Source organism: Chromobacterium sphagni (assembly GCF_001855575.1).
GTDB classification, from domain to species: Bacteria; Pseudomonadota; Gammaproteobacteria; order Burkholderiales; family Chromobacteriaceae; genus Chromobacterium; species Chromobacterium sphagni.
Map to the genome: position 1 here is coordinate 1,000,704 of NZ_MKCS01000001.1, position 111,041 is coordinate 1,111,744.

Sequence of the window (111,041 nt, forward strand, 5' to 3'; positions counted from 1 at the left end):
GCGGTTTGATGTGGGTCAATTTCCATGTCGGCATAATGGCTATTATGTCGTCAGCTAAGGATGTCGAGGCCGCGGGCCGGAAGGAGGAATCATGGAATTGTTGACCCTGTTGATGTCTGACGACGTGGGCCGCTTGAGCCTGCTGACTATCGTCGTGACCATGCTGGTGGTGCTGGGCGCGTTGTGGGTGATTTTCAAGAACATCAACAAACCCGGCAAGTAAGGTTTTGTACTCCTGCAGTTTTGGCATTTCCTCTTGATGTGTGTGTTGGCGGGTACGGCGGTGGGCCGTATCCGCTTTTTTTTGCCATGTCTGGCATCGTGAATGGCTGAACTTTCCCTGCGGGCCCGGGGTCTGTTTAATGATGGCAAAAGAATTTCAGCTCGGCGTTTTGACTTGCCATTGTCCTATAGGAGCTTGCGTCCCCGCTTATCCACACCGGAATACAGCTGGAAATTCTGTATTTTTTGTCCGAGGTCATGGCATCCGCGATGCCGGCTTCTGTTTCGATGCTTCCCGCCTATGCTGAATTTTGCCGCGGTATCCGGCGATGACGTTTTGTCAGGGCATCGACGGGCATGACGCCTTGTCGCAAGCCCAGGTCGCATCTGCAGAGGTCGGCGGGTAGCCTGCCAAGTCCGCTTGATGTAAGTCAACTGAACAGATGACACGTCTGGAAACCCTGCTTTTGCCGGGTATACCATTATTTCAGATGATAAGAATTTAATAATAAACACGAATGCTCGGTTTACATCTCAGATCGGAGAACGAAAATGTCCACAGAAACTGCAAGTCAAGCCGGCATCGCCGAAAGCGCCTCGCCCAGGCTTAAACTGGGCGCGCTGACAGCGCTGGTCGTCGGCTCGATGATAGGCGGCGGCATCTTCTCGCTGCCGCAAAACATGGCTGCCGGCGCCGGCGCCGGCGCCATCCTGATAGGCTGGGCCATCACCTTTGTCGGCATGCTGGCGCTGGCCTTCGTGTTCCAGATGCTGGCCTCGCGCAAGCCTGAAGTGTCGGGCGGCGTCTACGGCTACGCCAAGGCCGGTTTCGGCGACTACATGGGTTTCAACTCGGCCTGGGGCTACTGGATTTCCGCCTGGATCGGCAATGTGTCCTACTTTGTGGTGATGTTCTCGGCGCTGGCCTTCTGGATTCCGGCCTTCGGCGACGGCAACACCCCCACCGCCATCGTCTGCGCCTCGGTGCTGCTGTGGTGCCTGCACTTTCTGGTGCTGCGCGGCGTGCACGGCGCGGCCTTCATCAACACCATCACCACCATCGCCAAGCTGGTGCCGCTGGCGCTGTTCATCCTGCTGATCGTGTTCGCTTTCAAGGTGGATACCTTCAATCTGGATTTCTGGGGCAACGCCAAGCTGGGTTCCATCGTCGATCAGGTGAAAAGCACCATGCTAGTGACGGTGTGGGTGTTCATCGGCATCGAGGGCGCGTCGATGTTCTCCGGCCGCGCCGACAGCATGAAGGACGTGGGCAAAGCCACAGTGATCGGTTTCCTGCTGACCATCGCCTTGCTGGTGGCGGTATCGGTGCTGTCGCTGGGCGTGATGACCCAGCCCGAGCTGGCCGCATTGAAGAACCCGTCCACCGCCTACGTGCTGCAGAAGGCCTTCGGCACCTTCGGCGCCAATCTGATGAACGCCGGTCTGGTGATCTCGGTCGGCGGCGCGCTGTTGGCCTGGACGCTGCTGGCGGCCGAAGCGCCTTACCTCGCCGGCAAGGACGGCGTGATGCCCAAGGTGTTCGGCACCGTCAATGGCAACGACACCCCGGCCGCCTCGCTGTGGCTGACCAACGGCCTGATCCAGCTGTTCCTGGTCATCACCCTGTTCAGTTCGGCCGGCTACCTGGCGCTGCTGTCGCTGGCCACCTCGATGATCCTGATTCCCTACCTGTTGTGCGCCGGCTATTCGCTGTTGGTCGCCAGGCGCGGCGAAGGCTACGCCCAGGGCGAAAGCGCCGCCAAGGAATTCTGGACCGCAGCGCTGGCCACGGTATACGGCGGATGGCTGATCTACGCCGCCGGACCTAAGTATCTGTTCCTGTCGATGATCCTGTACGCGCCGGGCCTGCTGTTCTACCTGTGGGCCAAGAAGGAACGCGGCGAGAAACCGTTCAACCTGATCGAGGCGGTATTGGCCGCGGCGGTGGTGGTGTTGGGCGTGATCGCCACCTGGCAGCTGGCCGTTGGCCATATCAGCCTGTAAGCAAGAATTTCGAAATCCAGTCGCGGGGGCGGATGGCTCGCCCCTGAAGTCAAACAAGACTCAAGGAGTATCGTTATGACCAAGTTCGGTGTTCATTCAGAGTGCGGCAAGCTGCGAACTGTGATGGTGTGCCGTCCCGGCCTCGCCCACAAGCGCCTGACCCCCGACAACTGCCACGACCTGCTGTTCGACGATGTGATCTGGGTGGAGCGCGCGCAGAGGGACCATGCCTATATGGTTGAACAGATGCGCGCCCGCGGCATCGAAGTGATCGAGGTGCACGAGGCGCTGGCCAAGGTTCTGGACGACAAGGCCGCCCGCAACTGGGTGCTGGACCGCAAGGTGAAGGCTGACAACGTCGGCATCGGCATGCTGCACGATCTGCGCGGTTGGCTGAACGAGATGCCATCGTCGCAGCTGGCCGAGCACCTGGTTGGCGGCATCGCCAAGTTCGAGCTGCCGTTCGACCCGAAAGGCCTGTTCGGCGGCTATCTCGACCAGTCCGAATTCGTGATCCCCCCGATTCCCAACAGCCTGTTCCAGCGCGACCCGTCTTGCTGGATCTACGAAGGCGTGACGCTGAACCCGATGTACTGGCCGGCGCGGCGCCAGGAAACGCTGGTGTTGCAATCGATCTACCAGTTCCACCCTTACTTCGCCGGCAAGGCCAATATCTGGTGGGGCGACTGCGACAAGGACCACGGCGCGGCGACGCTGGAAGGCGGCGACGTGATGCCGATTGGCAACGGCACCGTGCTGATCGGCATGGGCGAGCGCACCAGCCCGCAGGCGGTGGTGCAGGTGGCCAAGCGCGTGCTGGGCCGCGAGGGCGGCGCCAAGCGGGTGATCGCCTGCCAGATGCCGAAATCGCGCGCCGCGATGCACCTGGACACCGTGTTCAGCTTTCTCGACGTCGACCTGCTGTCGGTATTTCCGGACGTGGTGGACGACATCGTCTGCACCAGCATGTACGCCGGCGACCGCGAGGGCGAGATCCGCTTCGAGCGCCATGAGGGCGTGAAGCTGGTGGAGATCGTGCGCCAGGCGCTGGGCTTGAAGGAAATCCGCGTGATCCAGACCGGCGGCGACGCCTACCAGCGCGAACGCGAGCAGTGGGACGACGGCAACAACGTGGTGGCGCTGGACCGCCGCGTGGTGGTGGCCTACGACCGCAACACCTATACCAACCGCCTGATGCGCGAGCACGGCGTGGAAGTGATCGAGATTCCGGCATCCGAGCTTGGCCGCGGCCGCGGCGGCGGCCACTGCATGACCTGCCCGATCATTCGCGACGAAATCAAGCTGTAAGGCAATCCATTCTCCGGTCGGCATCCGGCCGGAGAGACCGAATACCGTTTGTTTGCACAAGACAGGTTGACCGCCGGTTTCCACGGAAACGGCGGCCGGCTTGCCCAGACTCTAATCAGGAGCAATATCATGGCTTTCAATCTGCGCAACCGCAACTTCCTGAGAATGCTGGACTTCACCCCGCGTGAGATCCGCTACATGCTGGACCTGGCTCGCGACCTGAAGCGCGCCAAATACTCCGGCACCGAGCAGCAGCACCTGAAGGGCAAGAATATCGCCCTGATCTTTGAAAAGACCTCCACCCGCACCCGCTGCGCGTTTGAAGTGGCCTGCTTCGACCAGGGCGCCAACGTCACCTACCTCGGGCCGTCCGGCTCGCAGATCGGCATCAAGGAATCGATGAAGGACACCGCCCGCGTGCTGGGCCGGATGTACGACGCCATCGAATACCGCGGTTTCGATCAGGACATGGTGGAAAACGAGCTGGCCAAGTTTGCCGGCGTGCCGGTGTACAACGGCCTGACCGATGAATGGCACCCGACCCAGATGCTGGCCGACGTGCTGACCATGTGGGAGAACAGCGACAAGCCGATTTCGCGGATCAGCTACAGCTACCTGGGCGACGCCCGCAACAATATGGGCAACTCGCTGCTGGTGATCGGCGCCAAGCTGGGCATGGACGTGCGCATCGGCGCGCCGAAACACCTGTGGCCGACCGACGAGCTGGTGGCCGAGTGCCGCGAGATCGCGGCCAAGACCGGCGCGCGCATCACCCTGACCGAGGACGCCAGGGAGGCGGTCAAGGGCGCCGACTTTATCCACACCGACGTCTGGGTGTCGATGGGTGAGCCGGCCGAAGTGTGGGCCGAACGCATCCGCCTGTTGAAGCCCTACCAGGTCAACGCCGCGCTGATGGCCGCCGCCGGCAACCCGCAAGTGAAGTTCATGCACTGCCTGCCGGCTTACCACAACAGTGAAACCAAGGTGGGCAAGGAAATCGCCGCGGAATATCCGGAACTCGCCAACGGCATCGAGGTGACCGAGGACGTGTTCGAGTCCGAGGCCTGCATCGCCTTCGAGCAGGCGGAAAACCGCATGCACACCATCAAGGCCATCCTGGTGGCGACGCTGGGCGACTGACGCGATGCCGCAGCCGGCGCAAGCCGGCCCGATATCACACCGACCGGCCAAGGCCTCCTGACCGGAGCCCTTGGCCGGCGTCGTTGAAAAGACCGAGAGAAGGAAACATTATGCGAGTCGTCGTAGCCTTGGGCGGCAATGCCCTGCAGCGTCGTGGCGAAGCCATGACCGCCGACAACCAGCGCGCCAACGTCAAGGTGGCCGCAGAACAACTGGCCGCGGTCACCCGGCTGGGCCACAACCTGGTGATGTGCCACGGCAATGGGCCGCAAGTGGGCCTCTTGGGCCTGCAGAACGACGCCTACGCCCGCCATGTGGACGGCAAGGTGACGCCGTATCCGCTGGATGTGCTGGGCGCGCAGACCGAGGGCATGATCGGTTACATGGTGGAGCAGGAGCTGGGCAATGTGCTGCCCTTCGAAGTGCCGATCGCCACCATCCTTACCCAGACCGAAGTGGATCCTAACGATCCGGCGTTCAAGAATCCCACCAAGTTCGTCGGCCCGGTGTACGGCAAGGACGAAGCCGAGAAGCTGGCGGTGGAAAAGGGCTGGGTAGTGAAGGCAGATGGCGAATACTTCCGCCGCGTGGTGCCGAGCCCGAAGCCGAAGCGCATTTTCGAGATGCGGCCGATCAAGTGGCTGATCGAGAAAGGCGTGGTGGTGATCGCGGCCGGCGGCGGCGGCATTCCCACCATGTACCAGGGCGACAGGCTGGTGGGCGTGGAGGCGGTGATAGACAAGGATCTGGCTTCGGCGCTGTTGGCGCGCGAGGTGGATGCCGATTACTTCGTGATCGCCACCGACGTGAAGAGCGTGTTCGTCGGCTGGGGCACGCCGGAGGCCAAGGCAATCCGCCACGCGCACCCGGACGAGATGGACAAGCTGGGTTTCGCCGCCGGTTCGATGGGGCCCAAAGTGGAGGCGGCCTGCGAGTTTGCCCGCCTGGCCGGCAAGAAGGCGGTGATCGGCGCGCTGGAGGATATCGAGCGCATCGTCAAGGGCGAGGCCGGCACGGTGATCTCCACCGCGCGGCCGGGCATAGAGTGGTACTGATCCGTCCGGAAACGGCGCAGTAAAAACGCAGGGCTGCCAAACGGCAGCCCTTTTTTCTTGCTCTGGCGCGAAAGGGCTTATCCGGATTTGAGCTGGCGGATCAGCGTTTCCAGCTCCGCCGGCTCCCGCGCCTGGCCATCCGCGTCGGAGTCGGCGTCGTCGATTTGCGTCACGCCCTGGTTGACGGCGGCCTGGCCCGCCATGCCCGGTTGCTGCTGGGACGAGGTGGTGCTTTCCCACAGGATGCCGCTGGCGTGGGCGATGGCCTGGTTGACGGCGACGATGGCCATGGCTGGGGCCTCGCCCAGCACCTTGACGTTGCTGGCCTGGGCGTCGGCGTCGGTGATCTGGCTGTTGACTGCGGTGGGGGGCCTTGGGAATCGCGCCGAAATCGCGCGCGTCCGTATCAGATTAACCGGTCGCGTTGGCGGATTGAATCGTTGCGACTACGCAGCCTGGCCGGCCATCGGGATGGCCGGGCCGATCAGGCTTTGATGCTCAGCTGGCGCGCGTATTGCCGGCAAGCGTCCTTGCCGGCCTGGTAACCGGCTTGATACAGCCGCGACAGGTTGGAATACGACCAGTCCAGTTCCTCGCGCGAGGTTTCCTTGCCGATGTGGGCGTCGAAATTGATTTTCAGCACCTCGGTGCGCGGCTGGCCGCGCTCGTCGCGGTTATGCAGCGCTTCGAACAGCCTGAGGTCGTCGCGGGCGATGGCGGTGAGCGGAGCGATGATGGATTGCACCCAGGCGTCGTACAGATTGCGCGGCGGGTGCAGCAGCCTGTCGCTGCCGAGCACGTCGAACACCACGGTGTAGTCGATGTGCGGATGCAGCTCGAACAGGCGCTTGAAGTTGAGGGTGTCGATGGCGGCGCCCTCGATGTAGTCGCCGTCCTCCAGACGATAGGGCGGGTAGATGAAGGGGAAGGACAGCGCGGCCAGGAAATGGTCGTGGTTGATCTCGCGCTTGTCCCAGCAGCGCATGGCGCCGTGGGTGATGTTGTAAGCGTTGAGGTAGAACTGGGGCTGGATGTCTTTCAGCTTGGCGAAGTCGACCACCTGGTCGATGAAGGGCACGTGCGCGCACATGCCCTGGCTGTCGCCGCTCAGGCTGCTGGGGCTGAGGCTGGCCAGCAGCAGCGAGGTCCAGTCGGCCAGCAGCCGCTGTGCCGGCCCCTGGTCGGCCTGCTGCTGTATCGCCTGCAGGACGGGGTTGCGCGCCTGCAGCGCGCGCCAGGCGTCCGCCAGCATGCCGGGCTTGTTGAACACCTTGTAGTTGACCGGGAACAGCTTGTAGATCGGGTCGGACACGCCCAGATCTGCCAGTTTGCCGAGCGCGGAGATGGCGTCGCCCTGCTTGGGGACGGCATATAGCAGGCCGACGAGGGCGCCGGCGCCGGAGGCGGAGATGATGTCGAACTTGACGCCGGCTTCGGTAAGCGCCACCAGCGCGCCGGCCATCAGCGTGGCGTTGGGCGCGCCGCCTCCCAGTACCAGAGCGATGGATGGTTTTGCGGATTGAGCCATGACGTATTTCTCCCATTTGATGTCGTTGGCGAGGACAGGGGCATGTCTGCAGTATGGTTGCTGGGCAGACTTTTGCAACGCAGGCTGCGGCCAAGCGCTTGTAGCGGAAAAACCTCAGTCGGATTCTTTTGTCATTACATAATGAAAGATACCTTGCGATACAAGGTATCTTGTCATACAGTTCAGTCAGACATCCCGATGCAGCAGTCCATCGATGTTGCTTGCAATGCAAGGTATCATGTATTGCCAGTCTATTAGGAAGGCTAAGAGATGAAGACGCAATTGAAAAAGGGCACGCTGGACATGTGCGTACTGGCGGTGCTGGCCCAAGCCGACAGCTACGCCTACGAGCTGGTCAGCAAGCTGTCGCAGGGCATGGAAATCAGCGAAGGCACCATCTATCCGTTGATGCGCAGGCTGCAGAACGAATCCTGGGTCAGCACCTATCTGGTTGAGTCGTCATCCGGCCCGTCGCGCAAGTATTACAAGCTGACCGAAGCTGGGCGGCTGGAGCTGGCGACGATGCGCCAGGAGTGGCAGGAGTTTGTGGCCGAAGTGGAAAACGTGCTGCGGGATGACCCGGCGGCATCGACAGAAGGGACACTGCAATGACGCGCAAAGACTTTTTACAGCAGCTGGAGCGGGCGCTGTCCGGACTGAAGCCGGAAATGGTGCGCGAAATCCTCTCGGATTACGACGAGTATTTCAACGACGCGCTGGCCGACGGCCGCGACGAGGCCGAGGTGGTGGCGGCGCTGGGCAGCCCGCAGAAACTGGCGCGCGAACTGAAGGCGCAAAGCCACTACCGGCAGTGGGAGCAGCACCGCTCCTTCGCCAACCTGTCGCGGGTGATGGTGTCCATCGCCGGGCTGGGCGTGCTCAATTTCTTCCTGGCCCTGCCTTTCCTGGCCTACCTGTTGTTTCTGACGGTCGGCTACATCGTCTCGCTCAGCTTCCTGGTGGCCGGGCTGGCGGTGGTGGTGGGCTGGGGCAGCCACAGCCTGTTCGGCTGGCCGCAATTCACCAGCGACGGCTCCGGCTGGTATATCGGTCGCCATGGCGATTATATCGGTCGCTATGGCGACAATGGGGCGGAAATGGCCTTGAGCAGCGATAAGAACGATCACGCCGGGCAGGTCTGGATTGATAACGGCCGCTTGATGCTGAACCCGGACGATGGCGACCGTTTCGAACTCAAGACCCGGCGGGGCGACTCGCTGCTGGTGTTCAAACAGCAGGGGAAATTGAAGGTCGATGCCAGCCAGCCGACCGTGCGCCAGCTTGCCCAGATTGAGGATGGCGAAGTCAGCATCAATGGCCGCGCGATCCGCGAACTGACTTTGCGTGAAGACAGCGGCGATGTGTTCACCGCCCGCGTCGATGACAACAGCCGCTTGGTGCAGTTTGACGCCTCGGCCGGCGGCACCGCACTTAAGCTTGCCGCCAGTGGGCCGAAAAGCAGCATTTTGCTGAACGATGGCGGCAGCGCGCTGGAAATTTCAGAAAGCAAGATCGCGTTGAAAGATGGCACCGACCACATTCAGATCGACGCCTTGCCCGGCCTGTCGGTGGGAATGAGCGCGCTGGTGGTGGGTTTGGGCTTGCTGCTGAGCGGCGCGCTGGGACTGGTGTTCTGCGTGTGGCTGACCCGGCTGACCTGGCGAGTGCTGGTGTCCTATGTGAAGTATCAGATCGAGCTGGTGTCTGGCAAGGACCGCGAAAACGCCGCGGCCTGAACCAAAACTTTGCAATCCAATGGGAGTGTTGATCATGAAAAACGATGCCTGCCTGCAGTAATTGCAACTGACTCTGGTGGAACTGCCGGAAGCCGAGCTGCGCAAGATCCTCAACGACTACCGCGGCTATATCCGCGACGCGGTGTCCGACCGCGGCAGCGAAAACCGCCTGCTGGCCATTCTGACCGAAACCCGGCAACTGGCCGCCGCCGCCTTCGCCCGCCGCCGCATCCTGCGCCACAGCCGCGGCCAGCTGGCGATCCAGGCGCTGGCCATCAGCGCGGCGGTCATCGTCAATGCCGCCAGCTACTGGCTGTATCTGCACTGAAACCATGGCAAGGAGAACCCTGATGAGCATAGCCAAGATCGCCGCCGGCCTGCTGCTGACAGCCAGCGCCGCGGCCCGCGCCGAGGAGGCCGGCAGTATAGACCGGCTGAATTTCCGCGGCGACGCCGCCAAGCTGGAGCTGACCGCCGACGCGGCCAAGCCTTACAAGCTGAGCCTCGAGAAGCGCAACTGGTCCGACACCGGTTGCAAGGTGCTGACCACCCGGCAGGGGGGCGAGCTGACTTTCCGGATCGACCTGGGAGCGGTGGCCGCCGAGCGCTGCGCGCTGGTGATCCGCGGCAACGTCAAGCCGGGCAAGCAGCTGGATGTAGACCTGAAGGCGGTGAACGGCGATATATCCGGCCAGTTCGACAAGGTGCGGATTCACGGCCAGGCGGTGCACATCGACCTGAAGGGCGCTTACGGCGCGATAAATCTGTCCGGCGATGCGGTCAAGAGCGATGTGAAAGGCAATGTCGGCGAGTTGAGGGTGAAGGGCGAAGCGGTGAACCTGGACTTCAAGGGCGTTAGCAAGCTGGTGGCGCTGGACGGCCAGGCGGTTACGGCCGACCTCGCGCTGCAGGGCGCGCAGCCGGCGGCGAGCGTCGAGGTCAATGGCCAGATGGTGAAACTGGATTTCAGCGCCGGCAAGACGGCGAAGCTGGATTACCAGGTGGAAGGACAGGCCAACAAGGTGAGCAGCGACTGGATCAATACGCCGGGCGCGCCGCTGAAGGTGAGGGTCAAGGGCCAGGCGGTTAAGGTGTCGTTGGCTCAGGATTGAAATACGGTATGACTCCGTGTCCCTTGCCCGGCCTTGCGCCGGGCTTTTTTTCGGCCATGAAAAAAGGAGCCGGAGGCTCCTTTTTCGATGCGGCCAAGACGGGGCTCAATGGCCTTCGTAGCTGCAGACGGTGAACAGGTCCAGGCCGCCGTCGCGCACCAGCTGGGCGCCGCCCAGCTCCGGCAGTTCGATGATGGCGGCGGCCTCCAGCACGTCGGCGCCCATGCGCTTCAGCAGCTTGTAGCCGGCCATCATGGTGCCTCCGGTGGCCACCAGGTCGTCGATCAGGATCACGCGGTCGCCCGGCTTGCAGGCGTCGGTGTGCATTTCCACCGCGGCGTTGCCGTACTCCAGCTCGTACTCTTCCTCAACCGTGGTGAAGGGCAGCTTGCCCTTCTTGCGGATGGGAACGAAGCCGACGTTCAGCTCGTAGGCCAGAACCGAACCGATGATGAAGCCGCGCGCGTCGAGGCCGGCCACCAGATCCACCTTCTCGATCATGTAGCGATGGACGTAGATGTCGATCAGCATGCGGAAGGTTTTCGGGTTTTGCAGCAACGGGGTGATGTCGCGGAACATCACGCCTTGTTGCGGCCAGTTGGGCACGGTGCGAATCCAGCCCTTCAGGTAGCTGGAGTAGTCGAGATTGCTGAGGTTTTCCATGGCGCTATTGTACTTCGAAATCAAGAGACTGCGATATTTGCCGATGGGCGTCGGCCAACAATAAGGCCCGCCGCTGTGGCGGCAGGCCTTTTTGCCAGGCGGTGCTCAAGTTTTCAGGCGAAGAAAGCCAGTTTGAACACCCACAAGGCGGCGATCACCAGCACCGCCGGCTTCAGGTCGGCGAAGCGGCCGGCCAGGATCTTGATCACCGCGTAGCTGATGAAGCCGAAGGCGATGCCGTCGGCGATGGAGAAGGTGAACGGCATCGCCAGCGCCGTCATCACCGCCGGGGCGGACTCGGTCAGGTCGTTCCATTCGATTTCCGCCAGGCCCCGGGCCATCAGCACCGCCACATAGCACAGCGCCGGCGCGGTGGCGTAGGCCGGCACAGTGGCGGCCAGCGGCGACAACCACAGCGCGGCCAGGAACAGCAGCGCCACCACCACGGCGGTGAGGCCGGTGCGGCCGCCCACCGCGGTGCCGGCGGCGGACTCCACGTAGGCGGTGGTGGACGAGGTGCCCATCATGGCGCCGGCGGTGATGGCTATTGAATCCGCCATCAGCGCGCGCTTCAGGCGCGGCAGCTTGCCGTCCTTGTCTAAGAGGCCGGCGCGGTGCGATACGCCCACCAGGGTGCCGGTGGTGTCGAATAGGTCGACGAAGAAGAACACGAAGATCACGCCTATCAGGCCGGCATGCAGCGCGCCCTGGATGTCCATCTGCATGAAGGTCGGCGCCATGCTCGGGATCGGCGATACCACGCCCTTGAACGGCGACAGGCCAAGCGCGATCGACAGCACGGTCACCACCAGGATGCCGATGATGATGGAGCCGGGCACCTTGCGGTATTCCAGCGCCACGATCAGGAAGAAGCCGAAGATGGCCAGCAGGGTGGTGGGGCTGTGGATGTTGCCCAGCGTCAGGTAGGTGGCCGGATGGGCGGTGATCACGCCGGCGTTCTTCAGCGCGATGATGGCCAGGAACATCCCCACCCCGGCGGAGATGGCGAACTTCAGCGATTGCGGTATCGCGTTGACGATGGCTTCGCGCACCTTGAACAGGCTGACCGCCAGAAATACCAGGCCGGAGATGAACACCGCGCCCAGCGCGGTTTCCCATGACAGGCCCATGCCCTTGACCACGCTGAAGGTGAAGTAGGCGTTCAGGCCCATGCCCGGCGCCAGCGCGATCGGGTAGTTGGCCACCAGGCCCATGATGGCGGTGCCCAGCGCGGCGGCGAGGCAAGTGGCGACGAACACCGCGTTGAGGTCCATGCCGGTGCTCGACAGGATCAGCGGATTGACCAGGATGATGTAGGCCATGGTCAGGAAGGTGGTGAAGCCGGCAATGACTTCGGTCCTCACCGTGGTGCCGTGTTCCTTGAGCTTGAACAAGCTTTCCAGCAGTTGCATGAAGCGGTACTCCGGGCGGGTTGCATGAGTATGAAAACGGCGGCATTATCGATCAGCAGGGTCTGAAACACCTAAATCTTGACGTGAAAATATGTCTCTGCTTAACAATCGCCGCCCCGCTGTGCTATCCTGAAAAATTACTCTCCGGCAAACGTTTGTATTTATGAGCCAGCCTATCGGGAACATTTACATCGTGGTTGCGCCGTCCGGCGCCGGCAAGACTTCCCTGGTGGCCGCTTTGCTGCAGGCCGAGCCCAGCGTCGAATTGTCGGTGTCCTACAGCACCCGTCCGGCGCGCAAGGGCGAGATCGACGGCAAGCATTACCACTTTGTCGACCGGGCCGTCTTCGACGCCATGGTGGCGCGCGGCGATTTCCTCGAGCACGCCGAAGTCTACGGCAACTGCTACGGCACCAGCGCGCCATGGATACGCAGCCGGCTGGAAGTTGGCCAGGACATCCTGCTGGAAATCGATTGGCAGGGCGCCGAGCAGGTGCGCAAGGTCTTCCCCGGCGCGGTCGGCATCTTCATCGCGCCGCCCTCGATCGAAGAGCTGGAGCGCCGTCTGCGCGGCCGCGATACCGATACCGAAGACGTCATCCTGCGCCGGCTGGCCTCCGCCCGCGCCGAGATCGACAAGATCGCCGAGTACGACTACATCGTGGTCAACGACGACTTCGAACGCGCCCGCCAGGACCTGATCAGCATCGTCCGCGCGCGCCGTCTGCGCAGCGAGGTGCAGTGCCGCCGCCTGGCCGAGATGTTCCGTTACATGGGCAGCGCCGGCGCGCAGTAAAAATAGTCCGTCCTTGCTGCATTGCAAAGGCGAAAATTCGATATAGTGAACCCCATAACCCTTACATCTAGCTGAGAGAAACCATGGCCCGCATTACTGTTGACGACTGCCTGGACCGCATCCAGAACCGTTTTGACCTGACTCTGGCCGCCGCTTACCGCGCGCGTCAGGTTGCCTCCGGAGCCACCTCTTTCGTAGAGCCGGGCCGACACAAGCCGACCGTGGTCGCCCTACGTGAAATCGCCGCCGGCCATGTCGGCAAGGAAATCCTCAATCGCGGCAAGGCCTGATTGCTGGACGGAGTAGATGATGGGCACCGGCATAGAGACAGGCATTGATTACAACGCCCTGATCGACTCCGACGCGGCGGCGTTCTTCGGGAATGCCGCGCGTTATCTCAAGCCGGAAGACATCGAGCTGCTCCGGTTGGCCTTCTCGGTCAGCCGCGAGGCGCACGAAGGCCAGACCCGCAAGAGCGGCGAACCCTACATCACCCACCCGCTGGCGGTGGCGACCATGCTCGCCGAATGGCGGCTGGACGTGCAGGGCCTGGCGGCCGCCTTGCTGCACGACGTGCTGGAAGACACCGGCGTCACCAAGCCGACGCTGATCGAGAAGTTCGGCAAGATCGTCGCCGATCTGGTGGACGGCCTGTCGAAGCTGGAAAGGCTGGAATACCAGACCAAGGAAGCCGCGCAGGCGGAGAGCTTCCGCAAGATGGTGCTGGCGATGGCGCGCGACATCCGCGTGATCATCGTCAAGCTGGCCGACCGGCTGCACAATATGCGCACGCTGGACTCAATGCGCGAGGACAAGCGCCGCCGCATCGCGCTGGAAACGCTGGAAATCTACGCGCCGATCGCCAACCGCATCGGTCTGAACAAGGTCTACCGCGAACTGCAGGACCTGGCGTTCAAGCATCTGCACCCGCACCGCTACGGCGTGCTGTCCAAGGCGGTGCGCGCCGCGCGCGGCAACCGCCGCGAAGTGGTCAACAAGATTTTGCAGGCGGTCAGCCAGCGCCTGGTGCAGAGCAATATCGAAGCCACCATCAAGGGCCGCGAGAAGAACCTCTACAGCATCTACAAGAAAATGCAGGAGAAGCATCTGTCTTTCTCCGAGGTGCTGGACATCTACGGCTTCCGCGTGGTGGTCAACGACATTCCCGCCTGCTATCTGGCGCTGGGCGCGCTGCACAGTCTGTACAAGCCGATTCCCGGCAAATTCAAGGATTACATCGCCATTCCCAAGGGCAATGGCTATCAGAGCCTGCACACCACGCTGTTCGGCCCCTACGGCACGCCGGTGGAGATGCAGATCCGCACCCGCGAAATGCACAGTGTGGCCGAGGCCGGCGTCGCCTCGCACTGGATGTACAAGAGCGGCGGCGGCGTCAACACCGCGCAGCAGCGCACGCACCAGTGGCTGCAGAAGCTGCTGGACATGCAGGAGGAGAGCGACGACGCGGTCGAGTTCCTGGAACACATCAAGATCGACCTGTTCCCGGACGAGGTCTATGTGTTCACGCCCAAGGGCAAGATCATGGTGATGCCGCAGGGCGCCACTCCGGTGGACTTCGCCTACGCAGTGCATACCGACGTCGGCCACCGCTGCATCGCCGCCCGCGTCAACCACGCGCTGGTGCCGCTGCGCACCGTGCTGCGCAACGGCGACACGGTGGAGATCATCACCTCCACCCAAGCCAAGCCCAATCCGTCGTGGCTGGCCTTCGTGCAGAGCGGCCGCGCCCGCTCCGGCATCCGCAATTACCTGAAGAGCCTGCAGCGCGAGGAAGCGGTGGCGCTGGGCGAGAAATTGCTGCGCCAAGCGGTTGGCGCCTTGGCGACCACGCCGCTGGCGGTCAGCGACGACCTCCGGGTGGAATATTTCGCCGCCTACGGCGAGAAGATGAGCAGTTTCGACGATGTGCTGGCCGAAATCGGCACCGGCAAGCTGCTGCCCATCGTGGTGGCGCGCCGCATGCTGGAGCTGGCCGGCGAGAGGCTGGGCGAGGGCGTGCGTGTCGGCCCCATCACCATCCGCGGCAACGAGGCCGGCATGGTGCAGCTGTCGCCTTGCTGCAATCCCTTGCCCGGCGACGAGATATTGGGCGTGATCACCAAAGGCCAAGGCCTGGTGATACACCGCACCGGCTGCCCGAACGCCCGCCGCGCCGACCACGACAAGCTGCTGGAAGTGAATTGGGAGGCGCAGCGCGACCGGATGTTCGGCGTCACCGTCGGCGTGCTGTCGCGTAACGAGCGCGGCGCGCTGGCCGATATCGCCACCGCCATCTCGCAGGCGTCGGCCAATATAGAGAGCGCCGACACCCAGGATAGCAGCCGCGATGGCGATGGCCTGTTCAACATCCACTTCCGCCTGCAGGTGGAAGGCGTCGAGCATCTGGAGCGCGTGCTGAACGCCGTCCGCCAGCTGGGGGTGGTGCAACGCGTGGAGAGAAGATGAATCAGTTGAATCTGCATATCAACGGCGAGGCCAGGCGCTTCGTCGGCGTGTCGACGCTGGCCGAACTGGTAGTGGCGCTGGAGTTGACCGGCAAGCGGGTGGCGGTGGAGCGCAACGGCGAGATCGTGCCGCGCAGCCAGTATCCGCAGGCGGCGCTGGCCGACGGCGACGAGCTGGAAATCGTGGTGGCCGTCGGCGGAGGCTGAGGCTGTCTTACCGTATCGAAGGGAAGGGGAAGCAGGTGAGCGATCAACTGGTGATAGCCGGCAGGACATTCAGTTCGCGGCTGTTGGTGGGGACCGGCAAGTACCGGGATTTTCAGCAAACTGCGGAGGCGCTGGACGCCGCCGGCACTGAAATCGTCACCGTGGCGATCCGCCGCGTCAATCTGGGGCAAAACGCTAACGAGCCGAATTTGTTGGACTTTTTGCCAAAGAACCGGTATAACCTGCTGCCCAATACGGCGGGGTGCTACTCCGCCGAGGATGCCATCCGGACTTTGCGGCTGGCCCGGGAGCTTCTCGACGACCATCGTTTCGTCAAGCTGGAAGTGCTGGGGGATCCGAACAATCTGTACCCCAATGTAAAAGAAACCCTCAAGGCCGCCGAAGTGCTGGTGGCGGAGGGCTTCGACGTCTTGGTCTATACCTCGGACGATCCCATCGTCGCGCGCGAGCTGGAGCAGATCGGTTGCTGCGCGATCATGCCGCTGGCCAGCTTGATCGGTTCCGGCATGGGGATACTCAATCCGTGGAACCTGCAACTGATTATCGAGCAGTCCAAAGTCCCGGTGCTGGTGGATGCCGGCGTGGGCACCGCCTCCGATGCGGCGGTTGCGATGGAGTTGGGCTGCGACGGCGTGCTGATGAATACCGCGATTGCCGGCGCCCGGCAACCGGTGCTGATGGCGCATGCAATGAAACTGGCCGTGGAAGCTGGCCGAGCCGCCTATCTGGCCGGTCGGATGCCGAAACGTTTTTATAGTGCAACGCCAAGTTCTCCTAGTGAGGGGGTGATTTCTTCCGTCAAGTCGTGATGTTCATGGCCCAGGCTGGCCGCGCCAAACCGCGCAAAACACCACAAGATGACCTGACGTTGTCGTTTCAGACTTTTACAAATGCAGTAACATTGCTAAAATGCTGTTTTTACAGGCGGCGGCCCTGGCCGCGCCCTAAAGAAATCTAAGGACCCTTAAGTAAATGCCGAATATTCGCGTTAAAGAGAACGAACCGTTTGAAGTTGCTCTGCGTCGCTTCAAGCGCGCTGTGGAAAAGACTGGTCTGCTGACCGAACTGCGCGCCCGCGAGTTCTACGAGAAGCCGACCACCGAGCGCAAGCGCAAGCACGCTGCTGCGGTTAAGCGCCACTACAAGCGCATCCGCAGCCAAATGCTGCCGCCGAAACTCTACTAAGAGCTTCCCGGCACCAAGCAGGACCGCAGGCCATGCCTGCGGTTTTGCCATTTGTACTTCCGAATTCCCTCTTCTGCTGCCCCAGGGCAGTGCCTGCATCCTAGTGAGCACGACATGAGCCTCAAAGTTCGCATCACCGACGACATGAAGTCCGCCATGAAGGCGAAGGAAACCGGCAAGCTGGGCGCGATTCGCCTGTTGTTGGCCGCCGTCAAGCAAAGGGAAGTGGACGAGCGCATCGAACTGGACGACGCCGGCATCATCGCCGTCATCGACAAAATGATCAAGCAGCGTCGCGACTCGATCGCCCAGTACCAGACCGCGCAGCGTCAGGACCTGGTGGACAAGGAGCAGGCCGAGATGGACGTGCTGATGGCTTATATGCCGCAGCAGTTGAGCCAGTCCGAAATCAAGGCGCTGATCGTCAAGGCGGTGGCCGAAACCGGCGCCGCCGGCATGCAGGACATGGGCAAGGTGATGGGCGCGCTGCGTCCGCAACTGGCCGGCCGCGCCGACATGGCGCAGGTGTCCGCTTTGATCAAGGCCACGCTCAGTGCCTGAGCGTAGTCGGGTCGCGCTGTTTTGATTCCGCAGGATTTCATTGATCAGCTGCTGTCCCGCGTCGACATCGTCGACGTGGTGGACCGCTACGTTCCCTTGAAGAAGGGCGGGCAGAACTATATGGCCTGCTGCCCCTTCCACAAGGAAAAATCGCCCTCATTTACGGTAAGTCCCAGCAAGCAGTTCTATCACTGCTTCGGCTGCGGCGCGCACGGTTCGGCCATCGGCTTCGTGATGGAGTACCAGGGCATAGGCTTTGTCGACGCGGTCAAGCTGTTGGCCGAAGGCATAGGCATGCAGGTGCCCAACGAGCGGGTGGTCAATCCTGAAGCCAGCCGCAAGGCGCGCGAGAAGCAGGTGTCGCTGGAACAGCTGATGCAGCTGGCCAACGATTTCTACCGCCGCGAGCTGAAAAGCGGGCCCAATGCGGTGGCCTACTGCAAGGGCAGGGGGCTGTCCGGCGAAATCGCCGCGCGCTTCGGCCTGGGCTACGCGCCGGACGGCTGGCAGAACCTGGAGGCAATCACCGACAACTACCAGGATGAAAAACTGGTGGAGGCCGGGCTGGTGATCGTGGCCGAGGACAGCGGCCGTCGTTACGACCGCTTCCGCGACCGGCTGATGTTCCCGATCCGCAACCAGCGCGGCGCCATCGTGGGCTTCGGCGGCCGGGTGCTGGGCAAGGGCGAGCCGAAGTACCTGAATTCGCCGGAAACGCCGTTGTTCGAAAAGGGCCGCGAGCTGTACGGCCTGTACGAGGCGCGCCAGGCGATACGGGATAAAAACCGGGTGCTGGTGGTCGAAGGCTATATGGATGTGGTGGCGCTGGCGCAGTACGGCGTCGGCTACGCGGTGGCCACGCTGGGCACCGCCACCACCGGCGAGCATGTGCGCAAGCTGCTCAAGCATGCCGATCAGGTGTATTTCTGTTTCGATGGCGACAAGGCCGGCTTGAAGGCGGCTTGGCGCGCGCTGGAGAACAGCCTGCCGCAGCTGGTGGACGGCAAGTCGCTGAGCTTTTTGTTCTTGCCGTCCGAGCACGATCCGGACAGCTATGTCCGCGAATTCGGCACGGATGCGTTTGAGCAGTTGTTGGAGCAGGAAAGCCTGCCGCTGTCGGTGTATTTCACCCGCGAGCTGTGCCGGGAGGTCAATCTCAGCACGCCGGAGGGCAAGGCCGACCTGATTCGCCGCGCGGCGCCGCTGTTGGCGCAGATCAGCGCGCCGGCGCTGGGCTTCATCATCAAGAAGCGTTTGGCCGAACTTGCCGGGGTGGAGGTCGACGAGTTCGACATGCTCACCGGCGGCAAGCCCAGGGCCGAGCGGAGCAGGAGCGGGCGGCGCGATTACAAGCTGCCGGCCGAATCGCAGCGCCAGATCAACACCACCATGGTCAAAAAACTGATCAAGTGGCTGTTGATGAACCCCGGCTGGGCCGGAGACGTGCAATTGCCGGACAGCATGGCGCTGTCCGACGAACTGGCCTGCTTCGCGATGCTGGCGGAGCGAGTGCAGGAGCATGGCGAAGAGCCCAATACCGCGCAGCTGATAGAAGGCCTGCGCGGCACGCCCTACGAGGGTCTGATAGACAGCGTGCTGCAGCAGGCGATGCAGGACCCGGACGAGTTTGCCGATCCCAGCGAGGACGACCGGCAGCTGTTCCAGGACGGCAACGCCAAGCTGTTGAAAATGCTGCATGCCGCGCAGTTGGAGCGGCTAAAACTGAAGGACCGGCACGAAGGGCTGACTTCCGAGGAAAAAGCCCTGTTCGGCCAGTTGTGGCGGGAAATGTTCTCGTCGCCGAACTAGCAGGTTCGGCGGAAAAACCCAGGTAGTTGTGTTATAATCAACTGTTTTTTTCGGCTTTTTTTCAAGCAGGAAGCGAAATGGCGGCCTCTCCCGAAAACCAGAAAGATGTGCAGGACAGCCAACAGGAAGTGATGAGCCTGGAAGAGCAGCGGAAACGCTTGCGCCAGCTGATCGCCCTGGGCAAAGAGCGTGGGTATCTGACCTACGCCGAAATCAACGACCACCTGCCGGAAGACGTATCCGACGCCGAGCAGATCGAAAACATCGTCACGATGATTGCCGGTCTGGGGATCCAGGTATGCGAAGAAGCGCCGGACGCTGAAACCTTGCTGATGTCCGACGCCACGCCGGCGGTCGCCGACGAGGACGCGGTGGAAGAAGCCGAGGCGGCCCTGTCTTCGGTCGACTCCGAGTTCGGCCGCACCACCGACCCGGTGCGCATGTATATGCGCGAAATGGGTTCGGTGGAGCTGTTGACCCGCGAAGGCGAAATCGAAATCGCCAAGCGGATCGAAGACGGCCTCAAGTACATGATCCAGGCCATCTCCGCCTGCCCCGGCACCATCGCCGAGGTGCTGGAGCTGATGGAGCGCGTGGCGCGCGATGAAATCCGCGTCGACGAAGTGGTGGACGGTTTCATCGACCTCAATGCTCCGACCGAGCAGGACCCCCAGTTCGTCGAACCTGATGCCGACGACGAGCTGCTCGACGAGGAGGAGGAAGAGGACGAGGAGGCCGAGGAGGTCGACGCCGACGCCGACGCCGCCGCCAATCTGGAAGAGCTGAAGCAGGAAGCGCTGGAGCACTTTGCCGGCGTGCGGCTGTTGTTCGACAAGATGGTCAAGGTGCTGAACAGCAAGGGTCATCAGAGCAAGGAATACCTGGAGCTGCAGGACGCGATCACCACCGAGTTCATGCTGGTGCGCTTCGCCACCCGCCAGGTGGAAAGCCTCTGTGAGTCGCTGCGCGGCCGCGTCAACGAGATCCGCACTTACGAGCGCGATATCCAGGATATCTGCGTCAGCCGCGTGCGCATGGAGCGCGCCCACTTCATCAAGGTGTTCCCGGGCAACGAGACCAAGCTTGACTGGGTGGAAAAAGAGATCGATTCCGGCAAGGCCTGGAGCGAGGCGCTGACCCGCTTCAAGCACGCCATCATCGAGAAGCAGACCCGCCTGTCGGATCTGCAGGACCGCGCGATGCTGTCGATCAAGGCGCTGAAGGAGATCAACCGCCAGATGTCGGCGGGCGAATCCAAGGCTCGCCGCGCCAAGAAGGAAATGATCGAGGCCAACCTGCGCCTGGTGATCTCCATCGCCAAGAAGTACACCAACCGCGGTCTGCAGTTCCTGGATCTGATCCAGGAAGGCAACATCGGTCTGATGAAGGCGGTGGACAAGTTCGAATACCGCCGCGGCTACAAGTTCTCGACCTACGCCACCTGGTGGATTCGCCAGGCCATCACCCGCTCGATCGCGGACCAGGCGCGCACCATCCGCATTCCGGTGCACATGATCGAGACCATCAACAAGATGAACCGCATCTCGCGGCAGATCCTGCAGGAAAGCGGTCGCGAGCCCGATCCGGCGGAGCTGGCCGAGAAGATGGAGATGCCGGAAGAGAAGATTCGCAAGATCATGAAGATTTCCAAGGAGCCCATCTCCATGGAAACCCCGATCGGCGACGACGACGATTCCCATCTCGGCGATTTCATCGAAGACCAGAACAACCTGGCGCCGTCCGATGCTGCGATGTACTCCAGCCTGAAGGACGCCACCAAGGAAGTGCTGGACACGCTGACCCCGCGCGAGGCGAAAGTCCTGCGCATGCGCTTCGGCATCGACATGAACACCGACCATACGCTGGAAGAGGTGGGCAAGCAGTTCGACGTGACCCGCGAGCGCATCCGCCAGATCGAAGCCAAGGCGTTGCGCAAACTGCGTCATCCCACTCGTTCGGAGCGCCTACGCAGTTTCCTCGACAACGAGCCGGGCGGCCAGTAAGCAGCCAGCCTGTCTTGTAAAGAATCCCCAAGCATCCTGAATAAAGGGCTTGGGGATTTTTCTTTTTACCTGCTATAATTGCGCGCTCTGGGCCTCTAGCTCATGCTTGGTTAGAGCAGCGGACTCATAATCCGTTGGTGCCGAGTTCGACTCTCGGGGGGCCCACCAAAAATTCAAGGGGTTGCGCGCAAGCGCAGCCCTTTTTGCTTTGTCGGGTTCAGCAAAGGTTCAACGCGCGTAGTGGGTTCAGTTTGCGGGTTGCGCTCAGATGATCGGGCGAAAGATGGGCGTAGCGCATGGTCATGGTGAGGTTGTGGTGGCCCAGCGCTCTTTGCGGTATCAGGATGTTGCCGCCGTTCATCATGACGTGACTGGGCTTTGTTGCATGACCCCGCCCAAGAACGTGCGTCTCCTTGCCCAGGGCGAATTCAGCCCATCGCTGCTGCTGCCACGGTCTTCGGCAGCCCAGAGCGATAAAATGGTTCAATAACGCCGCGCGTACTTGCAGTTCCGCCACCTGTCGATCAAAGGTGCGCGCCATCACCCGGCTACCCGGTCGCTTGAAATTCCGCCAGACTGCGGCGGTGATAGCCGCTCCAATGCTTCCAGATTCGCCGCCCCAAGCGTTTGCACGCCGCGATCGCGACGTTGCGCACCTTGCTGCCGGTGATTTTCGATTGCCAGGGCTTGGCGTTCTTGCGCGGCGGAATCTCCGGCATGATCCCTCGGCCAAACAGCGCAGCGTAACGACCCTGTGCGTCATCGGCGCCATCCAGCGTCGCCGTGGCAGCCGGCTCATCCGCCAGTTGCATTCACAACTCCGGCAGTATCAGCGCGTCGCCCACACCGTTGCCGGTCACCTCGATAGCTCGGATTTCCAGCGTTTCGGCGTCAATGCTCAGGTGTGCCTTGCGCCACTGCCGACCATCTTCGGCGCCGTGCTTTTTGCGTTTCCACTCGCCTTCGCCGAGAAACGGGATGCTGGTGCTATCGATGCATCCTGGCTCGTTTGGCAGAACGACTGCCAGCGATGCTAATCGACACCTTTCGCGAGCAATGGCGTGGTTTGACCCAGCTGGATCAGCAGATTGATGCGATTGAAAGCCGCTTGCGCCAATGGATGCATACAGATGCCAAGGCCAAGGCGATTGCTGAAATCCCAGGTGTGGGCTTGTTGACTGCTACTGCTGCCGTCGCGGCAATGGGCGATGCCAAAGTACTCAAGTCCGGACGCGAGTTTGCCGCTTGGCTGGGGCTGGTTTCCAGGCAAACGGGCTCCGGCGGCAAGATCAACCTGCACGGCATCAGCAGGCGGGGTGATGCCGACTTGCGCACCCTACTGATACACGGTGCGCGTGCAGTGTATTACTGCCGATCCGAGACATGTCCTTGGTTGGTACAGGTTAGTCAGCGGCGGGCCAAGAATGTAGTGATCGTGGCGCAAGCTAACAAGATAGTCAGAACGATCTGGGCGGTGCTGGTCAGAGAGCAGGCGTATCAGGCAAACCACATCAGCATTAGGCCATGACCTGCTACCGGCAAGGTAAACAAGCCATAGGAATTGCGTTGAAAGGTTGCGCAGGCAATCAAGTGTGATGACAAACCAGGTAGGGCAGAGACTTGTGAAACCTGTATCAGGTGCCGAGCTTATAGGCTCGCGAACAGAATGAGGCGCCAGTCAGCGGATTTCATCGGGGTCCGCAGCAAGATGGACTGGATGGCAGTGTCGGTATATTTGGCAGGCCGGCCGTTGTTGCCGGCGGACTCGGCCAGCCATTGCATGTCTTTGTCAAGCCAGACCAATCATAAGGCAGGAATGCCTGCAGGAGCCGGGACAGTTCACAATGGTTACAACAATGCCCAGGGATGGCGCCACTTGGCGTGGCTATCCAGTGATGCCAAAATGGAAGGCCTAGGCAAAAAAAAGCCCACTAGGGGCTTTTTTAATAGCAGCAATAATTTAGAGAGGCTGAATGCCAGATGCTGCCGGACCCTTTTGGCCCATGGCTCTGGTGAAGCTCACTTTTTGGCCTTCATTCAGCGATTTGAATCCATCGGCGCGAATTTCAGAAAAATGAGCGAACAGATCATCACCACCATTGTCCGGGGTGATAAAGCCAAAACCTTTTGCGTCATTGAAAAATTTAACGATACCAGTTTCCATAATTTACTCCTTGTGTCGGTTAAGGGCAATAAAATGCCGAAAAGCATGATAGTCAAGGAATAGATAAGGAAACAATGAAGACCAGCTGGGTGGGCAACGAGGTGTCGATAGATATGGCGCTTGAAGATCCTGCTTTTTTATTATGCACAGGTTGTTTTTCTATTGTCAACAAGATTTGTTATCTTGAAAGAATGTAGGCTGACCGCGCCCACGGCAAGTTGCATAAATAATTTTAAAATTTATTGAAAATGACTAGGGCCTGTTAACACTAATCGCCATGCTGGCACTTGATCTGAGATAGTGTCGGCATGGAACTGATCCCTGAATAGTTTTCTCGCATCCAACATTGCCTGCCACAACAGCGAGGCAACGTCAGCATGACCAATCTCCAAGTCATTAACGCCATCCTCCTATATGGAAAGTGAAATGGCGCATCTAGTGGAAACCATGGCCGATGTTGGCTCCACGCTATGGCATGGGCTGGGCAATCGTTTGTCTGAGGAGCTGCCGGTGGAGATCTGGCAGCGTGAGGCGGGTATGGATTGGCCGCACCATGCTGCGGGGCATTTGCAATTTGCCAATGGCCAGCGGCCGGCTTTCAGCGGGGTGGCCGCCTGGGTGGAGGATGCGGACAACGGAAGGGTGCTGCAGGCGGTGGCGGCAAGCTGCGCGCGTTGGATGCGATGGCGGATGGCCTGATCAGAGGGGCAGGCTGGCGTGGTTTCATGCCGGTGCTATGATTTTCCGCCTATGCAAGACTGTGCCAGCCATCAAACCGCCAAAGGAGCCTGCTCCGTGTCGCCAGCCGAAGCCCGCCGCATCGTAGAAGCTCTCGCCAATGGAGTGGATCCGGATGGCGGAGAATTATTGCCGCCGCAGGCGGTGTTCAACCAGCCTGGTGTAATACGGGCGCTGTTTCTGGCGGCGCGCGCGTTGCAGTTGGTGGAGAACCGGGAGCAGGCGCGGCGCGCCTTGCCGGACCACGGCGGCCATCCCTGGTCCGAGCTGGAGGATAATCAGCTGTTGCAGGCTTTCGACGCCGGCCTACCCTTGAAACAGATCGCGGCCGACCACGGCCGCAGCCGCAGCGCGATCTCCGCTCGGCTGGTGCGGCTGGGGCGTTTAAGCGAGCCGTCCGCGCTGGAAGCGGTGGGCGACGCGAAGGTAAATAGTCTGGATTAAAAATGTTTTTGGCATGATTGGGGCGGGGCTAAGATTCGCCTTTTCGTCCGCCAGTCTGCCCATGTGCCCGCGCCAATCTTCCTCATCCGGCCATTGCGCCAATTGCAACCACCCGGTCAGCGGCCGGTTCTGCCCGGAATGCGGCCAGAAGACCCATATCAAGATTCCCACGCTGTGGGAGTTCATTCATGAGTATCTGCACCACCATGTCAGCATGGAGAGTGCGCTGACGCGCAGCCTGTGGCTGCTGGCGGCGCAACCGGGCCGTTTGACCGAAGAATATCTGCTGGGGCGGCGGCAGCGTTACGTCAAACCGCTTCAGCTCTATCTGACCATCAGCTTCTTCTTTTTTGTGCTGCTTGGGCTAGCGGGCGGGGCGATGGTGTATTTCGATAAATCGGATGCGAGTCCGCAGACGGCTTCCTTGTCCAAGGCCGTGGCAAGCGATCCGGAGGTGCGGGCGGCATTTGGCGGGGACTCCAGCCAAGACTCGGTAATCCTGCGTACCGGAAACCAGCTATCCGACCTTTGGCTGAAACGCTGGGGCGATCATCTGGGCAAGGAGGTCAAAAGATTCCGCGAGCAGCCGGAAGAGGCCAATGCCGAGCTATTGCATTCCTTGCGCGGCCACGCGCCGTTTGTGTTGTTCAGCCTGATGCCGCTGTTCGCATTATTGCTGCGGCTGGCTTATTTCGGCCGGCACCGGGTGTATGGCATGCACCTGGTGTTCACGCTGCATTTCCATGCCTGGCTGTTTCTGGTGTTGTGCCTGGGTTTCGTTTTGACAGCGGTTTCCGCCTGGCTGTTTTTTGCCGGCACGCCGGTTTATTTGTGGCTGGCGCAGCGTCGGGTGTATGGCGGCGGCAAGTTCGCGCTCGCCTTGCGGACGCTGGGTTTGCTGCTGATATACACCGTGCTGGTTTGCCTGGGGATGGTGGTGCTGGTATCGCTGTAGGTCGGGACGGAAACGGGGCCGGAGCCCCGTTTTATCACAGCGCGGAGGCGGGCGTCAGCCCTTTGGGGAGCAGCAGCCACATGCTGCCTTGCTGTTTCATCCGCCCGGCGTACATGCCGGCTTCGGTGCCGTAGCCCCAGAACAGGTCGGCGCGCAAGGCGCCCTTGATCGCGCTGCCGGTGTCTTGGGCGTGCACCAGCCGCGTCAGCGGCAGGGTGGAGTGTGGCCAGGTGGTGGACAGGTAGACCGGCGCGCCCAGCGGGATGTAGCGTGGATCGACGGCGATGCTGTAGCCGCCGGTCAGCGGCACGCCCAGCGCGCCTACCGGTCCGCCGTTGTCGCCCGGCATGACCTTGAAGAAGATATAGCTGGGGTTGACCGCGAACAGTTCGTCGCGGCGTTGCGGATTGCGCGCGAGCCAGTCTTTGATGCCTTGCATCGAGGCGTCGCCCAGCGTCATCTGGCGCTGGTCTACCAGCCACTTGCCTATCGACTGGTAGGGATAGCCGTTCTGGTCGGCGAAACCCACGTGGATGAAGCTGCCGTCGTCTAACTGGATGCGGCCGGAGCCTTGCACCTGCAGGAAAAACAGCTCTACCGGGTCTTCCACCCAGGCGATCACCGGCGCATTGCCGCTGATGCTGCCCTGATTGATCTGGCCGCGGGTGAAATAGGGCAGCAGGCGCGAGCCCGACAGCCGGCCCTTCAGCCGGCTGCCGCGCGGGTCGGCGGGGAAGTCGGCCGGGTTGATCTCGATATCGCCGGAGGCGGCCAGCACCAGCCGGCCCGGCGCGGCCTGTTTGGCGCGCAGCGCGCCGCGGCCGCGCTGGCTGGCGGGGACGTCGACGCTGACCATGTCGCGAGGCACGCCGTATACCGGCCACGGCGTGCGCTCGGAGCGGGTGCGGCTGCCGCTGAGCAGCGGTTCGTAATAGCCGGTGACCAGGCCGCTGTCGCGGTTGCCGTCATGCAGCTTCCAGGCGGTGAAGCGGTTTTCGAAGAAGCGGCGCACGGCGTCGCCGTCGTTTTCCTGCAATTGGCCGGCTTCGCGGCAGACTCCGCTCCAGGCCGATTTCTTCTGCAGCGGCTTGCAGCTTTGCTTCAGCGCTTGCAGCGAATCCTCCAGCGTCTGGCTGTTCCAGGCGGGCAGGGCGGCCAGGCTGCTGGTTTCATTGCCGCTGGAAGGGTGTTGCGGGAAGCTGCTGGGCGGGGTGGTGCCACAGCCGGCGAGGATCAACAAGGCCAGCCATAGCGGCCAGCGTTTTGGGGACAGGATGTGCGTCATGCCTACTGGCCGTGGCGGCCTTCTCTTGATGGATGGAGTGGATTGTAACCTGCGTGTCGCGCAGCGTGTCGCTGGAATGTTGCAGTTGGCTCAATGTCATTGAGTTGCAACAAAACGGAAAAGTTTCACCGCTAACATGGTGGCGTTCCGTGTGGTCCGCCGGATGTGGATCGTGCCAGCCGGCATTTGTCGCGAGAAATTGGAGAAGATGATGAAACGTTTTGCAAGCCAAACCCTGCTGCTGGCCGCACTGGCCTTCTCTGGCGCTTTCGCCAGCTACGCTTACGCCGACGGCGCCGTTGCCGTGGCCGCGCCGACCGACGCCGAGTTGGCCTCCGCCGTCAAGCAGGCGCTGGACGCCGATTCCGAGTTGAAGGCGCTGGACTTGAAGGTCAGCAGCAGCAAGGGCGAAGTGACCATCGAAGGCCAGATGAGCGACGACCAGCAGATGTTCAAGGCCGGCCAGATCGCCGAGCAGGTTCCGGGCGTCAAGTTCGTGATCAACAAGATGGAACAGAAAAGCTGATCATCCCCAAGGATGAAGGAATGTGCGAAAAGGCCGGGCGACGTCCGGCTTTTTCGCATGTGTTGCCCAGGGTCAGGCTTCCAGCGCCAGCAACTCGGCCATGGTCTGGCGGCGGCGGATCTGGCGGACCTGGTCGCCGTCGACCAGAACCTCGGCCAGCAGCGGCCGGCTGTTGTAGTTGGAGGACATGCTGGCGCCGTAAGCGCCGGCGTCGTGGAAGACCAGCCAGTCGCCGATCTCGGCCGGCGGCAATGGCCGGATTTCCACCGTGCCGCCTTCCTGTTGGGTGAACACGTCGCCGGATTCGCACAAGGGGCCGGCGACGACGGTGTCGATGCTGCCGGATTTAGGCGCGCCTTGGCGGTCCAGAATCGAGATGTGGTGGTAGCTGCCATACAGCGATGGCCGCATCAGGTCGTTGAAGCCGGCGTCCACCAGCACGAAATGGCGGCTGCCCATGTTTTTCACCGCCCGCACTTCGGACAGCAGCACGCCGGACTCGGCGACCAGGAAGCGGCCGGGTTCGATTTCCAGCCGCAACGGGTGGCCCAGCCGGGCCGCTATGCGCCGCCGCGCCTCGTCCCACAGCTGGAAATAGTGCTGGGGATCGATGCGGACTTCGCCGTCGCGGTAGGGGATGGACAGGCCGCCGCCAGCCGAAATGGCCTCGATGTCGCAGCCCAGTCGCTCAACCAGTTCCACCATCGCGCCGCATACCTGCCGCAGGTGGCCGTAGTCGACGCCGGAGCCGATGTGCATGTGCACGCCCACCAGTTTCAGCTTGTATTGGCGGACCGCCGCCAGCGCCTGCTCCAGCTCGGCGTGCCAGATGCCGTGTTTGCTGTTTTCGCCGCCGGTATTGGTTTTCTGGCTGTGGCCATGGCCGAAGCCGGGGTTGATGCGCAGCCACACCGGATGGCCAGGGGAGACTGCGCCCAGTTGCCTCAGCATGTCTATCGAGCCGGCGTTGACCGGGATGCCGCGCTCCACCACCTTGGCCAGCGTGGCGTGGTCCAGCACGTCGGCGGTGAACACGATGTCGGCCTCTTCGCCGCCGCTCTGGTAGCCGGCGGCCAGCGCGCGCTCTATCTCGCCCAGCGACACCGCGTCCACTTTCACGCCCTGTTCGCGCATCAGCCGCAGGATGTGGATGTTGGAGTTGGCCTTCTGCGCGTAGCGGATCACGTCGAACGACCGCAGTTCGGCGATGCGCTGGCGGATGGTGCCGGCGTGGTAGACCCACAAGGGAGCGTTGTGCTGGCGGGCGATGTCGGCGAGCTGGCGGGTGTCGAATGCGTGCATGCTGATGGTTCCGGATAGGTTTGTCCCATCATCAGCCGCTTTTTAGCAAAAATAAAATAGCAATTTGTGGCTATGTCTTTCATTTATGATATGGATTGATTTTTATCGGGGCTGGCCATGTCCATTAATCTGCGTCATATCGAAGTGTTCCGCGCAGTGATGACCAGCGGCAGCGTCAGCGGCGCCGCGCGCCTGCTGCATACCTCTCAGCCCACTGTCAGCCGTGAGCTGGCGCGTTGCGAACAGCTGTTGGGGCTGGTGCTGTTCGAGCGTAGCCGGGGGAGGTTGCGGCCCACCCAGCAGGCGCTGCAGCTGTTTGCCGAGGTGGAGCGCAGCTTTGTCGGCCTGGAGCGCATCGTCGGCAGCGCGGCCGCCATCCGCCAGTTCGCCGGCGGCCAACTGGCCATCGCCTGCCTGCCGGTGTTCGCCCAGGCGCTGTTGCCGGCGGTATGCGCGGAGTTCGTCGAGCGTTTTCCCGATGTCGGCATCGACATCAGCCCGCAAGAGTCGCCGTGGCTGGAGGAGTGGCTGTCGGCGCAACGCTTCGACCTGGGGCTGACCGAACAGCAGCAGGCGCCGGCCGGCTGCCAGCTGCAGCCCTTGTGGCAGGGCGATGAATTGTGCGTGCTGCCGGAGGGGCATCCGCTGGCGGCGAAAAACCGGCTGCGGGCGGCGGACTTCGCCGGGCAGTCCTTCATCAGCCTGGCCGCCAGCGACAGTTACCGCCAGCAGGTGGATGCCTGGTTCGCCCGCGAGGGGGTAGAACGGCGGCTGCAGCTGTCCAGCCACAGCGCCGCTTCGGTGTGCGCGATGGTGCGGCTGGGACTGGGCCTGGCCATCGTCAATCCGCTAACCGCGCTGGCGGAGGCCGGCAATGGCCTGGCGGTGCGGCCGCTGGCGGCGTCGATTCCCTTCTGCGTGCAGCTGGCGCTGCCGCAGTTCCGCCCGGCCTCGCCGCTGCCGCAGCAGTTTGCCGATTTGCTGCGGCGGCAGGCGGCGGTGCTTGACCGGCAACTGGCCGCTCTGGTGGCTTAGGGCTTGGCGGTGGCCCAGGACTTGGGATTGGCCTCCTCGGACTTGGGCTTGTCCGGACAGTCGCTGGCGAACAGACAGCACCATTCCGGCTTGGCCGGGCACATCTGCGCCACTTGGTTCCAGGTCTTGGCCGGGTCGGGTTTCTCCGCGCGGAAATTGTCGTAGTTCTGGCTGACGATCGGGGCGTCCGGTTCCGGGCTGGGGTCGCCGGAGAAGTAGAACGATTGCGGATGGCGGTAGGGCTTGCCGGCGGGCGCGCCGGAGTCGCGCGCCGCTTTTTTGTTGAAGGCGTAGCCGAACAGGATTTTCTGCGGTCCCACCAGCCGCGAGTAGGCTTGCAGGCTGTTGTCCAGATGGCTGCTTTCCGCTTGGTTGTAGGGCAGGTGGCGGATGAAGTCCTGCCGCGGCGGGTGGTTGTTCAGCGAAAACTGGCAGCATTGCGGCGTGCCGGGCGGTCTATCGGCGTAGCGCAGGAAATAGGCCTTGTTGCCGAGCGAGACGAAGCTGCAGCTGTAGTGGTTGCTGCCGGGGAAGATTGGCAGGCAGCGCTTGTCGTAGTGTTCCATCATCGCGCCTGCGCCATCGCCGTCGGCAGGCACGTAACTGGCGTCGTAGTAGCTGGCGCCGTAGGACACTTCGTAGTCGTCCGGGCTCAGGCCGGCCGGCGGCGAAGCGTAGGGCGGCGGATATTGTTCGTAGTTTTTGAACACCCGGTACATGGTCCATTCGCTGACCCACCACTTGGGAAACAGCGGGTTGCTGGGCTGGCCGGGCTGGCGCGGATAAGTGCAGTTGAAGGGCGGCAGGCACCACTTTTCATTGTGCACGCCGCCGGTGTAGTAGGTGTGGCGCAGGCGGGCGGCCAGTTCCTGCCAGGGCAGCGGGGTGGGGTCGAAAGGCGGGTTGGGCGCGGCTTGGGCCCCAAGGGCCAGCAGACACAATAGTGGAAGGCTTAGGCGGGGCAACGGCATGGCGGGCTTCCTCTTCTCTATGGGCTTACTTGGAGGGATAGTCCGCGTGGATGCCAGCCGTGCTGTTCTTTCGATCAGTTTATTCCGTGGCGTTCTTGTCAGTGGCCATCGAAATGGGGTTTCAAGCCCGCGGGTCTTGTTTGCAATTAAATTCTAAAAATAAACATTTTTTGGAATTTAAATTCATTTAGAAATGTTTTTTAAAAACCTTCACGTAAAATTAACCAATGCTTAATCAGATCGTGTTGGTGCCATTGGGATATCTGGGCCGGATTCCGGCCGCCTGCGTTGACAGCTGCGACCGTATGCTTCATCAATAGTTCCTGAACGCTATCTTTCATCAATCCAAGCCGATAATTTCGGTGTTTCTCTGATCGATGGCGGAAGTTTGCTTAACTTTTCAGTAGTGACCACTGTCTGTCCCACCCTGGCGTGACCGGCAACGGCCGGCGCGCTGCGCGTCTTGTCGTCGTCACCGATCCGGCCTGCAGAAGTCTTGACCTGGGTTCGCAGCAGCTGTGGCATCACGAGGAACCCAATATGACGTCGACCGCGCTCAATCCCTTGCGGCAACCCAAGCCGTTTTATCTGATCTTCTCGATCGAATTCTGGGAACGTTTCGGCTTTTACGGCTTGCAGGGCATTCTGGCCGTCTATCTGGTGAAGGCGCTGGGCCTGCGCGAGGCCGATTCCTTCACGCTGTTCTCGTCCTTCATCGCGCTGGTCTACGGTCTGGTGGCGGTGGGCGGCTGGCTGGGCGATAAGGTACTGGGCACCAAGCGCACCATTCTGCTGGGCGCGCTGGTTCTGACCGCCGGCTACGCGATGGTGACGGCTTCCGCCGACCACATCAGCCTGCTTTACCTGGGTATGGGCACCATCGCGGTGGGCAACGGTTTGTTCAAGGCCAATCCTTCGTCGCTGCTGTCCAAGTGCTACGAGGAGAACGATCCTCGCCTGGATGGCGCCTTCACCATGTACTACATGGCGATCAACGTCGGTTCGCTGCTGTCGATGCTGGCCACGCCGTGGTTGGCCGACCAGTTCGGCTATGCCCACGCCTTCGCGCTGTCGGTGGCCGGCATGCTGATCACAGTCGCCAATTTCCTGCTGATGCAGAGCTGGGTGAAGGACTACGGTTCCGCCGCCGACTTCAAGACGCCCAAGCTGTCCACCTGGCTGGCGGTATTGGCGGGCGTGGTAGCGTTCTGTCTGATCGCCGCGCTGCTGCTCAAGCATTCGCTGATCGCCAACATCGTGCTGGCGGTGCTGTCCATCGGTGTGATCGGCGTGTTCGCCAAGGAAACGCTGGCGCTGCAGGGCACCGAGCGCAAAAAGATGATCGTCGCCGCCATCCTGATGCTGCAGGCCACGGTGTTCTTCGTGCTGTACAACCAGATGCCGCTGTCGCTGAACTTCTTCGCCATCCACAACACCGTGCACGAACTGTTCGGCATCGCGGTGCAGCCGGAGCAGTTCCAGTCGCTGAACCCGTTCTGGATCATGCTGGCCAGCCCGCTGCTGGCGCTGTGCTACAACAAGCTGGGCAACCGCCTGCCGATGCCGCACAAGTTCGCCATCGGCATGGTGCTGTGCGCCGGCGCCTTCCTGGTGCTGCCGCTGGGCGCCAAGTACGCCAACGCCCAGGGCCTGGTGTCGTCCAACTGGATGGTGCTCAGCTACCTGCTGCAAAGCATAGGCGAGTTGCTGATTTCCGGCCTGGGTTTGGCGATGGTGGCGCAGTTGGTGCCGCAGCGGCTGATGGGCTTCATCATGGGCGCCTGGTTCCTCACCTCGGCGGCGTCGTCTGTGATAGCCGGCTGGGTGGCGGGCCTGACCGCAGCGCCGGACAATGTGACCGATCCGCTGGCGACGCTGGAGATTTACAGCCGCGTGTTCACCCAGATCGGGGTGGTGACCGGCGGCATCGCCCTGGTCACCATCGTCATCGCGCCGTGGCTGCACCGGATGACGCTGGACGAGAAAGCGGAGAAACCGGAGCACGAGCTGGCGCTGGACGCGCGCTGAGCCTGACGCCCATCCGGACAGTAACGGGGGCTTAGGCCCCCGTTTGCTTTAATCGGCCAGTTCGATCACCACCCGCTTGTTGCGCGCGCCCTTGTTTTCCATCTTCTTCACCCGCACCCGGCCGATTTCGCCGGTGCGCGCCACATGGGTGCCGCCGCAGGGCTGCAGGTCGACGCCGGCCACTTCCACCAGACGGATCTCCGGCAAATGCAGCGGCGGCGTCACCGACATGGTCTTGATCAACTCCGGCTGCGCCTTCAGCGCCTCGCCGCTGGTCATGCGTATTCCCACCGCCAGATCCTGCGCGATCAGCTGGTTGAGGCGGGTCTCGATATCGTCCTTGTCCAGCTCCATGCCTTCGGGCAGGTCGAAGTCCAGCCGGCCGGATTCTGCGGTGAGGTTGCCGCCGGTGACGCCCAGCGGGATCACCACCGACAGCAAATGCAGACAGGTGTGTATCCGCATGTGGCGGTGGCGGCGTTCCCAGTCCAGCTCCAGCGTCACCGCGGTGCCGGGCGCGAGGAGGACGTCGCCCTCGGTCTGGTGCAGGATGGCGCGGCTTTCGCGGTCGCGGCGGGTGTCGACGATGCGCAGCGCGCCGCCGTCCTCCAGCCTCAGCGTGGCGCTGTCGCCGGGCTGGCCGCCGCCCAGCGGATAGCACAGCGTGTCTTCCAGGACCAGGCCGGCATCGCCGTGGTTGAGCACGCGGGTGGCGAGGCGGGTTTGATAAGGATCTTGATAGAATTGTTCTGCCATGGTGCTTCCTTTGTCGTCTTGTCAGGGTAGGGTGATGGCTGCGCCGGCGGATTTCAAGTGACAGCGCCGCGAACAAAAGGTGGTAACAGCTTGTCGCGCAAGGCTTTAGCGCCGATAATCGCCGCCAATCGTTTTTTTGGACCGCAGTCGATGCAAGAACATAATCTGGAACACTACAATCCACCGCCGGACACCGGCCTTTCCGTGATCTACGCCGACAGCTGCCTGCTGGTGCTGGACAAGCCCTCCGGCCTGCTGTCGGTACCGGGACGCGGCGAGGACAAGGCCGACTGCCTGATCAGCCGCGCGCAGAAGGAATACCCGGACGCCTTGACCGTGCACCGGCTGGACATGGCCACTTCCGGCCTGGTGGTGATGGGACGCGGTCCGGCAATGCAGCGCGCGCTGTCGATCGCCTTCATGGAGCGCAAGGTGAAGAAGCGCTACATCGCGGTGGTGGACGGCATTGTCGAGACCAATAGCGGCGTGATAGACCTGCCGCTGAGCATAGACTGGCCGAACCGGCCGCGGCAGAAGGTGGATCTGGAGTGTGGCAAGCAAGCCATCACCCATTACCGGGTGATCTCGCGCGACACCGGCCGCGACCTCACCCGGGTGGAGCTGGACCCGCAAACCGGCCGCGCCCACCAGCTGCGCATGCACATGCTGCATCTGGACATGGGGCACCCGATACTGGGCGACGACATCTACGCGCCGCCGGAGGTGCTGGCCAAGGCCAACCGCCTGTTGCTGCACGCATCAAGGCTGGTGTTGCGGCATCCGGTGACGTTCGAGGAGATGGAGTTCGAGGCGCCGGCGCCGTTCTGACGCCGTGCTGGACTGCAAACAAAAAGGGATGCCATTCAGGCATCCCTTTTTTTGTCCGCCGCCGGCGCCTTACTGGCGCGCGGCGCGGACGTTGTCCTGCGGCGCGGATTCGAAATTGCTGCGCCAGGGGTTGATGTCCAGGCCGCCGCGGCGGGTGTAGCGGGCATAGACGGTGAGCTGTTCCGGCGCGCAGGCGCGCAGCACGTCGACGAAGATGCGCTCCACGCACTGTTCGTGGAATTCATTGTGCTGGCGGAAGCCTATCAGGTAGCGCAGCAGCGCCTCGCGGTCTATCCGCGGGCCGGTGTAGCGGATGGCCACACTGCCCCAGTCCGGCTGGCCGGTGACCAGGCAGTTGGACTTCAAGAGATTGCTGCACAGCGTCTCGCTGACGATGTCGGCCGCGTCGGCCTGGAGAATGTGCGGGCAGGGCGCGTAGTTGTCCACTGCGATATCCAGATCGTCGATGTATTCCCCAGCCAGCTCTCGCACCTGTTCGGCGGCGAAGTCGCGCGGCAGCGTGATGCCCACTTCCACTTGCGCGCCGGCGGCTTCGGACAGGTCGCCCGCCAACTGCGTCGCCAGCGCGGCGACGCTGTCCAGCCGCGTCTGGTTGTAGCTGTTCAGATACAGCTTGAACGATTTGGATTCGATCAGTCTGGGGCTGTCGGCAGGGATGCGGAAGGTGGCGATGGCCACCTGCGGCTTGCCGCGGGTGTTGAGCCAGGACAATTCGAAGCCGGTCCAGATGTCGACGCCGGCAAACGGCAGCGCCGTTTCCTCCACGCCTATCTCGTCGCGCTTGGTCTGGCGGGCGATGGGAAACAGCAGGCTTTTGTCGTAATGGTCCTGGTAGCAGACGGTTTTGCCCAGCGGCGAATGTTCCGGGGTGGCGGCGTGAGTGTTCATATTCGGTTTCCTTGTACTGCCAGACCCTGGCCTGACTGTTTTATAACGGCAGGCGCCTCAGTGTTCCTTGCGCATGAATTCGCGCGGGCGGAAGCCCAGCGCGTACAGCGAGGCGAAATAGGCGACGGCGCCGGCGGCGACCAGCAGGCTCAGCCAAAGCGCGCGCTGCCAGGCGCGGCCATGCCAGTCTATCGGCAGGTAGTGCTGGCAGGCCAGCAGCACCGCCGCCATCACCAGGATGGCCGCCGCCAGCCGCAGGAGGAAGCTTTGCCAGCCGGCGCCGGGGCGGTAGATGCCGCGCTGGCGCAGGCGGGTCAGCAGCAGGCCGGCGTTCAGGCAGGAAGCCAGGCCGATCGACAGCGCCAGGCCGGCGTGCTTGAGCGGAAACACGAAAGCCAGGTTCATCGCCTGGGTGGCGCACAGCGTGATCACGGCGATGCGCACCGGGGTCTTGATGTCTTGGCGCGCGTAGAAGCCGGGCGCCAGCACCTTCACCAGGATCAGGCCCAGCAGGCCGAAGGAATAGGCGATCACCGCCTGCTGCGACATCAGCGCGTCGTGCGGGGTGAACTTGCCGTACATGAACATGGTGTAGAGCAGCGGACCGGACAGCAGGCCCAGGCCCACGGTCGCCGGCACCGCCAGCAGCAGCGACAGGCGGATGCCCCAGTCCAGCAGCACGCTGAATTCGGCGTCGGACTTGCTGGCGGCGTGCTTGGACAAGGATGGCAGCAGGATGGTGCCGAGCGCCACGCCCAGCACGCCGGATGGGAATTCCATCAGCCGGTCGGCGTAATACATCCACGACACGCTGCCGGTGGGCAGGAAGGAGGCGAAGGTGGAGTTGATCAGCAGGGAAATCTGCGCCACCGACACGCCGAAGATCGCCGGGCCCATCTGGCGGATTACCCGCCACACCTCCGGGTCGCGGAAGGCGAACGCCGGCCGGGCCAGCATGCCTATCTGCTTCAGGAAGGGCAGTTGCCATACCAACTGCACCAGGCCGCCGACGAACACCGCCCAGGCCAAGGCCATGATGGGCGGGTGGAAGTAATGGGTGAGCCACAGCGTGAACACGATGAAGCTGAGGTTGAGGAAGGTGGGAGTGAAGGCTGGGATGGAGAATTTGCCCCAGCTGTTCAGGATGCTGCCGGTCATCGACGACAGCGAGATGAAGAAGATATAAGGAAAGGACACCCGCAGGATGTCGGCGAACAGCGCGGCCTTGGCCGGCTCGCGGTAGAAGCCTGGCGCGGAGATCCACATGATCAGCGGCGCGAACAGCATGCCCAGCGCGGTGACCAGCAACAACACCGAGCCGAGCACGCCGGTGACTTTGGCGACGAATTGGCGGGTTTCCTCGTGTGTGCGGTTTTGCTTGTATTCGCCCAGTATCGGCACGAAAGCCTGCGAGAAGGCGCCCTCGGCGAACAGCCGCCGCAGCATATTGGGAATCTTGAAAGCGGCGTTGAAAGCGTCGGCGGACAAGCCGGCGCCGAAAGTCCGTGCGACCAGGGTATCGCGGACCAGGCCGAGAACGCGGGACACCATGGTCATGCTGCTGACTGCAGCCAGGGCCTTAAGCAGGTTCATTGGGAATTAGGCAACACAGGGCGGGTTGAGCAAGGCCGCTAGTTTACGCCGGCCCGTTTATTGTTGCAAAACCTGAGTTTAGGGCTTAGAATCGCGAGTTTCAGATTCCGCTCATCAGGAGATAGATTCATGGCTAACAGCGCACAAGCTCGCAAGCGTGCACGCACAGCCCTTAAGCAGCGCGCGCACAACGCCAGCCTGCGTACTGCGTTCCGTACCGCAGTTAAGAAAGTGCTCAAGGCAATCGAAGCCGGTGACAAGGCTGCCGCTAAGGTAGTATTCCACGCTTCCGAAAAAGTGATCGACCGCATTGCTGACAAGGGCGTGTTCCACAAGAACAAGGCTGCTCGTCACAAGAGCCGTCTGTCCTCGCAGATCAAGGCTATGGCCTGATCCTCAGCCCAGGCTGAAAAGAATACGCAAAGGCTCCGCAGCGCGGAGCCTTTTGTGTTCGGCAAACACCCCCGCCTGCATCGCGCAGCGGGGGTGTTTGCCGTCGCGCATCGACATTCCATGCGGATTTCACGATACTGGCTGTTCCAGCTTTAGCATAAGGAATGGGCCGCCATGAAAACCGCTATTGCCATTCGCCATCTGGCCTTTGAGGATCTGGGCATTCTGCAGCCGCTGCTGCAGGCGCGCGGCTTCCGCATCGAGTACCGCGAGGCCGGCGTGGACCGGCTGGACGGGCTGGCGCTGGAGCAGGTGGATTTATTGATCGCGTTGGGCGGGCCGATCGGCGCCTTCGACGACGAGCTTTATCCCTTCTTGGTCGACGAACTGGGCGCGATCCGGCGCCGGCTGCAGGCGCGCCGTCCGATTCTGGGCATCTGCCTGGGGGCGCAGCTGATGGCGCGGGCGTTAGGCGCGGGCGTGGCGGCGATGGGGCATAAAGAAATTGGTTTTGCCGAGCTGCAACTGACTGAGGCCGGCATGCGCTCGGCGCTGGCGCCGCTGGCCGACTCGCCGCTGGCGTTGCATTGGCATGGCGACCAGTTCGACATCCCGGACGGCGCGCAGCGGTTGGCGGCCAGCGCCCGGTGTCCGAACCAGGCTTTCGCCATCGGCAATCACGCGCTGGGCCTGCAGTTCCACCTGGAGGCCGATCCGCAGCGGCTGGAAAGCTGGCTGGTAGGCCATGCTTGCGAGCTGGCCGCCACCGGCATCGATCCGCGCACGCTGCGCGAGCAGTGCCGCCGCCATGGCGAGACGCTGCGGCGGCAGGGCTCCCTGGTGTTCGCGCGCTGGCTGGACGGGCTGGGGTAAGCGCAGCGAGCGCTATTTTTGAGATGAGAACCGGCCCGCCTGCGCGGGCCTGCTGGTTTACAGCAGCCGGGCGGCCTGGCGCGCCATCTCGCCCTCTTCGTCGGTGGGCAGCACGTAGGCCGGCAGGCGGCTGGCGGCGGTGGTGAGGCGGCGGGCATGGGTCAGGTTGGCGGCGTGGTCTAGCTCGAAGCCCAGCCAGGACAGCTGCTGCAGTATTCTGGCGCGCACCTCGGCCGAGTGCTCGCCGATGCCGGCGGTGAAGATCAGTCCGTCCAGCCCCCTGAGCGCGCCGGCCAGGCTGGCCACTTCGCGCGCTGCCCGGTAGCAGAACAATTCCACCGCCTCGCGCGCGGCCGGCTGCTCGCTGTCCAGCAGCTCGCGCATGTCGGCGGAAATGCCGGACACCCCTAACAGGCCGGAGTTCTTGTACAGCTCGCGCCGCACATCCTTCACCCCCATGCCTTCATGTTCCTGCCAGTACAGGATCACTTCCGGGTCGATATAGCCGGGGCGGCTGCCCATCACCAGACCGTCCACCGCGGAGAAGCCCATGCTGGAGGCGATGCTGCGGCCAGACTCCAGCGCGCAGGCGCTGGCGCCGCTGCCCAGGTGGCACACCACCGTCTTGCGGTGGTCTAGATTCAGCTCCGGCAGGCGGCGGGCGATGGCGGCGTAGGACAGGCCGTGGAAGCCGTAGCGGCGCACGCCTTCGTCATGCCAGTGACGGGCGATGCCGAAGCGGGTGGCGATCACCGGCTGGCTGGCGTGGAAGGCGGTGTCGAAGCAGGCGATCTGCGGCAGCCGGCTGTCCATCGCGGCGAAGGCGTCGATCACCTCCAGGCTCACCGGCTGATGCAGCGGCGCCAGCGCGATGTAGTCCTCCAGCGCGCTTCTCACCTCGGCGTCTATCCGCACCGCCTGCACGAAGCGGTTGCCGCCATGCACCACCCGGTGCGCCAACGCCCGCGTTTCCAGCGCCTGGTCGGCCAGGCTGTCCAACACCGCCGCCAGCGCGGTGGCGTGTTCGGCATCGGGCAGCGCCTGCTCCTCCAGCGTCTGGCCTTTGGCGTTGGCTAGCTGCAGACGGGCGTTGTCGCTGCCGAAACGGTCCACCATGCCGCGGGCTAGCAAGATCTGGCCGTCGGCGCTGAAGGCGCGGAATTTCAGCGTGGCGGAGCCGGCGTTGATGGCCAGCAGGCAGGCGCTCATGGCCGTCCTCCGCCCTGGCGACGCTTGTGCGCCAGCAGATTGGCGATGGCGCTGGAGGCCAGGCGGCCGCTGGCGTCGTCGGCGCGGCTGGTCAGCACCATCGGCACCCGCGCGCCCATCACCACGCCGGCCGAGGCGGCGCCGGCCAGGTAGGTCAGCTGCTTGCCCAGCATATTGCCGGCCTCCAGGTCCGGCACCAGCAGGATGTCCGGGTCGCCAGCCACCGGCGAGACGATGCCCTTGCTGGCGGCGGCCTCCTTGGAGATGGCGTTGTCGAAGGCCAGCGGGCCGTCCAGGATGGCGCCGGTGATCTGGCCGCGGTCGGCCATCTTGCACAGCGCGGCGGCGTCCAGTGTCGAGCGCATCTCGGGATTGATGGTTTCCACCGCGGCCAGGATGGCCACCTTGGGGCAGGCGATGCCCAGCGCGTGGGTCAAGTCGATGGCGTTCTGGCAGATGTCGCGCTTGGTGATCAGGTCGGGCTCGATGTTGATCGCCGCGTCGGTGATGAACAGATAGCGCGGATAGCTTTCCACCTTCATCACCCAGATGTGGCTGATGCGGCGGTCGGTGCGGACGCCGGTGTCGCGCGCCAGCGCCGCGCTCATGAATTCGTCGGTGTGCAGGCTGCCCTTCATCAGGATGTCGGCGTAGCCGTCGCGCACCAGCTGCACTGCCCGTTCGGCGGCGGCGTGGCTGTGTTCCACGTCTATGCACTCGAAGCGCCGGAGGTCGATGCCCAGTTCGTCGGCCAGTTTTTTCAGCTTGGCCAGCGGTGCCACCAGGATGGGGGTGGCGATGCCGTTTTCCGCGGCCTCTACCGCGCCCAGCAACGATTCTCGGCTGCAGGGGTGGGCTACCGCCATCGGCAGCGGGCCCCGTTCGCGCGCCTGTTGCAGGATGTCGTCGAATGCGTGGTCGTCGTGCGTCATGCTGCGCTCCTCAAGCCTTGATGTGGTAGCCGCCGTCGACGTAGATGGTCTGGCCGGTGAGGCCGCTGGCGGCGTTGGAAATCAGGAAGGCGCAGGTGGCGCCCACTTCCTCGATGTCGACCAGGCGGTTCTGCGGCGCGCGGGCGATGGCGTCTTCGATCAATTGGTCGAAGTGGGCGATGCCGGAGGCGGCGCGGGTTTTCAGCGGGCCGGGCGACACCACGTGCACGCGGATGCGCTTGGGGCCCAGTTCGTTGGCGAGGTAGCGGGACACGCTCTCCAGCGCGGCCTTCACCGGTCCCATGATGTTGTAGTTCTCCACCACCTTGTCGGCGCCGTAGTAGCTCATGGTGATCAGGCTGCCGCCGTTCTGCATCAAGGGCTCGGCCAGGCGGGTCATTTCGATGAAGGAATAGCAGGACACGTGCATTGCCTGCTGGAAGCCAGCCAGCGAACAGTCGGTCACCCGGCCGTGCAGATCTTCCGCCGGGCAGTAGGCGATGGAGTGGATGATGAAGTCCAGCGTGCCCCAGTGTTTGGCGATCTGCTCGAACACCGTCCGCATCTGCTCCGGCTGCTCCACGTCCATCGGCATCACCAGCGGCGACTGCAAGGCCTCGGCCAGCGGCCGCACGTATTTCTCGGCCTTGGCGTTGAGGTAGGTGACCGCGCATTCCGCGCCCAGCTGGCGCAGCACGCTGGCGCAGCCGTAGGCTATGCTGTTCTCGTTGGCGATGCCGACGATCAGTCCTTTTTTGCCGGCGAGAATGTTGCGAATGCTTTCCATCTGACCTTCTTGGTAAACCATGTAGACCTCCGGGATAGCGTTGCGGGACGGTGTTGCGGGAAGCGGATGTGAAAGTGGTTTTTGTATTGCCGTTTCAGTCGGATATAATCACCGGTTTGCAAGGCGGCGCACTTGAGTTTGAAAGCCGGTGGCCGCACCTGTACAGTCAAGCCTGTACACAGTTTAGTTCCAAGTGTGGTGCAGTGCAGCATCCAAGGGTATTATGCCATTGTGGTCAATTGGCGGGGAAATAAAGCTATGCCGATCTATGAATATCGTTGCAGCGCCTGTGGCGTTGCCAAGGAACACCTGCAAAAACTCAGCGACGCGCCGGTTGCCAACTGCCCGGCCTGCGGCAGCGCCGACTATCGCAAGCAGTTGTCGGCCGCCGGCTTCCAGCTGAAGGGTTCGGGCTGGTACGCCACCGACTTCAAGGGCGGCGCCAGCGCCGCCAGCAGCAGCGATGGCGGCGGCGGCCACAGTTGCGGCACCGGCTGCGGTTGCGACTGATGTCGGTATCCCCCAAGATAAAAATGACCCTCAAGGGTTACCTGATCGCTGGTCTGGTCATCTGGCTGCCGCTGGCGGTGACCCTATGGGTGCTCAACCTGATCATCAGCTCGCTGGACCAGACGCTGACGCTGCTGCCGCGGGAGTGGCGGCCGGAGGCGCTGTTCGGCATGCATGTGCCAGGCCTGGGCGTGGTGTTCGCCGTTCTGGTGGTGATGGGCACCGGCATGCTGGCGGCCAATGTGCTGGGCCGCAAGCTAGTGGCGTTCTGGCACGGCCTGTTGTCGCGCACCCCGGTGGTGCGTTCGATCTACAACAGCGTCAAGCAGGTCAGCGACACGCTGTTCTCCGACTCCGGCAACGCCTTCAAGAACGCGCTGTTGGTGCGCTGGCCGCACCAGAACGCTTGGACCGTGGCCTTCCAGACCGGCACCCCGGCGCAGCAGGTGCTGCAATACGCTGAGGACGGCGAGGAGCTGGTCAGCGTCTACGTGCCGACCACCCCCAATCCCACCTCGGGCTACTTCATCGTGGTGCCGCGCAGCGACACCCGCCAACTGGACATGAGCGTGGACGACGCGCTCAAGTACGTCATCTCGATGGGCGTGGTGGTACCCAATCCGCCGCCGGAAGCCCAGCGTCCGCGCTTGAATGACGAACATAATCGGCAGGGCTAGGCCGTCACCCTGTCTAGCCCCTAAACGCCTTTCTCCCTTGCGGGAGCTTTACCGGATTCAATAAAAAGGTTTACCCAATGCGTACCGATTACTGTGGACTTATCGACAAGAAATACCTCGGCCAGACCGTCACGGTCAAAGGCTGGGCGCACCGCCGCCGCGACCACGGCGGCGTGATCTTCATCGACCTGCGCGACCGCGAGGGCCTGGTGCAGGTGGTGATCGACCCGGATACCCCGGAAGCGTTCAAGCTGGCCGACAGCAGCCGCAACGAATACGTGCTGTCGATCAGCGGCATCGTGCGCGAGCGCCCGGCCGGCACCGCCAACAGCAAGATGATCTCTGGCGAGATCGAGATCCTGGCCAAGGAAATCGAAATCCTCAACGCCGCGGCCACGCCGCCGTTCCAGATCGACGACGAGAACCTGTCGGAAAACGTCCGCCTGACCAACCGCGTGATCGATCTGCGCCGCCCGGCGATGCAGAAGAACCTGCGCCTGCGCTACCGCGTGGCGATGGGCGTGCGCAACCACCTGGACAAGCAGGGCTTCATCGACATCGAAACCCCGATGCTGACCCGCTCCACTCCGGAAGGCGCCCGCGACTATCTGGTGCCGTCGCGCGTGCACCCGGGCGAATTCTTCGCGCTGCCGCAATCGCCGCAGCTGTTCAAGCAGCTGCTGATGGTGGCCGGCTTCGACCGCTACTACCAGATCACCAAGTGCTTCCGCGACGAAGACCTGCGCGCCGACCGCCAGCCTGAATTCACCCAGATCGATATCGAAACCTCGTTCCTGAACGAGGACCAGATCATGGACATCACCGAAAACATGACGCAGGAGATTTTCCGCGACGTGATGGGTGTTGAGCTGGGCAAGTTCCCGCGCATGACCTATGGCGACGCGATGTTCTACTACGGCTCCGACAAGCCGGACATGCGCGTGTCGCTGAAATTCACCGAACTGACCGATCTGATGAAGACCGAGGAGTTCAAGGTGTTCCGCGGCGCGGCAGACATGGCGGGCGGCCGCGTGGTCGCCCTGCGCGTGCCCGGCGGCGCGGGGCTGTCGCGCAAGGAAATCGACGACTACACCCAGTTCGTCGGCATCTACGGCGCCAAGGGCCTGGCCTACATCAAGGTCAACGACAAGAGCAAGATCACCAACGACGAGAACAGCGGCCTGCAGTCGCCCATCGTCAAGTTCCTGTCGGTGAACGGCCTGAGCGAGATCATGGCCCGCACCGGCGCCGACGACGGCGACATCATCTTCTTCGGCGCTGACAAGGCCAAGGTGGTGAACGAGGCGATCGGCGCGCTGCGCATCAAGATCGGCCACGAGCGCGGCGAAGCCGGCGGCTACTTCGTGCGCGAATGGCGCCCGTTGTGGGTGGTGGACTTCCCGATGTTCGAGCACGACGAGGAAGCGGACCGCTGGACCGCCTGCCACCATCCATTCACCAGCCCCAAGGTCGGCCACGAGGACCTGATGGAAAGCAACCCGGGCGCCTGCCTGGCGCGCGCCTACGACATGGTGCTGAACGGCTGGGAAATCGGCGGCGGCTCCATCCGTATCCACCGCGCCGACGTGCAGGAGAAGGTGTTCGGCGCGCTGAAGATCACTCCGGAAGAGCAGCAGAACAAGTTCGGCTTCCTGCTGGACAACCTGAAGTTCGGCGCGCCGCCGCATGGCGGCCTGGCCTTCGGCCTGGACCGTCTGGTGACGCTGATGTGCGGCGCGGACTCCATCCGCGACGTGATCGCCTTCCCCAAGACCCAGCGCGCCCAGTGCCTGCTGACCAACGCGCCGAACGCGGTGGACGACAAGCAGCTGCGCGAACTGAACCTGCGCCTGCGCCAGAAGGCCGAGCCCAGCGCCTGAGCCTGACCGCGGCGAATCATAAAACGGACACCTGGGTGTCCGTTTTTTTTTCCGGCGGGGCGTCCATGGCTGGGGTGGCGACTGGCGAACGCGCGCCCTTCGGTCTCCGGCAAGTCGCTTGAAACCTTGAGCGCTCATCCCCATATAAGCGTGATAAGCCAGTTGTGGCTGCGGGCCGCCCTGCTGTTGCGGCGATTGCAAAACTTTATCGCAACGATATCGATTTACAATTTGCCGGGTCCGGGCTGGCTGATTTATAAAGCCTCGCAATCCGCGACGTTTTCCGATGCCCGATCAGGGAAGCGTTGTCATACCAAGACCTTTAAGGAGATCCAAATGGCCGTACTCGTTGGCAAGCAAGCCCCCTTCTTCGCTGGTGAAAAAACCTTCTCCGCCGTGCTCGGCGATGGTCAGATCGTTGACAACTACTCCTTCAAGCAGGCCACCGCCGGCAAGTACGCCGTGGTGTTCTTCTATCCGCTGGACTTCACCTTCGTGTGCCCGTCGGAACTGATCGCCTTCGACCACCGCCTGGCCGAATTCAAGGAACGCAACGTGGAAGTGATCGGCGTGTCCATCGACAGCCAGTTCACCCACGCCGCATGGCGCAACACTCCGGTGGAAAAGGGCGGCATCGGCCAAGTTGGCTACACCCTGGTGGCCGACATCCAGCACGAGCTGTGCCAGGCGTTCGACGTTCAGGCCGAAGGCGGCGTAGCCTTCCGCGGCTCCTTCCTGATCGACCGCTCCGGCGTGGTGCAGCACCAGGTGGTCAACAACCTGCCGCTGGGCCGCGACATCGGCGAAATGCTGCGCGTGGTTGACGCGCTGCAATTCACCGAAGAGCACGGCGAAGTGTGCCCGGCTGGCTGGAGCAAGGGCAAGAAGGGCATGAAGCCGTCCGCCGAAGGCGTGGCTTCCTACCTGGCCGAGAACGCCAAGGACCTGTAATCCCGCCTGAGGGATAGCCTGTCCTGACACCCCGCCCGCGCAAGCCGGCGGGGTGTTGTCTTGTCGGCGGGGGGGCGTGTATCAGCGGGGGCGTCAGCCGACCGGGGCCGGCCGCAGCATCTTCCTCAGGGCGCCGTGCTGGATCGCCACGCCCAGGCAGGCCACCAGCGCGCACAGCCACCACAGCGCCGCGCCGCCCAGATGGCCGTACAGCGCCGTGCCCAGCGCCGGCGCCACCAGGGTGCGGCCGTTCCAGGCGGCGTTGTACAGGCCGAGGTAGCTGCCGCGCAGCCGGCCTTCGGAGCGGTGCATCACCAGTTGCGCGTAGCTGGGCGACAGCAACAGCTCGCCGAAGGTCAGCGTCACCATCATCAGGATGGGCCAGAGCACGCTGTGGCCGACGTTCAGCCACAGGAAGGAACAGCCGGTCAGCAGCACGCCGAGCTGGGTGCTGAGGCCCAGGCCCCAGCGCAGGATGCGGCGGCTGATGGGGAGCTGCAGCGCCACCACCATCAGGCCGTTGATGGTGAACAGATAGCCGACCCATTGCGGTCCGAGCTGGTAGTGTTCGCGCAGGAACAGCGCCAGCGTCACGTACATCTGGTCGAAGGCCAGCGTTATCAGGATCAGCGCGGCGATGCTGCGCAGAAAGCTGACGTCGCGCCACGGGCCGACTAGGGTGACGTCCGCCTGTTCGTCGCGGCGTCCGGGCTGGGTGCGCTCGCGCTGGCGGCGGTACGACCAGGCCAGCCAGCAGGCGGCCAGCAGCGTGCCGCTGGCGTTGGCGGCGTATACCCACTGGTAGCCATAGGCGGCGAGAAAGCCGCTGGTGACGCCGGCGATGGCCACCCCCAGGTTGAACGCCACCCGCATCATGCCCTGGGCCACCGGCCGTTGCTGCGGGGTGCAGGGCTCCAGCGCCAGCCGCTGGTTGACCGGACGGAAACCGCCGTCGGCCATGCCGGACAGCACCAGCACCGGCATGAACAGCCATACTGGAATCTGCAGCGCCAGCAGCGCCATGCACAGGCCGGACAGGGACAAGGCCAGCACCGCCAGCGCCCGGCTGTCGAAACGGTCGCTCAGGCTGCCGCCCTTGAGCGAGCCTATCAGCATGCCGGCGCCGTAGAAGGCCATCAGCATGCCGATCTGGCTGTAGGGCAGATGGTAGCCCTCGCGCAGGTACAGCGGCAGGAACAGCTTGGAAATGCCGCCGACGTTGTTGATGAAGCTGCACAGCACCTGGATGTAGACGCTGGGCGGCAGGCCACGGTATGGCCGCAGCCATCGCTGCAGGAAGGACGGGGTGTGGTTTGGCATGTGCGTGGGCCGGCGGGCCGTGGAGTTTTCGCGGGGCGAAGTGCCGAAGCGCCGCTGGCGGATGTTATTATGCGATTCGCCTATTCTGTTCGTGCTGATGCGAACAAGTCAATCATATTGCTGGATTATTTCACTGGCAGTTTCGCCTTCACCGTGCGCATCATGGTGATCTGCTTGTCGGCGCGCGGGTGCAGGCCATCGGGCTGGAAGCTGGCCAGATCGCCGGCGAAGCCCGCCACCAGTAGCGGCACGTAGGCCAGATGGTTGCTTTTGGCGATTTCATCATAGGCGGCGCGGAACTCGGCGCCGTAACGGGGGCCATAGTTCGGTGGCAGCGCCATGCCCACCAGCAGCACCCTGGTCTTGCGCGCTTGCGCCAGGTCGACCATGCGCTGCAGGTTCTGCCGCATGTCGGCCAGCGGCAAGCCGCGCAGTCCGTCGTTGGCGCCCAGCTCCAGCACCAGCACGTCGGGTTGGTGGCGGGCGAGCGCGTCGGGCAGGCGGGACAGGCCGCCGGCGCTGGTTTCGCCGGACACGCTGGCATTGACTACCCGATGGCGCGGCGCCAGGTCCTTGGCCAATAACGCCACCCAGCCCTGCCCGGCGGACAGGCCGTAGCCCGCCGACAGGCTGTCGCCGAACACTAGGATGGTGGCGGCGCCGGCTGGCAGCTGCCACAGCAGCAATAAGGGGAACAGTATCTTGCAGACGATAGAGCGCATGAGCAATCCAGAGAAAAAGGCGGTACTGGCCGCCAAAGAGTTGGCCAAGCAGGTTCATTTCCGCGGCGACGTGCTGCACATCCTGCGCAGCGCCTCGCTCACGCTGTATCCCGGCGAAAGCGTGGCCATCGTCGGCACTTCGGGCTCGGGCAAATCCACGCTGTTGTCGCTGCTGGCCGGGTTGGACCACCCCAGCGATGGTGAGGTGGCGCTGTTCGGCAAGCCGCTGTCGCGCTTGAGCGAAGACGCGCGCGCGCTACTGCGGCGCGACAAGGTGGGCTTCGTGTTCCAGAACTTCCAGTTGCTGCCGCAGCTGACCGCGCTGGAAAACGTCATGCTGCCACTGGAGCTGGCCGGACGCAACGACGCGCGCGAGGCGGCGCGGCAGATGCTGGAACGGGTGGGGCTGGCCGCGCGGCTGAGCCACTACCCGCGCCACCTGTCCGGCGGCGAGCAGCAGCGGGTGGCTTTGGCGCGCGCCTTCGTCATCCATCCCGGCCTCTTGTTCGCCGACGAGCCCACCGGCAACCTCGATCCGCATACCGGCCGCCAGATCATAGACCTGTTGTTCCAGCTCAACGCCGAACAGGGCACCGCGCTGGTGCTTGTTACTCACGACAATGAGCTGGCCAGCCGTTGCGACGCCATCTACCGGCTGGTGGACGGCAAGCTCAACGGAGCGCGCGCCGGATGACAGTGCGAGGACGGCTTACCCTGGTGCTGCGCTTCATCCGCCGCGAACTGGTGTCCGGCGAGTTGACCATCCTGGCGCTGGCGCTGTTGGTGGCGGTGGCGGCGATGAGCAGCGTCGCTTTCTTCTCCGACCGGGTGGAGAAGGCGCTGACCACCCAGGCAACCCAGCTGCTGGCGGCGGACTTGGTGCTGAGCGGCAATGCGCCGGCGCCCGACGCCATCCGCGCCGAAGCGCGCAAACGCGGTCTGGGGATGGCCGACAACATCGTGTTTCCATCGATGGTGTTCGCCGGCGGCCAGGCCGCGCTGGCGCAGTACAAGGCCGTCAGCGGCAACTATCCGTTGCGCGGCGAAACCACGGTGCAACTGGCCGACGGCAGCGAACAGAGCGGCCGTCTGCAACCGGCGCCGGGCAGCGCCTGGATGGACGCCAGGCTGATGAGCCGGCTCAAGCTGAAGCTGGGCGACGAGATCGGCGTCGGCAACCGCCAGTTGAAGCTGACCGGCCTGATCGTGCGCGAGCCGGACGGCAGCATGGACGTGTACAACTTCATCCCGCGGCTGATGTTCAACAGCGCCGATCTGACCGCCACCGGCCTGGTGCAGGAGGGCAGCCGCATCCGCTGGCGGCTGTTGTTTGCCGGCGAAGACCGCAAGGTGGCGGACTTCCGCAGTTGGCTGCGCGGACACAAGCCGGCGGGCTCGCGGCTGGAGGACGTGGAGGAGATGCGGCCGGAAATCCGCACCGGATTGGAGCGGGCGCGGCGTTTCCTCGGCCTGACCGCGATGCTGACGGTGGCGCTGGCGGCATCGGCGGTGGCGCTGGTGGTGCGCCGCTACCTGCAGCGCCACTGGCAGCAGGTGGCGGTGCTGCGCTGCCTGGGCCTGGGCTCGGGCGAGGTGTGGGGTCTGTTCGTCAGCCTGTTCCTGCTGCTGGGTCTGCTGGCCGGCGCCTTGGGCACCTTGGCGGGTTTCCTGATCCAGCTGGGCCTGATGCAGCTGTTCAGCGGCTACGTCGGCGAGATGTTGCCGGACCCCGGCTGGCTGCCTTGGCTGATCGGTCCGCTGGCGGCCTTGCTGCTGCTCTCCGGCCTGGCTTTGCCGCCGTTGATGGGAATACAGGACATATCGCCGGCGGCGGTGCTGCGCAATGAACTGCCGCCGACGCGGCAGGGAGTGATCGCCCCGGTGCTGGCCTTGGCCACGCTGCTGGCTTTGGCCTCGTGGCAGGTAGGAGAGTTCGCGCTGGCCGGTTGGTTGCTGGCGGCGATGCTGGGTTTCCTTGGCGTATCCGGCCTGCTGGCGCTGGGCATGGTGATGCTGCTGCGGCGGCTGCCGCGTGGCGGCAAGGTGGGCTGGCGTTTCGGCATCGCCAATCTGGCGCGCCGGCGCTGGCTGGCGGTGCTGCAGGTGGCTTCGCTGTCGGTGGGGCTGATGGCGCTGCTGACGCTGACCGTGGTGCGCGACGATCTGATAGGCGCCTGGCAGCGCAGCGTGCCGGCGGACGCGCCCAACAAGTTCGTGATCAATATCCAGCCCGGCCAGTTGGACGCCATGCGCGACGCCTTCGCCGCGGCGGGGCGGCCGCAGCCGGAGCTGTCGCCGATGGCGCGGGCGCGGCTGATCGCCATCAACGAGCAGCCGGTGCGGCCCGCCGCCTACGACAGCGAACAGGCGCGGCGGCTGGCGGAGCGCGAGTTCAACCTGTCCTGGCGCCAGGATCTGCCGCCCGGCAATCAGGTGGTGTCCGGCAAATGGTGGCCGGATGAGAAGCGGGTGAAGCCGCAGTTCTCGGTGGAGCGCGGCCTGGCCGATAAGCTGGGCATCCGTCTGGGCGACACGCTGGCGTTCGACCTGGCCGGCACCACTTACCGCGCCAGAGTGAGCAGCCTGCGCGAGGTGCCGTGGGACAGCTTCCGGGTGAACTTCTTCGTCATCGGCACGCCGGGGCAGTTCCGCCAGCAGCCGGCCAGCTGGATCACCAGCTTCCGGCTGGAGGCGGCTGACGAAGGCTTCGCCAGCCAGTTGGTGGAGCGTTTCCCCAATATCACGGTGATAGACGTAGGCAGCATACTGGCCGAGGTGAGGGCGATGGTGGACAAACTGACGCGCGGCATCGAGGCGATGTTCCTGTTGGCGCTGGCCGCCGGCGTGCTGGTGCTGTGGGCGTCGCTGACCGCCACCCGCGACGAGCGTTTATCGGATATCGGCCTGATGCGGGCGCTGGGGGCTTCGCGCCGCCAGTTGCGCAGCGTGGTGCTGGCCGAATTGGTGTGGCTGGGCGCGGTGTCCGGGCTGCTGGCGGCGCTGGGGGCGATGGGAATAGGCGTGCTGGCGGCGGTGAAGCTGTTTTCGCTGCCGGTGCTGCTCAACTGGTGGCTGCTGCCGCTGGGCATGGGCGGCGGCGTGTTGGTGGTGACGCTGGCAGGCTGGCCGCTGGTGGGCAAGGTGACGCGCACTCCGCCGTCGACTGTGTTGCGCACAGTGGCTTGAGCGGCTGAAAAAAAACGAAATGAGCGGGCTTGGCCCGCGGGAGACGCAGGATGGACGCAATGGTATTGGCCGCAATGGCCAAATGGCCGAATGTGCCGGCGGTATTCGGCTGGCTGCGGCTGGACGCGCGCGGCCAATGGTGGATCAAGGACGAGCGCCTGCAGCACGAGGCGATGGTGGACTTCTTCAACCGCAACTATGGCCGCGACGGGCAGGGCCGCTGTTATGTACAGAACGGGCCGCAGAAAGTCTACGTGATGCTCGACGCGGCGCCGCTGGTGGCCAGGCGCACGCCCATGGGCTGGAGCACGCTGCCGTACGACGACGACGTGGCCCCGCGCACCGCCTGGCTGACGCCGGATGGCATGCTGCTGTTGGAGATCGGCGGCGAGCTGGCGGTGGTGGACGACCGCGACCTGCCGGCGCTGCTGGACGAGGCGTTGCCGGCCTGGGACGGAACGATGGACGGCCTGCCCGCTGGCTTGCGCCTGGGCGGGACCGAGGTGCCGCTGGCGCGCGAGGAGCTGGCCGCACTGTGGCGGCGTTACGGCATCGTGGCCAAACCCAGATAGCCAGGCCCGGCCTGAAATGGGAAAAGCCCGCTGGCAAGCGGGCTTTTCCCATTCAGATGGGGGGAGTTAGATGGCTACCGCCTTCACCGCCACCAGCCGCTTGCGGCCGGCCAGCATGCCAACCGTGAACGCGGCGGCGGAGATCAGGCAGAACAGCACGGCCAGCGGCCAGACCGCATGGCTATGGCCGCGGATCAGGCCCACGGCGAAGGGGCCGAGCGAGGCCAGCATATAGCCTATGCCCTGCGCCATGCCGGACAGGTGCGCGGCCACGTGCTGGTCAGGCGAGCGGTGCGCCAGCAGGCTCAACGCGGTGCTGAACAGCCCGCCCTGGCCGAATCCCAGCAGCATCGCCCACAGCAGCAGGCTGTCGGTCGGCGCGTACAGCATGCCCAGCAGGCCGGCGATCACCGCGAACAGCGTGATGGCGATCGGCGGCTGCTGGTTGCGACAGCGGTGCGCCAGCATCGGCACCAGCAAGGATGCCGGTACCTGTACCATGGTGGACAGCGACAGCATCAGTCCGCCCTGCATGGCGGTGAGGCCGCGGTCTATCAGGATGGACGGCAGCCAGCCGAACACGATGTAGGCCAGCGACGATTGCAAGCCCATGAACAGCGTCACCTGCCAGGCCAGCGGATCACGCAGCAGGCCGCGCACCTGCCAATGGCCGGCGGCGGCGGCGTGGCGGGTTTTCAGCTGCGGCCACCACACGGCAATGGCCAGCAGCGCCGGCAATGCCCACAGCGCCAGCGCCGGGCGCCAGTCGTGCTGGAAGTATTCCGCCACCGGCACGGTGAAACCGGCCGCCAGCGCCGCGCCCAGGCACAGCGCCATGGTGTAGACGCCGGTCATCAGGCCGGCGCGGCTGGCGAAGTCGCGCTTGACGATACCGGGCAGCAGCACGCCGATCACGCCGATGCCGGCGCCGGCCAGCGCCGAGCCGGCGAACAGGCCGAACAGGCCCAGCTGAGTGCGCAGCAGGATGCCGGCGGCCAGCGCCACCAGCACTACGGCGATGGTCTTCTCGCTGCCCAGGCGGCGCGCCAGGTGCGGCGCCAGCGGGCCGAAGATGCCGAGGCAGGCCACCGGCAAGGTGGTGAGCAGGCCGGCCAGCGCCGGGGTGAGTCCGGTGTCCTGGCTGACCATGCCCAGCACTGGAGCCAGGCTGGACAGCGCCGGACGCAGGTTGAGGCCCACCAGCACCAGTCCCAGCAACAACAGCAGGGTGCGGCCGCGGCTGGCGGGCGGATGGGTCGCCGGCGGGGCGTCGTCGTCGATCAATAGCTCATCGGCGATCAGTTGATTTTGAGTATCGCGGTCGAACATGGTGCTTCCTTTTATTTTTGCGCCGCCAGCAGTTGGTCCAGGGTGGCCAAGAGCGGGCGGGTGATGGCGGCGGCGGCATTTCCGGCAGCGTCGGGCTGTTGCCGGCGGATGGCGTCGAAGATGGCGGCGTGGGCGGCGAAGTCGGGGTCGGGCAGCGCTTCGTCGCGGATGGAGTCCTGCACGCTTTGTCGCACGGCGCGGGAAAAATAGCGGTACAGGCCGGCCAGAGCCTGGTTGCCGCTGGCGTCGGCGATCGCCAGATGGAAGGCGATGTCGCGCTCGGCGTAGCTCTCCGGGGTGTCATCGTCCTGGCGGGCCAGCGTGTCCAGCGTCGCCGCGATGCGGAGCAGGTCGTCCGCGCCGGCGCGCTGGGCGGCCAGACGCGCCGCGCTTTCCTCCAGCAGGCAGCGCACTTCCAGGTGTTCGCGCAGGCTGGCGCGGCTGATGGCGCGCATCGCCTCGCCGGGATTGACGATGGCGCGCACATAGGTGCCATCGCCCTGGCGCACTTCCAGCAGGCCGGCGTAGAGCAGCACGCGGATGGCTTCGCGCACGGTGTTGCGGCTGATGCCCAGTTGCTCGGCCAGTTCGGGCTCGGTGGGAATGCGGCTGCCCACCGGCCAGCGGCCGTCGGCCAGTTGCCGGCCCAGGCTGTCCAGCGCGATGTCCACCAGCGAGCGTTTGGCGGCGCGATTCATGCGGAGACTCCTAAACATCCAATCATCCGATGAATTTTACCCACAAAGCGCAAGCTGGGTCAAAGACGGGGGTCAGGCGGTGGCGGAGAAGGTGCCGGAGGAGGACAGGCCGAGGCCTTGGCCGACCAGCAGCGAGTCCAGCGCATAGGGCGCGCCCAGCGAGTACACCAGCGCGTACATCGCCAGGCCGCTGATCTGCTGCGCGGACAAGGCGGAGTTGCCGGACGGGTAGCTGAGCAGGTTCTGCAGGTTGTAGGGGAAGGTGTCGTTGAAAGGCACCGATTGCGAACTCAATTGGCTGGAAAACTCCTGGTTCTGCAAGGCGGTCATTTCCTGGGCGATGGTGCCGTTGCCATAGGAGGCGTAGCTGTCGGCCAGCGAGTTCAGCGACTGCTCCACCGTGTACAACAGGTTGGCGGTGCCGTTGGAGTCGCTGTTGTAGGCGGTCTGCAGCGAGCTGGTGTTCAAGCTCAGCGTGCCGCCCAGGCCGTACTGGCTGGGGCTCTGGTAGCTCAGTCCGATCTGGCTGAGGCTGGTAAGCAGCGAGCTGCCGTTGCTGAAGCTGTTTTGCACTTCCTTGTTCAGCAACTGCGGCAACTGGTTGGCGATGGGATCGTTCTGCAGCGCGGCGCCGTTGCCCAGCAGGGTGTTGATGCTGTTTTGCACAGTGTTGAAGGCGTTGGCCAACGATTGCGCGTTGCTGTTGAGCTGGCCGAAGTCCACGTTGACCGCCACGGTACTGCTGCCGGTGGCCAGCAGATTGGCCGACACGCCGTTACCCAGCTGGATGCCCAGATTGCTGCTGCTGGCGCCGGAGGCACCGTTGATGGTGTAGCTGGCGTTGAGCGCGCTCTGGGTTTGCGCCAGGTTCTGGCCGCTGCCCGTCGCCAGGGTCTGGTCGAAAGCCAGACGCGACAGGCCGTTCTGATCGGTATTGTTGCCGTCGCTGTCGCTCACCGCGATGCGGAAGTTGTTGCTGCTGCCGGTGCTGGCGGCGCTGACCTGCAGCTGGTAGCTGCCTGACGCGTTCTGGATCACGTTGGCCACTACGCCTGCATTGGCTCCATTGATGGCGCTGGCGATGCCGGACAAGGTGCCGTTGGTGATGCTGACCGTCACCGGAGTGTCGTTGGCGGTGAAGCTGCTGGCCGAGGTGGAACTGGTGTAGGCGTAGCTGCCGGTGGTGATGGTCAGGCTGCCGGTGCCCACCGAGGTGGAGCTGGTGTCCGCCAGCGAAAAGCTGCTGGTGGCGCTTTGCGCCTGCGCCAGTTGCGATACCGTGAGCAGGTAGTTGGCATTCTGCGCGCCGTAGGAGGAGCTGACGCTGGCCACCGCCGGATTGCTGCTGCTGGCGCTGGCGTTGTTGAACTGAACGGACGGCGCATACAGCTGCTGCAGACTGCTTTGGAAGGTGTTGAGGTTGGACAGCAATTGGCCCAGGCCGGACAGCTCCACCTGCAGAGGATCGGTGGCGGCGGATGCGCTGGCGCTGCCGGCGCTGCCGCTTGAGCCCAGCAGCAGGCCGCTGGACAACAAACTGCTCAAGTTCGGCAGCAAACTGTCGAAAGACGAGAGAACTGAACTGTATCCAGACAAGGAGTTCATCACCAACACTCACAAGCCATACCTTGTTAAAGTGTAGACTATTGCGTCCAAGTCATTGTTGATTGGACGTTTTTCGGCGTCTGGATTGTTTATTTTTTGCGCCGCCGCATCAAACGGCAAAAACGGCATGGGGCCTGGCGCCATGCCGTTTCGCGCATCCGGGCGGCAGGCCGGGCTTACTTGGCCATCGCGTCCTTCACGCACTTCTTGGCGAAGCTTTGCTTGGCGGCGCCCGCCAGCTTCTTGTCGGCTGCCTTGGCGTCACAGCTGGCCTGGGCGGCGGCGGTATCCTTCTCGCATTTCCTCAGGAAGCTCTGCTTGGCGGCGCCCGCCAGTTTCTTGTTGGCGGCCTTGGCGTCGCAGGCGGCGTCGGCCAGTGCCAGATTGGCGCTGAACAGGGCAAACAGGGCGAGCAATAGCGATTTGCGCATGATGGGTAGTCTCCATGGCTGGGTTGTGGCCTGGGGCAGGCCGTTGAAAAGAGTTTATCCGTCTTTTTTCTGCCTGGCGTTCAGCCAGTAGACGGCGGTCAGCGCCGCCAGCGAAAACAGAAGCAGCATTAGCGCCAGCTGGTGTGCGGCGCCGTAATTGGCCTGTTCCACCTGATTGTACAGCGCGATCGAAATTACCCTGGTTTCGCCGTCGATATTGCCGCCTATCATCAGCACCACGCCGAACTCCCCCACGGTATGGGCGAAGCCCAGGCAGGCGGCGCTAAGTACGCCGCTGCGGCAGGACGGCAGGATCACGTGGCGCATCCGCTGCCAGCGGCCCGCTCCCAGCAGCCAGGCGCTTTCCAGCTCCTCCTGGCGCACCGCGCGGAAGCTGGCCAACAGCGGCTGCAGCACGAAGGGCAGCGAGTACAGCACCGAGGCGATGACCACGCCGTGAAAGGTGAAGGCCAGGCCGGGCAGGCCCAGGGAGGCGGTCAGCCTGCCCACCGGGCCGTGGGGACCAAAGGCCAGCAGCAGGTAGAAACCCAGCACTGTCGGCGGCAGCACCAGCGGCAGCATGGCGCCGGCTTCCAAGAACGGACGCAGCCGCGAACGGCTGCGCGCCAGCCACCAGGCGCAGGGGATGCACAGCGCCAGCAGCAGCAGGGTGCTGATGCACGCCAGCCTCAGGGTGAGGGCGATGGCGCTCCAGTCCTGTGGCGTCACGGCTTGAAGCGGTAGCCGGCCTGGGCCATCAGCGCGCGGGCCTGCTCCCCTTTGAGGAAGGCCATCAGCGCGTTGGCGGCCGGGCCGGCCTTGATCAGCAGCGCGTCCTGGCGTATCGGCTGATGCAGTTTTTCCGGCACCAGCCAATAATGATCGCGTATGCCTTGTTCCAGCAGTTGCGAATAGGCGACGAAGGCGAAGTCGGCGCCGCCGACCTCGGCGAACTGCATGGTCTGGCCGATATTGTCGCCGGTCAACAGCTTGGCTTGGACGGCGGCCTCCAGCTTCAGCGCCGCCAGGGTTTCCATCGCGGCGCGGCCGTAGGGCGCGGTGGCGGGATTGGCCACCGCCAGCTTGTTGAAGTTGCCCTGGCGCAGCGCGGCCTCGCCGGCGTCGCCGCGCTTCTTGCTCCACAGCGCCAACTGGCCATAGGCGTAGGTGAACTGGCTGGATGGCAGGCCGACGCCGGCGCGCGCCAGTTCGGTCGGGCGCTCGTTGTCGGCGGACAGGAACACGTCGAAGGGCGCGCCCTGGCGGATCTGCGACGCCAGCTTGCCGGAGGCGCCGGCGCTGGCCTTGACCTCATGGCCGGTGGCGGCCTTGAACGCCGCGGCTATCTTGTCCAGCGTTTGCTGGAAATTGCTGGCCACCGCCACATTCACGGTGTCGGCGAGGGCCAGCGGGGACAGGCAGAGGCACAGCAGGGCAAGGCGCAGGCGCGGCATGGCGGTGGCTCCGGAAAGATGATCTTGCCGTCATTATGCGGCCAAAATCGCCATGCTAGCCAGCGGCGAGGGGAGGGTGGCCGAATTGCAGGATTTGCTGCCAGTTGCAGGCCAGCAGGTCCTGCCAGCCCTGGCCGCTGCGTCCCTGTTCGGCTTGCGGACCCTGCAGGTTGACGCCGCCTCCCAGCAGCCGGCCGTCCCGCGCGTCTTCCAGTTGCACGATGCTGGATATCTGTTCCAAATAGGGGGAGATGCCGCGCACCAATGGCGATTGGCCATCGGTCTGGCGCGCGACGGACAGAGATGGCGGCAGGCTGCCGATTTCGCCCTGGAAGCTGCGCAGCGCCAGACGCAGCCTGGCAACTTGCGGGCCGGCTTCCTCGGCCTGGGGAATAGCCGACATCCAGGCGCGCAACAAGGCCTGCAGGCGCAGGTTCAGGCTGTTCCCCAGCGCGGTGGCCACCAGTTGCCAGCGGCCGTCCTGGCGCTGGTCCAGCAGCCACAGCGGCTCCAGCAGTATCGCCTGGTAGGGTTTGAGCAATTGCGCCGAGCTGGCGTAGACGAACTGGTGGTTGTGGCGGCCCTGGCAAAAAGCCTGCGGCGGCAGCGGATCGAGTCTGCCAGGATAATTGCGGGTCCGCGCCACCCGGCATAGCTCGCCCCAGGCGACCAGCGCGCAGCCGAAGTTGAAGAAAGGTTTCATCGCCGTCCGTAGTGTCGGTGGTTGATCCGCAGTGGCGGATTTCACTATGAAAATAGGCAAAAGCGCGAAGATCACTGTTGATGTGGGGCAAACTATCCTACGGAGGGACAGTCTGACCTGTCATGTCGTACAGGCCGGCTTGCTGGTATGATTCCGCCTTTGCCGCAGGAGCGGCCCAAGACACCGATTTTGCGACGCATTCAAATGAAAAAACTATCCGGCTTTCTGTTGCTGATCCTGCTGTGCGCGGCGGGCTGGCTGGGCTGGGCCGCGCTGCTGCCGGTCAAGCTGCCCGATGCGGGCTACAAGCTGCTGGTGGGGCCCAACCGCACCATGAAGCAGATTGCCCATACGCTGGAGCAGGACGGCGCCATCCGCAACCGCCAACTGATGGTGGCTTTGGCGCGGCTGTCCGGTTCCGACCGCAAGATCAAGGCCGGGCTGTACCGCTTCCAGGGATCGCAGAACATGCTGGATGTGCTGCAGCGGCTGGTGCAGGGCCACCCCGACGAGGCCAGCCTCACCGCGATAGAAGGCTGGACTTTCCGCCAGCTGCGCCAGGCGCTGGACCGCAACCCGGACGTGCGGCACGATGCGCAGAAGCTGGGCGACGCCGCGCTCATGCAGCGACTGGGCATGCCGGGGGCCAGCCCGGAGGGGTTGTTCTTCCCCAGCACCTATCTGTTCACGCCGGGCATGTCCGATCTGGACATCTACCACCAGGCGTTCGAGGTGATGCAGCAGCAGCTGAACGCGGCCTGGGCGGCCCGCAAGGCCGATCTGCCCTACAGTACGCCGTACGAGCTGCTGACCATGGCCAGCCTGATCGAGAAGGAAACCTCCAGCGATGCCGATCGCGCGATGGTGGCCTCGGTGTTCGTCAACCGGCTGAAGAAGGGAATGCGGCTGCAGACCGATCCCTCCGTCATCTACGGCATGGGCGAGCGCTACCGCGGCAATATCGGCAAGGCCGACCTGCGCCGCGACACGCCGTACAATACCTATACCCGCGCCGGCCTGACGCCGACACCTATCGCGCTGCCGGGCAAGGCGGCGCTGTACGCCGCCGCCCAGCCGGACGATTCCGACGCGCTGTATTTCGTCGCCCGCGGCGACGGCAGCTCGCAGTTTTCCAGCACCCTGGAGCAGCACAACCAGGCGGTGCGCAAATACATCTTGAAGAAAGGCCAGTAATGCCGACCGAGCAGCCAGCCCGACGCGGCCGCTTCATCACCCTGGAGGGGATAGACGGCGCGGGCAAGAGCACGCATCTGACTTTCATTCGCGACTGGCTGGCCAGCCGCGGCGTGGACGCGGTGTTCACCCGCGAGCCGGGTGGCACGCCGCTGGGCGAGGACATTCGCAAACTGCTGCTGGCGGTGGACAGCCAGGTGTCGCTGAACGCCGAGGCGTTATTGGCGTTCGCCGCGCGCCAGCAGCACATCGACGGCGTGATCGCGCCGGCGCTGGCGGCCGGGCGTTATCTGGTGTCCGACCGTTTCACCGACTCCACCTACGCCTTCCAGGGCGGCGGCCGCGGCATTCCCTTCGAGCGCATCCGCGTGCTGGAGGATTGGGTGCAGCAGGGGCTGCAGCCGGATCTGACGCTGCTGTTCGACCTGCCGCTGGACGTGGCGGCGCAGCGCATGTCCTGCACCCGGACGCTTGACCGTTTCGAGCAGGAGGCCGCCGATTTCCATCAGCGCGTGCGCGAGGCCTACCTGGCCCGCGCGGCGGCGGAGCCGCATCGTTTCGCCATGCTGGACTCCAGCCGCGGCATCGCCGAAATCCAGGCCGACATCGCAATCCATCTGCAGAACCTGTTGGAGCGCGGCTGATGCTGTATCCATGGCAGAACGATGACTGGCGGCGGCTGAACGCCGAACGCCAGCGGATGCCGGGCGCCTGGCTGTTCACCGGCAGCGCCGGCATCGGCAAGCTGGCCTTTGCCCGGCACCTGGCGCAGTCGCTGCTGTGCGAGTCGCCGCAGGCCGACCATCAGCCTTGCGGCCAGTGTCAGGGCTGCCGCTGGTTCGCCAGCGGCACCCACCCCGATTTCCGCCTGCTGTCGCCGTTCGCCGACGAGGAGGAAGAGGGCAAGGAGGCCAAGGCGGTGCGCAAGCTGCCGCAGATCAAGATAGAGGCGGTGCGCGACGTGATCGATTTCGCCCACCTGTCCGCCCATCGCGCCGGCCGCCGGGTGATCCTGGTGGAGCCGGCGGAGAACCTGAATCTGGCCGCCGCCAACGCCTTGTTGAAAATCCTGGAGGAGCCGCCGGAGTCAGTGCTGTTCCTGCTGGTGGCGCATGCGCCGCAGCGGCTGCTGCCCACCATCCGCAGCCGTTGCCGCCAGTTTGCGCTGGACCGCCCCAGCGCGCAGGCGGCGCTGTCCTGGCTGACGCAGCAGGGCATCGCCGATCCCGAACTGGAACTGGCCCATAACGGCGGCGTGCCGCTGTTCGACCACGATCCCGAACTGGCCGTGCTGCGGCAGCAATTCGTCAAGGGCCTGGGCCTGCCCAACTTCGCCGGCATGCTGCAACTGGCGGAGATGGTGGACAAGAACAAGCAGCTGTCGCTGCTGCAGCCGCTGAACTGGTTGCAGAAATGGCTGCATGATCTGGCCTTGCTGGGCCTGGCGGGCCGGGTCCGCTATTATCCAGATCAGGAGCGCGCGTTGTCGGCCTTGTCGACGCGCTGCGACACCGTGCAGCTGATGGCCTGCCAGCAGGCGCTGACCGCGCTGGCGCCGTTCTCCCAGCACACGCTGAACACCCGCCTGCAACTTGAGGCGGTATTGATGGATTACCTGAAGATTTTCGCCGGCGGCAAGGCCGGCTGAGAGCGAGAAGGGGCCCGAACATGGATGCCGCCAATACCCGGCAGGACCTGAACAATCCCAACCGTCCCGGCGTGCTGTCGCTGCACATCAAGGAGCGCAGCGCGCTGTTCGCCGCCTATATGCCCTTTGCCCGCAACGGCGGCATCTTTATCCCCACCAACAAGGAGATGCAGTTGGGCGAGGAAGTGTTCCTGCTGTTGACCCTGATGGAAGACCCGCAGCGCATCGCGGTGCAGGCCAAGGTGGTGTGGATCACGCCGGCTGGCGCCAACAACAGCCGGGTGCAGGGGGTGGGCGTGGAGTTCGTCTCCGGCGAGGCCGGCAAGCAGGCCAAGGACAAGATCGAGGCGCTGCTGGGCGGCGTGCTCAATTCCAGCCGGCCCACCCATACCATGTAGGCGGCGCGCCGCCGAATCCAACGCGGTAGGCGTGGTATCCTTGCAGGGTTCCCTTTAGAGTTTTGCGGCAGCCCCATCATGCTTATCGATTCCCATTGCCACATCAATTTCCCCGACCTGGCCGCACGGTTGCCCGAAGTGCTGGACAATATGCGCGAGAGCCGGGTGAGCCACGCGCTGGTGATAGGCGTCAGCCGCCCCAAATACCCCCAGGTGCTGGGATTGGCCGAAGCCCATCCCAACCTCTACGCCACGGTGGGCGTGCACCCGGACGATCCCGAAGCCGAGGAGTACAGCGAGGACGAGCTGGTGGAGCTGGCTGGCCATCCGCGGGTGGTGGGAATCGGCGAGACCGGCCTGGACTACCACTGGTGCAAGGGCGATCTGGAGTGGCAGCACCAGCGCTTCCGCACCCACATCCGCGCCGCCCGCCGCGTGAGCCTGCCGCTGGTGATCCACACCCGCGAATCCGCCGAGGACACCATACGCATCATGCGGGAAGAGCATGCCGACGAGTGCCGCGGCGTGATGCACTGCTTCACCGAGACCTGGGAGGTGGCGGAAGCGGCGCTGGCGTTGGGCTTCTACATCTCCTTCTCCGGGGTGGTGACCTTCAAGAACGCCAAGCAGGTGCAGGAAGTGGCACAGAAAGTGCCGCTGGAGCGGATGCTGATCGAGACCGATTCGCCGTATCTGGCGCCGGTGCCGCACCGCGGCAAGCAGAACGAGCCGGCCTATGTCCGCCATGTGGCCGAGTGTGTCGCCCGGCTGCGCGGCATATCGGTAGAGGAGGTGGCGACCGCCACCACGGAAAACTTCTTCCGCCTGTTCGCCAAGGCGGCGCGCTGATCTGATAAGGAGACTGCCATGCGGCAGCGCCTGACGGGATGGTTCCTGCTGGCGGCATCGCTGAGCGCAGCCGCCAACTGCGTCACTCTCGGCGGCCGCAGCTACTGCGCGCAGCCGGGCGGCCAGGCGGTGCTGCATCACGGCAACGCCTATTGCAGCGCCGGCGCCTGCGTGGTGGACGAGTTCGGCAATCTGTTCTGCTCGCCCTATCCCGGCGGCGGCGCCATCCGCGCCAAGGGCGCTTTCTATGCCGGACCGGGCATGTGCCTGCTGGCTCCGGACGGCAGCGCGCAATGCGCGGCCCAGCCTGGCGGCAGCTGCCAGGTGGGTCCGGGTGCCCAGGTGCAATGCGATGGCGGCGTTGTGGCGGCGCCGGCGCCGGCGGTGCGACCGCCCCTGTGCCAATGATCATGCAAGGAGCGTTGTGAATACTTTGGAAGTCACCATCCTGGGCTGCGGTTCCAGTTCCGGCACGCCGGCGATAGGCTGTGCCTGCGCCACCTGTTTGTCGGACGAGCCGCGCAACCAGCGCACTCGCGCCAGCGCCTACGTCACGGCGGGCGAGCTGGGTTTCCTGATAGACACCGGCCCGGACCTGCGCCAGCAGGCGCTGCGCGAGGGCTTGTCCCGGCTGGATGCGGTGCTGTACACCCATCCGCACGCCGACCACCTGAACGGCATCGACGATCTGCGCGCCTTCTGCTACCTCAGGCAGGGACCGATCTCGTTGTACGGCAACGACTTCACCATTTCCAATATCCGCGAGCGCTTCGGCTACGCCTTGCTGGCGCCGTCCAAGATGTGGGACAAGCCGGTGCTGCAGCCGGAAATCGTCAGCGGACCCTTCCAGCATCAGGGCGTCACCCTGACGCCTGTTCCGCTGCAGCACGGCAGTTGGCCCTGCCTGGGCTGGCGCATCGGCAATATGGCCTGGCTGACCGACCTGTCGCATATTCCGGACGACAGCTTGCCGCTGCTGGAGGGGCTGGAGCTGCTGTTCCTGGATTGCCTGAACCACGATCCTTACCCATCGCATCTGGGAGTGGGGCAGGCTTTCGACTGGGCGGCGAAGATCGGCGCCCGCCGCACGGTGCTGATTCATATGACCCACAAGCTGGAATACCATGCCTTGAGCGCGCAGTGTCCGCCTGGCGTGGAGGTGGGATTCGATGGCTGGCAGGCCAAACTGTCGATGGCATGATATCCATCATCTTAAAAAGATGATGGATATCAATGATTTGCGTTGATTATTTTTTCAGCGGAATTTTCTGTTCCAGCACCGCCACCGCGCTGATGGCGTTGTCCGGGCTGCCGTCCACTAGCTTGTCGGAGTAGGTGAGGTAGGTCAGCACATTGCGCTTGGCGTCGACTATGCGCACCACCCGCACATGCTTGAACACGAAGGACGCGCTCTCCTTGAACACCTGTTCCTGCTGCGGCAGCGGCTGGCCAAAGCGGATCGGCCCCACCTGGCGGCAGGCGACGGAGAAGCGCGACGGATCCTTGGCCAGGCCCACCGCCCCCTTGTAGCCTCCGGTCTTGGCGCGCGACACATAGCAAGCCACGCCCTGCACCGAAGGATCGTCGAAGGCCTCCACCACCACCTTGTCGTTGGGGCTGAGCAGTTTGAAGGTGGTGGACACTTCGCCCACTTCTTCGGCCAGCGCCGGAGCGGACAGGCAGGCGAGCAGCAGGATTGTCTTTTTCATCCGGGTTTTCTTCCGCGATAGATTGGGATGCGAACCGACTGCGCCCGAGCGCGGCGCGGCCCATTCCGCCGATTGTATGGAATGCCGGCGTCCGGCTCAAATCCGTTCGCTTGCGCCGTTGTGAAGCGCGTCCAACTCGTCGGCGACGAAGTGGCCGATCATGGCGCGGTAGACGGCGGCGGTCAGCGCGGGATCGGCCCCCAGTTCGCCGGCCAGCCGTTCCACCCGCCGCATCACCTGACCAGTCCGCTTGCCGCCTTCCACCTCCCGGCAGCCGTTCTTGTGCTGCGCGGCCTGGCGCACATAGATGCCGCGCTCGGCGATCAGGGTTGCCAGCGCGCGGTCGATGCGGTCTATTTGTCCCCTGGCGTCATCCAGGTTCTGGCATCGGAAAATACTGTTCATAGGTTGATTCCCTAAATATGGCGAGGCTTGGGCGGCGCTAGGCCGCGCGGGCGGGGCGGGTGGACCGCCAGCACAGCAGCGAGCCGGCGGCGACCATCGCCGCGCCCTGCCAGAAGGCGAAGGACAGCGCGGTGCTGAGGATGGCCGAGGCCAGCGCCGAGGACAGCACCGGAGTGGAATAGGATGCGGCGACCAGCAGCATCATATTGCCCTCGGCGATGGCGATATTCCACGCCGCGTAGCCAGCGGCCATCACCACGGCGGCCAGCAGCAGGATGGCGATGGACGACAGCGCCGGCATGGCGAGGCTTTCCCGGCTGAGGCCGTATTGGAGCCACAATGCCAGCGCGGTCAGCGCGAAGAAGGGCGCAATGCCGTTCTTGCCCTGCGACAGCCGCTTGGTGAAGGTGCAGTAAGCCGCCCACAGCAGCGCGCCGGCGAGGGCCAGCGAATAGCTGAGCGGGTTCTGCAGCGCGTTGCGCAGAATGCCTGCCGGCGACAGCGCGCCGCCGCTCATGATCCAGGCTACGCCCAGCAGCGACAGGCAGAGGCCGGGCAGCAGCAATGGCCCGGCGCGCTGGCCGTTGAACGCCACGGCCATCAGCACGGTGAAGCAGGGCCACAGATAGTTGACGATGCCCAGCTCTATCGCCTGCATCCGGTTCTGGGCAAAGCCCAGCGCCAGAGCCAGCGCGATTTCGTAACAGGCGAATAGTCCGCCGCCGAGCAGCAGGTAGCGCGGCGGAAAGTCGCGCAGGCGCGGCCAGCCCAGCACGGCTGCCAGCAGCGCGGCGCTGACGCTGTACATCAGCGCCGCGCCGCCTATCGGGCCGAAATTTTCGCTGAGCAGGCGGATCAGCGGCGGAACGGCGCTCCACAGGATGACGGCCAGCAGCCCGAGCCAGGTGCCGCGGTGCGATGAGGCATGGATTGGCATGGCGTTTCCATCGGATGGCGGCAAGGACGGCGGCGGCGCCGTCGTCCTTTGCGCCGTGTTGAATTAGTAGTAGTTCAGGCCCATCGCGGTTTTCACTTCGGCCAGCGTGGCGGCCGCCACGTCGCGGGCGCGGCGGGTGCCGGTCTTCAGCATTTCCAGCACCGCGGCCGGGTCGCGCGCGTATTGCTCGCGGCGCTCGCGTATCGGCGCCAGCAGGCTTTGCAGGCACTCTTCCAGATGCCGCTTGATCACCGTGTCGCCCAAGCCGCCGCGCTGGTAGTGGGCTTTCAGCTCCGCCACCAGCGCCTGGTCCGGATGGAACACATCCAGATAGCTGAACACCACATTGCCCTCCACCTGGCCGGGATCGGCCACCCGCAGGTGATTGGGGTCGGTGTACATCATTTTCACCGCCTGGCGGATTTCATCGGCGCTGGCGGACAGGGTGATGGTGTTGCCCAGCGATTTGGACATCTTGGCCTTGCCGTCTATGCCCGGCAGGCGCGCGCCGACTTCCGGCACCACCGCGCGGGCTTCCACCAGCACGGTCTGATCCACGCTCGCGTTGAAGCGGCGCACGATCTCGTTGGTCTGTTCTATCATCGGGATCTGGTCGTCGCCCACCGGCACGATGGTGGCCTTGAAGGCGGTGATGTCGGCGGCCTGGGCGGCCGGGTAGGTGAGGAAGCCGGCCGGAATGTCGCGTTCGTAGCCGCGCTGCTTGATCTCGTCCTTGATGGTGGGATTGCGCTCCAGACGCGCCACGGTCACCAGATTGAGGTAGTAGGACGCCAGCTCGGTCAGTTCCGGCACCAGGCTCTGGATGAAGATGGTGCTTTTGGCCGGGTCTATGCCCACTGCCAGATAGTCCAGCGCCACTTGCAGCACGTTGTCGCGCACCTTGAGGTAATTGCCCATATTGTCGGTCAGGGCCTGGGCGTCGGCCAGCAGCAGGAATTGCTTGCAGCGCTCCTGCAGGATCACGCGGTTCTTCAGCGAACCCACATAGTGGCCCAGATGCAGCTGGCCGGTGGTGCGGTCGCCGGTGAGGATGATGTCGCTGCTGCTGATGGCGTCTAGATTCATATCGGTCTCCGTTGGGGTTGGGAGAGGAGGCCGACAGGGGGAACTGGGGAGGGGACTGTCAAAAACAAACCCGGTGCGCCTTGTCGGCAGCCTCCGGGTTTTTGCGTGCGCGTTTCGCCGGTGCCGCCTAAGAGAGGCGCCACCACCAGAGCTGGATTGCGAATGCGGATGCGGTTTTCATGGCTTCATCAAAACATGAGGCGCGGGACGGCGTCAAGCCTCGGCTTGCAGCAGGAAGCCGGCGGCGGGGCGTTCGGAGGAATAGGCGCGGTTGGCGGAGCGCTGCCGGGCCGGCGAGGAAGGATGGCTGGCTTGCAGGCTGGCCGGAGCATTGGCGAGGGCGAACAGCGGCGCGCTGTGCGGCGGATTCTGCAGCACGGTGCGGAACAGCATCTCGGCGAACTCGTGTTGCTGCTCCGATGTGAGCTGCCGCCCCGCCTGCACGCCGGCCAGCTGTTGCGGCCAGACGCGCGCGACAGCGATGGGCGGTTGGTTGAAGTCGGGGATGTTCATCGTTGCTCTCGTTAGGTTTCGGCTGGGATGACGGCTCCTTATTTTTGAGAGTGTTTGGTTTTTATTGTTCCTGGAATGACGGGAAATTTACAAATAAACAAAGGGATAGCGTTTTATTCCTGTTTGCGCGAATGGCATGTCCGGCTTGCGGGGCTTGTCCGCGCACCGATTCGCCGCAACCATGGCGCCTGCGTACTGGAAATGGATGGAAGCTGAATGAAAGCGAAACGAAGCGAGGGCGGAGGGCTGGTGTACTCCACCGAGCATGGCCGCATGTGTCCGCAGTGCCGCCAGCCGCAACAGCAATGCGTTTGCGCGGCGGAGGCCGAGCCGGCGGGAGACGGCATCGCGCGGGTGGCGCGCGAGACCAAGGGCAGGGGCGGCAAGGAGGTGACGGTGGTCAGGGGCTTGCCGCTGGCTGCGGATGCGCTGGCTAAGCTGGGCAAGCAGCTGCGGACGCGCTGCGGCAGCGGCGGCACCGCCAAGGACGGCGTGCTGGAGATCCAGGGCGACCATGTGGAAACCGTGATGGCCGAGCTGGCCAAGCACGGTTTCAAGGTGAAGCGCGGCGGCGGTTAGCGCCGCCGCGCGGCTGGTTGGCGCAGACCACCTGGTTGCCGGGCTGACCGGGCCGGGATCAGAACTTACGTCCCAGCGCCGCTTTGTGCATGATGGTGGAGGCGATCTCTTCGATCGATTTGTGGGTGGTGCTGATGAAGGTCACGCCGTGGTGGCGGAACATCGATTCCGCTTCGTTCACCTCGCGCCGGCAGTTGTCCATGCTGGCGTATTTGGAGTCCGGCCGGCGTTCCGAGCGAATATTGTGCAGCCGGGCCGGGTCGATGGTGAGGCCGAAGATCTTGTCCTTGAACGGCAGCAGCAGCTTGGGCAGCGTCGGGCTGCCCAAGTCTTCCGGCGTCAGCGGATAGTTGGCGGCGCGTATGCCGTACTGCAGCGCCAGGTACAGGCAGGTAGGGGTTTTGCCGGAGCGCGACACCCCCACCAGAATCACGTCCGCCTCGTCCAGATCCTTCAGTTTGACGCCGTCGTCGTGGTTCAGCGAGAAGTTGACCGCCTCCATGCGGTGGTCGTACTTTTCCTCGTTGACCATGCCGTGGGCCTTGCCCACCGACAGCGACGCCTTCTGGCCGATTTCGGCCTCCAGCTGGCCGATGAAGGTTTCGAAGAAGTCTATCAGCACCACATTGTTCAAGCGCAGCGCCTCGCGCACCTCCGGATTGACTATGCTGGTGAACACCAGCGGGCGCAGATGGTCGCGCTCGGCGATGTCGCTGATGCGCTGCGCCAGCGCCTTGGCCTTGTCCACGGTATCGACGAAGGGCACGGTATCGCGCTTGAAGTCCAAGGTGTCGAACTGGGTCAGCAGCGTGTGGCCCAGCGACTCGGCGGTGATGCCGGTGCGGTCGGAGATGAAGAAGGCGGAGCGGCGATGGGACATGATGCACCTTGGCAAAGTGTATTTGGTTGCGGCAAAGTGTATACCGATGCAAGCCTTGACGATACCTGCGGACATGCGCGGCTTTTCGCGTGTAATCAACGCGCTACATGACATTTGAGTTGAGTGCCGGATGGTTTGCGGATCAACCATTTGATTGTATTGGATTAAACAATTTTCTTGTCGCATAAAATCTTGTGCAGTGCAAAAGTTGCTACGCAATTGGCACGTAATTCGGCTAGAATGCGGCCCTATCGTCCCAATCCAACACAGGAAGTGAAGTGATGGCAGAGAACTACGTCATCTGGTTCGAGAAGCTGCGCATGACCGACGTGGAAGAGGTAGGCGGCAAGAACGCCTCTCTCGGTGAAATGATCAGTCAGCTGGCCGGTTCCGGCGTGCGGGTACCGGGTGGCTTCGCCACCACCGCTCAGGCTTATCGCGATTTTCTTCAGCATAACGGCCTGGCGGACAAGATCAGCGCCGCGCTGGCCAAGCTGGATATCGACGATGTCAGCGAACTTGCCCGCATCGGCAAGGAAATCCGCCAGTGGATCATCGATACCCCGTTCCCTGCCAAGCTGGACGCGGACATCAAGGAGGCCTGGGACCAGATGGTGGCCGATGCCGGAGGCGCCGACATTTCGGTGGCCGTCCGCTCTTCCGCCACCGCCGAAGACCTCCCCGACGCCTCGTTCGCAGGCCAGCAAGAAACCTTCCTGAATATCCGCGGCCTTGACAACGTCAAGGACGCGATGAAGCACGTCTTCGCCTCTTTGTACAACGACCGCGCCATCTCCTACCGCGTGCACAAAGGCTTCGCCCACGACGTGGTGGCCCTGTCCGCCGGCGTGCAGCGCATGGTGCGCTCGGATACCGGCGCCGCCGGCGTGATGTTCACCATCGACACCGAATCCGGCTTCGAGGACGTGGTGTTCATCACCGCTTCCTACGGCCTGGGCGAAACCGTGGTGCAAGGCGCGGTGAACCCGGACGAGTTCTATGTGCACAAGCCGACGCTGCAGGCCGGACGGCCGGCGGTGCTGCGCAAGACCATGGGCTCCAAGCTGATCAAGATGGAGTTCACCGACGCCTCCCAGGCTGGCCGCTCGGTCAAGACCGTGGATGTGGCGCCGGAGTTGCGCAAGCAGTTCTCGATCAGCGACGACGAAGTGGCCGAACTGGCCCGCTACGCGCTGATCATCGAGAAGCACTACGGCCGCCCGATGGACATCGAGTGGGGCCGCGACGGCGTGGACGGCAAGCTGTACATCCTGCAGGCGCGTCCGGAAACGGTTAAGTCGCAGGAAGACCGCAAGGACACGCTGCGCCGCTACCGTCTGAACGGCAAGTCCGAGATCCTGTGCGAAGGCCGCGCCATCGGCCAGAAGATAGGCCAGGGCACCGTGCGCACCATCCGCGACGCGTCGGAGATGGATCAGGTCAAGCCGGGCGACGTGCTGGTGACCGACATGACCGATCCCGACTGGGAGCCGGTGATGAAGCGCGCCGCCGCCATCGTCACCAACCGCGGCGGCCGCACCTGCCACGCCGCCATCATCGCGCGCGAGCTGGGCATCCCGGCCGTGGTCGGTTGCGGCGACGCCACCCGCGTGCTGAAGGCTGGCATGCAAGTGACGGTGTCCTGCGCCGAAGGCGACACCGGCAACATCTACGATGGCCTGCTGGATGTGGAAATCATCGATCTGGAACTGGACAAGATGCCCAAGGCGCCGGTAAAGATCATGATGAACGTCGGCAACCCGGAACTGGCGTTCGACTTCGCCCAGTTGCCCAACGAAGGCGTCGGTCTGGCGCGGATGGAATTCGTCATCAACCGCCAGATCGGCATCCACCCCAAAGCGCTGCTGGAGTTCGACAAGCAGGCCCCGGAACTGCAGGCGGTGATCGCCGACCGCATCGCCGGCTACGCCAGCCCGGTGGACTTCTACGTCGACAAGATCGCCGAAGGCGTGTCCACGCTGGCCGCGGCGTTCTGGCCGAAGAAGGTCATCGTGCGCATGTCGGACTTCAAGTCCAACGAGTACGCCAACCTGATCGGCGGCCAGTTGTACGAACCGCACGAGGAAAACCCGATGATCGGCTTTCGCGGCGCGGCGCGCTACGTGGCCGAGTCGTTCCGCGACTGTTTCGAGCTTGAATGCCGCGCCATCAAGAAGGTGCGCGACGTGATGGGCCTGACCAACGTGGAAGTGATGATCCCGTTTGTCCGCACCCTGGCCGAAGCCGGGAAAGTGGTGGAAATCCTGGCGGAAAACGGCCTCAAGCGCGGCGACAACGGCCTGCGCCTGATCATGATGTGCGAGTTGCCGGCCAACGCGGTGTTGGCCGAGCAATTCCTGCAGCACTTCGACGGCTTCTCGATCGGCTCCAACGACATGACCCAGCTGACGCTGGGCGTCGACCGCGACTCCGGCGGCCCGATCGCCAGCACTTTCGACGAGCGCAACGAGGCGGTCAAGGCGATGCTGTACATGTCGATCCAGGCTTGCCGCAAGCTGGGCAAGTACGTGGGCATCTGCGGCCAGGGCCCGTCCGACCATCCGGACTTCGCCAAGTGGCTGGTGGAAGAGGGCATCGAAACCGTGTCCCTCAACCCCGACACCGTGGTGGAAACCTGGTTGTACCTGGCAAAGGAACTGAACAGCTGATTCGTCGGCCGTCGGTCCATCAGTGAAAAACCGCCCGGCGACGGGCGGTTTTGTTTTGCCTGGACTGGCGCGGGATCAGTTGGGCTCCCTGCCATCGGGCGGGGCGGGCTGTATCTGTTTGACCTTCTCGATCAGCCGCTCGGTTCCTCGCTCCCGCTCCGCCTCCAGTATCAGCCGGCTTTCCTCGGCCTCCCTTTCCGCTTCCAGCGCTTTCTGTTCGGCATCCTGCAGCAGCGTGTTGACGGTGTCGAAATCGAAGAAGTCGCGGGTATTGATCAGGCGTTCGGCGTAGTAGACCACATTGTCGCCATCGGCCAGCAGCAGCGCCGGCGCGGTGTAGCCGCTGAGCGGGAATTCGGCAATCAGCACGCCGTAGCGCTTGTGGAAGTCGCGCCCGCGCAGCGTGGACAGCAGCGCCACCTGCGGCAGGCCGTGTTCCTGGCGCGCCCGCGCCAGCGACGATGGCGAGTCCACCGTGATCACGATCAGCTTCAGGTGCGGCCAACGTTCGGTGAAGCGCCGGGTTTCGCGCAGCAGGAACAGCCCGGCATGTTCGTCTTCGTCCACCGACAGCAGGGTCAGGATCAGCTTGGGCGCATTGGCGAAGCTCTCCAGCGCCACGTCGCGCTTATGATCGTCCACCAGCATGAAACTGGGCAGATAGTCGCCGACTCGCGGAAAATCGCCGATGACCGGCAACATTTCGTCGCCGTATTGCAGCCAAAAATCGCTCATATAGGCCTCCTCCATATTTTTCATCGTGGACGAGAGCAAGGCAAAATCAAGCGATTGCTTCTAGATGCAACAAAAAAACCGCCTGGCGGCGGGTGTGGCTTCAGCGCGTCTGCGGCAGCGGCTCGGGCAGCGGCTCGGGCAGCGGGATCGGGGGCGAGGCTGCGGCGCTTGCCGGCGGCGTCTCGCCGTTCAGCACTTGCTGCATCCGCGGCACGTCCAGCGCCTTTTCCCACTTGGCGATCACCACGGTGGCCACGCCGTTGCCGATCAGGTTGGTGATGGCGCGCGCTTCCGACATGAAGCGGTCTATGCCGATCAGCAGCGCCAGGCCTTCCACCGGCAGCTTGCCGCCCAGCGTCGCCAGCGTGGCCGCCAGGGTGATGAAGCCGCCGCCGGTCACCGCCGCCGCGCCTTTGGAGGTCAGCAGCAGCACGCCGATGATGGCCAGCTCTTCTCCCAGGCTTAGGTTCACATTGGTGGCCTGGGCGATGAAGATCGCCGCCATGGTCAGATAAATGGAGGTGCCGTCCAGATTGAACGAGTAGCCGGTGGGCACCACCATGCCGACCACCGGCTTGGTGCAGCCCAGGTTTTCCAGCTTCTTCATGATGCCGGGCAGCGCCGATTCCGACGACGAGGTGCCCAGCACCAGCAGGATTTCTTCCTTGATGTAGACCAGGAAGCGCCACAGGCTGAAGCCGGAGAGGCGGGCGATGGCGCCGAGCACGATGAAGACGAAGGCCAAGCAGGTCAGGTAGACGCAGGCCATCAGGAAGCCCAGCTGCTTCAGCGAGCCGATGCCGTACTTGCCTATGGTGAAGGCCATCGCGCCGAAGGCGCCGATCGGCGCCAGCTTCATCAGCATATTGATCACGCCGAATAGCGCGTGCGAGAACTCGTCCAGGATGTGGACGATGTTCTTGCCGTTGTCGCCCATCTTGGTCAGCGCCAGGCCCAGCAGTACCGAGAAAGTCAGCACTTGCAGGATCTCGCCGCTGGCGAACGCGCCCACCACGCTGTCCGGAATGATGTGCAGCAGGAAGTCCACCGTGTTCATGTCCTTGGCGCCGGCGGTGTACTTGGCGATGTCCTTGGCGTGCAGCGTGTGCGGGTCGATGTTGAGACCGGCGCCGGGCTGCAGCAGGTTGACCACCACCAGGCCGATCACCAGAGCCAGCGTGGTCACCGCTTCGAAATACAGCAGCGATTTGACGCCGACGCGGCCGACTTCCTTCATATCGCCCATTTTGGCGATGCCCACCACCACGGTGGTGAAGATGATGGGGGCGATCAGCATCTTGATCAGCTTGATGAAGGCGTCGCCCAGCGGTTTCATCTTGGCGGCGAAATCAGGCATGAAGCTGCCCAGCAGCACGCCCAGCGCGATGGCGATCAGCACCTGCACGTAGAGGCGCGAATAGAACGGAGTCTTGGTTTGCATGGTTGTCCCGACTGGCGTTGATGGCATGGAATGCGGACTCTTGTTGGCCCATTTGCATCCGATGCTAACAACTGACTCAAGCCGGGAGCATTGTCGATATCCCTATCCGGGATAACCCTGACGGCGTATCCGCTATGAATAGGCTCAGTGCAGCTGCTTCAGATAGGAGGCGAAGCCGCTGAGCAGCATCTCCACCGAGATGGCGGTCAGCACCAGGCCCATCAGCCGCTCCAGCGCGGTGATCGCCTGTTCGCCCAGCAGTTTTTGCAGCCGGCTGGAAAACAGGAAGGTGACGGTGGTGACCAGCATGCAGATGGTCAGCGCGCCCATCCACTCCAGCATGCGGCCCGGCTCGCGGGTGGACAGCAGCAGCACGGTGGCCATCGCCGACGGTCCGGCGATCAGCGGAATGGCGATGGGGACGATGAAGGGTTCGCCGTGCAGCTTGTCGCCGCCGAACACGCTGCCTTCGCCGGGGAAGATCATCTTGATGGCGATCAGGAACAGGATCACGCCGCCGGCGATGCGCATCGATTCGTCGGTCAGGTGCATCAATTCCAGGAAATTACGCCCGAACAGCATGAAGATGGTCAGCACCAGGAAGGCGATCAGGCATTCGCGATAGACCACCCGCTTGCGGCGTTCGGGCTTCACCTGCTTTAGCGCGGAGATGAACAGCGGGATATTGCCCAGCGGATCGGTGATCAGGATCAGCAGGATGGTGGCGGATAGAAAAGAGGTTTGCATGGCGGCGCGCTTGAAGGTGGTTTCGGCCGTGATTATCTCATGCCGCTGGAGTGGCCGCGAGCGCGGATGCGACTGAAAATTAGCTGTTTTTATGGTTTCTTTAACCAGCGGCGGCCAAGAAAAATGCCGCCCGGCCCTGAGGGCGGAGCGGCATGGGCCTAGGCGGGCGGCGCTTACAGCTCTTCGCCGGGCAATTCGGCGCCGGCCGCTTCTGCGTCGTCGTTCTTCTGCTTGCGGGCGCTGCCTTCCACCATATTGATCACGAACAGGCGGCAGGCCAGCGAGCCGTTGTACAGCGGGGTACGGCGCTTGGGCGACAGATGGATCAGCTTGCCAAGGCGCAGGTCGCCGCTGAATAGGCAGGCGGTCCAGCCGGCGAAATGAGCCTTCAGCCAATCGCCCAGCAGCGGATACCACTCGGCCAGCTGGTCCAGTTCGTCCAGGCGCACGCCGTAGGGCGGGTTGCTGACGATCAGGCCGGCCTCTGCCCCCGGACGCACGTCCAGGATGTCGTCGGGTTTGGCTTCCACCAGGCCGGATAGGCCGGCGCGCTCCAGGTTGGCGCGGGCGATGGCGATCATCTTCTTGTCGCGGTCGGAGCCGCGGATGTCCAGCGCGGCCGGCGCTTTTTCCGCCTGGCGGGCGGCCAGTTGCAGCGACTCCCAGCCCACCTGGTCGAAACTGGCCAGCGCTTCGAAGCCGAAGCGGCGGTTGCGGCCCGGCGCGCGGTTGAGCGCGATGTCGGCAGCCTCCACCAGGAAGGTGCCGCTGCCGCACATCGGGTCGATCAGCGGTTTGTCGCCGTCGTATCCGGCCAGCATCAGGATGCCGGCGGCCAGGTTTTCGCGCAGCGGCGCTTCGCCGGCCTCTTCGCGCCAGCCGCGCTTGAACAGCGGCTCGCCGCTGGTGTCGAGGTAAACGGTGGCGGTGTCGGCGGTGAGGAACACGTTGACGCGCACGTCCGGTGCGCGGGTGTCGACATTGGGGCGGCCCAGCTGCGCCTGGCGGAAGCGGTCGCAGATCGCGTCCTTAACCGTCAGCGCGATGTAATCCAGGCTCTTGACCTGGGCAGCAATGCCGTCGGCCTTCAGCTTGATGGTGCGCGATACGTCGAACCAGCGCGGCCAGTCCACGCTCAGCGCCAGGCGGTAGATGTCTTGCTCGGCGTGATAGGGGCCGTGCGCCAGGCGCAGCAGCACGCGGCTGGCGGTGCGCGAGTGCAGGTTGACCGCCATCATCAGGCGCGCGTCGCCGCCGAAGGCCACGCCGCCGTCGGCCGGCGCGATGTCGCCTGCGCCCAGCGCCAGCAGTTCGTCGGCCAGCAGCTGCTCCAGGCCGCGCGGGCAGGGCGCGAACAGCGCCAGCTTGCTGTCCAGCCGGCCGGTGACGGTGATTTCCGGCTTGTTGCCGGTGGTCTGCCATTGCGGCTTGTCGTGGCGGCGCTGGTCAAACTGCTGACGGCGCTCCGGACTGTCTACGCGGTGGCTGTCGCCGAACGGTTGCAGGCCTTGCGACGGGTGCTGGCGCGGGCGCTCGTCGTGATGGTCCTCGCGGCGGAAGCGGTTGTCGCGCTCGACACTGTCGCGTTCGGCGGATGGTTTGCTGAACAGCGGCTTGCGCGGCGCGTTCTCGTCGCGCGGCGCGCGCTCGGCGCGGGCGTCGTGCTGACGGTCCTCGCGCGGCTGCCATTGCGGTTTGTCGTCGCGGCGGAAACGGTTGTCGCGGTCGGCGTAGGACTGGCGCGGGACGTTTTCATTGCGCGGCGCGCGCTCATGGCGGTCTTCGCGCGGCTGCCATTGCGGCTTGTCTTCGCGCGGCGGGCGGGTGTCGCTGCTGCCCTCGGCCTTGCCGAACAGCTTGCGCGGGGCGTTTTCGTCGCGCGGGGCGCGCTCGGCGCGGGCGTCGAGCTGACGGTCCTCGCGCGGCTGCCATTGCGGCTTGTCGTCGCGGCGGAAGCGGTTGTCGCGCTCGCCTTCGGGCTTGCCGAAGGGTTTGCGCGGACCATTGTCGTCGCGGTTTTGCCATTGCGGCTTGTCGTCGCGGCGGAAGCGGCTGTCGCGCTCGCCTTCGGGCTTGCCGAAGGGTTTGCGCGGACCATTGTCGTCGCGTTGGGGGCGGTCGTTGCGCGGCGCGCGGTCGTCGCGGTTTTGCCATTGCGGCTTGTCGTCGCGGCGGAAACGGCTGTCGCGCTCGCCCTCGGGCTTGCCGAAAGATTGGCGCGGGCTGTTGTCGTCGCGGCGCTGCCACTGCGCCTTGTCGCCTTCGGCGCGCGGCTTGAACTGTCGCGGCGCGTCGTCGGTATGCAGCGGCTTGCGGCCGGATGGGCCGCGGTCGCGGCTGTAGCGCTTGTCCTGCGACGGGTCTTCGCGGCGGAAGGCCGGCGCGCGTTCGGCTCCGTTATCCGCCGGCATCGGCTTGCGGCCGGAAGGACCGCGGTCGCGGTCGTAGCGCTTGTCCTGGAAGCCGCCCTCTTGCGGCGGCCGTTGGTCCGGGCCGCGCTTGTCGAAACTGCGCTCGCCCTGGCGCGGCTGCTGCTTCCAGTCGGGCTTGCCCGGTCCCGGCCGCTGGCCGGAGTAGGGCGCGCGCGGATTGCTGGCGTCGTGGCGTTTTTCGAAACGCGGCGGCTTGTCGCCGGCGGAGGGCGGGTTCTGGTTTCCGCCAGCCGGCGAGTTGGCCGAGCGTTCACGGCTGGTTAAATCGCGGCGCTGGTTGGCGCGCTGGCGGGAACGGAAACTGGACATTGAAACGACCTCGAAATGATCAAACTTGTAAGTAATCCTTTAATTTTAACGTATTTAGCCGCCGCCTGCTTGGTGATGCTCGGGCTTTCCGCTAACATGATCGGTTCGATTGGATAATGGATTGCAATGCTGCACAGCAATTTTGCCACCCGCCTGGTGGACTGGCAGCGGCTGCACGGCCGCCACGACTTGCCTTGGCAGGTCAGCGACCCTTACCGGGTATGGCTGTCCGAGATCATGCTGCAGCAGACTCAGGTGAAGAGCGTGCTGGATTACTACCCGCGCTTCTTGGCCCGCTTTCCCGATGTGGCGAGCCTGGCCGCCGCGCCGGTGGACGACGTGCTGGCGCAATGGAGCGGCCTGGGCTACTACAGCAGGGCGCGCAATCTGCACAAGGCGGCGCAGATGGTGATGGCCGAGTTCGGCGGCAGCTTCCCGCCCGAGCGCGAACAGCTGGAGCGGCTGCCCGGCGTCGGACGCTCCACCGCGGCTGCGATTTCCGCCTTTGCCTTCGGCCGCCGGGAAACCATTCTAGACGGCAATGTCAAACGGGTGCTGGCGCGCTGCTTCGGCGTGGAAGGCTTCCCCGGCGACAAGGCGGTGGAAAAGCGGATGTGGACGCTGGCCGAAGGCCTGCTGCCCGAGCGCGACGGCGACATTGGCCCCTATGTGCAGGGCTTGATGGACCTGGGCGCCACCGTGTGCGGCCGCGGTAAGCCGGTCTGCGGCGTCTGTCCGATGGCGGACGGCTGCGTGGCGGCGCGCGAGGGGCGCACCGGCGAATTGCCTGTGCCACGGCCGAAAAAGATTCAGCCGGTGCGGCAGACGGTGATGCTGCTGGCGCGCCATGGCGACAAGGTGTGGCTGCAGCGCAGGCCGCCCACCGGGATCTGGGGCGGTTTGCTGTCGCTGCCGGAGTTCGACACCACCTTCGCGGCGGAAGACTGGCTGCAGCGCCGGGGCGCAGGCGATCTGCTGCCGGCCTGGCCTGAGCTGGAGCATGTATTCACCCATTTTCGCCTGATCATCACGCCCCAGCCGGCAAGGCTGGACGCGTTGCGGGCCGCGGGAGCCTCCGAGCCGGACGGCCAGTGGCTGCAGATTGATCAGGCTGTCGATGCCGGCGTGCCGGCGCCGGTGAGGCGCTTGCTGCTGAGGCTGGCGTCGGCCGATTGACGAGGGCGGGCTAGACCCTGCCCGTGTGGCAAACCCGATGGCCGGACGGATGCGTCCGCCCAGCCATGGTTAAGACGGCAGGTCCGTCCAGATAGACAGATATGGTTTCCGTAGTCCGCACCGTTGCCGATACTCTGGCCGACGCCGCCGATCCGGCGCGTTGGCTGGAACATATGTCCGCCGCCTTCCCCGCCGAGGATGGCGCGCTGCTGGCGCGCGCCTTCGACGCCGCGCGGGAGCTGTACGCGGGCAAGACCGTCCCCGCCACCGGCGAGGATTTGTTCACCCACGCGGTGGCCGCCGCGGCGGTCGTCGCCGACCTCAATCTGCTGCCCGACGCCATCGTGGCCACCTTGATGTTCGCCGTGCCGGACCTCAAACCGGACTGGCAGCAGTGGCTGAGCGACGCCTTCAATCCCACGGTGGCGATGCTGGTGGATGGCGTCGGCGGTGTGCGCCGCATCACCGAGCTGGCGCGCATCGACAAGATGGCCACGCCGGAAGACTGCGCGCGCCAGGCCGAGACCATGCGCAAGATGCTGCTGGCGATGGTGGCCGACATCCGGGTGGTGCTGATCAAGCTGGCCTGGCGCACCCAGACCATGCACTACCTGGCCCAGGTGCCGGACGAGGCGCTGCGCCGCCGCATCGGCACCGAGACGCTGGAGCTGTTCGCGCCGCTGGCCAACCGGCTGGGAGTATGGCAGATCAAGTGGGAGCTGGAGGACCTGGGTCTCAGACACACCGAGCCGGACACCTACAAGAAGATAGCCAAGTTGCTGGACGAGCGGCGGCTGGAGCGCATCGACTACATCGAGCGGGTGCTGGACATCCTGCGCGAAGAGTTGAAGAAGGCCGGCGTCAAGGCCGAGGTGGCCGGCCGGCCCAAGCACATCTATTCCATTTGGAAGAAGATGAAGAAGAAAAAGCTCGATTTCACCGAGCTTTACGACATCCGCGCGGTGCGCATCCTGGTGGACAAGCTGCCGGATTGCTACACCGCGCTGGGCATCATCCACGGCATGTGGCAGCCGATACGCGGCGAGTTCGACGACTACATCTCCCATCCCAAGGCTAACAACTACCGCAGCCTGCATACCGCGGTGATCGGCCCGGAAGAGAAGGCGCTGGAAGTGCAGATCCGCACTTTCGAGATGCACGAGCACGCCGAGTTCGGCGTGGCCGCGCACTGGCGCTACAAGGAAGGCGGCAAGGGCGACGCCGCCTACGAGGAAAAGATCTCCTGGCTGCGCCAGCTGTTGGACTGGCGCGAGGAGATGTCCGACCGCGAAGGACTGGCCGAGGCGTTCAAGACCGAGCTGTTCGCCGACACCATCTACGTGCTGACGCCGCAGGGCCGGGTACTGGCGCTGCCGCAAGGCGCCACGCCGATCGACTTCGCCTACGCCATCCATTCCGGCCTGGGCAACCGCTGCCGCGGCGCCAAGGTTGAGGGCCAGATCGTGCCCTTGTCGACGCCGCTGCAAAACGGCCAGCGGGTGGAAATCCTGACGGCGAAAGAAGGCGGGCCGTCGGTGAACTGGCTGCACGACGGCTGGGTGAAGAGCCATCGCGCCATCTCGCGCATCCGCCAGTACATCCGCCTGCAGAACGCCGACACCGTGCGCGAAACCGGCAAGGCGCTGTTCGAGCGCGAGCTTTCGCGCCGGCCGCACATCCAGCCCAGCCTGCAGCAGCTGGCGGAAAAGCTGGGCTACGACAAGTTGGAGGAGGTGTACGGCGCGCTGGGCCACGGCGAGCTGACTACCCGCGCGGTGGCCAACGCCATCAGCAGCTTCGCGCCGCCGCCCTCGGTGGAGGTGCTGCCGGAAAGCCTGGTCAAGGCCAGCAAGGGTGGGCCGGATACGGGCGGCGTGCTGATCGAGGGGGTGGACAATCTGATGACGGTGCTGGCCAAGTGCTGCAAGCCGGCGCCGCCGGACCAGGTGATGGGTTTCGTCACCAAGGGGCGCGGCATCTCCATCCACCGCAGCAGCTGCATCACGCTGAAGAAGCTGTCGCAGGAAGTGCCGGAGCGCTTGATCGCGGCGGAGTGGGGCAAGCTGAAGAACAGTGTGTTCCCGATAGACATCGAAGTGATCTCGCAGGACCGGCCGGGCCTGCTGCGCGACTTGTCCGACACCCTGTCGCGCGAAAAGCTCAATCTGATAGGCGTGAACACCTTGTCGCGCGATTTGCGAAGCAAGCTGCGCCTGACGGTTGAGGTGCGCAATGTACAGGACATCAGCCGGGTGCTGTCGCGGCTGATGGAACTGTCCGGCGTGCAGGAAGCGCGCCGGGTTTGACGTTCTGTGCCGCCAAGCCGGCTGCGATGCCCATCTGTCGGGCGTTTCGGCCGGTTTGGCTTTTCCGGGGCCGTGATGGCGATGCCGGGTGGTTTGCGTTTAAGCAAGTCCCGCTTGTTTGCGATTTGCTTTCATGTGAAGAAATTTTCATAATCCATGTCATTGCCTTTGGCAAACCGCTGTCATGCCGGCGGCGGTTTTTATCCATTGGCCGCATTTCGAGAAAGATAGACCATGTCTGCATTGATTGAAGCCGCACGCCGCGCCCTGTCGCTGATGGACCTGACCACCCTCAACGACGACGATACCGACGAAAAAGTGATCGCCTTGTGCCGCAAGGCCAACAGCCCGGACGGCACCGTCGCCGCCGTCTGCGTCTACCCGCGCTTCGTGCCCATCGCCAAGAAGACGCTGCGTGAAGCCGGCTGCCCGCAAGTGCAGGTGGCCACCGTCACCAACTTCCCGCACGGCAATGACGACATCGCCATCGCGGTGGCCGAGACCCGCGCCGCCATCGCCTACGGCGCCGACGAGGTGGACGTGGTGTTCCCCTATCGCGCGCTGATGGCTGGCAACCGCGACATCGGCTTCGAGCTGGTGCGGGCCTGCAAGGAGGCCTGTGGCGGCAAGCTGCTGAAAGTCATCATCGAGAGCGGCGAACTGAAGGACGCGGCGCTGATCCGCGCGGCCAGCGAAATCTCCATCCGCGCCGGCGCCGACTTCATCAAGACCTCCACCGGCAAGGTGCCGGTCAACGCCACGCTTGAGGCCGCCGAGACCATGCTGACGGTGATCAAGGAAACCGGCGGGGCCTGCGGCTTCAAGGCCGCCGGCGGGGTGAAGAGCGCGGCCGAGGCCTCAAACTACCTGGCGCTGGCCGAGCGCCTGCTGGGCGATGGCTGGGTCAGCGCCCGCCATTTCCGCTTCGGCGCCTCCAGCCTGCTGGCCAATCTGCAGATCGAGATCGCCGGCGGCGTGGTCAAGCAGACCAGCGGCTACTGATCCGCACCTCATACGCGGGCTGACCGCACTCTGGCCGGGCGATTTCCCGGCCGCATCGCCCATTGCCGTTTGCTTCCGCGACGGCGAGGGGATTCAGACAGGGAAATTGCCATGTTTTTGCCGCAAGAAATCATTCGTAAAAAACGCGACGGCCTGATGTTGTCGCAGCAGGACATCCAGCAGTTCGTCGCCGGCATCACTGACAACAGCGTCGCCGACAGCCAGATCGCCGCGCTGGCGATGGCCATCTACTTCAACGGCATGGAGCTGGACGAGAACGTCCACCTGGCGCTGGCGATGCGCGACTCCGGCCGCCGCATGCAGTGGCAGGACCTGGGCCTGCCCGGCCCCATCGTGGACAAACACTCCACCGGCGGCGTTGGCGACGTGGTGTCGTTGATGCTGGGGCCGATGGTGGCCGCCTGCGGCGGCTTCGTGCCGATGATTTCCGGCCGCGGCCTGGGCCACACCGGCGGCACGCTGGACAAGCTGTCGGCGGTTCCGGGCTACAACCCGTTTCCGGAGCCGGAGCGGTTCCGCCAGGTGGTGAAAGAGATCGGCGTGGCCATCATCGGCCAGACTTCCGACCTGGCGCCGGCCGACCGCCGCTTCTACGCCACCCGCGACGTCACCGCCACGGTCGAGTCCATCGCGCTGATCACCGCCTCCATCCTGTCGAAGAAACTGGCGGCCGGCCTGGATGTGCTGGTGATGGACGTCAAGGCCGGCAGCGGCGCCTTCATGCCGACGATGGAGAAGTCCATCGAGCTGGCCAGCCGCATCGTCAAGGTGGGCAACGGCGCCGGCGTGGCCACCACCGCGCTGATCACCGAAATGAGCCAGCCGTTGGCCTCCACCGCCGGCAACAGCATCGAAACCCGCGAGGCGGTGCGCTACCTGAAGGGCGACGAGCGCAACCCGCGCCTGCACGAGGTGACGATGGCGCTGTGCAGCCAGATGCTGATCGGCGGCAAGCTGGCGCAGGACGACGCCGACGCCCGCGCCAAGCTGCAGGCTGCGCTGGATTCCGGCCGCGCCGCCGAGATCTTCGGCCGCATGGTGACCGCGCTGGGCGGCCCGGTGGATTTCATGGAAAACTACGACCGCCATCTGGCGCCCGCGCCAATCGTGCGCCCGGTATACGCCGACAAGGCAGGCTTCGTGGGTGCGATGGACACCCGCGGCATCGGCATGGCGGTGTGTGCGCTGGGCGGCGGCCGCCGTCTGGCCAGCGACGTGCTGGATTTCCGAGTGGGACTGTCGCAGTTCGTCGAACTGGGTCAGAATATCGCCAGGGACACCCCGCTGATGATGATCCACGCCGCCGACGAGGCGAGCTTCGAAGACGCGGCGCGCCGGGTCAAGGCCGCCATCCGCATCGATGAAATCGCGCCGGCGACCCTGCCGCAGGTTTACCAGATCATCCGTGGCGAATAAGGCCCGGGAGGCAGCATGAAACGCGCAATCATATTAATCCTCGACTCGCTGGGCATAGGCGCGGCGGCCGACGCGCCCAAGTTCGGGGACACCGGCAGCAACACGTTGGGCCATATCGCGATGGAGGCGGCCGCAGGGCGCGCCGATATCGGCCGCAATGGCCCGCTCAAGCTGCCGAACCTGTCGCGGATGGGCCTGGCTCACGCCTGCCGGCTGTCGTCGGGCTATTTCCCGGAAGGAATGGACGCGGCGGCGCCGGAAGCGGCCTACGGTTACGCGCGGGAGATTTCCAGCGGCAAGGACACCCCATCCGGCCACTGGGAGATCGCCGGCGTGCCGGTGCTGTTCGACTGGGGCTACTTCAGCGACCACGACGACAGTTTCCCGCAGGAGCTGCTGGACGCCATCGTCGAGCAGGCCGGGCTACCGGGCTATCTGGGCAACTGCCACGCCTCCGGCACCGAGATACTCGACCGTCTGGGCGAGGAGCATATGAAGAGCGGCAAGCCCATCTTCTACACCTCGGCCGATTCGGTGTTCCAGATCGCCTGCCACGAAGAGACCTTCGGGCTGGAACGGCTGTACCAGCTGTGCAAGATCACCCGCGAGCTGCTGGAGCCTTACAATATAGGCCGCGTGATCGCCCGGCCCTTCGTCGGCGAGGGCGCGGGCAAGTTCGCCCGTACCGGCAACCGCAAGGATCTGGCGGTGGAGCCGCCGGCGCCTACGGTGTTGAAGAAGCTGGCCGACGCCGGCGGCGACGTGGTGTCGATAGGCAAGATCGCCGACATCTACGCTCATGTCGGCATCACCCACAAGCACAAGGCCACCGGCTTCGACCAATTGTGGGACGCCACGCTGACCGCCATGCATCAGCATCAGGACAAGCCGGCCATCATCATGGCCAACTTCGTCGATTTCGACTCCAGCTACGGCCATCGCCGCAATACCGCGGGCTACGCCGCCGCTTTGGAGGAGTTCGACGCGCGCCTGCCCGAGGTGATGGCGGCGCTTGGCGACGACGATATCCTGATCTTGTCCGCCGATCACGGCTGCGATCCCACCTGGCCCGGTTCCGACCACACCCGCGAGCATATCCCGGTGCTGTGCTACGGCAGGAGGGTGAAGCCGGGCGCCATCGGCGAACGCGCCACCTTCGCCGATATCGGCCAGAGCGTCGCCAGCCATCTGGGCCTGCCGGCGATGGATTACGGCACGTCCTTCCTGGACTGATCCAGGCAATGACGGGCCGCTTAGGCGGCCCGTTCCCATTTTCACGGTCCGCGCCGCGGACCGTGGCCAGACCGATTTCTAGAGGAGACCTTGAATGGCAACCCCGCATATCAACGCCAAGGATGGCGCCTTCGCCGAAACCATACTGATGCCGGGCGACCCGCTGCGCGCGCAGCTGATCGCCGAAACCTTCCTGGAGGGCGCCGAGCAGGTCACCAACGTGCGCAACATCTTCGGCTACACCGGCAGCTACAAGGGCAAGCGACTGTCTGTGATGGCGCATGGCATGGGCATTCCGTCCGCCAGCATCTACACCACCGAGCTGGTCAAGGACTACGGCGTCAAGAACATCATCCGCATCGGCTCCTGCGGCGCGGTGACACCCGACATCAAGCTGCGCGAGCTGTTCGTCGCGATGGGCGCGTCGACCGACAGCAAGGTCAACCGCATGCGCTTCCACGACCACGATTACGCCGCTATCGCCGATTACACCCTGCTGCGCACGGTGGTGGACACCGCCGCCGAGCAGGGCAAGAAGATCACCGTCGGCAATGTGTTCTCCGCCGACCTGTTCTACGGCGTGCAGCCGAACATGCTGGAGGTGCTGGCCAGGATGCAGGTCAACGTGATCGAAATGGAGCTGGCCGGCATCTACAGCGTGGCCGCCCAGTACGGCGCGCGTGCGGTGGGCATTCTGACCGTGTCGGACATTATTCCGACCGGCGAGGCCACCAGCGCCGAGGAGCGCCAGACCTCCTTCCGCGACATGATGGAAGTGGCGCTGGACGCGGCGGTGAAGCTGTAAGGCGCTGATTTTGCGGAAAAACTGGCGCGGCGGGAGGGTTCCGTCGCGCCGGTTCATGCTTTGCGCAACATGGTGTGTCATTGGCGCACCGCATTTATCGTGCACTGCACAAAAAGTGCTTGCCTAATCCCGATGGGATACCGATAATTGGTATTGCATCAGGGCGTTACGCACTGTGGCGTTCCTGGTGTTGTCTCCTCCATCCTCCTTCTAAGGTGGAACTTGGCGCAACACGTCTCAGCGTTGCGCTTTTTTTTGTCTGTTTTTCCGCCCGGATTCCGTCGTTTGCCGCCTTGCGGAAATCTGTTGTGTCACAAGGGTTTGACAGCTACCCAGCCACTGCACTAGAATCCGTAACTTTCAAGAATTACGATGGAAGAGTTCCATGAAGACCTTTTCTGCCAAGCCGCATGAGGTAAAGCGCGAATGGTACGTGGTCGACGCCGCCGATAAGGTGCTGGGTCGCCTTGCTGCCGAAATCGCCCGCCGCCTGCGTGGCAAACACAAGCCGGAATTCACTCCTCACGTTGACACCGGCGATTTCATCGTCGTGGTGAATGTTGAGAAGCTGCGTGTTACCGGTACCAAAGCTCTGGACAAAAAGTACTACCGTCACTCCGGTTACCCGGGCGGCATCTACGAGCGCAACTTCACCGAACTGCAAAACCAGTTCCCGGAGCGCGTTCTGGAAAAGGCCGTAAAAGGCATGCTGCCGAAGGGTCCGCTGGGTTACGCCATGATCAAGAAGCTCAAGGTGTACTCTGGTTCCGAGCATCCGCACTCCGCCCAACAGCCCAAAGTGCTGGAAATCTGATTTTAAGGCATAACAATGAACGGTAAATACTACTACGGCACCGGCCGTCGCAAGAGCTCCGTTGCTCGCGTGTTCATGCAAAAGGGTTCCGGCCAGATCATCGTTAACGGCAAGCCGGTTGACGAGTATTTTGCCCGTGAAACCGGTCGCATGGTTATCCGCCAGCCGCTGGTCCTGACCGAAAACCTCGAATCCTTTGACATCAAAGTAAACGTGGTTGGCGGCGGCGAAACCGGCCAAGCCGGCGCGATCCGTCATGGCATCACCCGTGCCCTGATCGACTTCGACGCAGTTCTGAAGCCGGCTCTGTCGGCTGCAGGCTACGTGACCCGCGACGCTCGTGAAGTTGAGCGTAAAAAGGTTGGCCTGCGCAAAGCACGTCGCGCCAAGCAGTTCTCCAAGCGTTAATTCGCCGGATACTGTTTTCGCAAAAAACCGCTTGGCTTCGGCCCGGCGGTTTTTTTGTTTTTTGTGCCGCTGTGCACTTGCCGCCACAGCCTACGCTGCCTAAACTGTCGCCTTTGCGACATTTTTTTATGTAAAGGGCTGGCCATGATCAAGGTTGGGATCGTCGGAGGAACCGGATACACCGGTGTGGAATTGCTGCGCTTGCTGGCCAAGCATCCGCAGGCCAGGGTGACGGCGGTGACCTCGCGCAAGGATGCGGGCATCCGCGTCGACGACATGTTTCCCAGCTTGCGCGGCCGCATCGATCTGGCGTTCACCACGCCGGACGAGGCCCGTTTGCAGAAATGCGATGTGGTGTTCTTCGCCACGCCCAACGGCATCGCGATGCAGGAGGCAAGCGCGCTTCTGGATGCCGGCGTGCGGGTGATAGACCTGGCGGCCGACTTCCGCATCCAGGATGTGCAGGAATGGGAGCAATGGTACGGCGTCAAGCATGCCGCTCCGCAACTGATTGCCGACGCGGTCTACGGTTTGCCGGAAGTCAACCGCGAAGCCATACGCCGCGCGCGGCTGGTGGCCAATCCAGGCTGCTATCCGACCGCGGTGCAACTGGGCTTCCTGCCCTTGCTGGAAGCCGGCGCGATTGATCCGTCCAGCCTGATCGCCGACTGCAAGTCCGGCGTGTCCGGGGCGGGGCGCAAGGGTGAAATCGGCGCTTTGCTGGCCGAGGCCGGCGATTCCTTCAAGGCTTACGGCGTGGCCGGCCACCGCCATCTGCCGGAAATCCGCCAAGGCCTGTCCCGGGCGACGGGCAACGCGGTGGGGCTGACCTTCGTGCCGCACCTGACGCCGATGATACGCGGCATTCACGCTACCCTGTACGGCCGCCTGTCCAGGGAGATCGATCTGCAGCAGCTGTTCGAGCGGCGCTACGCCGGCGAAGCCTTTGTCGATGTGCTGCCGGCCGGCAGTCACCCGGAGACGCGCTCGGTGCGTGGCGCCAATCTGTGCCGCATCGCGGTCCATCGGCCGCAGGGGGGCGACACTGTGGTGGTATTGTCGGTGATAGACAATCTGGTCAAAGGCGCGGCCGGCCAGGCGGTGCAGAACATGAACCTGATGTTCGGTCTGCCGGAGCAGGATGGGCTGGATGTGGTGCCGCTGTTGCCTTGATGGCGCGCAGGGGCTTGAATGCTCGCCATCCGCCCCGATATCCGACTAAAATAGTGGGTGAATGGCCGCATACCGGCCTGATTGAATTGCGAGGTTACACATGACAGAAGCTGCTACCGAAATGCCGTGCCCGATCAACTTCACCGACAGCGCCTGCACCAAGGTGCAGGATCTGATCGCGGAAGAGGGCAATCCCGACCTGAAGCTGCGCGTCTTCGTCTCCGGCGGCGGCTGTTCCGGTTTCCAATACGGTTTCACCTTCGATGAGATCGCCAACGAGGACGACACCGCCATCGAGCGCCAGGGTGTGACTTTCCTAGTGGATCCGATGAGCTACCAGTATCTGGTCGGCGCCGAAATCGACTATCAGGAAAGCCTGGAAGGTTCGCAGTTTGTGATCCGCAACCCGAACGCCACCACCACTTGTGGTTGTGGTTCTTCGTTCTCGGTGTGATACTGGACCATGGTAAGAACCAGGCCCGGGCACTTGCCCGGGCCTTTTTGCTGGAATCCCGTACATGAACAAGCTGCCGCCGGTGGTATTGCCCAAGATTGAATTCAACCGCGAGTTCGCCTTCAGCGACGCCGACTTCGAACGCATACGCAAGCTGATTTACAAAGAAGCGGGCATCGCCCTCAATCCGTCCAAGAAGGACATGGTTTACGGCCGGCTGGTGCGCCGCATCCGCGAATTGAAGCTGCCGGGTTTCGCCGCCTATGTCGATTTCCTGGAGTCCATCGGCGGCAAGCGCGAATTCGAGCAGTTCGTCAACGCGCTGACCACCAACCTGACTTTCTTCTTCCGCGAAGAGCACCATTTCCCCATCCTGTCCGAGCATCTGAAGAAAAAGGCAGCGGCCAGCGGCGAGTTGGCGATCTGGTGCGCGGCGGCTTCCACCGGCGAGGAGCCTTACTCGCTGGCCATCACCGCGCTGGAGGCTTTCCCCGGCATGTCCAAGCCGAATATCAGCGTGTTCGCCACCGATCTGGACACCAGTGTGCTGGAAACCGGCCGCAAGGGCATCTATCCGGCCGACAAGATCGCCAGGCTGCCGGCCGGCCACGCGGTCAAATACTTCGACAAGCTGGCGGACGGCAGTTACCAGGCCAAGGCGGCGCTGCGCAATATGATCACTTTCCAGCGGCTGAATCTGGTGGAAAGCAACTGGGCGGTGAAGAAACAATTCGACGCCATCTTCTGCCGCAACGTGATGATCTATTTCGACCGTGACACCCAGTTCGGAGTGCTCAAGCGCTTCGCGCCGCTGCTCAAGTCCGACGGCCTGCTGTTTGTCGGCCATTCGGAAAACTTCTACTTCGCCTCGGACTACTTTCATCTGCGTGGCAAGACGGTTTATGAACACGCCAAAAAATAGACTGTTTGTCTGACAAAACAGTCGCCGCGGCGGGCGATTGCCATTAACATCACGTCTTGAACGGGCAAGCCAGTCTTGCCCGTTGTCTTGTCGGATGGAGGCAAAATGCGAGTGGCGGTACTCGGCGCCGGGGTGGTGGGCGTGTCCACCGCCTGGTTCCTGGCCAGGATGGGGCATGAGGTGGTGGTGGTGGAGCGCGCCTGCGGCGCGGCGCGGGAAACCAGTTTTGCCAATGGCGGCCAGCTGTCGGTCAGCCAGTCGGAGCCTTGGGCAAATCCGCGCGCGCCGTGGCAGGTGTTGCGCTGGCTGTGGCGCGACGACGCTCCGCTGCTGTTCCGGCCGCGGCTGGAGCCGGCGCAGTGGCGCTGGGTGGCCGGCTTCCTGCGCGAATGCCTGCCTGGTCGCCACCTTGCCAATATGCGGCAGATGGTGGCGCTGGGGCTGTACAGCCGCGACGCGATGCGGCAACTGCGCGACGAGACCGGCATCTCCTACCGCCGCCTGTCGCGCGGCATCCTGAGCCTGCATTACGATGTCTGCCAATTGCGCCGCGCCGAGCGCAGCGCCGCGCAATTGCAGGCGCTGGGAGTGGACAAGCGGGTATTGTCTCCCGGGCAACTGCTGGCGCTAGAGCCGGCGCTGGAGCCGGTATTGCCGCAGTTGGCGGGCGCCAGCTGGTGCCCGGACGACGAATCCGGCGATGTCCACCTGTTCACCCGTGGCTTGGCCGAGGCTGCTGCCGGGCTGGGGGTGGAGTTCCGCTACAATACCCGGATCAATGCGTTGGAGACGGCCGACGGCGAGGTGCGCGCGGTATCGGTGACCCTGCCGGACGGCAGCTACCAGCAACTGACGGCCGATGCCTACGTGCTGGCGCTGGGCAGCCACTCGCCGTTGCTCACGGCGCCTTTGGGGCTGCGTCTTCCCATCTATCCGGCCAAGGGGTATTCCGCGACGGTGCCGGTGAAAAGCCTGATTGCCGCGCCTATGGTCAGCATTACCGACGAGGCTTGCAAGCTGGTGTTCAGCCGGCTGGGCGACCAGCTGCGCATCGCGGGCACCGCTGAGCTGGCCGGTTATTCCTCCAGCCTCAATCCGGTGCGCTGCCAGGCGCTGATCCGGCGCGGCCGGGCTCTGTTTCCCGATGCTTGCGACTGGGACTCCGCCCGCTTCTGGAGCGGCTTGCGGCCGGCCACGCCGGGCAATGTGCCGCTGATAGGCAAGAGCGCGCTTGGGCGGCTGTATCTGAACACCGGCCATGGCACGCTGGGCTGGACCGAAGGGGCTGGCTCGGGCAGGGCGCTGGCCGAGATCGTCAGCGGCAGGCGGCCGCAACTGGATTTCGCCTTTTTAGGCTTGTAATAGCGGTAGCGGCCGCAAAGCGGAACGGGTTGGAACGGGGGTCGCGGCAGGCGCCTGTCTGAAGGATGCGCCGGGTAGATGAAACCGGCCAATGGAGTGCGAATGAGCGAAGTGCAGGAAATGACGCCGTACCAGTTGCTGGGCGGCGAAGGGGTGGTGCGTTGGTTGTGCGACCGTTTTTACGACATCATGGACAGCGAGCCGGCGGTTGCGCCTTTGCGGGCGATGCATCCGGCCGATCTGGCAGGATCCAGGCAAAAGCTGTTCATGTTCCTGTCAGGCTGGCTGGGTGGACCGTCGTTGTATATGGAAGCCTTTGGCCACCCGCGTTTGCGCATGCGCCACATGCCGTTTGCGGTGGACGAGGCGGCGCGCGACCAGTGGATGTTGTGCATGCGGCAAGCGGTGGGCGAACTGGTGGTGGAAGACTGGCTGAAGCATAAACTGCTGGAGGCGTTCTACAACACCGCCGACTTCATGCGCAACCAGTAAGGTTCAAGATAGGCTTGAAGTCGGCGCGGCCTTGTCCATGATTAGAGTATCCACGCGCGGAGTCTGGTCATGGGACGCTGTCCGCTATCGCCGCTCGCCATCGCCCTGGCGTGCCAGGTTGCTTGGGCTGGCTGTCTGCCGCAGGCGCTGATGTGCGCCTCGCCGCGCGATCCTTCGGTGCAGCAGCAAGAGCTGCTGCCCAAGGGCTTGCAGTTGGGGCCGTTGCGCCTGGAGCAGGATCCGGAAAGCCATGCGATGCGTTTGGCCCCGGCGCTGGATCTGGGCAAGCATACCCACTTGTCGGTCAAGATGAACCACAAGGATGTCGGCTTGCGGCTGAAATTCAATACCGACTGATGTCCCCGCCGCGCCGCCTCAATGCGGCCGGTGGCCGCGTTCGATCTGCACCCCCACCCGCTTGACTCCCGGCAGGATGCCTAGCTTGGTGACCGCCACCCGCACCCATGGCGCGCCGAACTCCTCGCGCACCATTTTGGCGATATGTTCCGCCAGCGCCTCCAGCAGCAGGAAGTGCTGTTCCTCCAGCGATTGGCGCAGCCGCTCCACCACCACGCCGTAGTGGATGGTGTCGCCGATATTGTCGCTATGGCAGGGCGTGTCGCTGGGAATGCCGATTTCCAGGTCGATCTCAATGGTCTGAGCGGCTTTGCGCTCCCAGTCATACACGCCGATCACGGTGTCGGCGCGCACTTCGCGCAGGAATATGATGTCCATCTGTCTGTCAGGTGGTTGGGCTTTGCCGCCCGATACCGTAAAATCCGAAGCCTCCTATTCTAATCTAACGGATACTCCTCGACCATGACCACGACAGCATTTGCTTTTGTCATTGCGGCCTACCTGATCGGCTCGCTGTCTTTCGCCGTGATCGTCAGCAAGGCGATGGGCATGGCCGACCCGCGCAGCTACGGCTCGGGCAACCCCGGTGCCACCAATGTGCTGCGCAGCGGCAAGAAGCTGGCCGCGGTGCTGACCCTGATTGGCGACGGCGCCAAGGGCTGGCTGGCGGTGGCGCTGGCATCCTGGCTGGGGCCGCGCTACGGCCTGAGCGATCAGGGCATCGCCATGTGCGCGCTGGCGGTGCTGTTCGGCCACATGTGGCCGGTGTTCTTCGGCTTCAAGGGCGGCAAGGGCGTGGCTACCGCGGTAGGCATTCTGCTGGGCATCAATGTCTGGCTGGCGCTGGCTGCATTGGCCACCTGGCTGTTCATGGCCTTCGTGGTGAAGATCTCGTCGCTGTCGGCTTTGGTCGCCTGCGTGCTGGTGCCGGTGTACGCCTATTTCATCGTCGGCCCCAAGAGCGTGTTTTTCGGCACCTGCATCATCATCGCGATCCTAGTCATACATCGGCACAAGTCCAACCTGATCAAGCTGATGACCGGGCAGGAAGACAAGATAGGCGGCAAGACCGACGCCAGCTGACGCCTGAGCGCCAGCCAAGCAAAAGCCGTCCCTCTGGGGACGGCTTTTTGTTTGTGAATGGATGGTTTAGTGGAAGTCGCTGGCGAAGCGGCTCGAGCGCGGCATCCCGTTGCCGGTGATGTCGGCGGAGGCGATCACGCCCATCGCCCGGCCTATCAGCAGATTGCGCGGCACCGTGCCGAAGTAGCGCGAGTCGGCGCTGTCGTCGCGGTTGTCGCCCAGCATCAGGTACTGCCCGGCTGGCACCTTGAGCGGGCCGAAGCTGCTGCGGGCGTCGACTCCGGCCGGCCATTGCACGCGGTGCGGTGGCAGTACGCCGCTCTCTCGGGAGCGTAGCGCCGGCAGGACGGTATGGGCGGCGACGTTTTCCATCCGCTGCTGCAAGGGCTGGTAATGCGCGGCCTGGCCGTTGATCCGCAGTTCCTCGTTGCGCATTTCCACGATGTCGCCGGGCAGCGCCACCAGCCGTTTGATCAGGCGGGTGCGGTCCTTGGGCGACGAGAAAGTGACGATGTCGCCGCGTTGCGGTTCGCCGGTGCGCTGCAAAATAACGTTGGTCAGCGGCAGCTTCAGGTCGTAGGCCAGCCGGTTGACCAGCACCACGTCGCCCTCCAGCACGGTGGGACGCATCGATCCCGAAGGAATGGTGTTCCAGTCGGCGACGGCGGTGCGGAACAGGCCGAAAACCAGCAGGAAAACCAGGAAGCCGCGGTTGTTTTGCAGCCAGTTCTTCATTGCGTTCCTTGATCGTCAAAAATTGAATCAGCCATCCGACAGCACGCGGATGTGGGCGGCGACGCTGCGGCCCAGCGCCGACAGGTCATAGCCGCCCTCCAGCACCGACACCACGCGGCCGGCGCAGTACTGGTCGGCAATCTGCAGCAGATGGCGGGTGACCCATTCGTAGTCGGCTTCGGTGAGGCCCAGCGAGCCCATGTCGTCCTCGCGGTGGGCGTCGAATCCGGCGGAGATGAACAGCATTTGCGGCTGGAATTCGTGCAAGAGCGGCAGCCAGACGTTTTCCACCGCCTCACGGAATTCGCGGCCGCCGCTGCCGGCCCGCATCGGCACGTGATGCATATTGGGCCCCAGCGGGACATCGCCGCTATAGGGATAGAACGGGTGCTGGAAAATGGACACCATCAGCACCCGCGGGTCGTCGCGCAGGATTTCCTCGGTGCCGTTGCCGTGGTGGACGTCGAAATCCACCACCGCGACCCGTTCGAACTTGTAATGCGCCAGCGCGTGGGTGATGCCGACGGCGATATTATTGAAGAAGCAGAAGCCCATCGCCTTGTCGCTTTCGGCATGGTGGCCGGGCGGGCGGATGGCGCAGAAGGCGTTGGGCGCCTTGTCCTCGGCCACCAGCTCCACCGCCTTGACCACGGCGCCGGCGGCGCGGCGCGCGGCTTTCAGCGTGCCGGGCGACATCGCGGTGTCCGGGTCCATGCGGAACGTGCCCACGCTGGGCGCGCAGGCTTCCAGGTATTCGACATAGCGCGGCGGATGCACGCGGGCCAGTTGTTCGTAGCTGACTTCCGGCGCCTCCACCTCCTGCAGGCTGTCGAAGATCTGCGAGGCCATCAGCTGGTCGCGGATGGCGCTCAGCCGCTCCGGACACTCGGGGTGGCCCACCCCCATATTGTGCTGCAGGCAATCGGCATGGGTGATGTAGGCGGTCAAGCCATTGCGCTGCAAGCGGTTTTTCAGCCAAGTCAACACGAGAGCCCCCTGCGTGCTTACAATGGAATGTCGATTATCTATTTTTGATAAATACTGCGCGCAACCGGGGTCAAATGCAATCACTCTCCCTTGCCTACCGGCAACTGAATACGCTGATTCTGGGCAAGCCGCAGGCTCTGCGGCTGGCCTTCGCCTGCCTGATCGCCCGCGGCCACCTGCTGATCGAGGATGTGCCCGGCGTGGGCAAGACCACGTTGGCGCATGGTCTGGCCACGGTGCTGGGGCTGGATTACCGCCGGGTGCAGTTCACCAGTGACCTGCTGCCGGCCGATATTCTGGGCGTCAGCATCTACCAGCGCGACAGCGCGCGCTTCGAGCTGCACCGCGGGCCGGTATTCACCCAGGTGCTGTTGGCCGACGAGATCAACCGCGCGTCTCCCAAGGTGCAGTCGGCGCTGCTGGAGGCGATGGAGGAGAGGCAGGTGTCGATAGACGGCGACACCCATGCGCTGCCGTCGCCGTTCTTCGTCATCGCCACTCAGAATCCGGGCGAGCAGATGGGCACCTTTCCGCTGCCGGAGTCGCAGCTGGACCGTTTCCTGATGCGCATTTCTCTGGGTTATCCACCGCGCGAGGCCGAGCGCGCGCTGCTGATGGGCGAGGACCGCCGCAGTCTGCTGGAGCGTTTCAAGGCGGTGATGACGCCGGACGAATTGCTGGCGCTGCAGCAGAAGGCGGCGGCGGTGGTGGTGAGCCCGGCGCTGGCCGACTACCTGCTGGCCTTGCTGGAGGCCACGCGCCAGTCCGGCCTGTTCGCCACAGGGCTCAGCCCGCGCGCAGGCCAGGCGCTGGTGGCGGCGGCGCGCGGCTGGGCCTTGCTGGCGGGGCGCGACCACCTGCTGCCGGAGGACATCAAGGCCATCTTCCTGCCGGTGGCGGCGCACCGGCTGCAGGCGGTGGCCGGCAGCGATGCCGAGCAGGAACTGGGGCGCTTGCTCTCGCATGTCGCGATTCCGTGAACGGCTGCAGCGCTGGCTGCTGGCGCGGCTGCCGCTGGAAGAACGCTGCGAACTGTCCCAGCGCCGCATCTATCTGCTGCCCACCCGCTTCGGTCTGCTGCTGCTGGCGGTGGGGCTGGCGGTATGGGTGGGCGCGCTCAATTACCAGGTGAGCCTGGCATACGCGCTGGCGTTCTGGATCGTCAGCCTGGTGCTGGTGGCGGTGCTGATGGCTTATCGCCAGCTGTCCGGGTTGCGGCTGCGGGCGGAGCCGGGCGCGGCGGTGTTTGCCGGCGATCCGGCCTGCTTTCGCCTGGTGCTGGAGAATCCGTCCGCATTGCAGCGGCAGCTGCAGGTGCATTTGCAGGGGGATGACCGGCGCTTGCCGTGCGGCCTGGCGGGGCAGGGCAGCGGCAGCGTCGAGCTGACGCTGCCGACCAGCGGCCGCGGCTGGCTGGCGCTGCCTGCCTGCGTGGTGGCGAGCGAAGCGCCGTTCGGCCTGATCCGCGCCTGGGCGGTATTGCGCTTGCAATCCCGGTTGCTGGTGTATCCGGCCTTGTTGCCGGATGCCGCGCGCGGGGGCAGCGAGGGCGATGGCGGCAGCGGCGGCCGAAGCCGGCCCGGCGGCGACGATTTTTCCCATCTGGACGCATACCGCCATGGCGACACGCCGCGCCAGATCGCCTGGAAAGTGTTGGCCCGGCGCGATGTGCTGACCAGCAAGCGCTTCGCCAGCGAGAGCGGCGGCGACTTGACGCTGATCCGCTGGAGCGACTACGGCGCCGAGGCGGATGCCGAGCGGCGCCTGTCGCGGATGGCCTGGCGGGTGGAGCAGTGCGAGCGCCGCCAGCAGCGCTACCGGCTGAGCCTGCCGGACGACGAGATCGGCCCGCAGCCACGCCAGCGCGAACAGGCGCTGAGCGCGCTGGCCTTGTTCGGGGGGCGGCCATGACGCCGGACGCCGAGCGGGGACGCAGCTGGCCGGTGCTGCTGGCGCTGGGCTGGACCGCGCTGCCCCTGGCCTGGTATCTGCCATGGTGGCTGCTGGCTCTGTTTGTCGCGGCGCTGGCCGGCAGGGCGCGGCTGGAGCATGGCGGCGGCCGCCTGCCATCGCGCTGGCTGCTGCTGCCGACGCTGCTGGCCGCCATCGCCATGCTCTGGCTCAGCCTGCAGACCCTGGTGGGGAGGGAGGGAGGGGTGGCGCTGCTGGTGCTGCTGATCGCCTTCAAGGCGTTTGAAACCGCCAGTCTGCGCGACTGGCGGGTGTTGCTGGCGTTGGGTTTCTTCCTGGCGGCTATGCCGCTGCTGTTCGACCAGTCGCCGCTGATGGCCGCCTGGCTGGTGGCTAGCCTGCTGCTGCTGACCTGGGCCACGGCGGTGCTGGCGGGGGCCTTGCCGCGCGGCAGCTGGCGCAGCGCCGCGCAGGCGCTGTTGCTGTCCCTGCCGATGATGCTGGTGCTGTTCGTGGTGATGCCCCGGCTGCCGGAGCCGCTGTGGAGCATGCCGGGCCAGGAGCGCGCCGCCGCCAGCGGTCTGGGCGAGGATATGGCGCCGGGCAGCATCAGCCAGCTGATACTCAATCGCGAGCCGGCATTTTCCGTGGCGTTCACCGGCGCGCCGCCGGCCCAGGACCAGCTGTACTGGCGGGTGATGTTGCTGGACGACTTCGACGGGCAGCGCTGGATCAATGTCGGCGGCCAGCGCGGCGAACCCTTGCAGCAAGCCGAAGGCAGGCAGGTTGCCTACAGTATGACGCTGAAGCCGGACAAGGGCCGGTTGCCAGCGTTGGACCTGCCGCAGCGGGCGGCCCAGGGCAGCCACCTGGAGGCGGGAGGCTTGCTGCGCCAGGACGAGAAGCAGGACGAATTGGCCCGCTATGCGCTGGCCAGCCGGCTGGGCGGCCGTTATCCGTCGCCGCTGTCGGCCGCCGGGCAGGCTTTCTACCGGCGGCTGCCGCCCGGCAATCCCCGCAGCCGGGCCTTGGCGGCCAGGTTGGCGCGCCAGGCCGGCAGCGAGCAGGCTTTTGCCGGCGAGGCGCTGCAATATCTGCGGCTGGGCGGTTTCAGCTATACCCTGAAACCGCCCTTGCTTGGCCAGCAGGCTGTCGACCAGTTCCTGTTCGACAGCCGGCAGGGCTTCTGCGAACACTACGCCTCCGCCTTCGCGTTCCTGGCGCGCGCGGCCGGGATTCCAGCCCGGGTGGTGGTGGGATATCAGGGCGGAGAATACAACCCGATAGGCCGTTTCTGGCAAGTGCGCTCGTCCGATGCCCATGCTTGGGTGGAGATATGGCTGTCCGGCCCGAGGCAATGGCTGCGGGTGGACCCGACCGCAGCGGTGGCGCCTGGCCGGCTGGAACAGGCTGCGGAGCAGGCGCTGCCGGCCTTGCGCAGCGATGGCGGAGCGGCGGGAGTGCTGCCGCCGCAGTGGCTGCGGCGTTGGCGCCAGCAGTGGACGGCCGCCAATTTCGCCTGGCAGCAGTGGGTGGTCGGCTATGACGCCAGCCGGCAGCAGGGGGTGTTCCAGCGGCTGGGCCTGGGGACTAGAGTGGATGGCGGCAGCGTGGTGCGGGGCTTGTTGATCGGCATGCTGCTGGCGGTGTTGCCGTTGATGCTGTGGTGGCGCCGCCGACCGGCGCAAGCGCCGATGGCCGCTGGCTGGGAGCTGATACGGCAGGGTTTGGCGAAGCGCAGCATCGCGGCGGGTCCTGCACTGGGGCCGCTGGAGTTGCTGAAGGCTGCCAGGGGTTTACCGCGCGACGATTATCGCCGTTTGAAGCGACTGGTCAATGAATACATCGAATTGCGCTACCGGCGGCAGGTGGCGGATGCCGGGAGGGAGCGGCGCTGGTTGCGGCAGGCGAGGCGCTGGAAATGACAAAGCCCGGCTGAGCCGGGCTGGGGTACTGCGCGCCGGTTCGGCTCAGAGCAGGAAATCGCGCGAGATGCCCTTGCGGCGCAGGATGCGGCGCAGTTGCTCCAGGCCTTCGATCTGAATCTGCCTGACCCGTTCGCGGGTCAGGCTGAGCGATGCCGCCAGCTCCTCCAGCGTGCAGATCTCGTAGCCGTTGAGGCCGTAGCGCCGCTCTATCACCAGCCGCTGTTTCTCGTTGAGCTGGCTCAGCCAGTCGTGGACGAACATTTCCAGCTGGTTGTTGTGCAGCTGCAGTTCCGGCTCTTCATGCTGTTCGTCGGGGATGGATTCGCCGATGGACAGCATCGGGTCGATGTCCAGCGGGGCGTCCAGCGAGGCCATGCGCTCGTTCAGGTTCATCACCTTGCGCACATCCTCCACCGGCTTGCCGACCAGGTGGGCGATTTCCTCTATGCTGGGCTCGCGGCCGATCTGGCTTTCCAGATGGCGCGAGGCGCGCAGGTAGACGTTGAGTTCCTTGATCACGTGCACCGGCAGGCGGATGGTGCGCGACTGGTTCATGATCGCGCGTTCTATGCTCTGGCGTATCCACCAAGTGGCATAGGTGGAGAAGCGGAAGCCGCGCTCGGGGTCGAACTTCTCCAGCGCGTGCATCAGGCCGATATTGCCTTCCTCGATCAGGTCGAGCAGCGCCAGCCCGCGGTTGATGTAGTGCTTGGCGATGTTGACCACCAGCCGCAGATTGTGCTCGATCATCTTCTGTCGGGCTTCGAACTCGCCGGCAACCACCCTGCGCGCCAGCGCCAGTTCCTCCTGCGGGGTCAGCAGCGCGTTGTTGCCGATGTCGTTCAGATAGATCTGGGTGACGTCGGCGACAACATCCTCAAAGACCGCGGTGCTTTCCGCGGCCTCTTCCGCTTCTGCTTCGGCGGCGGCTTCCTCGCCGCCTTCCTCGTCCAGAAGCTCGTTCTCGTCCAGGATATCTATTTCGTTGCTCATCTCTCTACCCCCGTCGCTGTCTTGTTCTGACGGGGGCTGTGCCTACCCGTTCAGGACTTGTGTTCAAGATACTGCATCGGGTCCACCGGCTTGCCAAAACGGCGGATCTCGAAGTGCAGTTTGACTTGGTCGGCATCGGAATTGCCCATTTCGGCAATCTTCTGCCCTTTCTTGACAGACTGTCCTTCCTTTACCAGCAGCTGGCTGTTATGCGCATATGCCGACAGGAAGGTCTTGTTATGTTTGATGATGATCAGCTTGCCGTAACCGCGCAGCCCGGCGCCGCTGTACACCACCTTGCCATCACCTGCTGCGAGCACCGCTTGACCCATGCGCCCGCTGATTTCAACGCCCTTGTTGCTGTCCGAGTAGCCTTTCACCACCTTGCCCTCGGTCGGCCAGGACCATGCCACAGCGTCTTCTTCCTGCTTGGCGGCCGGCGCGCTGGCATCCTTGGCGGGAGCCGGAGCGACAGTCGCCGCGCTGGCTTCCGGCTTTTTCCCCGGTGCCGGCGAAACCGCAGGGCCAGACGCCTGAGCGCTGTTCTTGCTGCCAGGACGTCCCTCGCTCTGGGCCGCCAGGTCTTTTACCGCTTCGCTGCCGTACGGCAGCTTCAAGGCTTTGGGATAGGCCTTTACCGTTCCGTTGCCCGTTGCCGGCACCGCCGCGGCGTGTTCGACCGCGGCGCTCGCCGCGACCACCGGCGCCGCCTTGGCCGCGCCGTTCTGCGCGGCGCCGCCGGGCGGCGTCAGACGCAGCACCTGCCCCACCTTGATGCCGGTGTCGGGCAGATTGTTCCAGGCGGCCACGTCCTTGTACTTCAGGCCATGGTTCAGCGAGATGCGGAACAGATTGTCGCCCGGCTTCACCACATAGCTGCCGTCGCCGCCGGCGGCCGGCGCGTTGGCTACCGGCTGCACGTTCAGGCTGCCCTGGTCCCGGTAGGGGGTGGCGACGGTATTGCCGGAGGTCGCCGTCGGGGCCGGTTTGGCCTGGCCGATAGGGGCTGGCGCCGCGTTTTCCACCGGAGCTGCCTGCTGAGCCATGCTGCTGCAACCGGTCAATCCTGCACCAAGTGCGGCAACTAATATATACGCATACCTGCAATGCATTTTTAGCATGTTTTTTTTGTTGAAACGTTGAATAAGAGTTTTGCTTGATTGTCTGACAGCGATAGTGTTGCGTTTTTGCAGTTTCAACTACGCCCGTTCAGCAGCGGAACAAATTTTACCGGGTCCAGCTTGGCCTTCTGAAGGCCTTGCGTGGTTTTTTCCAGCAGCCACAAATGTTGCTCGGTTTCGCCCAGCGGCAGCACCAGCCGGCCGCCTTCCGCCAGCTGTTCCACCAGCGCGTTCGGCACGGCGCGGGCGGCGGCGGTGATGATGATACCGTCGAACGGAGCCGCTTCCGGCAGGCCGACGTTGCCATCGCCATGCACCAGGCGGGCGTGGACCAGCTTGGCGGCGCGAAGATTGCGTCTGGCTTGGTCAAGAATCGCGCCCAGTCGTTCCATCGAATACACTTCGGCGCCGGTTTTCAGCAGCACCGCGGTCTGGTAGCCGCAGCCTGTGCCAATTTCGAGGATCTTTCCCGGTTGGCGCCCCTGCAGCAGCAGTTCGGTCATCCTGGCCACAGTCAGCGGCTGGGAGATGGTCTGGCCATGGCCGATGGGCAGCGACACGTCGTCGTAGGCGCGGGTGGCCAGCGCCTGGTCGACGAACAGGTGGCGGGGCACCTCGTGCATGGCCTTGAGTACTCTTTCGTCGCTGATGCCATGCTGGCGCAGGCGGTCGGTCATGCGCCGGCGGGTGCGCTCGGAAAGCATGCCGTAAGCCTGGCTGTTCGGTATCAGCGGTGAAGCCATGTAGAAATCCTGTCCAATTGCCCATAGGCGGTCAAATCCAGCATCAGCGGGGTGACGGATGCCTGCCCGGCCGCGATGCAGCCGAAATCGGTGCCTGCGCCGGCATCCTGCACGGTTCCCACCGGTCCTACCCAGTATATCGTTTCTCCGCGCGGATTCTGAGATTTGATTACCGGCTGCGCGGCATGGCGGCGTCCCAGACGGCTGACGCACAAGGGACCCAGCGCCTCTTCCGGCAAGTCGGGGACATTGACGTTCAGCAGCATCGGCTGGACGAAAGGCTGCTCCAGGCAGCGCTCCACCAGTTGCTCCACCACTTTGCCGGCGGTGGCGAAGTGCCGCCCGCTGTAGCCTGCCAGCGAGACGGCGATCGAGGGGATCCCCAGCATGAAGCCTTCGGTGGCGGCCGCGACGGTGCCGGAGTAGAGGGTGTCGTCTCCCATATTGGGGCCGTTGTTGATGCCGCTGAACACCATGTCGGGCCGGTAGTCGAGCAGGCCGGTCACCGCCAGATGCACGCAGTCGGTCGGCGTGCCGTTGACGTAGTAAAAGCCGTTGGCGGCCTTGCGCACGGTCAGCGGCCTATCCAGCGTCAGCGAGTTGCTGGCGCCGCTGCGGTCGCGCTCCGGGGCTACCACCACCACGTCGCCGTAGCGTTGCAGCGTCTGGGCCAGCATGGCCAGGCCGGGCGCGGAATAACCGTCATCGTTGCTGAGCAGAAACTTCATACTGTCTTTCGGTTGGTATCGGATGATTGTAGCGCCGCCAGGATGACGGAGAATAGGGTCCGAGCGGCGCGCGAGGCGTAAAAAAACCCGCGGCGGGCGGGTTTCTTGGCCTGGGTCAGGCGTAGTAGCGCTGGCTGAATTCCAGCATGCGCTCGATCGGCACGCGGGCGGCGTCCATCTGCGTGGGCGTCAGGTAGTCGATCTCCAGGCCCAGGCCCTGCTGAGCGCGTTTGACCGCCTCTATGGTGTTCATCTTCATGTACGGACAGGAATTGCACTGGCAGCCGGCGTAGATCGGCGCCTGGCGCAGGTCCAGGTCGGGACGGGCCAGGCCCATGTTGTAGAGGATGCCGTCTTCGGTGGCGACGAAGATCACCGCCTTGGCGCTGCCCTGGTAGTTTTTCACCCAGTTCAGCATGCCGGAGGTGGAGCCGACGTAATCGGCCTTCTTCAATACCGGCAGAGGGCTTTCCGGGTGGGCGATCAGGTATTTGTCGCCGGGAACCGCGGCGAAGGCCTCGCTCAGCGCGGTTTCGTTGAACTTGTCGTGCACCTCGCACACCGCCGACCACAACGGCATGTCGTAGCCGTACTGGTCGTTGAGGTAGCCGCCCATATTGCGGTCGGGAGAGAAGATCACCTTCTTACCCTCGGCGTACAGGTGGGCGATGATGTCGTCGACGTTGCGGCTGGTGACGATCCAGTCGGACACGGCTTTGTGCTCGGCGCTGGAGTTGATGTAGGACACGTGCACATGGTCCGGGTAGCGCTTGCGCCATTGCGTCAGCTCGGCCACGTCGGTCTGGGTGACCAGCGAACAGGTGGAGCCGGCGTCCGGCAGCATCACGGTGGCCTGCGGATTGAGGATCTTGGCGGTTTCGGCCATGAAGCGCACGCCGGCGAAGACGATGATGTCTGCCTGGGCTTCCTTGGCGTACAACGATAATTCCAGGCTGTCTCCCACCTTGTCCGCCATCTGCTGGATTTCGGGCTGGGTGTAATAATGAGCGAGGGTGACGACGCGTTTCGTCATGGTTGAGTCGGCTCCTGCCTGACCGGGCGCATTGGCCGCGGCTGGCTGAATGGTGCAGCGCAATAAAGGTTTGTTGCGAAATAGTAAAGATTAGCAATATTGTAAAGCCAGCGCCACTGGCTGGATACGGCGGCGAGGAAATTTGCCGGCGGCCGTGGCGTGAAATGCATCTGTCGGCGGTTTGTCTGAGGTCAATATGACGTCGAGCTGCCCTGCACATGATTGAGGGCGGGTGGACTGCGTTTGCGGCGGCGGCCCGATGCCGGTTTTCCCGGCCAGATTGCCGTCCGGCGCGGGCTGTCGCGGCCCGGCCTGGATCGCGTAAGCTTGCCGGCGGAATGGCCGCTGCCCGCCCGCCGGCAAGCCGGCGTCTAATTGAATCGTTTCCTGAGGACAAGCACGCATGAGGCCGCATTATCTGACTCCGCTGTTTTCTCCGCGCACGGTGGCCGTGGTCGGCGCGAGCGACCGTCCCGGCTCCATTGGCCAGGCGGTGTTTTCCAGCCTGCTGGCCGGCTCGTTCCAGGGCAAGCTGTATCCGGTCAACCTCAATCACAAGGTGGTGGGCGGCATTCCGGCGGTGGCTTCGGTGCGGCAGATAGACGAGCCGGTGGAGCTGGCGGTGGTGGTGACCGCCATCCGCTCCCTGCCGGCCATCATCAAGGATTGCGGCAAGAAGGGCGTCAAGGCGGTGCTGCTGGCCAAGGAGTTCTCCGACAGCGAGCAGCTGGAGCAGGAACTGATCAACGAGGCGCTGTCGATCGCCCGCCACTTCGGCATCCGCATCCTGGGTCCCAATGTGCTGGGCCTGATGCGCCCGGTGGCCGGCTTCAATGCCAGCAACTACGCCGGCAAGGTGCGGCCGGGCAATCTGGCGCTGGTGTCGGAGTCGTCGGCCTTGTGCGCGGCGATGCTGGACTGGGCCGACAGCAAGGAAATCGGTTTTTCCAGCGTGATCTCGCTGGGCAAGGCGCTGGATGTCGGTTTCGGCGAAATCCTGGATTACCTAGTAGCGGACAACTTCACCCAGGGCATACTGTTGCATGTTCACCACATACACGACGCGCGCCGTTTCATGTCGGCGCTGCGGGCCGCCGCTCGCACCAAGCCGGTGGTGGTGATCAAGTCCGGCCGTTTCGAGAGCGACGCCAGCGGCCTCACCCATTCCAGCAATCTGGTGGCCAGCGGCGAGGTGTTCGACGCGGCGCTGGCGCGGGCCGGCGTGCTCAGGGTGTCGTCCATCGCCCAGCTGTTCACCGCCGCCAAGGTGTTGGCGGCCAATTACCGCGTCGGCGGCAAGCGGCTGGCCATCGTCACCAACGGCTTCGGTCCGGGCATGCTGGCGGCCGATAGCGCCATAGATTACGGCGTGGAGCTGGCGAAGCTGGGGGAAGCAACCCTCACGCTGCTGGACAGCGTGCTGCCGCGCAACTGGTCGCACGGCAATCCGCTGGACATCATCGGCGACGCCAGTCCGATGCGTTTCCGCACTGCGGTGAAGGCCTGCGTCGACGACTCTGGCGTGGACGGGGTGATGGTGATCTTCACGCCGCAGGCCGGCACCGACCACCTGACCACCGCGCAATTGATGATAGGGCTGCAGCGCGAGACCGCCAAGCCGCTGTTCCTGTCCTGGCTGGGCGACGCCAAGGTGTCGGAAAGCCGCGAGCTGTTCTCCAAGGCCAAGTGCGCGCATTTCCGCGCGCCGGAATACGGGATAGAAGTGTTCCGCCACCTGGCCGCCTATCAGCACAACCAGCAATTGCTGATGCAGACGCCGGGTCCGCTGGAGGGCCGGCGCGCCGATCCGGACGTGGCGGCGGCGCGCAAGGTGATAGACCGGGTGCTGGCCGAGGGCCGCACCATCCTGTCCGAGCGCGAATCCAAGCAGGTGCTGGCCGCCTTCCACATCCCGGTCAACCCGACCACGCTGGCGCGCACGCCCGGCGAGGCGGTGAAGCAGGCCGACAAGATAGGCTATCCGGTGGTGCTGAAGATCGATTCGCCGGACATCATCTACAAGTCGGACGTCGGCGGCGTGGAGCTGAACATCAGCAATGAGGCTACTCTCAAGAGCGCGTTCGACGCCATCCTCGCCCGCACGCGCCAGGCGCGGCCGGACGCGCGCATCGACGGCATTTCGGTGCAGCCTATGCGCAAGCGCCGCTTCGCCCGCGAACTGATGGTGGGAGTGGCGCACGACGCCGCTTTTGGCCCGGTGATCACCTTCGGCGCAGGCGGCATCGCGGTGGAAGTGATGCGCGACTTGGCCTTGGCGCTGCCGCCGCTCAACGATTATCTGGTCGACAATATGGTGGCCCAGACCCGCATCGGCCAGTTGCTGGGGCCGTTCAAGAACCTGCCGCCGGTGGATATCGACGAACTGCGCCATGTGCTGCTGCAGGTATCGGAAATGGTGTGCGAGCTGCCGCAGCTGCGCGAGATGGACATCAATCCGCTGGTGGCGGACGAAAAGGGCGTGATCGCGCTGGACGCGCGCATCTTCGTCGAGCCAGCGCGCGCCGACCTCAAGCGCTACGGCCATATGGCCATCATGCCTTACCCCTCGCACATGGTGGTATGCGCCAGGCTGCGGGACGGCACGGCGGTGATGATACGGCCCATCCGTCCGGAGGACGCCGACATGCAGCAGGCCTTCGTGCGCAATCTGTCAGAGGAAAGCCGCTACAACCGCTACCTGTCCAGCATCAAGCAGCTGTCGCAGAGCATGCTGGTCCGCTTCACCCAGATAGACTACGACCGCGAGATGGCGCTGGCGATGACGCGCGACGAGCAGGGCGGCGAGCAGATGCTGGCGGTGGCGCGCTTCATCACCGATCCGGACAACGAGGCCTGCGAGTTCGCGCTGGAAGTGGCCGACGACTGGCAGGGCCGCGGCATTGGCAATCTCTTGATGCAGGCGTTGTTCGACGCGGCGCGCGAGCAGGGGCTGAAGATCATGCGCGGCGAGGTGTTAGCCGGCAACAAGGGCATGCTGAAACTGATGCATAAACTGGGATTTAGCGTCGAGACCCACCCCGAAGACCGAGCGCTGAGCCAGGTGTTGAAGACGCTTTAAGAGGCTGGCGGAACAGGGACTTGCATTAAGCGCTTGCAAGATAAGGGAAATCTGCCCTAAAATCGTGGGCTTTTCTATACACAGTTTTTTTCAAGGACAATCGACAATGGTAGTGATTCGTCTGGCACGCGGCGGCGCCAAGAACCGTCCGTTCTACAACATCGTGGTGACCGATTCCCGTAACCGTCGTGACGGTCGCTTCATCGAGCGCGTTGGCTTCTACAATCCGGTAGCCAACGAAAAGCAAGAGCGCGTTCGCTTCACCATGGATCGCCTGAACTACTGGGTAGGCGTCGGCGCTCAACTGTCCGACTCCGTAGCCAAGCTGCTCAAAGAGCAGAAGGTTGCTGCCTGATCGTTCGTTGATCCAGATTTAACGGACTAAGGGCGCATGCGCAACGAAGATCTCGTACCGATGGGCTTTGTGCGCGGCGCCTTCGGTATCAAGGGCTGGGTGAAAATCCACGCCGATACCGAACACGCTGACGGCCTGTTTGACTACCCGGTCTGGTGGCTGGGCAAGGACGGCAGCTGGAAGCCGTATACATTTGAGAATGGCACCGTGCAGCCCAAGGCGCTCGCCGCCAAGCTGGAAGGCATCGACGACCGCGACGGGGCGGAAGCCCTGTGCGGCATGCAGATCGCCGTGCCGCGCAGCGAACTGCCAGAGGCTGGCGATGGCGAATACTACTGGAGCGATCTGATCGGTCTGGCGGTCGTCAACCAGCAGGGCGAAACGCTGGGCACGGTGGACGGCCTGATGGAAACCGGCGCCAACGACGTATTGGTGGTGAAGGGCGAACACGGCCAAAGGCTGATTCCCTTCGTCGACCAGTATGTGTTGGAAGTGCTACCGGCCGAAGGCCGCATCCTGGTGGACTGGGGTCTGGATTACTGATGCAGATCGACGCGGTTACGCTGTTCCCCGAGATGTTCGACTCCATCGCCCGCTTTGGCGTCAGCCAGCGGGCGCTTGACCTGGCCATCTGGGGCTTCAAGGCCTGGAATCCGCGTGATTTCACCCACGACAACTATCGTCGGGTGGATGACCGGCCCTATGGCGGCGGCCCGGGCATGGTGATGCAGATCGAACCGCTGGAGCAGGCCATCGCGTCTGCCCGCGGCCGCCAGCAGGCGGCCGGCGCCGGGCGCAGCCATGTGATCTACCTGTCGCCGCAAGGCGCGCGGCTCACGCACGCCAAGGCGGCGGAGCTGTCGCAGCGGCCGGGCCTGATCCTGCTGTGCGGACGCTACGAAGGCGTGGACGAGCGCCTGATAGAAACCGTGGTTGACGAGGAGATATCCATCGGCGACTACGTGCTCTCTGGCGGCGAACTGCCGGCTATGGTATTGATGGACGCGGTGGTGCGTTTGCTGCCCGGCGTGCTCAACGACGCGCAGTCGGCCTATGAAGACTCATTTGTGGACGGTCTTTTGGACTGCCCGCATTACACCCGACCCGAAGAGTATCGCGGCATGCGGGTGCCGGACGTGCTGTTGTCCGGTAATCATGCCTTGATCGCCAAATGGCGGCTCAAACAGTCGCTGGGCAGAACGTGGAAACGCCGGCCCGAGCTACTGCAAGACCGCATTTTGACAAAACAGGAATCTCGGCTGCTGGCGGAGTACCAGCAGGAACAAGATATCCGCAAAAAACCGGAGTAAAAAATGGATCTGATCCAGAAACTCGAGCAAGAAGAAATCGCCCGCCTGGGCAAAACCCTGCCGGAATTCGCTCCTGGCGATACCGTAGTGGTTCAGGTCAAGGTAAAGGAAGGCACCCGCGAGCGTCTGCAGGCTTACGAAGGCGTGGTCATCGCCAAGCGTAACCGCGGTCTGAACAGCGCTTTCACCGTGCGCAAGATGTCCGCCGGCGAAGGTGTTGAGCGTACCTTCCAAACTTACTCCCCGCTGGTGGCTTCCGTTGAAGTGAAGCGCCGCGGCGACGTACGTCGCGCCAAGCTGTACTACCTGCGTGGTCGTACCGGCAAGTCCGCACGTATCAAGGAAAAACTGCCGGCTCGCAAGCAGGGTTAATCCTGTCGGCGACAGCCGCTATGATCAAAGCGCAAGGCATGGCCTTGCGCTTTTTTTATTGGGGCGCAGCGCATGGTTTACAGCGCGGTGGTGACAGCGCCGTTTGGGCGGCTGGGGGTCCTGTGCATCGATGGAGAATTGCTGGAGCTGTGCTTCTTGCCAGCCGATCAACCGCTGCAATCGCCGATGGCCGGCAGCCTGGAGGCGGAGGTGGCGCGCCAGTTGAACGCCTATTACGCCGATGCCGGCCACGTCTTCGATCTGCCCTGGCGTTTGCGCGGCACCGCATACCAGCTCAGGGTGTGGCGCGAGATCGCGGCGATACCCTGCGGTCAGACCCGCCGCTATCTGGACCTGTCCCGAGCGTTGGACTCGTCGCCACGTGCGGTGGGCGGCGCTTGCGGCCGCAATCCGATCCCCATCATCGTGCCCTGCCACCGGGTGGTGGCGAGCTCGGGACTGGGCGGTTTCAGCCAGTCCACCGGCGATGCAACCCTGGATATCAAGAAATGGCTGCTGCAGCATGAATACCGATAAGGACAGCATCGACGCCTTCCTGGATCAGCTGTGGCTGAGCGACGGCCTGTCGCAGAACACGCTGGCGGCTTACCGGCGCGATCTGGCGAAGTTGTCGGGCCGTTTGCAGGCGCTGGACTACTCGCTGCAGCGGGCGGATGCCGATCAGCTGCAACAGGCGCTGCTGGCCGGCGTGGACAGCGAAAAGCCGGCGACGCGGGCGCGGCTGGTGTCGGCGCTGCGCCGCTACTACCAGCACCTGTTGCAAAGCGGGCAGCGGCAGGATGATCCCAGCGCCAGGCTGGCCACGCCCAAACAGGGGCTGCGCTTGCCCAAATCGCTGTCCGAGCAGGCGGTGGAGGCGCTGTTGCTGGCGCCGGAGGTGGACACGCCGCTGGGCCTGCGCGACCGGGCGATGCTGGAGGTGCTGTACGCCAGCGGTCTGCGGGTGTCCGAGCTGGTGGGGCTGACGCTGACCCAGCTCAATCTGCTGGACGGCGTGGTGAAAACAGTGGGCAAGGGCAACAAGGAGCGGCTGGTGCCGCTGGGCGAAATCGCCCAGGAATGGCTGCTGCGCTATATGCGAGAGGCGCGGCCGCTGCTGTTGGCGGGATTGCCGTGCGACGCGGTGTTCGTCACCCAGCGCAAGGCCGGCATGACGCGGCAGATGGCCTGGTACCTGATCTCGCAATACGCCAGGCGGCAGGGCTTGCCAGCGGTCAGCCCGCACGTGCTGCGCCATGCTTTCGCCACCCACTTGGTCAACCATGGCGCCGACCTGCGGGTGGTGCAGCTGCTGCTGGGCCATGCCGACATCTCCACTACCCAAATCTACACCCATGTCGCGCGCGAGAGGCTGAAGCAGCTGCACGCGCGCCATCATCCGCGCGGCTAGGCGGCAATGAAAAACGCCCGCTTGCGCGGGCGTTCTGCCATCGGTTTGAACCGACGCGGGTTCAGGCGGGTTCGGCGGCCAGCGCGGGCTGGTCGAACTGCAGCTCCACCTTGTCGTCCACCACGGTGATGGTGACTTCGCCGCCGGCCACCAGCTTGCCGAACAACAACTCGTCGGCCAGCGCCTTGCGCAGCGTGTCCTGGATCAGCCGTGCCATCGGCCGCGCGCCCATCAGCGGGTCGAAGCCGTTCTTCGCCAGGAAGCGGCGCAGATCGTCGGTGAAGTGGATGTCCACGTGCTTCTCCGACAATTGCTGTTCCAGCTGCATCAGGAACTTGTCCACCACCTGCAGGATGATCTGCTCGTCCAGCACGCTGAACGGGATGATGGCATCCAGCCGGTTGCGGAATTCCGGACTGAACAGGCGCTTGATGTCGCCCATCTCGTCGCCGGCGGCCTTGGTCTGGGTGAAGCCCAGCGCAGGCTTGGACAACGATTCGGCGCCCGCGTTGGTGGTCATGATCAGCACCACGTTGCGGAAGTCTGCCTTGCGGCCGTTGTTGTCGGTCAGGGTGCCGTGGTCCATCACCTGCAGCAGCACGTTGTAGATGTCTGGATGCGCCTTTTCGATCTCGTCCAGCAGCACCACCGCGTACGGATGCTTGTTGATGGCCTCGGTCAACTGGCCGCCCTGTTCAAAGCCGACATAGCCCGGAGGCGCGCCGATCAGCCGCGACACCGCATGGCGCTCCATGTACTCGGACATGTCGAAGCGGATCAGCTCGACGCCGAGGATGTAGGCCAGTTGCCGCGCCAGCTCGGTCTTGCCGACCCCGGTGGGGCCGGAGAACAGGAAGGAGCCGATAGGTTTCTGCGGATTGCCCAGGCCGGAACGCGTCATCTTGATGGCGCTGGCCAGCCCTTCGATCGCCTTTTCCTGGCCGAACACCACGTTCTTCAGATCGCGCTCCAGGTTCTTGAGCACGTTCTTGTCGTCCGAGGAGACGGTTTTGGGCGGAATGCGGGCGATCTTGGCGACGATCTCTTCGATCTCTGACTTGTTGATCACCTTCTTCTGCCGCGACTTGGGCAGTATCTTCTGCGCCGCGCCGGCCTCGTCGATCACGTCGATGGCCTTGTCCGGCAGGTGGCGGTCGTTGATGTAGCGCGCTGCCAGCTCGGCCGCGGTGGACAGCGCCGACTGCGTGTACTTGACGCCGTGGTGGGCCTCGAAGCGCGATTTCAGTCCCTTGAGGATTTCCACCGTCTGCTGCACGGTGGGCTCGGAGACGTCTATCTTCTGGAAGCGGCGCGACAGCGCGTTGTCTTTTTCGAAGATGCCGCGGTACTCGTTGTACGTCGTTGCGCCTATGCAGCGAAGGCTGCCGTTGGACAGCGCCGGCTTCAGCAGGTTGGACGCATCCAGCGTGCCGCCGGAAGCGGCGCCGGCGCCGATCAGGGTGTGGATCTCGTCGATGAACAGGATGGCATTGCTGTCGTCAGTCAGCTGTTTGATCACCGCCTTCAGCCGCTGCTCGAAGTCGCCGCGGTACTTGGTGCCGGCCAGCAAGGCGCCCATGTCCAGCGCGTAGACGGTGGATTTGGCCAGGATTTCCGGCACTTCTCCGCCGACGATGCGCCGCGCCAGACCTTCGGCGATGGCGGTCTTGCCGACGCCGGCTTCGCCTACCAGCAGTGGGTTGTTCTTGCGGCGACGACACAGGATCTGCACCGTGCGCTCAAGCTCGTGCTCGCGGCCGATCAAAGGATCTATCTTGCCGTCACGGGCCATCTGGTTGAGGTTCTGGGTGTAGTTTTCCAGCGCGCCGCCAGGGCCGGCGCTCTGTTCTTCATTCTCTGCGTCGTTGTTGCTGTCGCGCGGCTCCTGCGGCGGCTGCTGCGACCGCTGCTTGGTGATGCCGTGAGAGATGAAGTTGACTACGTCCAGCCGCGAAATCCCTTGCTGATGCAGGTAGTAGACGGCGTGCGAATCCTTTTCGCCGAAGATGGCGACCAGGATGTTGGCGCCGGACACTTCCTTCTTGCCGGACGACTGCACATGCAGGATGGCACGCTGGATCACCCGTTGGAATCCCAGCGTTGGTTGAGTCTCGACCTCGGTTTCGCCGGGCACGGTGGGGGTATGCTCGTCGATGAAGTCGGACAGTTGCTTCTTCAGTTGGTCGATATTGGCGCCGCAAGCTCGCAAGACTTCTGCGGCCGACGGATTGTCGGTCATCGCGAGCAGCAGATGCTCCACGCTGATGAACTCGTGGCGCTTGCGCCGTGCGTCCATGAACGCCATGTGCAGGCTTACTTCAAGCTCCTGGGCAATCATCAGTTTTCCTCCATTACGCACTGGAGCGGATGCTGGTGCGCTTTCGCATATTGCAACACCTGCTCGACCTTCGTTGCAGCCACGTCTTTGGTATAAACGCCACACACGCCGTGACCTTGCGTGTGGACTTGCAGCATGATGTGTGTGGCTTTCTCGCGGTTCAAGTGAAAGAACTGCTGGAGAACCTGCACCACGAAGTCCATCGGGGTAAAATCATCGTTCAATAACAACACCTTATACATCGGGGGCGGGTTTTCCCTAACCCGTGACGCCTCAAGCTGGGCATCGCCTTTGACCGAGGTGGACATGTAGACTTTCATGGAAACGGTGCCTTACTTCAATTTTGGTTCCCTCTGACTTTTTTTCAAGGGGGGCTGCAATCTGGCAATCACTTGACGATACCGTCCGGGTTGCGTAGAAATGCAGCTGGTGCTTGGCTTAACTGTTTGGCATTTTGCATTTCAATGTAATTGTCAAAGTCTATTAAGCTCTAAGTTGGTCGGCTTCACCAGCCTTTTTTCGCAAGGAAGTTAAATGGCATTTGGTACCGTGAAGTGGTTCAATGACGCAAAAGGCTTCGGCTTTATTACTCCGGATGAAGGTGGCGAGGATTTGTTCGCTCATTTCTCGGCCATCAACATGCAAGGCTTCAAGACTCTGAAAGAGGGTCAGCGCGTAAGCTTTGAAGTGGTGTCCGGCCCCAAGGGTAAACAGGCGTCAAACATTCAGAACGTGTAAATACGTTTTGGGTCAGTCCCGCCGTGCGGTGGACTGGCTGGCATATTTCGAAGCCCGCTTACGGCGGGCTTTTCATTTTGCTTCAGCGCTTACGCTGGTTTAGCGTTGCATGCTTCCTGTTTCAGAGTATAGACCAGCGAGGGCGGCCTGCCGGGAATGTCGGACAATAATTCCAAGTAATTAAATCCCAGGCGGTCGAGCACGCGTATGGAAGGCAGGTTGGCCGGTCTGACTCTGGCGTAGATCGCGGCGGCCTTCAGATTCCTGAAGGCCAGGTCCCGCGCCGCATGCCCCATTTCACTGGCCAGCCCCTTTCCCCAGGCCGACGGCGCAAAGCGATAGCCCAGGTTCAGGCGCATCTCTCCGCCATAGTCGGTGAAGGCCAGTCCGCCAAAGCCTATCACCGTCGATGGCGCATCGCGCAAAGCCAGCGCCCATTGTCCAAAACCATCCCGTTGCCAGTCGTCCATCCAGCTATCCAGCCGCTGTCGCGCGAACTCCAGGCTCGGGTAAGGGCCGTTCGGGTTGTAGAGGTTGGTTTGCGGGTCGCCGTAAATTTCAAACAGCGACGCGGCATCGTCGGCGGTGGGCGCGCGCAGCAGCAATCGCGCGGTGAGTATGGCGGACATGGATTCGTTCTCTTTTAGTCTGCTAGCAAGCGGAAGGTCAGCCTGCCCGTTGATCGATGGCGCGGCAGCAGGCCGGCCGTGC

Annotated in this window: 114 protein-coding genes, 1 tRNA gene and 2 pseudogenes; 71 read left to right on the plus strand and 46 right to left on the minus strand. The window is 63.9% G+C overall.

Going from position 1 to position 111,041, the window contains the following annotated elements:
• The first annotated feature begins 91 nt into the window (after positions 1-91).
• The 5 genes from BI347_RS22510 to arcC all read left to right on the plus strand — a co-directional run bounded on the left by BI347_RS22510 (position 92) and on the right by arcC (position 5,729).
• Complete coding sequence (locus BI347_RS22510) at positions 92-223, plus strand: DUF3149 domain-containing protein (protein ID WP_083338704.1); 132 nt, start codon at positions 92-94, stop codon at positions 221-223.
• A gap of 551 nt (positions 224-774) precedes the next feature.
• The gene (gene arcD / locus BI347_RS04760; protein WP_071113179.1) at positions 775-2,226 is read left to right on the plus strand and encodes an arginine-ornithine antiporter; all 1,452 of its coding nucleotides are present in this window, start codon (positions 775-777) and stop codon (positions 2,224-2,226) included.
• A gap of 75 nt (positions 2,227-2,301) precedes the next feature.
• Positions 2,302-3,534, plus strand: a complete 1,233-nt coding sequence (locus tag BI347_RS04765) for an arginine deiminase (RefSeq protein ID WP_071113178.1) — start codon at positions 2,302-2,304, stop codon at positions 3,532-3,534.
• A gap of 129 nt (positions 3,535-3,663) precedes the next feature.
• Positions 3,664-4,674 carry an ornithine carbamoyltransferase gene (locus tag BI347_RS04770; RefSeq protein WP_071113177.1) on the plus strand — a complete coding sequence of 337 codons (1,011 nt, stop codon included), beginning with the start codon at positions 3,664-3,666 and terminating at the stop codon, positions 4,672-4,674.
• A 110-nt stretch (positions 4,675-4,784) separates the two neighbouring features.
• Positions 4,785-5,729, plus strand: a complete 945-nt coding sequence (arcC, locus tag BI347_RS04775) for a carbamate kinase (protein WP_071113176.1) — start codon at positions 4,785-4,787, stop codon at positions 5,727-5,729.
• Positions 5,730-5,806: 77 nt separating this feature from the next.
• On the opposite strand, the gene BI347_RS04780 is transcribed toward arcC, so the two are convergent.
• Positions 5,807-6,139, minus strand: coding sequence for a RebB family R body protein (locus tag BI347_RS04780; RefSeq protein ID WP_338032389.1), 333 nt, complete (start codon positions 6,137-6,139; stop codon positions 5,807-5,809).
• Between the two features lie 74 nt (positions 6,140-6,213).
• Positions 6,214-7,257, minus strand: a complete 1,044-nt coding sequence (locus BI347_RS04785) for a patatin-like phospholipase family protein (protein WP_071115413.1) — start codon at positions 7,255-7,257, stop codon at positions 6,214-6,216.
• Positions 7,258-7,527: 270 nt separating this feature from the next.
• Between BI347_RS04785 and BI347_RS04790 the strand changes: the two genes are divergently transcribed.
• The 4 genes from BI347_RS04790 to BI347_RS04805 all read left to right on the plus strand — a co-directional run bounded on the left by BI347_RS04790 (position 7,528) and on the right by BI347_RS04805 (position 10,105).
• Positions 7,528-7,869: a PadR family transcriptional regulator gene (locus BI347_RS04790; protein ID WP_071113173.1), complete on the plus strand. Its 342-nt coding sequence runs from the start codon at positions 7,528-7,530 to the stop codon at positions 7,867-7,869.
• Positions 7,866-8,993, plus strand: a complete 1,128-nt coding sequence (locus BI347_RS04795; RefSeq protein ID WP_071115414.1) for a DUF1700 domain-containing protein — start codon at positions 7,866-7,868, stop codon at positions 8,991-8,993. The genes BI347_RS04790 and BI347_RS04795 overlap by 4 nt, the downstream gene beginning before the upstream one ends.
• 61 nt (positions 8,994-9,054) lie before the next feature.
• A complete protein-coding gene (locus tag BI347_RS04800; RefSeq protein ID WP_071115415.1) occupies positions 9,055-9,321 on the plus strand; it encodes a hypothetical protein in 267 nt (88 codons plus the stop codon).
• Between the two features lie 22 nt (positions 9,322-9,343).
• Positions 9,344-10,105, plus strand: coding sequence for a hypothetical protein (locus BI347_RS04805; RefSeq protein WP_071115416.1), 762 nt, complete (start codon positions 9,344-9,346; stop codon positions 10,103-10,105).
• A gap of 105 nt (positions 10,106-10,210) precedes the next feature.
• Here the strand turns inward: BI347_RS04805 and BI347_RS04810 are convergent, their stop codons facing one another.
• Complete coding sequence (locus BI347_RS04810) at positions 10,211-10,768, minus strand: adenine phosphoribosyltransferase (RefSeq protein ID WP_071113196.1); 558 nt, start codon at positions 10,766-10,768, stop codon at positions 10,211-10,213.
• A 113-nt stretch (positions 10,769-10,881) separates the two neighbouring features.
• Positions 10,882-12,180, minus strand: coding sequence for an NCS2 family permease (locus tag BI347_RS04815; protein WP_071115417.1), 1,299 nt, complete (start codon positions 12,178-12,180; stop codon positions 10,882-10,884).
• Between the two features lie 163 nt (positions 12,181-12,343).
• On the opposite strand from BI347_RS04815, the gene gmk reads away from it, so the two are divergent.
• From gmk to BI347_RS04865, 10 genes are all read left to right on the plus strand, one after another.
• Positions 12,344-12,976: a guanylate kinase gene (gene gmk, locus BI347_RS04820; protein WP_071113168.1), complete on the plus strand. Its 633-nt coding sequence runs from the start codon at positions 12,344-12,346 to the stop codon at positions 12,974-12,976.
• Between the two features lie 83 nt (positions 12,977-13,059).
• On the plus strand, positions 13,060-13,266 hold the full coding sequence (gene rpoZ / locus BI347_RS04825) for a DNA-directed RNA polymerase subunit omega (protein WP_071113167.1): 207 nt from the start codon (positions 13,060-13,062) through the stop codon (positions 13,264-13,266).
• Between the two features lie 19 nt (positions 13,267-13,285).
• On the plus strand, positions 13,286-15,442 hold the full coding sequence (locus tag BI347_RS04830) for a RelA/SpoT family protein (protein ID WP_071113166.1): 2,157 nt from the start codon (positions 13,286-13,288) through the stop codon (positions 15,440-15,442).
• Positions 15,439-15,648 (plus strand): sulfur carrier protein ThiS, encoded by a 210-nt coding sequence (gene thiS / locus BI347_RS04835; protein WP_204378004.1) that lies wholly within the window; start codon positions 15,439-15,441, stop codon positions 15,646-15,648. The genes BI347_RS04830 and thiS overlap by 4 nt, the downstream gene beginning before the upstream one ends.
• A 35-nt stretch (positions 15,649-15,683) precedes the next feature.
• Positions 15,684-16,478, plus strand: coding sequence for a thiazole synthase (locus BI347_RS04840; protein ID WP_071115418.1), 795 nt, complete (start codon positions 15,684-15,686; stop codon positions 16,476-16,478).
• 163 nt (positions 16,479-16,641) lie between these two features.
• The gene (gene rpsU / locus BI347_RS04845; protein WP_043578765.1) at positions 16,642-16,854 is read left to right on the plus strand and encodes a 30S ribosomal protein S21; all 213 of its coding nucleotides are present in this window, start codon (positions 16,642-16,644) and stop codon (positions 16,852-16,854) included.
• A gap of 114 nt (positions 16,855-16,968) precedes the next feature.
• Positions 16,969-17,415, plus strand: a complete 447-nt coding sequence (locus BI347_RS04850; protein WP_071113165.1) for a GatB/YqeY domain-containing protein — start codon at positions 16,969-16,971, stop codon at positions 17,413-17,415.
• 21 nt (positions 17,416-17,436) lie between these two features.
• Positions 17,437-19,224, plus strand: coding sequence for a DNA primase (gene dnaG, locus BI347_RS04855; RefSeq protein WP_071113164.1), 1,788 nt, complete (start codon positions 17,437-17,439; stop codon positions 19,222-19,224).
• A 77-nt stretch (positions 19,225-19,301) separates the two neighbouring features.
• The gene (rpoD, locus tag BI347_RS04860) at positions 19,302-21,227 is read left to right on the plus strand and encodes an RNA polymerase sigma factor RpoD (RefSeq protein ID WP_071113163.1); all 1,926 of its coding nucleotides are present in this window, start codon (positions 19,302-19,304) and stop codon (positions 21,225-21,227) included.
• An 89-nt stretch (positions 21,228-21,316) separates the two neighbouring features.
• Positions 21,317-21,395: transfer RNA gene (locus BI347_RS04865), tRNA-Ile, on the plus strand.
• A gap of 260 nt (positions 21,396-21,655) precedes the next feature.
• Here BI347_RS04865 and BI347_RS24520 read toward each other — a convergent pair.
• Positions 21,656-22,222 (minus strand): annotated as a pseudogene (locus tag BI347_RS24520) (IS5 family transposase); the annotation flags it as partial.
• 2 nt (positions 22,223-22,224) lie between these two features.
• Here BI347_RS24520 and BI347_RS04880 point away from each other — a divergent pair.
• Positions 22,225-22,755 (plus strand): annotated as a pseudogene (locus tag BI347_RS04880) (IS110 family RNA-guided transposase); the annotation flags it as partial.
• 119 nt (positions 22,756-22,874) lie between these two features.
• On the opposite strand, the gene BI347_RS24945 reads toward BI347_RS04880, so the two are convergent.
• Complete coding sequence (locus BI347_RS24945) at positions 22,875-23,030, minus strand: transposase (RefSeq protein WP_420837162.1); 156 nt, start codon at positions 23,028-23,030, stop codon at positions 22,875-22,877.
• Positions 23,031-23,187: 157 nt separating this feature from the next.
• Complete coding sequence (locus BI347_RS22520) at positions 23,188-23,391, minus strand: cold-shock protein (RefSeq protein WP_083338705.1); 204 nt, start codon at positions 23,389-23,391, stop codon at positions 23,188-23,190.
• A 426-nt stretch (positions 23,392-23,817) separates the two neighbouring features.
• Here BI347_RS22520 and BI347_RS04890 point away from each other — a divergent pair, with 426 nt between their 5' ends.
• The 3 genes from BI347_RS04890 (at position 23,818) to BI347_RS04900 (ending at position 25,528) form a co-directional block, all read left to right on the plus strand.
• On the plus strand, positions 23,818-24,090 hold the full coding sequence (locus BI347_RS04890) for a hypothetical protein (RefSeq protein WP_071115422.1): 273 nt from the start codon (positions 23,818-23,820) through the stop codon (positions 24,088-24,090).
• Between the two features lie 96 nt (positions 24,091-24,186).
• On the plus strand, positions 24,187-24,573 hold the full coding sequence (locus tag BI347_RS04895; RefSeq protein WP_139166975.1) for a hypothetical protein: 387 nt from the start codon (positions 24,187-24,189) through the stop codon (positions 24,571-24,573).
• A 61-nt stretch (positions 24,574-24,634) separates the two neighbouring features.
• A complete protein-coding gene (locus tag BI347_RS04900; protein ID WP_071115423.1) occupies positions 24,635-25,528 on the plus strand; it encodes a DUF3667 domain-containing protein in 894 nt (297 codons plus the stop codon).
• A gap of 34 nt (positions 25,529-25,562) precedes the next feature.
• On the opposite strand, the gene mltA is transcribed toward BI347_RS04900, so the two are convergent.
• On the minus strand, positions 25,563-26,813 hold the full coding sequence (gene mltA, locus BI347_RS04905) for a murein transglycosylase A (RefSeq protein WP_071113155.1): 1,251 nt from the start codon (positions 26,811-26,813) through the stop codon (positions 25,563-25,565).
• Positions 26,814-27,024: 211 nt separating this feature from the next.
• Here mltA and BI347_RS04910 point away from each other — a divergent pair, with 211 nt between their 5' ends.
• Positions 27,025-27,339 carry a BON domain-containing protein gene (locus BI347_RS04910; RefSeq protein ID WP_158020736.1) on the plus strand — a complete coding sequence of 105 codons (315 nt, stop codon included), beginning with the start codon at positions 27,025-27,027 and terminating at the stop codon, positions 27,337-27,339.
• A 72-nt stretch (positions 27,340-27,411) separates the two neighbouring features.
• Here BI347_RS04910 and lysA read toward each other — a convergent pair whose 3' ends face one another.
• Positions 27,412-28,641, minus strand: a complete 1,230-nt coding sequence (lysA, locus tag BI347_RS04915; protein ID WP_071113154.1) for a diaminopimelate decarboxylase — start codon at positions 28,639-28,641, stop codon at positions 27,412-27,414.
• Positions 28,642-28,758: 117 nt separating this feature from the next.
• Between lysA and BI347_RS04920 the strand changes: the two genes are divergently transcribed.
• Positions 28,759-29,676, plus strand: a complete 918-nt coding sequence (locus BI347_RS04920) for a LysR family transcriptional regulator (RefSeq protein ID WP_071113153.1) — start codon at positions 28,759-28,761, stop codon at positions 29,674-29,676.
• Here BI347_RS04920 and BI347_RS04925 read toward each other — a convergent pair.
• Positions 29,673-30,647, minus strand: a complete 975-nt coding sequence (locus tag BI347_RS04925) for a hypothetical protein (protein ID WP_139166973.1) — start codon at positions 30,645-30,647, stop codon at positions 29,673-29,675. The genes BI347_RS04920 and BI347_RS04925 overlap by 4 nt on opposite strands.
• A 540-nt stretch (positions 30,648-31,187) precedes the next feature.
• Here BI347_RS04925 and dtpA point away from each other — a divergent pair.
• A complete protein-coding gene (dtpA, locus tag BI347_RS04930) occupies positions 31,188-32,675 on the plus strand; it encodes a dipeptide/tripeptide permease DtpA (RefSeq protein WP_071113151.1) in 1,488 nt (495 codons plus the stop codon).
• Positions 32,676-32,723: 48 nt separating this feature from the next.
• Here the strand turns inward: dtpA and BI347_RS04935 are convergent, their stop codons facing one another.
• Positions 32,724-33,431 carry an alanyl-tRNA editing protein gene (locus BI347_RS04935; RefSeq protein ID WP_071113150.1) on the minus strand — a complete coding sequence of 236 codons (708 nt, stop codon included), beginning with the start codon at positions 33,429-33,431 and terminating at the stop codon, positions 32,724-32,726.
• Between the two features lie 150 nt (positions 33,432-33,581).
• Here BI347_RS04935 and BI347_RS04940 point away from each other — a divergent pair, with 150 nt between their 5' ends.
• Positions 33,582-34,259 (plus strand): pseudouridine synthase, encoded by a 678-nt coding sequence (locus BI347_RS04940; RefSeq protein ID WP_071116344.1) that lies wholly within the window; start codon positions 33,582-33,584, stop codon positions 34,257-34,259.
• 69 nt (positions 34,260-34,328) lie between these two features.
• On the opposite strand, the gene queF is transcribed toward BI347_RS04940, so the two are convergent.
• Positions 34,329-35,168 carry an NADPH-dependent 7-cyano-7-deazaguanine reductase QueF gene (gene queF / locus BI347_RS04945; protein WP_071115424.1) on the minus strand — a complete coding sequence of 280 codons (840 nt, stop codon included), beginning with the start codon at positions 35,166-35,168 and terminating at the stop codon, positions 34,329-34,331.
• 57 nt (positions 35,169-35,225) lie between these two features.
• Positions 35,226-36,761 (minus strand): murein biosynthesis integral membrane protein MurJ, encoded by a 1,536-nt coding sequence (gene murJ / locus BI347_RS04950; RefSeq protein WP_071115425.1) that lies wholly within the window; start codon positions 36,759-36,761, stop codon positions 35,226-35,228.
• Positions 36,762-36,890: 129 nt separating this feature from the next.
• Here murJ and rpsT point away from each other — a divergent pair, with 129 nt between their 5' ends.
• Complete coding sequence (gene rpsT / locus BI347_RS04955; RefSeq protein ID WP_071113147.1) at positions 36,891-37,154, plus strand: 30S ribosomal protein S20; 264 nt, start codon at positions 36,891-36,893, stop codon at positions 37,152-37,154.
• Between the two features lie 174 nt (positions 37,155-37,328).
• Positions 37,329-38,027: a glutamine amidotransferase gene (locus tag BI347_RS04960; RefSeq protein WP_071115426.1), complete on the plus strand. Its 699-nt coding sequence runs from the start codon at positions 37,329-37,331 to the stop codon at positions 38,025-38,027.
• Between the two features lie 57 nt (positions 38,028-38,084).
• On the opposite strand, the gene BI347_RS04965 is transcribed toward BI347_RS04960, so the two are convergent.
• Genes BI347_RS04965 through fabI form a run of 3 tightly spaced genes read right to left on the minus strand, consistent with a single transcriptional unit; the run spans position 38,085 to position 40,976 of the window.
• Positions 38,085-39,236 (minus strand): acetate/propionate family kinase, encoded by a 1,152-nt coding sequence (locus BI347_RS04965; protein ID WP_071113145.1) that lies wholly within the window; start codon positions 39,234-39,236, stop codon positions 38,085-38,087.
• Complete coding sequence (locus BI347_RS04970) at positions 39,233-40,168, minus strand: phosphate acetyltransferase (RefSeq protein ID WP_071113144.1); 936 nt, start codon at positions 40,166-40,168, stop codon at positions 39,233-39,235. The genes BI347_RS04965 and BI347_RS04970 overlap by 4 nt, the downstream gene beginning before the upstream one ends.
• A gap of 10 nt (positions 40,169-40,178) precedes the next feature.
• A complete protein-coding gene (gene fabI / locus BI347_RS04975) occupies positions 40,179-40,976 on the minus strand; it encodes an enoyl-ACP reductase FabI (RefSeq protein WP_239690823.1) in 798 nt (265 codons plus the stop codon).
• Positions 40,977-41,213: 237 nt separating this feature from the next.
• Between fabI and BI347_RS04980 the strand changes: the two genes are divergently transcribed.
• From BI347_RS04980 to BI347_RS04995, 4 genes are all read left to right on the plus strand, one after another.
• Positions 41,214-41,465: an FmdB family zinc ribbon protein gene (locus BI347_RS04980; protein WP_071113143.1), complete on the plus strand. Its 252-nt coding sequence runs from the start codon at positions 41,214-41,216 to the stop codon at positions 41,463-41,465.
• Complete coding sequence (locus tag BI347_RS04985) at positions 41,465-42,142, plus strand: DUF502 domain-containing protein (protein ID WP_071113142.1); 678 nt, start codon at positions 41,465-41,467, stop codon at positions 42,140-42,142. Before BI347_RS04980 ends, BI347_RS04985 begins: the two co-directional genes overlap by 1 nt.
• Before the next feature lie 77 nt (positions 42,143-42,219).
• Positions 42,220-44,022 carry an aspartate--tRNA ligase gene (gene aspS / locus BI347_RS04990; protein WP_071115427.1) on the plus strand — a complete coding sequence of 601 codons (1,803 nt, stop codon included), beginning with the start codon at positions 42,220-42,222 and terminating at the stop codon, positions 44,020-44,022.
• Between the two features lie 336 nt (positions 44,023-44,358).
• Positions 44,359-44,973 (plus strand): peroxiredoxin, encoded by a 615-nt coding sequence (locus BI347_RS04995; RefSeq protein ID WP_071115428.1) that lies wholly within the window; start codon positions 44,359-44,361, stop codon positions 44,971-44,973.
• A gap of 93 nt (positions 44,974-45,066) precedes the next feature.
• Here BI347_RS04995 and BI347_RS05000 read toward each other — a convergent pair whose 3' ends face one another.
• Positions 45,067-46,293: an MFS transporter gene (locus BI347_RS05000; protein WP_071115429.1), complete on the minus strand. Its 1,227-nt coding sequence runs from the start codon at positions 46,291-46,293 to the stop codon at positions 45,067-45,069.
• 125 nt (positions 46,294-46,418) lie between these two features.
• Positions 46,419-47,015, minus strand: coding sequence for an arylesterase (locus tag BI347_RS05005; protein WP_071115430.1), 597 nt, complete (start codon positions 47,013-47,015; stop codon positions 46,419-46,421).
• Between BI347_RS05005 and BI347_RS05010 the strand changes: the two genes are divergently transcribed.
• The 3 genes from BI347_RS05010 to BI347_RS05020 are packed head-to-tail and all read left to right on the plus strand — an operon-like array spanning position 47,014 to position 50,773.
• On the plus strand, positions 47,014-47,709 hold the full coding sequence (locus BI347_RS05010) for an ABC transporter ATP-binding protein (protein ID WP_071114170.1): 696 nt from the start codon (positions 47,014-47,016) through the stop codon (positions 47,707-47,709). The genes BI347_RS05005 and BI347_RS05010 overlap by 2 nt on opposite strands.
• Complete coding sequence (locus BI347_RS05015) at positions 47,706-50,201, plus strand: ABC transporter permease (protein ID WP_071114168.1); 2,496 nt, start codon at positions 47,706-47,708, stop codon at positions 50,199-50,201. The genes BI347_RS05010 and BI347_RS05015 overlap by 4 nt, the downstream gene beginning before the upstream one ends.
• Positions 50,202-50,260: 59 nt before the next feature.
• A complete protein-coding gene (locus BI347_RS05020; protein WP_239690824.1) occupies positions 50,261-50,773 on the plus strand; it encodes a DUF2946 family protein in 513 nt (170 codons plus the stop codon).
• Between the two features lie 66 nt (positions 50,774-50,839).
• Here the strand turns inward: BI347_RS05020 and BI347_RS05025 are convergent, their stop codons facing one another.
• The 7 genes from BI347_RS05025 to BI347_RS05055 form a co-directional block, all read right to left on the minus strand.
• Positions 50,840-52,102 (minus strand): CynX/NimT family MFS transporter, encoded by a 1,263-nt coding sequence (locus BI347_RS05025; RefSeq protein ID WP_071115431.1) that lies wholly within the window; start codon positions 52,100-52,102, stop codon positions 50,840-50,842.
• Between the two features lie 11 nt (positions 52,103-52,113).
• Positions 52,114-52,800 (minus strand): FadR/GntR family transcriptional regulator, encoded by a 687-nt coding sequence (locus tag BI347_RS05030; RefSeq protein ID WP_083338708.1) that lies wholly within the window; start codon positions 52,798-52,800, stop codon positions 52,114-52,116.
• A 72-nt stretch (positions 52,801-52,872) separates the two neighbouring features.
• Complete coding sequence (fliD, locus tag BI347_RS05035) at positions 52,873-54,345, minus strand: flagellar filament capping protein FliD (RefSeq protein WP_158020738.1); 1,473 nt, start codon at positions 54,343-54,345, stop codon at positions 52,873-52,875.
• Positions 54,346-54,581: 236 nt separating this feature from the next.
• Entirely contained in the window at positions 54,582-54,836 is a 255-nt protein-coding gene (locus BI347_RS05040) for a hypothetical protein (protein ID WP_071114163.1), read from the minus strand.
• A 54-nt stretch (positions 54,837-54,890) separates the two neighbouring features.
• On the minus strand, positions 54,891-55,565 hold the full coding sequence (modB, locus tag BI347_RS05045) for a molybdate ABC transporter permease subunit (protein ID WP_071115432.1): 675 nt from the start codon (positions 55,563-55,565) through the stop codon (positions 54,891-54,893).
• Positions 55,562-56,290, minus strand: a complete 729-nt coding sequence (gene modA, locus BI347_RS05050) for a molybdate ABC transporter substrate-binding protein (RefSeq protein ID WP_071115433.1) — start codon at positions 56,288-56,290, stop codon at positions 55,562-55,564. Before modA ends, modB begins: the two co-directional genes overlap by 4 nt.
• A 55-nt stretch (positions 56,291-56,345) precedes the next feature.
• Positions 56,346-56,993, minus strand: coding sequence for a DUF3313 family protein (locus tag BI347_RS05055; protein WP_071115434.1), 648 nt, complete (start codon positions 56,991-56,993; stop codon positions 56,346-56,348).
• Between the two features lie 204 nt (positions 56,994-57,197).
• Here BI347_RS05055 and mltG point away from each other — a divergent pair, with 204 nt between their 5' ends.
• The 7 genes from mltG (at position 57,198) to BI347_RS05090 (ending at position 62,283) form a co-directional block, all read left to right on the plus strand.
• Positions 57,198-58,187, plus strand: coding sequence for an endolytic transglycosylase MltG (gene mltG / locus BI347_RS05060; protein WP_071114159.1), 990 nt, complete (start codon positions 57,198-57,200; stop codon positions 58,185-58,187).
• A complete protein-coding gene (tmk, locus tag BI347_RS05065; protein ID WP_071114158.1) occupies positions 58,187-58,831 on the plus strand; it encodes a dTMP kinase in 645 nt (214 codons plus the stop codon). Before mltG ends, tmk begins: the two co-directional genes overlap by 1 nt.
• On the plus strand, positions 58,831-59,835 hold the full coding sequence (locus BI347_RS05070; protein WP_071115435.1) for a DNA polymerase III subunit delta': 1,005 nt from the start codon (positions 58,831-58,833) through the stop codon (positions 59,833-59,835). The genes tmk and BI347_RS05070 overlap by 1 nt, the downstream gene beginning before the upstream one ends.
• A gap of 20 nt (positions 59,836-59,855) precedes the next feature.
• Complete coding sequence (locus BI347_RS05075; protein ID WP_071115436.1) at positions 59,856-60,233, plus strand: PilZ domain-containing protein; 378 nt, start codon at positions 59,856-59,858, stop codon at positions 60,231-60,233.
• A 78-nt stretch (positions 60,234-60,311) separates the two neighbouring features.
• Positions 60,312-61,082: a TatD family hydrolase gene (locus BI347_RS05080; RefSeq protein WP_071115437.1), complete on the plus strand. Its 771-nt coding sequence runs from the start codon at positions 60,312-60,314 to the stop codon at positions 61,080-61,082.
• A gap of 18 nt (positions 61,083-61,100) precedes the next feature.
• Positions 61,101-61,490, plus strand: a complete 390-nt coding sequence (locus BI347_RS05085; protein WP_071114155.1) for a hypothetical protein — start codon at positions 61,101-61,103, stop codon at positions 61,488-61,490.
• A 16-nt stretch (positions 61,491-61,506) separates the two neighbouring features.
• Positions 61,507-62,283, plus strand: coding sequence for an MBL fold metallo-hydrolase (locus BI347_RS05090; protein ID WP_071115438.1), 777 nt, complete (start codon positions 61,507-61,509; stop codon positions 62,281-62,283).
• A 46-nt stretch (positions 62,284-62,329) separates the two neighbouring features.
• Here BI347_RS05090 and BI347_RS05095 read toward each other — a convergent pair whose 3' ends face one another.
• The 5 genes from BI347_RS05095 to BI347_RS05115 form a co-directional block, all read right to left on the minus strand.
• Positions 62,330-62,791, minus strand: a complete 462-nt coding sequence (locus BI347_RS05095; RefSeq protein ID WP_071115439.1) for a CreA family protein — start codon at positions 62,789-62,791, stop codon at positions 62,330-62,332.
• 96 nt (positions 62,792-62,887) lie between these two features.
• Complete coding sequence (locus BI347_RS05100; protein WP_071115440.1) at positions 62,888-63,196, minus strand: chorismate mutase; 309 nt, start codon at positions 63,194-63,196, stop codon at positions 62,888-62,890.
• A 37-nt stretch (positions 63,197-63,233) separates the two neighbouring features.
• A complete protein-coding gene (gene yddG, locus BI347_RS05105) occupies positions 63,234-64,133 on the minus strand; it encodes an aromatic amino acid DMT transporter YddG (RefSeq protein WP_071115441.1) in 900 nt (299 codons plus the stop codon).
• Between the two features lie 63 nt (positions 64,134-64,196).
• Positions 64,197-65,219, minus strand: a complete 1,023-nt coding sequence (gene trpS, locus BI347_RS05110) for a tryptophan--tRNA ligase (RefSeq protein WP_071114151.1) — start codon at positions 65,217-65,219, stop codon at positions 64,197-64,199.
• A 213-nt stretch (positions 65,220-65,432) separates the two neighbouring features.
• Positions 65,433-65,732: a hypothetical protein gene (locus BI347_RS05115; RefSeq protein WP_071114150.1), complete on the minus strand. Its 300-nt coding sequence runs from the start codon at positions 65,730-65,732 to the stop codon at positions 65,433-65,435.
• A 216-nt stretch (positions 65,733-65,948) separates the two neighbouring features.
• Here BI347_RS05115 and BI347_RS05120 point away from each other — a divergent pair, with 216 nt between their 5' ends.
• The gene (locus tag BI347_RS05120; protein ID WP_071114149.1) at positions 65,949-66,311 is read left to right on the plus strand and encodes a translation initiation factor Sui1; all 363 of its coding nucleotides are present in this window, start codon (positions 65,949-65,951) and stop codon (positions 66,309-66,311) included.
• Between the two features lie 58 nt (positions 66,312-66,369).
• Here BI347_RS05120 and ppsR read toward each other — a convergent pair whose 3' ends face one another.
• A complete protein-coding gene (gene ppsR / locus BI347_RS05125) occupies positions 66,370-67,191 on the minus strand; it encodes a posphoenolpyruvate synthetase regulatory kinase/phosphorylase PpsR (RefSeq protein ID WP_071114148.1) in 822 nt (273 codons plus the stop codon).
• A 281-nt stretch (positions 67,192-67,472) separates the two neighbouring features.
• Between ppsR and ppsA the strand changes: the two genes are divergently transcribed.
• Entirely contained in the window at positions 67,473-69,860 is a 2,388-nt protein-coding gene (gene ppsA, locus BI347_RS05130) for a phosphoenolpyruvate synthase (protein ID WP_071115442.1), read from the plus strand.
• 75 nt (positions 69,861-69,935) lie between these two features.
• Here the strand turns inward: ppsA and BI347_RS05135 are convergent, their stop codons facing one another.
• The 4 genes from BI347_RS05135 to BI347_RS24900 form a co-directional block, all read right to left on the minus strand.
• A complete protein-coding gene (locus tag BI347_RS05135; protein ID WP_071114169.1) occupies positions 69,936-70,595 on the minus strand; it encodes a redoxin family protein in 660 nt (219 codons plus the stop codon).
• Positions 70,596-70,695: 100 nt separating this feature from the next.
• Positions 70,696-72,036: a dicarboxylate/amino acid:cation symporter gene (locus tag BI347_RS05140; protein WP_071115443.1), complete on the minus strand. Its 1,341-nt coding sequence runs from the start codon at positions 72,034-72,036 to the stop codon at positions 70,696-70,698.
• A gap of 144 nt (positions 72,037-72,180) precedes the next feature.
• Positions 72,181-72,783, minus strand: coding sequence for a MarC family protein (locus BI347_RS05145; protein WP_071114145.1), 603 nt, complete (start codon positions 72,781-72,783; stop codon positions 72,181-72,183).
• A 173-nt stretch (positions 72,784-72,956) separates the two neighbouring features.
• The gene (locus BI347_RS24900) at positions 72,957-75,524 is read right to left on the minus strand and encodes a THUMP domain-containing protein (protein ID WP_071115444.1); all 2,568 of its coding nucleotides are present in this window, start codon (positions 75,522-75,524) and stop codon (positions 72,957-72,959) included.
• Between the two features lie 129 nt (positions 75,525-75,653).
• Between BI347_RS24900 and mutY the strand changes: the two genes are divergently transcribed.
• From mutY to BI347_RS05220, 14 genes are all read left to right on the plus strand, one after another.
• Complete coding sequence (gene mutY / locus BI347_RS05155; RefSeq protein WP_083338942.1) at positions 75,654-76,700, plus strand: A/G-specific adenine glycosylase; 1,047 nt, start codon at positions 75,654-75,656, stop codon at positions 76,698-76,700.
• Positions 76,701-76,801: 101 nt separating this feature from the next.
• The gene (locus BI347_RS05160; protein ID WP_071114142.1) at positions 76,802-79,006 is read left to right on the plus strand and encodes a RelA/SpoT family protein; all 2,205 of its coding nucleotides are present in this window, start codon (positions 76,802-76,804) and stop codon (positions 79,004-79,006) included.
• Between the two features lie 234 nt (positions 79,007-79,240).
• Entirely contained in the window at positions 79,241-80,008 is a 768-nt protein-coding gene (gene deoC / locus BI347_RS05165) for a deoxyribose-phosphate aldolase (protein ID WP_071115445.1), read from the plus strand.
• A 111-nt stretch (positions 80,009-80,119) separates the two neighbouring features.
• Positions 80,120-81,445, plus strand: a complete 1,326-nt coding sequence (deoA, locus tag BI347_RS05170; RefSeq protein ID WP_071114140.1) for a thymidine phosphorylase — start codon at positions 80,120-80,122, stop codon at positions 81,443-81,445.
• 15 nt (positions 81,446-81,460) lie between these two features.
• Positions 81,461-82,678, plus strand: a complete 1,218-nt coding sequence (locus BI347_RS05175) for a phosphopentomutase (protein WP_071114139.1) — start codon at positions 81,461-81,463, stop codon at positions 82,676-82,678.
• Between the two features lie 94 nt (positions 82,679-82,772).
• A complete protein-coding gene (gene deoD, locus BI347_RS05180; RefSeq protein ID WP_071114138.1) occupies positions 82,773-83,483 on the plus strand; it encodes a purine-nucleoside phosphorylase in 711 nt (236 codons plus the stop codon).
• Between the two features lie 385 nt (positions 83,484-83,868).
• Entirely contained in the window at positions 83,869-84,297 is a 429-nt protein-coding gene (gene rplM, locus BI347_RS05185) for a 50S ribosomal protein L13 (protein WP_071114137.1), read from the plus strand.
• Positions 84,298-84,312: 15 nt separating this feature from the next.
• Positions 84,313-84,705, plus strand: a complete 393-nt coding sequence (rpsI, locus tag BI347_RS05190) for a 30S ribosomal protein S9 (protein ID WP_043576582.1) — start codon at positions 84,313-84,315, stop codon at positions 84,703-84,705.
• A 144-nt stretch (positions 84,706-84,849) separates the two neighbouring features.
• A complete protein-coding gene (argC, locus tag BI347_RS05195; RefSeq protein ID WP_071114136.1) occupies positions 84,850-85,878 on the plus strand; it encodes an N-acetyl-gamma-glutamyl-phosphate reductase in 1,029 nt (342 codons plus the stop codon).
• 121 nt (positions 85,879-85,999) lie between these two features.
• Positions 86,000-86,332, plus strand: coding sequence for an iron-sulfur cluster insertion protein ErpA (gene erpA, locus BI347_RS05200; protein WP_420837174.1), 333 nt, complete (start codon positions 86,000-86,002; stop codon positions 86,330-86,332).
• A gap of 64 nt (positions 86,333-86,396) precedes the next feature.
• On the plus strand, positions 86,397-87,254 hold the full coding sequence (locus BI347_RS05205) for a CheR family methyltransferase (protein WP_071114134.1): 858 nt from the start codon (positions 86,397-86,399) through the stop codon (positions 87,252-87,254).
• Between the two features lie 105 nt (positions 87,255-87,359).
• Positions 87,360-88,616: a D-amino acid dehydrogenase gene (locus BI347_RS05210; protein ID WP_071115446.1), complete on the plus strand. Its 1,257-nt coding sequence runs from the start codon at positions 87,360-87,362 to the stop codon at positions 88,614-88,616.
• Between the two features lie 102 nt (positions 88,617-88,718).
• Positions 88,719-89,108 (plus strand): group II truncated hemoglobin, encoded by a 390-nt coding sequence (locus BI347_RS05215; RefSeq protein WP_193430991.1) that lies wholly within the window; start codon positions 88,719-88,721, stop codon positions 89,106-89,108.
• Positions 89,109-89,177: 69 nt separating this feature from the next.
• Positions 89,178-89,465 (plus strand): hypothetical protein, encoded by a 288-nt coding sequence (locus tag BI347_RS05220; protein ID WP_071113613.1) that lies wholly within the window; start codon positions 89,178-89,180, stop codon positions 89,463-89,465.
• A gap of 18 nt (positions 89,466-89,483) precedes the next feature.
• Here BI347_RS05220 and BI347_RS05225 read toward each other — a convergent pair whose 3' ends face one another.
• Complete coding sequence (locus tag BI347_RS05225; protein WP_071115447.1) at positions 89,484-89,843, minus strand: dihydroneopterin aldolase; 360 nt, start codon at positions 89,841-89,843, stop codon at positions 89,484-89,486.
• An 84-nt stretch (positions 89,844-89,927) separates the two neighbouring features.
• On the opposite strand from BI347_RS05225, the gene plsY reads away from it, so the two are divergent.
• Positions 89,928-90,548, plus strand: coding sequence for a glycerol-3-phosphate 1-O-acyltransferase PlsY (gene plsY, locus BI347_RS05230; RefSeq protein WP_071113614.1), 621 nt, complete (start codon positions 89,928-89,930; stop codon positions 90,546-90,548).
• Between the two features lie 66 nt (positions 90,549-90,614).
• Here the strand turns inward: plsY and lepB are convergent, their stop codons facing one another.
• Positions 90,615-91,283 (minus strand): signal peptidase I, encoded by a 669-nt coding sequence (gene lepB / locus BI347_RS05235; protein ID WP_071115448.1) that lies wholly within the window; start codon positions 91,281-91,283, stop codon positions 90,615-90,617.
• Positions 91,284-91,310: 27 nt separating this feature from the next.
• Positions 91,311-92,270: a histone deacetylase family protein gene (locus tag BI347_RS05240; protein WP_071115449.1), complete on the minus strand. Its 960-nt coding sequence runs from the start codon at positions 92,268-92,270 to the stop codon at positions 91,311-91,313.
• Between the two features lie 74 nt (positions 92,271-92,344).
• Between BI347_RS05240 and BI347_RS05245 the strand changes: the two genes are divergently transcribed.
• From BI347_RS05245 to BI347_RS05255, 3 genes are read left to right on the plus strand one after another with little or no spacing between them, the layout of a single operon-like run.
• Complete coding sequence (locus BI347_RS05245; protein WP_071115450.1) at positions 92,345-93,250, plus strand: AAA family ATPase; 906 nt, start codon at positions 92,345-92,347, stop codon at positions 93,248-93,250.
• Positions 93,234-94,181, plus strand: a complete 948-nt coding sequence (locus BI347_RS05250; RefSeq protein WP_071113618.1) for a DUF58 domain-containing protein — start codon at positions 93,234-93,236, stop codon at positions 94,179-94,181. Before BI347_RS05245 ends, BI347_RS05250 begins: the two co-directional genes overlap by 17 nt.
• Positions 94,178-96,106: a transglutaminase TgpA family protein gene (locus tag BI347_RS05255; RefSeq protein WP_071115451.1), complete on the plus strand. Its 1,929-nt coding sequence runs from the start codon at positions 94,178-94,180 to the stop codon at positions 96,104-96,106. Before BI347_RS05250 ends, BI347_RS05255 begins: the two co-directional genes overlap by 4 nt.
• 45 nt (positions 96,107-96,151) lie before the next feature.
• Here BI347_RS05255 and rpoS read toward each other — a convergent pair whose 3' ends face one another.
• From rpoS to nadA, 5 genes are all read right to left on the minus strand, one after another.
• The gene (gene rpoS / locus BI347_RS05260; protein WP_071113620.1) at positions 96,152-97,102 is read right to left on the minus strand and encodes an RNA polymerase sigma factor RpoS; all 951 of its coding nucleotides are present in this window, start codon (positions 97,100-97,102) and stop codon (positions 96,152-96,154) included.
• A gap of 50 nt (positions 97,103-97,152) precedes the next feature.
• On the minus strand, positions 97,153-98,301 hold the full coding sequence (locus BI347_RS05265; RefSeq protein ID WP_420837163.1) for a peptidoglycan DD-metalloendopeptidase family protein: 1,149 nt from the start codon (positions 98,299-98,301) through the stop codon (positions 97,153-97,155).
• Positions 98,298-98,966: a protein-L-isoaspartate(D-aspartate) O-methyltransferase gene (locus BI347_RS05270; protein WP_071113622.1), complete on the minus strand. Its 669-nt coding sequence runs from the start codon at positions 98,964-98,966 to the stop codon at positions 98,298-98,300. Before BI347_RS05270 ends, BI347_RS05265 begins: the two co-directional genes overlap by 4 nt.
• Complete coding sequence (gene surE, locus BI347_RS05275) at positions 98,951-99,694, minus strand: 5'/3'-nucleotidase SurE (RefSeq protein ID WP_071113623.1); 744 nt, start codon at positions 99,692-99,694, stop codon at positions 98,951-98,953. The genes BI347_RS05270 and surE overlap by 16 nt, the downstream gene beginning before the upstream one ends.
• A 115-nt stretch (positions 99,695-99,809) precedes the next feature.
• Positions 99,810-100,727 carry a quinolinate synthase NadA gene (gene nadA / locus BI347_RS05280; RefSeq protein ID WP_071113624.1) on the minus strand — a complete coding sequence of 306 codons (918 nt, stop codon included), beginning with the start codon at positions 100,725-100,727 and terminating at the stop codon, positions 99,810-99,812.
• Positions 100,728-101,130: 403 nt separating this feature from the next.
• On the opposite strand from nadA, the gene BI347_RS05285 reads away from it, so the two are divergent.
• From BI347_RS05285 to xerD, 7 genes are all read left to right on the plus strand, one after another.
• Positions 101,131-103,806, plus strand: a complete 2,676-nt coding sequence (locus BI347_RS05285) for a bifunctional acetate--CoA ligase family protein/GNAT family N-acetyltransferase (RefSeq protein WP_071115453.1) — start codon at positions 101,131-101,133, stop codon at positions 103,804-103,806.
• A gap of 106 nt (positions 103,807-103,912) precedes the next feature.
• Positions 103,913-104,161 (plus strand): 30S ribosomal protein S16, encoded by a 249-nt coding sequence (gene rpsP, locus BI347_RS05290; protein WP_071113626.1) that lies wholly within the window; start codon positions 103,913-103,915, stop codon positions 104,159-104,161.
• 36 nt (positions 104,162-104,197) lie between these two features.
• The gene (gene rimM, locus BI347_RS05295; protein WP_071113627.1) at positions 104,198-104,704 is read left to right on the plus strand and encodes a ribosome maturation factor RimM; all 507 of its coding nucleotides are present in this window, start codon (positions 104,198-104,200) and stop codon (positions 104,702-104,704) included.
• Entirely contained in the window at positions 104,704-105,471 is a 768-nt protein-coding gene (gene trmD, locus BI347_RS05300; protein ID WP_071115454.1) for a tRNA (guanosine(37)-N1)-methyltransferase TrmD, read from the plus strand. The genes rimM and trmD overlap by 1 nt, the downstream gene beginning before the upstream one ends.
• A gap of 3 nt (positions 105,472-105,474) precedes the next feature.
• Positions 105,475-105,843 carry a 50S ribosomal protein L19 gene (gene rplS, locus BI347_RS05305; protein WP_071113629.1) on the plus strand — a complete coding sequence of 123 codons (369 nt, stop codon included), beginning with the start codon at positions 105,475-105,477 and terminating at the stop codon, positions 105,841-105,843.
• Between the two features lie 72 nt (positions 105,844-105,915).
• Positions 105,916-106,380, plus strand: a complete 465-nt coding sequence (locus BI347_RS05310) for a methylated-DNA--[protein]-cysteine S-methyltransferase (protein WP_071113630.1) — start codon at positions 105,916-105,918, stop codon at positions 106,378-106,380.
• Positions 106,367-107,254, plus strand: coding sequence for a site-specific tyrosine recombinase XerD (gene xerD, locus BI347_RS05315; RefSeq protein WP_071115455.1), 888 nt, complete (start codon positions 106,367-106,369; stop codon positions 107,252-107,254). Before BI347_RS05310 ends, xerD begins: the two co-directional genes overlap by 14 nt.
• A 61-nt stretch (positions 107,255-107,315) precedes the next feature.
• On the opposite strand, the gene clpA is transcribed toward xerD, so the two are convergent.
• Positions 107,316-109,592, minus strand: coding sequence for an ATP-dependent Clp protease ATP-binding subunit ClpA (gene clpA, locus BI347_RS05320; RefSeq protein ID WP_071113632.1), 2,277 nt, complete (start codon positions 109,590-109,592; stop codon positions 107,316-107,318).
• Entirely contained in the window at positions 109,592-109,900 is a 309-nt protein-coding gene (gene clpS / locus BI347_RS05325) for an ATP-dependent Clp protease adapter ClpS (RefSeq protein ID WP_071113633.1), read from the minus strand. The genes clpA and clpS overlap by 1 nt, the downstream gene beginning before the upstream one ends.
• A 226-nt stretch (positions 109,901-110,126) precedes the next feature.
• Here clpS and BI347_RS05330 point away from each other — a divergent pair, with 226 nt between their 5' ends.
• A complete protein-coding gene (locus BI347_RS05330; RefSeq protein WP_071113634.1) occupies positions 110,127-110,330 on the plus strand; it encodes a cold-shock protein in 204 nt (67 codons plus the stop codon).
• 89 nt (positions 110,331-110,419) lie between these two features.
• Here the strand turns inward: BI347_RS05330 and BI347_RS05335 are convergent, their stop codons facing one another.
• Positions 110,420-110,959 (minus strand): GNAT family N-acetyltransferase, encoded by a 540-nt coding sequence (locus tag BI347_RS05335; protein ID WP_071113635.1) that lies wholly within the window; start codon positions 110,957-110,959, stop codon positions 110,420-110,422.
• Between the last annotated feature and the right edge of the window lie 82 nt (positions 110,960-111,041).

Bases quoted from the DNA above. Each gene is read 5' to 3' on its own strand.
- BI347_RS04935 (WP_071113150.1), bottom strand. From the start codon at position 33,431: ATGGCAGAACAATTCTATCAAGATCCTTATCAAACCCGCCTCGCCACC.
- BI347_RS04790 (WP_071113173.1), top strand. From the start codon at position 7,528: ATGAAGACGCAATTGAAAAAGGGCACGCTGGACATGTGCGTACTGGCG.
- BI347_RS05120 (WP_071114149.1), top strand. From the start codon at position 65,949: ATGAAAGCGAAACGAAGCGAGGGCGGAGGGCTGGTGTACTCCACCGAG.
- arcD (WP_071113179.1), top strand. From the start codon at position 775: ATGTCCACAGAAACTGCAAGTCAAGCCGGCATCGCCGAAAGCGCCTCG.
- BI347_RS05160 (WP_071114142.1), top strand. From the start codon at position 76,802: ATGGTTTCCGTAGTCCGCACCGTTGCCGATACTCTGGCCGACGCCGCC.
- argC (WP_071114136.1), top strand. From the start codon at position 84,850: ATGATCAAGGTTGGGATCGTCGGAGGAACCGGATACACCGGTGTGGAA.
- BI347_RS22520 (WP_083338705.1), bottom strand. From the start codon at position 23,391: ATGGAAACTGGTATCGTTAAATTTTTCAATGACGCAAAAGGTTTTGGC.
- BI347_RS05310 (WP_071113630.1), top strand. From the start codon at position 105,916: ATGGTTTACAGCGCGGTGGTGACAGCGCCGTTTGGGCGGCTGGGGGTC.
- BI347_RS05335 (WP_071113635.1), bottom strand. From the start codon at position 110,959: ATGTCCGCCATACTCACCGCGCGATTGCTGCTGCGCGCGCCCACCGCC.
- BI347_RS05010 (WP_071114170.1), top strand. From the start codon at position 47,014: ATGAGCAATCCAGAGAAAAAGGCGGTACTGGCCGCCAAAGAGTTGGCC.
- trmD (WP_071115454.1), top strand. From the start codon at position 104,704: ATGCAGATCGACGCGGTTACGCTGTTCCCCGAGATGTTCGACTCCATC.
- BI347_RS04765 (WP_071113178.1), top strand. From the start codon at position 2,302: ATGACCAAGTTCGGTGTTCATTCAGAGTGCGGCAAGCTGCGAACTGTG.
- deoD (WP_071114138.1), top strand. From the start codon at position 82,773: ATGGCAACCCCGCATATCAACGCCAAGGATGGCGCCTTCGCCGAAACC.
- plsY (WP_071113614.1), top strand. From the start codon at position 89,928: ATGACCACGACAGCATTTGCTTTTGTCATTGCGGCCTACCTGATCGGC.
- BI347_RS05285 (WP_071115453.1), top strand. From the start codon at position 101,131: ATGAGGCCGCATTATCTGACTCCGCTGTTTTCTCCGCGCACGGTGGCC.
- BI347_RS05270 (WP_071113622.1), bottom strand. From the start codon at position 98,966: ATGGCTTCACCGCTGATACCGAACAGCCAGGCTTACGGCATGCTTTCC.
- ppsR (WP_071114148.1), bottom strand. From the start codon at position 67,191: ATGTCCCATCGCCGCTCCGCCTTCTTCATCTCCGACCGCACCGGCATC.
- BI347_RS05075 (WP_071115436.1), top strand. From the start codon at position 59,856: ATGGATGCCGCCAATACCCGGCAGGACCTGAACAATCCCAACCGTCCC.
- rpoD (WP_071113163.1), top strand. From the start codon at position 19,302: ATGGCGGCCTCTCCCGAAAACCAGAAAGATGTGCAGGACAGCCAACAG.
- xerD (WP_071115455.1), top strand. From the start codon at position 106,367: ATGAATACCGATAAGGACAGCATCGACGCCTTCCTGGATCAGCTGTGG.
- deoA (WP_071114140.1), top strand. From the start codon at position 80,120: ATGTTTTTGCCGCAAGAAATCATTCGTAAAAAACGCGACGGCCTGATG.
- BI347_RS05135 (WP_071114169.1), bottom strand. From the start codon at position 70,595: ATGAGCGATTTTTGGCTGCAATACGGCGACGAAATGTTGCCGGTCATC.
- ppsA (WP_071115442.1), top strand. From the start codon at position 67,473: ATGGCAGAGAACTACGTCATCTGGTTCGAGAAGCTGCGCATGACCGAC.
- yddG (WP_071115441.1), bottom strand. From the start codon at position 64,133: ATGCCAATCCATGCCTCATCGCACCGCGGCACCTGGCTCGGGCTGCTG.
- rpsU (WP_043578765.1), top strand. From the start codon at position 16,642: ATGCCGAATATTCGCGTTAAAGAGAACGAACCGTTTGAAGTTGCTCTG.
- rpoZ (WP_071113167.1), top strand. From the start codon at position 13,060: ATGGCCCGCATTACTGTTGACGACTGCCTGGACCGCATCCAGAACCGT.
- BI347_RS05085 (WP_071114155.1), top strand. From the start codon at position 61,101: ATGCGGCAGCGCCTGACGGGATGGTTCCTGCTGGCGGCATCGCTGAGC.
- BI347_RS05005 (WP_071115430.1), bottom strand. From the start codon at position 47,015: ATGCGCTCTATCGTCTGCAAGATACTGTTCCCCTTATTGCTGCTGTGG.
- BI347_RS05055 (WP_071115434.1), bottom strand. From the start codon at position 56,993: ATGAAACCTTTCTTCAACTTCGGCTGCGCGCTGGTCGCCTGGGGCGAG.
- BI347_RS05115 (WP_071114150.1), bottom strand. From the start codon at position 65,732: ATGAACATCCCCGACTTCAACCAACCGCCCATCGCTGTCGCGCGCGTC.
- BI347_RS05030 (WP_083338708.1), bottom strand. From the start codon at position 52,800: ATGAATCGCGCCGCCAAACGCTCGCTGGTGGACATCGCGCTGGACAGC.
- BI347_RS04965 (WP_071113145.1), bottom strand. From the start codon at position 39,236: ATGAGCGCCTGCCTGCTGGCCATCAACGCCGGCTCCGCCACGCTGAAA.
- BI347_RS05215 (WP_193430991.1), top strand. From the start codon at position 88,719: ATGAGCGAAGTGCAGGAAATGACGCCGTACCAGTTGCTGGGCGGCGAA.
- BI347_RS05210 (WP_071115446.1), top strand. From the start codon at position 87,360: ATGCGAGTGGCGGTACTCGGCGCCGGGGTGGTGGGCGTGTCCACCGCC.
- BI347_RS04770 (WP_071113177.1), top strand. From the start codon at position 3,664: ATGGCTTTCAATCTGCGCAACCGCAACTTCCTGAGAATGCTGGACTTC.
- rpsP (WP_071113626.1), top strand. From the start codon at position 103,913: ATGGTAGTGATTCGTCTGGCACGCGGCGGCGCCAAGAACCGTCCGTTC.
- BI347_RS05070 (WP_071115435.1), top strand. From the start codon at position 58,831: ATGCTGTATCCATGGCAGAACGATGACTGGCGGCGGCTGAACGCCGAA.
- rplS (WP_071113629.1), top strand. From the start codon at position 105,475: ATGGATCTGATCCAGAAACTCGAGCAAGAAGAAATCGCCCGCCTGGGC.
- BI347_RS05015 (WP_071114168.1), top strand. From the start codon at position 47,706: ATGACAGTGCGAGGACGGCTTACCCTGGTGCTGCGCTTCATCCGCCGC.
- BI347_RS04815 (WP_071115417.1), bottom strand. From the start codon at position 12,180: ATGCAACTGCTGGAAAGCTTGTTCAAGCTCAAGGAACACGGCACCACG.
- BI347_RS05140 (WP_071115443.1), bottom strand. From the start codon at position 72,036: ATGCAAACCAAGACTCCGTTCTATTCGCGCCTCTACGTGCAGGTGCTG.
- lepB (WP_071115448.1), bottom strand. From the start codon at position 91,283: ATGAAGAACTGGCTGCAAAACAACCGCGGCTTCCTGGTTTTCCTGCTG.
- BI347_RS04890 (WP_071115422.1), top strand. From the start codon at position 23,818: ATGGCGCATCTAGTGGAAACCATGGCCGATGTTGGCTCCACGCTATGG.
- BI347_RS05225 (WP_071115447.1), bottom strand. From the start codon at position 89,843: ATGGACATCATATTCCTGCGCGAAGTGCGCGCCGACACCGTGATCGGC.
- BI347_RS05145 (WP_071114145.1), bottom strand. From the start codon at position 72,783: ATGCAAACCTCTTTTCTATCCGCCACCATCCTGCTGATCCTGATCACC.
- lysA (WP_071113154.1), bottom strand. From the start codon at position 28,641: ATGCACGCATTCGACACCCGCCAGCTCGCCGACATCGCCCGCCAGCAC.
- BI347_RS05255 (WP_071115451.1), top strand. From the start codon at position 94,178: ATGACGCCGGACGCCGAGCGGGGACGCAGCTGGCCGGTGCTGCTGGCG.
- BI347_RS05095 (WP_071115439.1), bottom strand. From the start codon at position 62,791: ATGAAAAAGACAATCCTGCTGCTCGCCTGCCTGTCCGCTCCGGCGCTG.
- gmk (WP_071113168.1), top strand. From the start codon at position 12,344: ATGAGCCAGCCTATCGGGAACATTTACATCGTGGTTGCGCCGTCCGGC.
- rpsT (WP_071113147.1), top strand. From the start codon at position 36,891: ATGGCTAACAGCGCACAAGCTCGCAAGCGTGCACGCACAGCCCTTAAG.
- queF (WP_071115424.1), bottom strand. From the start codon at position 35,168: ATGAACACTCACGCCGCCACCCCGGAACATTCGCCGCTGGGCAAAACC.
- BI347_RS05020 (WP_239690824.1), top strand. From the start codon at position 50,261: ATGGTATTGGCCGCAATGGCCAAATGGCCGAATGTGCCGGCGGTATTC.
- BI347_RS04805 (WP_071115416.1), top strand. From the start codon at position 9,344: ATGAGCATAGCCAAGATCGCCGCCGGCCTGCTGCTGACAGCCAGCGCC.
- erpA (WP_420837174.1), top strand. From the start codon at position 86,000: ATGCCGTGCCCGATCAACTTCACCGACAGCGCCTGCACCAAGGTGCAG.
- rplM (WP_071114137.1), top strand. From the start codon at position 83,869: ATGAAGACCTTTTCTGCCAAGCCGCATGAGGTAAAGCGCGAATGGTAC.
- rpsI (WP_043576582.1), top strand. From the start codon at position 84,313: ATGAACGGTAAATACTACTACGGCACCGGCCGTCGCAAGAGCTCCGTT.
- nadA (WP_071113624.1), bottom strand. From the start codon at position 100,727: ATGACGAAACGCGTCGTCACCCTCGCTCATTATTACACCCAGCCCGAA.
- BI347_RS04910 (WP_158020736.1), top strand. From the start codon at position 27,025: ATGAAACGTTTTGCAAGCCAAACCCTGCTGCTGGCCGCACTGGCCTTC.
- clpS (WP_071113633.1), bottom strand. From the start codon at position 109,900: ATGTCCACCTCGGTCAAAGGCGATGCCCAGCTTGAGGCGTCACGGGTT.
- BI347_RS04980 (WP_071113143.1), top strand. From the start codon at position 41,214: ATGCCGATCTATGAATATCGTTGCAGCGCCTGTGGCGTTGCCAAGGAA.
- dtpA (WP_071113151.1), top strand. From the start codon at position 31,188: ATGACGTCGACCGCGCTCAATCCCTTGCGGCAACCCAAGCCGTTTTAT.
- arcC (WP_071113176.1), top strand. From the start codon at position 4,785: ATGCGAGTCGTCGTAGCCTTGGGCGGCAATGCCCTGCAGCGTCGTGGC.
- BI347_RS05025 (WP_071115431.1), bottom strand. From the start codon at position 52,102: ATGTTCGACCGCGATACTCAAAATCAACTGATCGCCGATGAGCTATTG.
- BI347_RS05245 (WP_071115450.1), top strand. From the start codon at position 92,345: ATGCAATCACTCTCCCTTGCCTACCGGCAACTGAATACGCTGATTCTG.
- BI347_RS05330 (WP_071113634.1), top strand. From the start codon at position 110,127: ATGGCATTTGGTACCGTGAAGTGGTTCAATGACGCAAAAGGCTTCGGC.
- BI347_RS05175 (WP_071114139.1), top strand. From the start codon at position 81,461: ATGAAACGCGCAATCATATTAATCCTCGACTCGCTGGGCATAGGCGCG.
- fabI (WP_239690823.1), bottom strand. From the start codon at position 40,976: ATGGTTTACCAAGAAGGTCAGATGGAAAGCATTCGCAACATTCTCGCC.
- murJ (WP_071115425.1), bottom strand. From the start codon at position 36,761: ATGAACCTGCTTAAGGCCCTGGCTGCAGTCAGCAGCATGACCATGGTG.
- BI347_RS04925 (WP_139166973.1), bottom strand. From the start codon at position 30,647: ATGCCGTTGCCCCGCCTAAGCCTTCCACTATTGTGTCTGCTGGCCCTT.
- BI347_RS22510 (WP_083338704.1), top strand. From the start codon at position 92: ATGGAATTGTTGACCCTGTTGATGTCTGACGACGTGGGCCGCTTGAGC.
- BI347_RS04985 (WP_071113142.1), top strand. From the start codon at position 41,465: ATGTCGGTATCCCCCAAGATAAAAATGACCCTCAAGGGTTACCTGATC.
- mltG (WP_071114159.1), top strand. From the start codon at position 57,198: ATGAAAAAACTATCCGGCTTTCTGTTGCTGATCCTGCTGTGCGCGGCG.
- tmk (WP_071114158.1), top strand. From the start codon at position 58,187: ATGCCGACCGAGCAGCCAGCCCGACGCGGCCGCTTCATCACCCTGGAG.
- aspS (WP_071115427.1), top strand. From the start codon at position 42,220: ATGCGTACCGATTACTGTGGACTTATCGACAAGAAATACCTCGGCCAG.
- BI347_RS04850 (WP_071113165.1), top strand. From the start codon at position 16,969: ATGAGCCTCAAAGTTCGCATCACCGACGACATGAAGTCCGCCATGAAG.
- modA (WP_071115433.1), bottom strand. From the start codon at position 56,290: ATGCCGCGCCTGCGCCTTGCCCTGCTGTGCCTCTGCCTGTCCCCGCTG.
- BI347_RS04795 (WP_071115414.1), top strand. From the start codon at position 7,866: ATGACGCGCAAAGACTTTTTACAGCAGCTGGAGCGGGCGCTGTCCGGA.
- rimM (WP_071113627.1), top strand. From the start codon at position 104,198: ATGCGCAACGAAGATCTCGTACCGATGGGCTTTGTGCGCGGCGCCTTC.
- BI347_RS24900 (WP_071115444.1), bottom strand. From the start codon at position 75,524: ATGTCCAGTTTCCGTTCCCGCCAGCGCGCCAACCAGCGCCGCGATTTA.
- mltA (WP_071113155.1), bottom strand. From the start codon at position 26,813: ATGACGCACATCCTGTCCCCAAAACGCTGGCCGCTATGGCTGGCCTTG.
- deoC (WP_071115445.1), top strand. From the start codon at position 79,241: ATGTCTGCATTGATTGAAGCCGCACGCCGCGCCCTGTCGCTGATGGAC.
- BI347_RS05205 (WP_071114134.1), top strand. From the start codon at position 86,397: ATGAACAAGCTGCCGCCGGTGGTATTGCCCAAGATTGAATTCAACCGC.
- BI347_RS05000 (WP_071115429.1), bottom strand. From the start codon at position 46,293: ATGCCAAACCACACCCCGTCCTTCCTGCAGCGATGGCTGCGGCCATAC.
- BI347_RS04785 (WP_071115413.1), bottom strand. From the start codon at position 7,257: ATGGCTCAATCCGCAAAACCATCCATCGCTCTGGTACTGGGAGGCGGC.
- BI347_RS04900 (WP_071115423.1), top strand. From the start codon at position 24,635: ATGTGCCCGCGCCAATCTTCCTCATCCGGCCATTGCGCCAATTGCAAC.
- thiS (WP_204378004.1), top strand. From the start codon at position 15,439: ATGAATCAGTTGAATCTGCATATCAACGGCGAGGCCAGGCGCTTCGTC.
- BI347_RS04810 (WP_071113196.1), bottom strand. From the start codon at position 10,768: ATGGAAAACCTCAGCAATCTCGACTACTCCAGCTACCTGAAGGGCTGG.
- BI347_RS05100 (WP_071115440.1), bottom strand. From the start codon at position 63,196: ATGAACAGTATTTTCCGATGCCAGAACCTGGATGACGCCAGGGGACAA.
- BI347_RS05220 (WP_071113613.1), top strand. From the start codon at position 89,178: ATGGGACGCTGTCCGCTATCGCCGCTCGCCATCGCCCTGGCGTGCCAG.
- BI347_RS04830 (WP_071113166.1), top strand. From the start codon at position 13,286: ATGGGCACCGGCATAGAGACAGGCATTGATTACAACGCCCTGATCGAC.
- BI347_RS05080 (WP_071115437.1), top strand. From the start codon at position 60,312: ATGCTTATCGATTCCCATTGCCACATCAATTTCCCCGACCTGGCCGCA.
- clpA (WP_071113632.1), bottom strand. From the start codon at position 109,592: ATGATTGCCCAGGAGCTTGAAGTAAGCCTGCACATGGCGTTCATGGAC.
- BI347_RS04960 (WP_071115426.1), top strand. From the start codon at position 37,329: ATGAAAACCGCTATTGCCATTCGCCATCTGGCCTTTGAGGATCTGGGC.
- BI347_RS04970 (WP_071113144.1), bottom strand. From the start codon at position 40,168: ATGACGCACGACGACCACGCATTCGACGACATCCTGCAACAGGCGCGC.
- surE (WP_071113623.1), bottom strand. From the start codon at position 99,694: ATGAAGTTTCTGCTCAGCAACGATGACGGTTATTCCGCGCCCGGCCTG.
- trpS (WP_071114151.1), bottom strand. From the start codon at position 65,219: ATGAATCTAGACGCCATCAGCAGCAGCGACATCATCCTCACCGGCGAC.
- BI347_RS04920 (WP_071113153.1), top strand. From the start codon at position 28,759: ATGTCCATTAATCTGCGTCATATCGAAGTGTTCCGCGCAGTGATGACC.
- BI347_RS05250 (WP_071113618.1), top strand. From the start codon at position 93,234: ATGTCGCGATTCCGTGAACGGCTGCAGCGCTGGCTGCTGGCGCGGCTG.
- BI347_RS04995 (WP_071115428.1), top strand. From the start codon at position 44,359: ATGGCCGTACTCGTTGGCAAGCAAGCCCCCTTCTTCGCTGGTGAAAAA.
- BI347_RS05040 (WP_071114163.1), bottom strand. From the start codon at position 54,836: ATGCGCAAATCGCTATTGCTCGCCCTGTTTGCCCTGTTCAGCGCCAAT.
- BI347_RS04940 (WP_071116344.1), top strand. From the start codon at position 33,582: ATGCAAGAACATAATCTGGAACACTACAATCCACCGCCGGACACCGGC.
- rpoS (WP_071113620.1), bottom strand. From the start codon at position 97,102: ATGAGCAACGAAATAGATATCCTGGACGAGAACGAGCTTCTGGACGAG.